Below are 111,362 nucleotides of genomic sequence, written 5' to 3'. Positions count from 1 at the left end.
GGATCAGCACGATCAGGGTTTCGGGGCGGCCGAAAAAGCCGACCCCCTCGAGGGGATCGTGGATCTTCCCGCCGACGCGGTCGGAAAAGCCGACCTCAGCATAGACCACCGGTTTGATGAAGGTGTTCATCATCGAGCCGAAGATGGCGACGGCGACGACGGCCCAGTCTGCCGCCGGGGGCAGGGGCGCAAACCCGCTGACAATCGCCACCCCCGAGAGCCCCACGCCGAGGAGGGCAAGGGCGTCGACGTACTTGTCAAAGACCCAGTCGATCACCGCCCCGAACTGTGTCTGGCAGCACTTCTTCCGGGCCACCGTCCCGTCCACCAGGTCGAGGACGGCCGAAAACAGGAGAAGAAACGCGCCCGCAAGAAAATAGCGCTCAGCAAAGGCGAGGGCGCAGAGCACCCCGAAAAAGAGGGAGAGATAGGAGATCTGGTTGGGACTGAAGCCTGCCCTGACAAAAAAATTTGCAACAGGCTCGAGTTTCGAGATGAGCCTCGGCCTCAGCGCCGTAATATTCATACCATAATCAAGGAACGCCCAACGGCATTAAGGATTGCTTTGCCCACCCAGACCCGACACCGTTCCCATTTTAAATTCCCGGGATAATGTATGACTGGGACTATGTCAGATCCATCAATACGGCCACATGTGCTGATGATGTCGGAGATCACCGTCGACGGGAAACTCACCCTGAAACGGGGGGCATCCAGCAAGATTCTCATGAAACATATGGCGCATGAGACCGAGATCCTCCTCCACAAGACCCGGGCAGAGTGTGACGCCATCATGGTCGGGTCCACCACCATCTCAATCGACAACTCGTTTCTCACCGTCCGGCTCGTCCCCGGCAAAAGCCCGCTCCGCGTCATCCCCTCGAGCATGGCCGAGATCCCGCTGCACGCCAACGTGCTCGGGCCGGACGCGCCGACCGTGATCGCCGTGTCAGAACGCGCCCCCCGGGAGCGCGTCGAGGCCATCCGTGCAAAGGGCGCGGACGTCGTGGTCTGCGGGAAAGAGCGCGTCGACCTGCCTGCCCTGATGAAAATCCTCAGGGAAGAATACGGCGTCGAGAAGATGATGATCGAGGGCGGACCGACCCTCAACTGGCACATGCTCAAGCACGGCCTCGTCGACGAGATACGTCTCATTCACCTCCCCTTCATCGTCGGAGGTGAGGACACCCCCTCACTCGTCGGCGGGATGCACATCGATTCCGAGGATGAGATGATCCGCCTGACGCTCCTGCGCCACTATCTCTGCGGAGACAATCTGGTGACAGAATACGCCGTCTGTTACGGGGAGTGAAGAATGGCAGGGCTGCTGGAGAGGATAGAGCGGGCACAGAGGCGCCGGCGGCTTGAGAGGAAGCTGCTCTATGGCTGCGTCGCCGCGCTCATCCTGATCGCAGCGCTCGCCGCAGTGTACTTTTTTGCCCCCGGAACCGGGAGCGATGTCGCCGTCGTCAGGGTGGAAGGTGAGATCCTGACCGGCGACTTTTCGAACGGAGCGTACGTCGGGAGCGAGTACGTGGGCCGCAAGGTCAGGGAGGCCGCTGACGATCCACTGGTTAAGGCGATCGTCCTCAGGATCGACAGCCCGGGGGGGAGCCCTGCAGCGGCGCAGGAGATCGTCCGAGACCTCGAATATGCCCGCGAGCGAAAAACAGTGGTCGCCTCGATGGGCGACCTCGCCGCCTCGGCCGCCTACCTGATCGCCGCTCACACCGACCGGATCTACCTCTCGCGCGACACCATGACCGGGAGCATCGGGGTGATCTGGCTCTTTACGGACGAGAGTGAGTGGATGAAAAACGAGGGAAAGGAGGTCGAGGTGGTGAAGTCAGGGGAGCAGAAGGACATGACATCCCCATACCGCCCCCTGACCGATGGAGAGCGGGCATATGCGCAGGAGATCGTGGACGCCAGCTTCGAGGACTTCATCAACGACGTGATCGCTCAGCGCCCGGTCGAACGCTCAGAGATCGCCAACGCCCGGTTGATCAGGGGCGAGGAGGCGATCGCGATCGGGCTTGCCGACGAGGTGGGCAACCTGTTCGACGCCATCGAGGGTGCCAGGGCCCTCGCCTCGTCCTAGATCATCGCCCGCGGATCGGCCTTCATGAACTCCCGACAGACGGTCGTCGCATAATGGCCTGGCGGGAGCGTGAAGGCGAGGCTAACGTCCGTATCCGTTACGCCCGATTGTATCTCTGATTTTACAGCGATCGGTCGGAGCGCGCCGTTATACCGCAGGCCGACAAAATCAGCCGCACGTTTGAAGTCTTGAGCGGTGATCCCGTCCTCTTCAAGGATCATTGCCATACGTTCATCGCTTTTTCCCTCGATGCGGGCGCCCTCGGATCCCGGTATGAAAACGGCGATCGCGCAGCGGCCACGGCTGAGGTGAACCGAGACGAGGCGCCGGTTCGTCTCCGTGACAAGGTCTTCGCGGCCGTTTTCAAAGAGGAGACGGTCGCCCGGGACAGGGTCGTCAAGCCCGGCACCGTCGGCAAGGCGCATCGAGAGCACCCGGTTAAAGAGCCACGACTGGTAGGCCGAGACGAACATGGAGAGGAGTTTTGGGGGGAGGTTTTTCAGGGCACCGGCATGGTCGCCGGGCGCTTCGGCAAGACGCGAGAGGAGCGAGCGCTCGAAGCCGAGGTGGCGCGGGAGGGCGGCGATCGCTGCCTTTGCGTCCAGAGTCTCGCGATACTCGGTCCGTATCCTCCTGACCTCCTCGTCCTCGTCAGGGCAGGCGAGGGCGACGTAGGTCATCACCGCCGACTCATAGTCGCCCTGCAAAATATGCCTGCCAACAAGGTGGGTGACCGGCCTGACGACCCCGAAGCGCTGGAGCCCGAAGTAGTTCGGAAACCCGACCGCAGCGGCAGTGGTGCAGGCGGCGACGGTCGCCGCGGTGTCGGCGGCAGTGCAGTCGCGGATCGTGATCGCAAACCGATTGCCCTCGAGCAACCCGAGGGAGAGAGGGTGCTGATTGCGGCCGACCGGCTTGAGGACGATATCCTTGATCCTGAGCCCCTCGACCGCCTCCTCCTCCACGTCATAGATAGAGATGTACTGTGAGGTGACGGCGTTTTTGTCCTTGGTGCCGGCCCATGCGATCCGCCGGTGGGAGATGCCGAGGGCTGAGGCGATCGTCTTCATGGCGTGCTGGTGCTCCCAGTTCCGCTTTTGGAGGCGGCAGATCAGGTACGGCCCGCACCCTGAGGGTTCCTGCAGAGGGATCTCCTCGACGGCAAAGTCATCGGGGCTCTTCCGCAGCACACCGCCGGTGCCCGGGGTGTCGGTGATGTACCACCCCATGCCGAGCGCCTCTTCAAGGGGGTAGGGGGTCGGGATCATAGGAGCTGGAGTCCGCCGGTGATCCGGTCGAGTTCTTCGCTCCGTGCCGGTCCGAGCCCGACCGCCGTGACGGTGCCCGGCGGGATCTCGGTGAGGCCGGCGTCCTGGATCAGGGTGCATGGGATGCCGGCCATCCCTGCCACCGTCTTCAGTTCAAAAAGGGCCCGTTCCCCGGCGGCCTTCAGCACGACTTTCTTCTGCCCCTCTGAAAGCCACGCCTTCTTCGCCTCCTTCCCCGCGTTCTCATAGGCCCCGATGGCGGCGTGCGCCACCTGCGCACATTTCTTGCCACAGCTCATCTTCACGTCGCTCCTGATCACGAGGCACTGTTTCCACTTAAACTCGGGCTCTCCACTCATCCCTATCCTGTTGGTGCGGCGCGGCAAAGAAGCCGATAGTCATCGGGAGATTGAAGTAGGACGGCGAGATCATATCTGGGAAGATGTACGACGTTGCGGTGGTCGGGGCGGGACCGGCAGGGAGCGCGGCGGCCGAAGCATGCGCCAGGGCAGGGCTCTCCACCCTCTGCATTGAAGAGCACGCGGCGCCCGGTCTCCCGGTCCAGTGCGCCGGTCTCCTCTCGGCGAATGCCTTTGCAGAGTGCCGGGTCTCGGAGCGTTCGGTCCTGAACCGCGTGCGGGGTGCGCGCATCGTCTCGAGCACCGGGACCGGCTTCTCCTTCGATGCCGGGGTGACAAAGGGGTATGTCGTCGACCGCGCCGCCCTCGATGCAGAGATGGTCAGGGCGGCGGCCGCGGCCGGGGCCGAGTTCTGGATGAAGACCGCCGTGGTCGGGGCAGGCGAGGGGCGACTCCTCACCAGGGGCGTGAACGGGCGTCAGGAGGTGGCGGCGCGGCTGGTGATCGCCGCCGACGGCCCGAGGAGCGGAGTCGCCAGGATGCTCGGGATCGCCCGCGCGCCCGTGTATCTCTCAGGGATCCAGGCCGAGGTGCCGCTGGAGCGGGAGAGCCACCTCGTCGAGATCCACCCGAACGCCGCCCCGCAGTTCTTCGCCTGGGTGATCCCGGCGGGGGAGGGGCGGGCGCGGGTCGGGATGTGCGGTACGGCGAACGTGCGCGATGACTTCTGCCGGTTTGCCCGCCCCTATCTCTCGAGCGTCACCCACCTGGTCACCGGCACCATCCCCCTGGGGACGATGCCGCGGACCTACGGGCGCCGCACCCTCTTCGTCGGGGACGCTGCCGGGATGGCAAAGCCCACCTCGGGCGGGGGCGTCTATACCGGGGTGCGCGCGGCGCGCCACGCGGCAGCGGTAGCCGTCTCCTGCTGCGAGTCGGGCGACTTCTCTGACAATGCGCTCGCCGACTACGAGCGGCGCTGGAAGGGGGATTTCGGCCGGGAGCTCACACAGGGAACGAGATTTTTCCGGTTCAGACAGGAGATCGCACCCGCACAGGTCGATCGCCTCATCGCCGTAATGGCCGATCCTGAGATCACCGACCTGATCGTCCGCTACGGTGACATGGACCGGCCCGACGCCCTGGTCCGCCGCCTCCTTACAAAAAAGAAGATCCTTATGTCATTTGGCATCATGGCCGCCCCGGCAGTGCGCACATTTCTGAAAGAATTAACAATGTAAACGAACAAGTAACATCTATATACCTCAAAGTATTACTAAGGTATGATCATACATGCACATACCTGATGCGTTCATTCCAATCGGGCAGAGCGCGATCTACTGGCTCATCGCCCTTGTCTTCATCGTCCTGGCACTGAAGTGGGCCAGAAACGAGCTCGACGAAGAGAAGATCCCACTTGTCGCCGTCCTTGCGGCCGGCATCTTTGCCATCCAGGCATTCAACCTCCCGGTCGGCATGGGCACGAGCGGGCACCTCGTCGGGGGTGCGCTCGTCGCCATCCTGCTGGGATCCCCCTATGCCGCCGTATTCATCCTCACCCTCGTCCTCCTCGTCCAGGGGGTCGTCTTCGGTGACGGCGGGATCACGACGATGGGCGCGAACATCATCAACATGGGTGTCATCGGCGGCTTCGTCGGCTACTACACCTTCACCGGGCTCCGGAACGCCGTCAAAAACACCTACCTCTCAGCGGCCGTCGCCGCCTGGTTTGCCTGCTTCGTCTCGGCCCTCGCCGCCTCGGTGGAGATGTGGCTCGCTGGCACCTTCCCCCTCGTCCCCGGCCTCATCGCCATGGGCACCTACCATGCGGCGATCGGGATCATCGAAGCGGTGCTCACGGCCGGCGCGATCTACCTGATCGCCTCGGCACGTCCTGACCTGATGAAAACCTCTACGGGGGCGGCAGCATGATCGAGACAAAGCAGTTCGTCGCCATCGGCCTGGTTATCGCCCTGATCATAGGCGTTACCGCCGTATTCCTCGCCTCGGGCGACCCTGACGGCCTGGAGTCCACCGCTCTCGTGGTGCAGGACGCAAAGAGCCTCACCGGTCCTTCCCCCGAGGACGCCGACGTCGAGGCGATCGGTGCAGGCACCTTCGAGTACGCGGCGCCCCTGCCCGATTACTCGATAGGCGAGGGCGGCGGCAAGGTCGGAGAAATCGTTGCCATTGTTCTGGGCACGATCCTTGCGCTCCTTATCGTCTTCGGTGTGGGCAGGGCGGTTGCCGCTTCAAAACACTGACTCTATATTCTTTTTTAGCATATTACACGACAATGCACATCCTCGAGACCCGCAACCTCACCTACGCCTATCCCAACCGGCCCCCGGCCCTCAACGGCGTGAACTTCATCGCCGGCAGGAAGGCGCGGATCGCCGTCATCGGGGCGAACGGTGCGGGCAAGAGCACCCTTTTCAAACACTTGAACGGGATTTTGAAGCCGACGTCAGGCGAGGTGCTCGTCCACGGCGAACCGATCACAAAGGCAAACCTCAGGGAGGTGCGCAAGATGATCGGCATCGTCTTCCAGAACCCGGACGACCAGGTCTTTTCCCCGACGGTGGAGCAGGACATCGCCTTCGGGCCGGCAAACCTCGGGCTCGACGAAGAGACGGTGCACCACCGGGTCGAGAGCGCCATGCGCCTCCTCGCCCTTGACGACCTGCGCACGCGCCCGCCCCACCACCTCTCGGGCGGGGAGAAGAAACGGGTGACCATCGCCGGCATCCTTGCGATGGAGCCGCAGGTGCTCGTCCTGGATGAACCGACCGCGGGGCTCGACCCGCAGGGCGTGGCAGACCTCATCAGGTTTGTCAACACCCTGCCCGAACGGTTCGGCATGACGGTGGTCTTCTCCACCCACCACCTCGATCTCGTTCCCGAACTGGCCGACTATGTCTATGTGATGGACCGCGGCGCGGTCGCCGCACAGGGGCCGGTGCCGGCGATCTTCTCGCAACCCGACCTGCTGGCGCGCACCCGCCTCGACATCCCGGTGCTCCAGCGGCTGATGCGTTCGCTGCGCGAGGCCGGCGTCCCGCTCGGTGAGGGCTACACCTACGAAGAGGTCGAGGCGGCTTTCAGGGAGGCGTACCGGGGCCGGCCATGATCGAAGATCTCTTCGCCATCGAGCAGTCGGCACAGGGCACGAGCCCGGTCCATCGCTGCGATGCACGGGTGAAGCTCCTGATCACCCTCGCCGTGATTATAACGGTTGTCGCCTTCCCGTACACGACCGCGGTCTATCGCCTCGGCGCCGCAATTCTGCTCTTTTTTGCCGCCCTCTGGACGGCATCCGGCCTCTCTCCGACCATCTACCTCAAGCGCTTCCTCCTGATCCTGCCGTTCGGCTTCTTCCTGATCTTCTTCCAGATATTCTTCGAAAACCCGCATTACACGGCGTTCCATCCGCTGTTCGCCCTCCCCTTAGGCATCGCCGTCTATGCCGAGTCGGTGGAGTTCGCCTCCATCCTGGCGGTGAAATTTCTTGCCTGCATCTCCTTCATCATCCTCCTCTCCTCGACGACAACAATGCAGGGGATGCTCGAGGGCGCCGGGCGCCTGGGCATGCCACCGGAGTTTACCCTCGTCCTCGGGATGATGGTCCGCTATCTCTTCCTCTTTGCACGGATCTACCTGCGGGTGAAGGCGTCTCTCGAGACGAGATGCTTCGACGCCTTCGACCGTTCCCTGCCGTACCGCTACCGGCTGCAGACGCTCGCCTACACCATCGGAACAATCTTCCTCCGCTCCTTCGAGCAGGGGGAGCGGACCTATACGAGTATGCGCTGCCGCGGATACGGGAAGGACTCGCACCTCTTCATCAGGAAAAAGCCGCTGCTCATGTCGGAATGGGTGTTTCTTGCCACAAGCCTCACACTCGTCCCGGCGGCGGCGGTGACGGCATGGCTCCTGTGAGACCGGGCACTGATACCTTTTTTACCGGGGAGGACAACTTCCCATCCATGGAGAGCAAATTCGGGAGAGGTTTTGTGATCCCCCTGGTGGCGCTCAGCAAACATTTCGCCCTCCCGCCCGAGCAGGCGTTTTACGGCGCCGCCGATCATCTCGACGAACTGATCCTCCCGGCGCAGTTCGCGGGCACCCGGATCGAGAGCCTTGTCGAGCAGCTCAGGAAAAAAGTGATCTGGCACCAGCCCGGCAGCATGGACCGGGAGACCGCAGTCGAGGTCAGGGCGATCCTCCAGAAACTCCTCGTGGAAGTGGATCTGGCCTTCGGGATCGCGGACCCTCAGATCGGGACCTATGACTGACAATCTGAAAAATTGAGTACCTTAAAGAGGGTTCACGACCAATACATAGTGTGAATCCACGAGTTTCGCGTCCCTTATTTTTAACGGAGGTCAGGCATGAGTTCAACCTATGACGCCTCCCACATCACCGTATTAAAGGGCCTCCAGCCGGTGCGCGAGCGTCCTGCCATGTATATCGGGAGCACCGATACGCGGGGCCTCCACCACCTGGTCTACGAGGTGGTCGACAACTCCATCGACGAGGCGCTTGCAGGTTTCTGCAATCAGATCAGTGTTTCCATCGGCACCGACGGTTCGTGCACCGTCGTGGACAACGGCCGGGGCATCCCGGTCGATACGATGAAGAACGGCAAAAGCGCCCTTGAAGTGGTGCTCACCGTCCTCCACGCCGGCGGCAAGTTCGACAAGAACACCTATCAGGTCTCAGGCGGGCTGCACGGCGTCGGTGTCTCGGTCGTCAACGCCCTCTCGACGATGCTGCGCGCCACTGTCCACCGCGACGGCAGGGTCTATGAGATCACCTTCTCCCGCGGCGCGGTGACCGAGCAGATCCATTCCAGGAAGGAAAGCCTCGACGAGATGAAAGCCCGCTACGTCCGGACATATGGCGTGGAAGGTGACTGGGGAGAGATCGAGGAGCGTGACACCTTCCTCGAACGTTTCGGGGAACGCCTCTCCGGAACAACGATCTCGTTCGTCCCGGACGAGACGATCTTCGAGACCGTCACCTTCGACTACGATGTCCTCGCCCACCGGATGCGGGAACTTGCATTCTTAAACTCCGGACTCTCGATCTCGATCAGGGACGAGCGTTCGGGCGACGAGGACCATTACTGCTATGAGGGCGGGATCGCCGAGTTCGTCAGGCACCTCAACGAGAGTGCCGAGAAGATCCACGAAAACATCATCTCCTTCGACCGGAAAGACGAAGAGAACCGGACCGAGGTGGAGGTCGCCTTCCAGTACACGAACACCTTCAAGGAGCAGGTCTACACCTTTGTCAACTCCGTGAACACTCGCGAGGGCGGGACGCACCTCGAGGGGTTCAGGAGCGCGATCACGCGGGCGATCAACAACTCGGCGAAGAAGAGCAACCTGCTCAAAAACGGCGCCTCGGTCAGGGGCGACGATGTCAGGGAAGGCCTCAACGCCGTTATCTCCATAAAGATCGCAAACCCCCAGTTCGAGGGGCAGACAAAGATGCGCCTCGGCAACTCAGCAGTCAGGGGCATCGTCGATTCCCTGGTCTACTCCTCTCTCACCGAATTTTTCGAGGAGAACCCGAAGACCCTCCAGGCGATCGTGGGCAAGGCCCTCCTCGCCGCACGAGCCCGCGAGGCGGCACAGAGCGCGCGCGACCTTGCCCGCCGGAAGAGCACCCTGGAAAGCGGCGGTCTGCCCGGCAAACTTGCCGACTGCTCAGAGCGCGACCCCGCAAAGAGCGAGGTGTATATCGTGGAGGGCGACTCTGCAGGCGGGTCGGCAAAACAGGGGCGCGACCGGAGGTTCCAGGCGATCCTGCCTCTCAGGGGTAAGATCCTCAACGTGGAGAAGGCTTCCCCGCACAAGATCCTGAAGAACGCCGAGATCCAGGCGCTTATCTCCGCGATCGGCACCGGCGTCGGCGAGCACTTCGACGCCTCCCGGGCGAGGTATCACCGGATCATCCTGATGACCGATGCCGATGTGGACGGGGCGCATATCACGACGCTCCTCCTGACCTTCTTCTTCAGGTACATGCCCGAACTCATCGAGCACGGCTACATCTACATCGCCCAGCCCCCCCTCTTCAGGGTGGCGCGGGGCAAGAAGGAGGAGTATGCCTACCGCGAGGAGGACATGAAAGAGATCATGGCCGCCATGGGCGATAAGGGCGTCTCAGTCCAGCGCTACAAGGGTCTTGGCGAGATGAACGCCGGACAACTCTGGGAGACGACGATGGATCCGGCGAACCGGGTGCTCAAACAGGTGCGGATCGAGGACGCCATCTATGCGAACGAGATCTTTGAAAAACTGATGGGAGACGACGTGGAACCCAGAAAGGAATTTATCCGGAGACATGCGCAGGAGGTGAAGAACCTTGACATCTGAGGAGAAGCCCGAACGCCGTTCCGTCATCCAGGTCACTGTCGAGAACGAGATGAAGTCCTCGTACATCGACTATGCGATGTCGGTGATCATCGGCCGTGCGATCCCGGACGTCCGCGACGGCCTCAAGCCGGTCCATCGCCGCATCCTCTACGGGATGTGGGAGATGGGCGTCACCCACGACAAACCGACGAAGAAGAGCGCAAGTATCGTCGGCCATGTGATGGGCAAATATCACCCCCACGGCGACGCCTCCATCTACGACACCCTTGTCAAGATGGCGCAGCCGTTCAGCTACCGCTACATGCCGGTGGAGGGACAGGGGAACTTCGGCTCCATCGACGGCGATTCCGCTGCGGCGATGCGGTACACGGAAGCCCGCCTCAACCCCCTCGCCGAGGCGGTCCTCGAGGATATCGAGAAAGAAACGGTCGATTTCATCCCGAACTTCGACGAATCGACGAAAGAGCCGACGGTGCTCCCTGCAAAGGTCCCGAACCTGCTCATCAACGGATCGTCGGGGATCGCCGTGGGCATGGCGACGAATATGCCGCCGCACAACCTCGGCGAGGTATGCGACGCCCTCTGCGCCTATATCGACAACCCCTCGATCGGCGTCGAGGACCTGATGCAGCATATCCCGGCCCCGGACTTCCCGACCGGCGGGATGATCATGGGCACGGCCGGGGTGCGCGAGGCCTACCTCACCGGCCGCGGCAAGGTGATCATGAGAGGTGTCGCCGATATCGAGGAGGAGGGGCGGACCCCCCGCATCATCATATCGGAGATCCCCTACCAGGTGAACAAGGCGAACCTTGTCGAGCAGATCGCCACCCTCGTGCGGGAGAAGAGGATCGAAGGGATCTCGGACCTCCGTGACGAGTCGGACAAGGACGGGATCAGGGTGGTCGTCGAGCTGAAGCGCGACGCCATGCCGCAGGTCGTCCTGAACCAGATCTACAAGCACACGCCTCTCGAAAGCACCTTCGGGATCAACAACCTCGCCATCGTGGACGGAAAGCCCCTGACCCTCAGCCTCCCGCAGATCATAGAGCATTTCCTCGACCACAGGATCGAGGTCGTGCGCAGGCGGTCCCAGTTCGAGCTGCGCAAGGCGCAGGAGCGGGTGCACATCCTCAACGGGCTGATCCTCGCCCTGCAGAGCATCGACGATGTGGTCGCCGCCATCAGGGCATCTCAGAGCGCCGAAGAGGCGCGAGAAACCCTCATCGCCCGGTTCGGCCTCGACGAGGTGCAGGCGAACGCCATCCTCCAGATGCAGCTCCGCCGCCTCGCGGCCCTAGAACAGCAGAAGATCACAGACGAGCGCACAGGACTGCAGAAGGAGATCGAGCGGCTGCAGGAGATCCTCTCCACGCGTGAGAGTATCGTCCGGGAGATTAGATCCGACATCGTCGGGCTCAGGGAGCAGTTCGGCGACGAGCGCCGGACGCAGATCGTCCCGGCAGCCGGCGAGATCTGCAAAGAGGACCTCATCGAGGACAAACCGGTTCTTGTCTCACTGACGGCGACGAATTATATCAAGCGGATGCCGCTCGAAACCTACCGGATGCAGCGCCGCGGCGGGAAGGGCGTCATCGGGATGGCGACAAAGGAGGACGACGTCGTCTCGGACGTCTTTGTGGCAAGCACCCACGATTACCTCCTCTGCTTCACCAACAAAGGGCGGATCTACTGGATGAAAGTCTACGACATCCCGGAGAGCAGCCGGACGGCGAAGGGCAAGGCGATCGTCAACCTGCTCAACCTCAATGATGAACTGGTGAACGCCGTCATTCCCCTGCGGAAGTTCGATACCGGCGAGTTCCTCTTCTTTGCAACAAAGGAGGGGATGGTCGTGAAGATCCCGGTCGAGGAGTTCTCCCGCCCGCGGCCGAGCGGGATCCTCGCGATCAAACTGAAGGAGGGCGACGAGTTGATGGATGTGAAGGTCACCAACGGATCGACGGAGGTGCTCCTGACGACCTGGAAGGGCCAGAGCCTCCGCTTCTCCGAGGAGACCGTCCGCCCACTCCACCGCAACTCACAGGGGGTGATCGGGATCAGGATGCGCGGCGGCGACCACCTGGTCTCCTTAAGCCTGGTCTCAAAGGACCACCTGCTCACGATCACCGCCGGCGGGATGGGGAAGCGAACAGAGTTCGACGAGTTCCGCGGTCACGGACGGGGGACGATGGGTGTGCGGAATATCCAGCCGGCCTACGGCGACGGCGTGGTGGCGGCAAAGGCCGTCTCGGACGACGACGAGATCATCCTGATGAGCACCGCAGGAAACGTGATCAGGATGACGGTCGGCGGGATCTCGATCCAGAAGCGCGGCACCCGGGGTGTGCGGCTGATGAAGATGGACGAGGGCGACCGGGTCGTCGGTTTTGCGGCGATCAACCCGGACGACGAGATTGAGACACCCGAGATCTGACCGCCACCTTTTTTTCTGCCTTCACCGAGAAAGAGTGGAGGAGCATGAGATCCAGCGTGTATTTTGCAGGGGCCGCCGTGGAGAGCGATCGGAAAAATACCCTCGATAAGATCAACGACCTCTTTGAGGCGGCAGGGCTTGGGGCCTGCATCAGGGAAGGAGATCTGACGGCGGTGAAACTCCATTTCGGGGAGTGGGGCAACGACACTTATATCAGCCCGGTCTGGGTGCGTGAGGTCGTCGAGCGGATCAGGGCGGCCGGCGGCAACCCTTTTCTCACCGACACCGCCACCCTGTACTCAGGGGCGCGCCACAACGCCGTTGACCACCTGAGAACGGCGATCCGCCACGGTTTCGGTTTCGAGGTGACCGGAGCGCCGATCCTCATCGCCGACGGTCTGACCTCGGGGAACTGGCGGGAAGTAGGGATCGCCGGAGAGCGGTTCGACCGGGTGAAGATCGCAGGTGATATCCTCGATGCCGGGAGCATGATCGTCCTCTCCCATGTGAAGGGGCACGGCATGGCCGGGTTCGGCGGGGCGATCAAGAACCTGGCAATGGGATGCGCCCCGGCGGCCGGGAAAAAGGATCAGCACCAGGGGCTCCTCCCGGTCATCGACCAGAAGGTCTGCGCGGGCTGCGGGGGGTGTGCGGGCGTCTGCCCGACAGGAGCGCTGGAGGAGACCGCCGGGGGCGTCGGGCTGAAGGCTTCCAGGTGCATCGGCTGCGGGGAGTGCATGACCGTCTGCCCGACCGGGGCGATCGATTTCAACTGGGCCGGGGGGGTAACGCCCTTTATGGAGATGATGGCCGAGTACGCCCTCGGCGCCGTCGCCGGGAAGGAGGGGCAGGTGGGATACCTGAACTTCCTGGTGAACATCACGCCCGACTGCGACTGCTGCCTCTGGAGCGACGGCCGGATCGTGCCGGACATCGGGATCCTGGCATCCACCGACCCGGTGGCGATCGACGCCGCCAGCTTCGATCTGGTCAATGCTCAGCAGGGGATCGCCGGAAGTCGCCTCCTCTGCAACCACGCTCCAGGCCAGGACAAATTCAGAGGAGTCGCCCCGTACACCGACGGGACTATCCAGGTCCGCCACGGCGAGCGGATCGGGCTCGGCAGAACTGAGTATGAACTGATAGAGATTTGAGAGGGTTCTTTATCCTCCTGCTCCCTCCCCCTGACCCTCGCAGAGGCATGGGCAAACAGAGCCATCTCCACATCGGCCGGGAGTCAGACACCTGACTTTCGCAGGCTCGATTCGATCAGAGGCGCCGGGTGCGCATAGGATGCGGAGGGGTCACTGCCACAGGCAGCGCGGGTGACCGATCCGAGCGTTTCATCAGCACTCCCGGCCAACGCGAAAGGGATCTATGGACGCCCTCACCGTAATCCTCCTTTCCGTCGGCCTCGCCATGGACGCCGCCGCCGTCTCCATCGCCGGCGGGGTCACCGTCAGGAAGGGGCGGGCCCGGACTGCCGCCATGCTCGCCATACTCTTCGGAGTGTTCCAGACCGGTATGACGCTCGCCGGCTGGTATGGCGGCTCCCTTTTCAGCGGTTATATCGAGGGGTTCGACCACTGGATCGCCTTTTTCCTGCTCGCCGTCATCGGTGGAAAAATGCTCCACGAAGGGTTGAAAGGCGAGGACGGCAGACCGATCCCCTTCGACCGGGTGCCGGTGCTGCTCATGCTCGGCATCGCCACCTCCATCGACGCCCTCGCCGTCGGCCTCTCCTTTGCACTCCTGGGTGTGGAGATCCTGGAGCCGGCGATCGCCATCGGCATCGTCACCGCCGTCCTCTCACTCCTTGGGTTCTGGATCGGCACCGCCTTCGGCGACAGGAACCGCGACCGGGCCGCGATCCTCGGCGGGCTCATCCTGATCCTGATCGGCATCAGGATCCTCGTCGAACACCTCTTCACCTGATCCGGCGGCTGCCCTGTTTTTCAAGGTAGCGCTGGTGGTATTCCTCGGCCCGGTAGAAGGGGCCGGCGGGAGAGATCACCGTCGCGATCGGCCGCCTGTACCACCCCGAACGCTGCCGCCGTTCGAGGGAGGCGAGGGCCTCGGAGTACTGTTCGGGCGACGTCGTGAAGATCGCCGATCTGTACTGCGTCCCTACGTCCGGCCCCTGCCGGTCTCTCGTCGTCGGGTCGTGGATATCCCAGAAGACCTCCAGAAGGGCGGCATAGGAGACCACCAGGGGGTCAAAGACCACCGCCACCGTCTCGGCGTGCCCGGTCGCACCGGTGCAGACCTCTTCGTAGGTCGGGTTCTCCGTCGTACCTCCCATATACCCGACCGCTGTATCCACCACGCCCGGAACCTGTCGAAACGCCGCCTCGACTCCCCAGAAGCATCCCGCCGCAAAGTATGCCGTCTCACGCCCCGTCTCCCTGACCATGCACCCCCCTCTTGCCGCCGGAGAGATATATCTTCCCGGATACCGCAGGGAGAGCAATGTTCCCTCTCACCTATGTGGAGGCGGCCGTCGCCCTCCAGAAAGAGATCAGCCGCCTCGTCGTCACCGAAGGCGACCCCAGCCCGTCCCTCGTCGCCGGTCTCGACGCCGCCTACGCACGGGACGGAAGGACCGTCTTCGGCGCCGCGGCCCTCCTCGCATTTCCCTCACTCGAACTCGTCGAGGGTGCGTGGGCGGCGTGCGAGACCGCCTTCCCGTACATCCCCGGCCTCTTCGCCTTCAGGGAGGGGGCGGCCCTCGTGGCGGCGCTCGACAAACTCACGCACGCACCCGACCTCCTGATCGTCGACGGCCACGGCGTCGCCCACCCCCGGCGATGCGGGATCGCCTCTCACATCGGTGTTGTGACCGGCATTCCCTCGATCGGGGTGGCAAAACACCTCCTCTGCGGGACGGCGGCGATGCCGGACGAAGTGCGGGGATCGACGGCGCCGATGATCGAGAACGGCGAGACGATCGGCTGCGCCGTGCGCACGGCGGCAGGAGTTCGCCCGGTCTACGTCTCCGTAGGCCACCGCACCGGCCTCGCGGCGGCCGTGCGCCTTGTGCTCGCATTGTCAGACGGCTATCGGGTGCCTGAGCCGATCCGGGCCGCCCATGCCCTCGCCGCCAGGGCGTGGGAAGAGAACACCTCCCCTGAAGGAGCATTTATATCGAGAAACTCCCTGAGGGGTCAGTATGAGCGGCGAGGGCGGAGAGAGGGAAGATACGACGCGGAAAGAGACCCTGAAGATCTCGGGGATGCACTGTGCCACCTGCGCCCTCACCCTTGAAAAGGCTCTGAAAAATGTTGAAGGGGTGAAGAGCGCCTCGGTAAACCTTGGGGCCGAGCAGGCGGCGGTGGAATACGACCCCGGCCGCGTTTCGGCGGCCAGCCTCCAGCAGGCCGTCACCGGGGCCGGATACGGAGTGATCACCGGAAAGGCCGTCCTGAAAGTCGGGGGCATGATGTGCGCCACCTGCGTCAGGACGGTCGAGGCGGCCCTGCAGAGCCTTCCAGGCGTCGTCACGGCCACCGTAAATCTGGGATCGGAGCGCGCCTACGTCACCTACAACCCTGACACCGTCACCGTGGCAGAGATGGCAAAGGCGATTGAGGAGGCGGGTTACCAGTATATCGGCACCGAGGAAGAGGAGACCGGGGAGATCGAGCGGAAGGCGCGCGAGGCCGATCTCAGGGACAAACGCTGGCGGATCGCTATCGGCGCCGTCGCCTCTGCCCTCCTGATGGGGATCATGTGGACCGCCCCGCCGCTCCCCTTCGATATGGCCTACCTCATGCTCGTCATCGCCACCCCGGTCTTCGCCTACCTCTCGTGGCCGATCTTCCTCGCCGCATGGCGGGCCCTGCGGAACCGAACCCTGAACATGGACGTGATGTACTCGATGGGCATCGGGGTCGCCTTCGCCGCCTCGGTCCTGGGCACCTTCGGCATCGTCCTCACCCACGAATACCTCTTCTACGAGACAGCGGTGATGCTTGCCACCTTCCTCACCCTCGGCCGCTACCTCGAGGCAAGGGCAAAGGGGCGAACCGGTGAGGCGATCGCTGCCCTGATCCGCCTCAGGCCAAAGACAGCCACCGTGTTCGTCGATGGGAAGGAGGAGGAACGACCGATCGACGAGGTGCTGCCCGGCGACACCGTGCTCGTCCGCCCGGGCGAACGCGTACCGGTCGACGGCACCGTCAACCGCGGCGAGAGTTACGTGGACGAGTCGATGATCACTGGCGAGCCCGTACCGGTCAGGAAAGAGGCGGGTGATGCGGTCGTGGGCGGGACGATCAACGGCGACGGCGTGCTCGAGGTTGCGGCCACGCGGGTCGGCCGGGACACGGTGCTCGCCCAGATCATCAGGCTTGTCGAGGAGGCGCAGGGAACAAAACCCCCGGTCCAGCGGATCGCAGACACGGCGGTGGCGTACTTCATCCCGGCTGTGCTCTCTATCGCCGCGGCGGCCTTTCTCTTCTGGTACCTCGTGGCCGGGGCCACCCTGCTCTTCGCCCTCTCCACCCTGATCTCGGTCCTCGTCGTCGCCTGCCCCTGCGCCCTCGGCCTCGCCACCCCGACGGCGATCACCGTCGGTGTCGGCAGGGGCGCAGAACTCGGCATCCTGATCAAGAGCGGCGAGGCCCTGGAAGCGGCAGAGCGCCTGGATACCGTCGCCTTCGACAAGACCGGCACCCTGACGGAGGGGAAACCCGCGGTGACCGAGATCGTCGGGCTCGCCCTCACGGCAGAGGAGAGCCTCGCCCTCGCCGCCGGTGCCGAACAGAACTCAAACCACCCGGTAGCGCGGGCGATCGTCGCCAGGGCACAGGAACGGGAAATTTCGATCCCTGCGACCGACGCCTTCGAGACGGTCAGGGGCAAGGGAGTGCTCGCCACCGTCGACGGTCGCCTGATCGCTCTCGGCAACCGGGCGATGCTCGCGGACACGAACGTTATCCTCGATGAAGGGGCCGAGGCCGCGGTCGTCCACCTCGAAGAGGAGGGAAAGACCGTTGCCATCCTCGTCGCCGACGGTGCGGTCGCCGGCATCATTGCCGTCTCCGACACCCTCAAGCCCACGGCGATGGCGGCAGTCGCCGGGCTGAAGGAGATGGGGCTCTCTGTTGCGATGATCACCGGAGACAATCCCGGGACCGCCAGGGCGATCGCCGGGATGATCGGGATCGACCGCGTCTTTGCAGGGGTGCTCCCGGACGCCAAAGCCGCCGAGATCAGGACGTTTCAGGAGGAGGGGCGGCGGGTCGCCTTCGTCGGGGACGGGATCAACGACGCCCCGGCCCTTGCACAGGCCGACCTCGGGATCGCCATCGGCGGCGGAACCGACGTCGCCATCGAGAGCGGCGGCGTGGTCCTGGTCAGGGACGACCTCACCGACGTCCCGGCAGCGATCCAGCTGGCGCAGAAGGTGATCGGGCGGGTCAAACTCAATCTCTTCTGGGCGTTCGCCTACAACGCCGCCCTCATACCGGTGGCGGCGGGCGTGCTCTACCCGGCCTTCGGGATCACCTTCAGGCCCGAACTCGCCGGCCTCGCCATGGCGGCGAGCTCGGTCACCGTCGTCACCCTCTCCCTCCTGCTCAAAGGATATATACCAGAAGCAAAAAGAGGGAAAATGGAGGAAGGTACGATGGAGACTGACCCGGTCTGCACGATGAAGGTCGACCCGAAGACGGCGAAGTTCACGACAGACTACAAAGGAAAAACCTACTACTTCTGCGCACCCGGCTGCAAGAAGGAGTTCGAGAAGGACCCGGAAAAATACCTCGGATAACCCGGCATTTTTTCCGGATCCTTTCTGACGACGATTCGGCCCGGCAGAAAATATCCCTTATAATCCCCCATATCCCAAAATCTCCCCATTATTCTGCGAAGATATATACTTTTAAGTATGGGGGGGACAAATAAAAAGGTGATTCATTCCACAGGTGAGAGAGAGGTTGACCAGAATATTTGTTCCAAAACGGGTGTTTTTTACCTGCGGCGTGGGGAGGGATTCAGAATATCTCGGTTCCTTCGAGATGGCACTCAGAACGGCAAAGATCGAATGCTACAATCTCGTGACCGTCAGTTCCATCCTGCCCCCGAAATGCCGGATCATCCCGCGTGAGGAAGGTCTTGCCGACCTCGATCCAGGGAGCATCGTATTTACGGTAATGTCAAGGATCTCTTCCAACGAATCACACCGCCGGATATCGGCCTCTCTCGGGGTCGCCATCCCTGAGTCCATGGAGGAGCAGTGGGGCTACTTCGCCGAGCACCACGCTTTCGGCGACGGGAAGGAGAAGGCAGGAACGTATGCCGAAGACCTTGCATACCGGATGTACCAGAGCATCACCGACAAAACACCTGAAAAAACGCTCAACATCACTGAAAGCGCAATCGTAGATGAAGACGGCCACTGGACGACGGTCCTCGCCGCCGCCATCTTTCTCATGGAGTAATTATGACGTCACGCACACGTGCGCACCACACCACCTGCCCATACTGCAACGAAGAAGTTTACCTTGAGGAGCTGATCGGGGGAAAATGCCCGCTCTGCGGCAGCACCCTCGAGGAGCCCGAGGACGAGTGCCTTGAGGTCGATGACGGCCTCGAGCGCTCAGACCTCTCATGGCTCATCTGCCATTACTTCCTCTTCAAAAAAATGGACGAACTCGGTGCCAACCCCCTCCAGATCATGGAGGTGATCTCCCGTCTCGACAGAGAAGGCGCATTCGAGGAGGAGAACGAAGAGCACGTGTCCTTTGAACTGGAAGTTCCGTTCAGCCGCCTTGAGAGGATCCTGCCAAAGCGATGCAGCTGCTGTGGCCGGTCGTTTTTCAGGGGCGGAAAAAAAGTATTTGCCGGGGAGAGCGGGCAGGCGGGTTACGCCATCTCATACCGCTGCCCCCTCTGTTCTCAGTAAGTCCGTGCAATAACGGTCGAGGTGCCGGGGCGCCCGCAGACAATGCAGGCTCCCTCGCTCTTTCCGATATGAGCGCTGCGCACTTCTGTTCCGAGCACGCTCGCATTCGTCTCTTTTTCGATTGCTTCCGCGCAGGTCTCGTCGCCGCACCAGTGGACGACGGCGATCCCGGTCTTCGTCGCCTCGATCGCCGCATCCACGCTCTCCGCCAGGACGATCCTGGAAGTGAGAGACGCTTCGGCCCGTTCGCGCAGCCGCCCTGCAAACGCTGCCAGAACGCCGGGGATCTCACCGGCAAGACCGGCACGCACGAGCGTCATCTTCTCGCCGTCCCGGGTAGCGGCGACGACGGTGCCGGCCGCAAGGTCTCTCGGGCCGACCTCGATGCGCAGGGGCACGCCCCGCATCTCCCAGTGGTAATACTTCGCCCCGGGCCGCAGTTCGCGGTCGTCGACCTTCACCCGGAGACCGGTCGCCTCAAGTTCGGCCTTGAGCGCCTCTGCAGCCGCCCTGACCTCCTCGGCCTGCTTTTTCATGATGATCGGGATTATCACAACCTGCACCGGCGCCACTTTCGGCGGGAGCACCAGGCCGCGGTCGTCGCCGTGGACACCGATCGCCGCCGCAATGCAACGCTCTGAGATCCCGTAACAGGTCTGAGAGACAAACTGCTGCTCCCCTGTGGCGTCCTCGTAGGTGATGTTGAAGGTCTTTGAGAAATGGGTGCCGAGATGGTGGGCGGTGCCCACCTGCAGAGTCCGGCCGTCAGGCATCAGAGCGTCGACAGCCATCGTATAGTCGGCGCCGGGGAACTTGTCCCAGTCCGGGCGGCGGGATATGATCACCGGGATGCAGAGGTCGTCGTAGAACTGTGTATAGAGGGAGAGAGCAGTCTCAACCTGCGCCGCCGCCTCGTCCCAGGTTGCATGGGCGGTGTGGGCCTCCTTAAAGGAGGTGATCTCGCGGAGGCGGATGAGCGGGCGCGTGTGCTTCGTTTCGTATCTGAAGGTGTTGACGATCTGGTAGATCTTGATCGGCAGGTCGGCGTGAGAGCGCACCCAGAGGGCGAACATGGGATACATGGCGGTCTCACTCGTCGGCCGCAGGGCGAGCGGGACGTCGAGTTCGGTGAGGCCGCCATGGGTGACCCAGTAGACCTCCTCCTCAAAACCCTTGATGTGCTCGGCCTCTTTCATGAACTCGGTCTTCGGGATGAGGAGGGGAAACAGGGTCTCATCGTGGCCTGATGCATCGAGCAGGCCGCGGAGGATCGTATAGGTGTGCCGCCTCAGCCCGAACCCGAAGGGAAACCAGACATACAGCCCCTTCACCGGGTAGCGGACGTCCATGATCTCGGCGCGCCAGAGCACGTCATTATACCAGGCTGAAAAATCGGATTTTAGGGGGAGTGAACCGCTCTCGTCTTCCATTGGCGTACCTCAGACCACTATCTGTAGGAGCGCGGGCGTAATAAATGCCTCTACAACAGCCGCTGCGGCGAGAAGCGGGACGACAGTGCGGAGAAAAAACCCGCCAAGACGGGCCGCTTCGGCGGCAGCGTCACCGGCACCGGATATATCGGCAAGGAGAGAGCGGGCGAGGGCGAGTCCCAGGGCCGCCGCAATGAACAGGGCCGGGAGCTCGAAGATCCCGTGGGGGATGAGCCCGACGGCAAGCCCGATCGGGCCGAGCCTTTCTGCGATCTCGCCGGCAAAGACCCCGATGATCAGGCCGTTCGAGAGAAGTATGAACAGGGTCAGGAGGCCGAAGGTCGCCCCCCCAAGGAAGAGCAGAAGGCAGGCCTGCAGGTTGTTCAGGAAGATCTTCAGGGCGAGCATCCCGGGGGAGTCTCCCAGGATATCGGCAAAGACGCCGTTTTTGACCGCCTCGATCACCTGGTCGGCCACCGGATCGCCGGAGAGGAGGACGGCATAGCCCACGGCGATCCCGAGGAGGAAGACGCCGACCGAGACGGCGAGATAGGTGCCGAACTCCCGCCTAGACATAGATCACCATCCGCATCATGTCCCGGACGCCCGGCGCCATGCCAACGACGATCATGGCAAGGAGCACCAGGTGCCAGAAGGCGACATTCCCCTCCTTCCGGTAGAGTTCGAGCACATAGATCGCCGGGACGATCACGGCGAGTTTCAGCGGGAACATGGAAAAAGCCGTCCCGCTCCACTCGATCAGGACCGAGCCCACCACATGCTGCTCCACATAGTGGAGTGAGTGAAGGTCGATGCCGAACGAGGTGGCAGAGGCGTCAAAGAGGTGGCCGACGATCAGCAGGAGATAGAGAGGATCGCTGACGTACTCCCAGCCGAGGACATAGCGGAGAAACGCAAACACCGCCGCCGAGGAAGCTGCGGCCATCGCCGGGATGGCAAGGAGCACGACCAGATCGATGCGGGTGTTTGCGGCGCCCCAGAGGAGGATGAGAATGAACACAGCCGCCGAAAGGACGACCCCGATCAGCCCGTAGGTCCGGGAATACTCTCGGACGACCCCTTTTACTTCGAGGAGGCGGGAGAGGAAGAGGGCACCGACGGTGATGAAAAAGACGACGAAGAAGATGATCGGGGTGATCAGCAGGATGCGGAGGTCGGAAGTGATCATGCCGGTGTCCTCGACGACCCGCAGGAGCCCGCCCAGGACGACGAAGGGGATCGTTGCCAGGACAAAGTCGCGGTTGACCTCGATCCCGAAACGCCTGAGACCGCGGTAAACGAGATAGACCGAGAGGATCAGGATGAGGGCATAGGTGAGCGTATCGACGATCGTGTACGGCTGGCCGTATATGATCGGATCAATGTAATATTTGTAGAGGAACTCCCTAATCATCAGTGATCTCAATGGGTGGAGCGAGTATAAAAGTGCTCAGGGAGAAGGTCTTTGACAAGTCCAGATGGATGCAGCTCCCGCGAGACGTCATCATCGGGCACAACGTCCTCGGCGAAATCCCCTCGGTCTGCCGTGACTTAAACCTCGGCTCCCGTGCCCTCCTCATCGCCGGCGAACACACGATGGGGATCGCCGGGGAGCGGATCGCCTCCCTCCTCGGTGAGACCTGCGAGGTAGAGACCTATATCACCCACGGCAACTCCCTCGAAGAGATTGCTGCCGTCGAAAAAGCCGGGGCTTCTGCCGATTTCATGGTCGGGGTCGGCGGCGGGCGGGTGATCGACACCGCAAAGATCGTCTCGTACAACCTCGACCGTCAGTTCATCTCCGTGCCGACGGCGGCGGCGCACGACGGCGTCGCCTCGTCGCGGGCGACCGTCCCCTCGCCTGAAGGGAACATCTCACTCAGCGCCCACCCCCCGATCGCCGTGGTCGCCGATACCGGGATCATCGCCGCCGCACCCAGGCGTCTGCTTGCATCGGGCTGTGCCGACATCATCTCCAACTACACCGCGATCCTGGACTGGGAACTCGCCCACCGCCTGAGGGGCGAGCCGCTCTCCGAGTATGCAATGGCGCTCTCGAAGATGACCGCCGAGATTACGGTCAAAAATGCCGCCGTAATCAGCGCCCACACCGAAGAGAGCGCATGGATGGTGATGAAGGCCCTTGTGTCCTCGGGCGTCGCCATGAGTATCGCGGGTTCCTCGCGTCCGGCAAGCGGGGGGGAGCACAAGTTCTCCCACGCCCTCGACCGGATCGCACCGGGGCAGGCGCTCCACGGCGAGCAGTGCGGCCTTGGAGCGATCATCACAATGTACCTGCATGGCGGGGACTGGCGCTGGATCCGCGACTCCCTCAAAAAGATCGGCGCCCCGACCACACCGGCAGGCCTCGGTATTTCGGACGAAACCGCAGTCGAAGCGCTGCTTGCGGCACCCTCCATCAGGCCGGAACGCTTCACCATCCTTGATATGGGGCTGTCCCGGGAGAGGGCCGAGGCGATCGTCAAAATGCTGTATGAGGAGTGAGTAACATGGCAGAGCAAAAACCGAAAGTAACCCTGATCGGGAGATGTCTTGCAGAAATGGGGCTGGAATTCGTCTATGAAGGCGATGCGCAGGAGTGCAAAACCTGCAAACTCCTGAAGGTCTGCCATAACCTCCAGCCGGGAAAGAAGTACCAGGTCGTGGGCATCAGGAAGAACACCGATCAGGGGTGTCCCGTTCACCTGGGCGGCATCTGCGCCGTCGAGGTGATCGAGGCCCCGGTCGTCACCCTCATTCCGGCCGACCGCGCCATTCTCAACTCGCGCATCCATTACGAGTCGCCCTGCACCAGGACCGACTGCCGGAGTTATGCCCTCTGCCACCCGGACGGCATCATCGACGGCGAGAAATATATGATCGCCAGAGTCCTCGGCAACGCCCCGGAGATCTGCGAGAGGGGCAGGACGCTGAAGCTCGTCGAGCTGCGGCCGGTAGTCTGATCAGACGTGATCGGCCGTAGCCCAGAGCCGGTGCGCCACGGAGAGCACCTGGCCGGTGTGCCTGAAGTCCGCGAGCCAGCGGTGGGGAATGGCGACGAGACCATAATGGGCCCCGGCAAGGGCCCCGGCAATCGCACCGACCGTATCGGCGTCCCCGCCCAGGTTGACCGCCCGGACAAGGGTCTGTTCGAAGGTCTCCGAACCCATGAAAACGGCAAGCGCGCAGTGGGTGGAGAGGACGGCGTCGAGAGAGGGCTCGAGCGGCCAGGCATGGAAGTCACCGAACCGCCTGATAACCTCGTCACTCTCACAGGAGTCAAGGGCACGGCAGAACGCCTGTATTTTCGAGGTGCCCCGACACATTTCAGAGACCATACGGTTCACAAATGCCGAACACTCCCCGGCAACGGGATCATAATGGGTGAGGGCCGAGCAGGCGAGGCTGGCCTCCCGCACCGCAGAGGGCAAATAGAAAATACCGATTGGTGGGCCACGCATCACACTTCCATTTGTTCTGCTCCCCTTGTTATGGATATGAGCGATCCTTGCCGCCTCATCAGGCCTCACGCCCTCGCGGATGAGAGAGAAGACCATCCGTGAGGTCGGCCCATAGTATGCGGGCTCCTGTTCGAAGCCGGCAATAAGGCGAGATATGAAATCTTCCGGGGAAAAGCCCCTGCAATGAACGAGCGATCGGGCGAGCCCCATCGCCTGCAGGGTGTCGTCGGTATATTCACCCCTGGAAACAGCGTGGATTCCGCCGCTCTGCATTTTCGTTACCTTTTTTTCCGGCGGGGGCAGCCCTTCGAGGGGCGCACCCAGAGCGTCCCCCACAGCAAGCCCAAGGAGCGTACCGGCAGCCAGAGCGAAGCGCGATATAAAGATCACCAATAAGATATATCAATCGGGGAAAAAATGTATTTTTTGACGTTAGGTGATTGCGTGCAGAAGGAAGAATTGCTCCACGTGCATATGCTCCTGATGCATATCAGGAAGTATTACGAGACAACTACAGGAGAGGAGGTCTATACCCCCGACTACGATCTTCTCGGTGTCTCCCCGGCCCACATTCATAAAAACAAAGTCTCCCACAAAAAAGCCATTCTTGCACTCGGTGAAGACCTCATCCACCAGCTGCGGACCTCCCCACATCTTCAGCAGGTGGATTACTCCCCCAAAGCCACCCATAATGAGGGTATAGTACAAGAACATTAGACAATGGATGACGTCGACCTCTGCCGGGAGATCATCTCCCGGATCTCTTCTGATTCGTGCAGCCCTGCCGATCTTCAGCGGGTCAAGATTGCAGTCTGCCGCGCGTACAGGGTGGCAGCCATCCCGAAAAACTCGGCGATTCTTGCCGCCGCAACTCCGGACGAGGCGCGGGCCCTCAGGAAGATCCTCATGGTCAAGCCGACGCGGACGCTCTCGGGCGTCGCACCGGTGGCGGTGATGACCTCTCCGGCGCCATGTCCACACGGGAAATGCCTCCCCTGCCCTGGCGGGCCCGACCACCCCTTCCAGTCCCCCCAGAGTTATACAGGGCAGGAGCCCGCCGCCCTCCGCGGCGCTCAGAACGAATATGACCCCTGCCGCCAGGTCGAGGCGAGGCTCTCTCAGTTTGAGGCACTCGGCCACCATGTGGACAAGGCCGAGCTGATCGTGATGGGCGGGACGATCACCGCCCGCACCCCCCAGTATCAGGAATGGTTCGTCACATCCTGCGTCCATGCGATGAACGAGTATCGCAGTGCCGAACGAAGACACCTCCCCCCGAGGGACGAGGTATTTACCGCAAATGAGACGGCGGCCGTCCGCTGCATCGCCACAACCTTCGAGACGCGGCCAGACTGGTGCAGAGAGGAGCATATTGCCGGGATGCTCGACCTCGGGGTGACGAAGGTCGAGCTCGGTGTCCAGCACACCGACGACGACATTCTCGCCTTCAACCGCCGTGGGTGCACGGTGGCCGACGCCGTCGGGGCGAACAGGATGCTGCGGGACGCCGGGATCAAGGTCGGTTTCCATATCATGCCGAACCTTCCCGGGAGCACGATAGAAGAGGACCGGGAGATGTTCCGGACCCTCTTCGCCGACGAACGCTTTCGCCCGGATTTTCTGAAGATCTACCCGACGCTGGTCACGCCGGGGTCTGAGATTGAGGCGCTCTGGCAGCGGGGAGAGTACGCACCCTACCCTGAGGAGGTGCTCGTGGACCTGATCGCATATGCAAAATCACTCCTCCCGGAGTACGTCCGTCTCCAGCGGGTGCAGCGCGATATCCCGGCGCGGCTGATCGTCGCCGGGTCGCGCCACTCGAACTTCAGGCAGCTTGCACAGGAGCACCTCCGCCTGAATGGCGGCGAGTGCCGGTGCATCAGGTGCCGCGAAGCCGGACGCCGCCCTTCAGAGGCAGAACCGTCGATCCGCGACCTTGTCTACCACTGCTGCTGCGGCGAGGAGCATTTCATCCAGGCAGAAGCTGGAGACACCCTTATAGGATTTGCACGCCTCCGGTACCCCGGAGAGACCTTCAGGCACGAGCTTGATGGTGCGGCCCTGCTACGGGAACTGCACGTCTATGGAACGATGGTCCCCCTCGGCGAGAGCGGAGAGGAAGGAGAGTACCAGCACCGCAGGTTTGGAAAAGAACTCCTTTTCAGAGCGGAAGAGACAGCAAGGAGTGCAGGATGGGACAGGATCGCCGTCAACAGCGGGATCGGTGTCCGCCCCTACTACCGGGGGCAGGGCTATGAACGCGAAGGGCCATATATGGTAAAGAGGCTGAGATGAAACCTGCAACCCTGGAATTCGTCAGGCAACGCTTCAGATCGTACTACCGGGACAGTTACCTGGCCGCACCTCCGTCCCTCCCCCAGCGGGAGTGGGGGTTCATCTTCTTCGATCAGAAGCCAGAGATGCGGATGCGGCGGCACCTGGGTTTCGGCTCCCGCGAGGAGTGCCACGAATATATCAGGTCGATGGCACCGGCGCACGCCTACTACTCCACGGCCTATTATGCAAACCCGGGTGCGGGCACGATGGGAGAGAAGGGGTGGAGCGGCGCCGATCTCATCTTCGACATCGATGCAGACCATCTCTTCACCTCCATGAAGGGGATCACCTATGACGTGATGCTGGGGCGCGCAAAGGACGAGACGGAAAAACTCGTCGCCATGCTCACCGGCGAACTCGGGTTCTCGCCAAAGACGATCACCACCGTCTTCTCAGGCGGGCGGGGCTACCATGTCCATGTGCGCGATCACCGGGTCCTCGCATGGGGGAGCGGCGAGCGCCGCGAGATCGTCGACTACCTCTGCGGTACCGGGATGGAGCCGCAGCTCCTCTTCGACACCGGCGACAACAGCGGGTGGCAGGGGCGGTTTGCCGGCGCCCTCGAGGAGTACGCCCGCACCCTGCTGGCCGATGGGAGGGGGGCCGCAGAGAAGAGGCTCTGTGCCATGGACGGTATCGGAAAAAAGTACGCCGGACGGTTTCTCTCGGCCCTTGAAGCGGCCGATGAGGATCTCAAGGCCGGAAAAGTGCCGCGTGCCGTGCTCTCGTCCCCGGCCCTCCGGACCCTTCTGTCACCCGAGGGAGGAGAACTCCTCCAGAAGATCAAAGAGCGAGGGGCGGCGGTTGACGAACCGGTGACAACCGATATCAAACGGTTGATCAGGATGCCCACCTCTCTCCACGGCGGGAGCGGGCTGCGGGTCGTCGAGGTGCCGCTCAGGGATCTCGCCTCCTTCGACCCTCTCGAAGACGCCGTCGTCTTCGGCGATCGCGAGGTGCGGGTCGACGCAGCCTTCGACCTCTCCGTCCCGATGCTTGGAAACGTGCACGCGATACGGAAAGGCCAGAACCTCATTCCGGAGGCCGTAGCGGTCTACCTCTGCTGTCGCGGGATCGCCGATTACGGGGGGTCGGCATAATGGATCTCGACGACCTGCGGATCATCGTCTGGAACGAGCGCGAGAGCGGGAAACTCTCCGAGGTTCCAGCCGAACTTTTTGCAACGGGCAGGGCCTCACTCAAAGAGATCCAGAACGAGATCCATGCAATCGGGGATCCCTTCTCAGAAAACGGTGCCGTGCTGCAGGACCGCTACCACAGCATAAAAGAGACGTTGAGTACCATCGTCAAACTCCGCCTCAAAAAGATCCTGAAGCTTGCTGAGGCACAGATCGAAGGGGGTTATCGGGATCGGGACGAAATGAAGACGATGCTCCCGGAGGAACGGGCGATGTTCGACGCGGTCCGCCGGGAGATCGCCCTCTGCCGCGACCAGATGCTCGAAGAGGCGGCCGGGGCAAGCGCACCCACCAGAGAGGCAGAAGTGCCCGTATCGCCCGGTGAAGGCGAGGGCGAGGATGAGGCCTTCGTCTCGTTCGTGGAGGAGGTCTTCAAAGAAGAGGAGGAGAAACGGGCCGGAGCGGCACCGGTGCAGACGACACCGGGTGACGTCTCCCTTGTCCTCGTCAATGAGGGGATCCCGCCGTTCATGGGTCTGGACGGCCGGACCTATGCCCTGGAGGCCGGAGACCTTGTCACCCTCCCGAAAGGGAACGCCAGGGTGCTCAGCGAACGCAACATAGCCTTAAATATAAGGCTTATCAAATAATACAGGTATTCGAGAGAATGGCTCCGGAGTGTGCATGAGGGAGAAATTCGGCAAATACTGCCAGAAATTACCGATCCCAGAAAGATCATGCATATTCCGGTGCTGCCGCTCTGGCCCGCACCGGGCTGCATAACCATCGTGAGGGGCTTATTTCATGAAGATGCCAGCAAAGTTCAGGGCCTACTGCCCACACTGCAGATCGCACGAGATCCAGGAAGTTGAAAAGGTAAAGAAGGGGCGGACCAGCCACCTGCACTGGATCGACCGGCAGAAGGCGCGGAGAGGCAAAGTCGGAAACATGGGCAAGTTCTCCAAGGTACCCGGCGGCGACAAGCCGACCAAGAGGGTGAACGTCAGATACCGCTGCACAAAATGCGGTAAGGCGCACCTGCGTGCGGGCTGGAGAGCAGGCAAATTTGAGATTGTGGAGTGAGAGATAATGGTACGTCAGCACCGCGAGAACAGGAGCAAATTTTACCGGGTCAAGTGCCCGGACTGCGAGAATGAACAGGTGATCTTTGAGAAGGCCAGCACCGTCGTGGACTGCGCGGTCTGCGGGCATGTGCTCGCCGAGCCGACCGGCGGAAAGGCCGTCATCAAGGCGGAGATCAAAGCAGAACTCCAGTGAGACAGTTAGATGCACGAGATTAATGAATGGCCGGAGGAGGGCGAACTCGTCGTCTGCACGGTTGAGGACGTCAAAGACTTCGTGGCATTTGTGCGTCTGGACGAATACGAGAACAAAAAAGGACTCATCCATATCTCCGAGATCGCCACCGGCTGGATCAAATATATCCGTGATTTTGTCCGTGAAGGCCAGAAAATCGTCTGCAAGGTCCTCAACGTCGATACCGACAGGGGTCATATCGACCTCTCCTTAAAGGATGTCAACGAGCACCAGCGCCGCGAGAAGATCCAGGAGTGGAAGAACGAGCAGAAGGCCGAGAAATGGATCGGTTTTGTCGCCGAGGCGACCGGAACCGAACCACACGCCATCAAGGAGGTATTCTACACTCATTTCGGACTCCTCTACCCCGCATTTGAGGAGATCGTCACAGAAGGCGAAGCCGCCCTGAAGAAGTTCGGCTTCTCAAAGAGTGTCAACGAAGCCCTCAAGACGGTTGCCGGGGAGAACGTGAAGATATCGAAGGTGACGATCACCGGCACCCTCGTCCTCACGTCCATGAAACCGGACGGCGTCAACATCATCCGCCGCGCCCTCAGGAGCGCACAGCCGAAGATCGATGACGTGGAGATCGATCTCACCTATCTGGGTGCACCGAACTACCGGATCAAAGTCACCGCCCCGGATTATAAACGGGGTGAGCGAGCGATCGAGAAGGCAGCGAAGGCCGCGATCGGCGTCATGGAGCGTGCAGGCGACGCCGCAAAATTCGTGAGAAAGCAGAAGGCAAAGAGTGCATGAGCGGGCGGATCCGGTACTGTGAGCGGGATCACCGCTATACTCTTTTTATCTGCTGTCCGGTCTGCGGAGAGCCGACACGGACCGCCCATCCCGCGCGGTATTCGCCTGAAGACCGCTACGGCGCCTACAGGAGAGAGGCACAATCATGGACGAGATAGAGATCGAGTTCGATACCGATGACGAGTTAAAGGCCGATGTGCTCGTCGAGGGCCTGCCAGGCATAGGGCAGGTCGGCAAACTCGTCGTCGAGCACCTGATCCAGGAACTGAAAGCCGAGCGGATCGTCGAGATCACCTCCATATTCTTCCCACCGCAGGTGCTCATCGAGCCAGGCGGCGTTGTGCGCCTGCCGAACAACGAGATCTATCTCTGGAAAGGGAAAGAGCAGTCGATCGCCTTTCTGATCGGCGACTACCAGAGCACTTCGAACGAGGGGCACTACCTCCTCTGCGAGTCATATCTCGACGTTGCAGAGGAACTCGGCGTCAAACGGGTGTACACCCTCGGCGGCTACGGCGTCGGTCAGATCATTGATGAGCCGCGGGTGCTCGGAGCGGTGAACGACGACGACCTCGTCGCTGAGATTACGGCGGCAGGGGCGGTCATGACCGGCGGAGAGCCCGGCGGCATCGTCGGGGCGTCCGGCCTTCTTCTCGGCCTTGCAAAGCGCCACGGGATCGAGGGGGTCTGCCTGATGGGGGAAACCCCGGGCTACCTTGTTGACCCGAAGAGCGCCACCGAGGTGCTCATCGTCCTCTCCAGACTTCTCGGGATCAGGGTCGATCCAGCGCGGCTTGCCGAGCACGCCGCGGAGATGGAGAAGATCCTGGAGAAGTACCAGGAGATCGAGAAGGGCCACGAAGAAGAGTCCCTCAACTACATCGGATAATATGGACGTCTACGCCGACCTCCATATCCATTCACCCTTTTCTATGGCGACCTCTCCAAAGGTCTCGCCCTCTTCACTCCTTGCTGGCGCCGCCAGCAAGGGAATCGGCGTGCTCGGGAGCGGGGATGCCCTCCACCTGGAATGGCGGCGCGCCTGGGAGGCGTTCGAGAGCGATGCCGGGATCGTCGTTCTGCCCACCGCCGAGGTCGAAGGACAGGGGCGTGTCCATCACCTCATCATCATGGATGAGTTTGCGCAGTTTGCCGAACTCCATGACCGCCTTGCCCCGCATTCCCGGGACATCACCACCTCGGGCCGCCCCCATGTAAAACTCACCGGCGAAGCGATCGCCGCGGCCGTCCACGACCTCGGCGGCCTGATCGGTCCGGCCCATGCCTTCACTCCGTGGACCTCCCTGTATGCCGCCCATAACTCGGTTGCCTCCTGCTACGGGGAAGAGCCGATCGATTTTCTTGAACTCGGGCTCTCAGCCGATTCGTCCTACGGGGCCGGGATCCCAGACCTCGACGGCGTGCCGTTCCTCACGAACTCTGACGCCCATTCGGTTCACCCGACAAAACTCGGGCGGGAGTTCAACCGTCTCGAGATCGCCGGTGCAACGCCGAAGGCTGCCTTCAATGCCGTGCGGCAGGGACGGATCACCCTGAACGCCGGGTTTTTCCCGGAGGAAGGAAAGTACAACCGGACCGCCTGCACCCGGTGCTACCGCCAGTACACCCTCGAAGAGGCCGCAGCTGCCGGGTGGACCTGCCCGGACGACGGCGGTGCGATCAAGAAAGGAGTCGCTGACCGGGCGCGGGAACTCGGCGGTATGCACGCCCCGCTGGACCGCCCGCCGTACTACCATGTGATCCCCCTGGGAGAGATTGTTAGGGTCGTCTGCGGCACATGCTCGGCCTTCACAAAGGGAGTTGAGGAGCGCTACCGGCGCCTCACCGACACACTCGGCACCGAGATCGCCATCCTCACCGAGGTCCCGATTGACAGGATCGCCGCCGTCGACCCCGCGGTCGCCGTCGGGATCGCCGCCTTCAGGGAGGGGCGGGTGGCGCTCGTGCCCGGCGGTGGCGGAAAATACGGCACCTTCACCCTGCCGTGAATGCGCTCCCGCACCGGGAGAGGGGCGACGTGCACGCCCTGCAGACCCAAAAAAATCCGTATTACCCATGAAATTCAACTCTTTTTTGCACTTTGACGACGATAGGATGAGCAAATCCAGATCGTGCAAAAGAGCCACTATTAAATAGGGGTACGAGAATACAAAATAAAGTTTACTTTAAAACAAAATATGTTGTAGGGGTATCATCATGCATATTATGGAAGGATTTCTCCCACCAGAATGGTGTCTGTTCTGGTTCATCGTATCGGCCCCGTTCATCGTCTACGGGATGTATCAGATGAGAATACTCATACGGGAAAACCGTGAGACGCTCCCCCTCCTTGCCGTTGCCGGGGCCTTTGTCTTCGTGCTTTCCTCCCTGAAGCTGCCCTCGGTGACCGGGAGCTGCTCCCACCCGACCGGCACCGGCCTCGGGGCGATCCTCTTCGGGCCCTTCATCACCTCGGTGCTCGGGCTGATTGTCCTGCTGTACCAGGCGATCTTCCTCGCCCACGGCGGCCTCACCACCCTCGGGGCGAATGTCTTCTCGATGGGCATCGCCGGCCCGATCGTCGGATGGGCAATCTATAAGAGCTGTACAAAGGCAGACCTCAACACCTACGTCACCGTCTTCCTTGCAGCGGCCCTCGCCGACCTCTTCACCTACGTCGTCACCTCGGTGCAGCTCGCCCTCGCCTTCCCGGCCGAGAGCGGCGGTTTCGTCACCTCGTTCATCGCCTTCGCCACCGTCTTCGCCGTCACCCAGGTGCCGCTTGCGATCATCGAAGGCGTGGTCATCGCCCTGGTCTTCAAGTATATCATTGCCGTGCGCGGCGAGATCCTGACAAAACTCGACGTCCTCTCGGCATCGGCGGTCGCCCGCCTGAGGGGGGCGATGGCATGAAGTACCTCGCGGAGATCGCAGCGCTCCTGATCGTTCTCCTCTTTGCGGGATCGTTCATTGTCGTCCTCAACACCGGGGAGCACGAATGGGGCGGGGCCGATGGTGAGGCCGAAGACGTGATCATGCAGATGAGCGGGAACAGTTACGAGCCATGGGCGTCGCCCGTGTACGAACCCCCCAGCGGCGAGATCGAGTCGCTGTTCTTCAGCCTCCAGGCAGCGATCGGGGCGATCATCATCGGATTCTTCTTCGGGTATTATTACCGAGGACGTCAGATCACTACAGAATAAAATCTCCCCCATTTTTGCAATCGCCGGGGTGCAGAGGAGACTGACCGATTGATGGAGAACATACTGGAGGACCATGCCCACCGCAGCGCCCTGCGCCATCTGGACACACGCCTCAAACTCCTCGTCGGCGGCGGCGCCATCCTCCTCGGCCTCCTCTCTCCCTCTCCACTCGGCCCAGCGTTTATCGCCGCCACCATGGCGGCAATCACCGTCGGCGTCGCCCGGACCCCGATCAGGTTCTACGCACACCTCCTCACCATCCCGCTCTCCTTTGCGACGATCTCGGCGGCGGTGATCCTCTTCCTCTCCGGGGGCGGGGAGACGCTCTGGGCCGCAGCGATCGGCCCGCTCACCCTGACGGCGACGACCGGATCGGCAAACCTTGCCGCCCTCATCCTTGCCCGGACCTTTTCCGGGATGTGCGCCCTCTTCTTCATCGCCCTCACCACCCCGATGGCGGAGATCTTCACGGTGATGCGGTCGCTTCGCCTGCCGCGGGAGTTCGTCGACCTCTCCATGCTCATCTACCACTTCATCTTCGTCCTGATCGGCGAGGCGGTGGCGACCCGCAACGCCCAGGAGATGCGCCACGGCTATGTCAGTTTCACCAACGCGATCGCCTCGTTTGCGATGCTGGCCGGAATGCTCTTTGTGCGGGCGTGGGAGAAAGGCGAAGAACTGATCGTCGCCATGGACGCCCGGTGTTACGACGGCGTCTTCGCCGCCGGCGAGGAGACGGAGGGGGCGAGTCGCCGCCAGATCGCCCTCGTCGCCGCATATCTCTGCCTCTGCACGGCGGTGGCAATCGCCGCGCGGGGCGCCACGATATTCTGAGGATGACCATGACCTGTGCACTTGAATTCCAGGACGTCCACTTCGCCTATCAGGACGGCCCCGAGTCCCTCAGAGGGATCAGCATCGCCGTGAAAAAAGGGGAGAAGGTCGCACTCGTCGGCCCGAACGGGGCCGGAAAGACAACTCTTCTCCTGATGTGCAACGGCACCCTGAGGCCAACGAAGGGGCGGGTGCTCCTCGACGGCGAGGCGCTCGCCTACGACACCCGGTCCCTGCGGGAGGTCCGCCGCAAGGTGGGGCTTGTATTCCAGAACTCAGACGCCCAGCTCTTCGCCCCGACGGTCTGGCAGGACGTGGCTTTTGGGCCGGTGAACCTCGGGATGCCGGCGGACCGGGTGAAAAGCGTCGTCGCCAGGGCCCTGCACGATGTCGGGCTCGTCGGCTTCGAGAAACGCCCGCCCCACCACCTCTCAGGCGGGGAGAAGAAGAGGGTGGCGATCGCCGGCGTGCTTGCCATGGACCCGGAGGTGATCGTCTTCGACGAACCGACAAGTTCGCTGGACCCCGCGACCGCCGAGGAGGTGATGGACCTGCTCGACGAGGTGAACCACAGCGGGCGGACGGTGATCCTCTCGACGCACGACGTGGAACTCGCATACCGCTGGGCCGACACCGTGGTCCTGATGGACCAGGGCGAGGTGCTCAGCACGGGCACGGCAGAGGCGCTCTTTTCCGACGTCGCGCTCCTGCACCGGGCGAGGCTCAAGCCCCCGGTGGTGATGGACCTCTTCAGGGAACTTGCCGGGCGCGGCGTTCTCTCGCGGGAGGCGCCACCCGGAAACGCTCTCGCCTTCACCGACCTTGTCGAGCGGCAGGTGCTCGGCCGCGTCTCCCCTGACGGTCACGGCAGGATCTACATCGCCGACGTCGGCGACGGGGCGGCAGACCGGGTGAAAACGCTCCTCTCTTCCGGGACGGTGGAGCGGGTCGGAGCGATGGGCACGAAGGCGAAACGGTTCGCTGGTGACGAGAAGATCGCCCTCGACTTCACCTACGGCGTCATAGACAAGTGCCTGCTGCGGGCGGTGAACGGCGAGAACTCCCTGGTCCTCACCTCAGGCGGGATGGTCGAGCACACCGTCGGGCGTATCGCCGCCTACATGACAGAGAGCGGAAGACAGATCGAGGTCTGCCGGATGTGAGCAGAACCCGCTATTTTGGGCATGAAAAACGGGTGGAGCGACATCGCGTTAACAAAACCTGGTGAACGACTGCGGCAGGGATCGGAAGATACTATTAATGGACGGGGAGGATAATTATTGAGTACAATGCTTACGATTCACCGGGAGATATGTGGCTATTGCGGTGCCTGCGTATCGGTCTGCCCTGAAGGGGCTCTCGAACTGGTCGATGCCTACCTGACCGTCGATACCGGCGCCTGCATCGGCTGCGGGCTGTGTACGAAGGCCTGCCCGCTCGGAGCCCTGGAGGTGACCGATGAAGAGTGAATACGATATTCTCGTCATCGGCGGCGGCCCCGGCGGAGCGCTCGCGGCATGGACCGCCGCAAAGGCCGGCCTCTCCGCATGTATCATCGAGAAGCGGCCGGCGATCGGTGCGCCGGTTCGCTGTGCCGAAGGGATCGGAAAAGAACTCTTAAAAGAGTTCATGGAGCCAGACCCCCGCTGGATCTCTGCCGATATCCAGCGGGCCAGGATCGTCGCCCCTGACGGCACCTCCATCGCCCTCGATGAGGGACGGGCCGGCACCGAGGTCGGCTATGTCCTCGACCGGAAGTTCTTCGACCGGGAACTTGTCTGGAAGGCATCTGAGGCAGGGGCCGATGTCTTTGTGAAGACACGGGCAGTGGCACCGATCATCGAAGAGGGACGCGTCTGCGGGGCGACGGTGGAGTTCTGCGGGAAGCGGTGCGCCATCAGGGCGAAGGTCACCATCGCCGCCGACGGTGTCGAGTCAAAGTTCGCCCGCTGGTGCGGGATCGACACGACCCTCCCCCTCCGTGAGATGATGAGCTGCGCCCAGTACCTCGTCACCGGGATCGACATCGACCCCCATTCCAACGACTTCTACCTCGGCGAGGAGGTCGCCCCCCAGGGCTACCTATGGGTGTTTGCCAAGGGGGAACGGAGCGCGAATATCGGCGTCGGCATCCCGGCGTCGAAGTCAAAGCCCGGCATGAGGGCGAAAGACTACCTCGACCGCTTCATGAAGGAGCGCTATCCTGAGGGCAGGATCATCGAGTGCGTCTTTGGCGGGGACCCGGTGAGCAGGCCCCTCCCCTGCACGGTCGCTGACGGCCTGATGATCGTGGGCGACGCTGCACGGGTCGTCGACCCAATCACCGGCGGCGGTATCGGCAACGCCATGATCACCGGCAGAATGGCCGCCGAAGTGGCGGCGAAGGCGATCGCCGCAGGCGACGCCTCGAAGGCGGCCCTGATGCCCTATGACGAGGGCTGGCGGAGTTCAAAAATGGGCCGCACCCTTGAGCGCAACTACCGGGTGAAAGAGTATTTCATCACCCTCTCGGACGAGAAGATGAACACCCTCGCCCGCTCCATCGAAGGGATCAACTTCAGCGAGATCACCGTGATGGCCCTCCTGAAGGAGATCATCAAGCGCAACCCGAAACTCCTCCTCGAACTCAAGCACCTCAAAGACTCCCTCGGGTGAAACAGGGATCTGCGGCACCATAAAACCCAGGCAGGTCTCTGCGGTTTCCCCCTCCATTTTTTACACCATCCGGGCGTTTCCGGCTCCTTTTCGTCATCGCCCTATTATAAACGGCCGGCCCGGGCAGAACGCCTTTGAAGCCTCAGGCACCTACCATCTGTACATCAATGGCTGATACGTCATCATCGATGCCGCGGGCGACGGCCTCGATTCAAACGGTTCAAATAACTCCGCAAAGAGTCCCCGGACTTCAGGCCGGGGTAGTTGACCCTATGGGTTGTACTCGGGCGGCAGTTCGACCGGCACGGTCGCCGACGGCCTGTATACGGGGGGAACCTGCACTGCCGGCACTCAGGTGACCGGGGTGACGATCTCGGGCATCGTCACCTATGCGGGCGCCTCCGGAACCGGTCAGCCCGGCGGCAGATCCCCGGGCGGCATGCCGCAGTGAACTGACCTGCAGCAGGGAGACCCCCCTGCCCTCTCCGGTGAAAATAAGAGATCTGAAAATAGTGTCCGGAGATATGTAATCCGGGGGATCGGTTTTAGTCTTCTGCTTTTTTCAGCTGCCGGTTCAGGATATCAAGGCACTCCCGTTCGGCCTCTTTCTTCGTGAAAACCGTGATCGAGTCGCCCGGCCGGATCCTCACATTTCCGCTCGGGATGATCAACTCGCCCCCGGCCCGGCGGATGGCGATGAAGACGAAGTTTTTCACCTCGAGTTCCCTGATCTCGTGGTCGATGAAGGGCGCCCCATCCTCTGCCACGAACTCGAAGATCGTCCCGCCGGGGATCGAGGCGAGCTGCTGCAGGTTCGGGTTCTCGGCCCAGTAGTACAGACGGGTCGCCACCAGCTCGTCGGGGTTCTCGCTGATCTTCACCCCGACCTCCTTGAAAAATGCGGAGTGCTGCTTCTGGTTCACGATGGAGACGACGTTCGTGACGTTGTAGCGCTTTGCGAGCCAGCAGGTCATCAGGTTCACCGCATCGTCGCTCGTCGTCGCAACAAGGCTCTGGGCCCGGTCGATGCCGGCGTCGTCCAGCACCGAACTGTCGGTGGAGTCCCCGGTGATCGCAAGCACGTCGTAGTGGTCGAGAATATCGTTGCACTTCGACTCGTCCTGATCGATGACAACGACGCTATCGCCATGTTCCGCCGAGATCGCCGCAAGGTTTCTCCCGATCCCGCCGAGGCCAACGATGATGATGTACATCCACACCAGTTTGCCGCCCCACGCTTGAAATATCTTGTGCATCCACCCTTGTACCGATGATCTGCGGGGTCGATGAAGCAGGAAAAGGGGCCGTGCTCGGGCCGATGGTCGTGGGAGGGGTCGGGTGCGAGGAGATGGGTGACCTGCCGGCCGGCGTGAAGGACTCCAAGGTGCTCACGCCGAAACACCGGGCAACACTGTACGACGAGATCACCGGTTCGTTCCCCTGGACCGTGATCGAGGTTTCGGCCGCGGATATCGACCGTTTCAGAGAGGAGATGAGCATGAACACGATCGTGGCCCGGGCACACGCCGGGGTGATCGCCGCCCTCGCCCCGCAGACCGCCTATGTCGATGCCTGCGACGTCAACGAAGAGCGTTACGCCGCCACGGTCACCGCCCTCGGATCGCCGTGCCCGGTCATTGCCCGGCACCACGCCGACGCCCTCTTTCCGGTCGTCAGCGCCGCCTCCATCGTCGCCAAGGTGAGCCGCGACCGGCGGATCATAGAACTTCAGGAGGCGTTCGGTGCGATCGGGAGCGGTTATCCCTCCGACCCCGCCACCATCGCCTATCTGAGGGAACAGATCAGGGCCGACGGCGTGCCGCCGGCCTTCGCCCGGAAGAGCTGGAAGACGGTGGAGGAGATGATGAGGGACCGCCGCCAGCGAAGCCTCGGGGACTTTTTTGCCTGAACACTGCCAGAATCCAGCGTTATTCACCGCCAAAAATGGCGCGCTTCAGGAGGGCAAGGTCTATGATCGAGAGGGCAAGCCCGGGCACGAGAACCGTCATGACAAAACCCGGCGGAGTTATGACATATCCTGCAAGTGCAGGGAGGAAGGGAGCAACATCAGAGAAGATCATCAGATCGACACCGGTGTGCTGGAGCAGAACCGTCAATGATGCCGTCAGGAAAACGCACCCGAGGAGGGGAGCACAGCACTTCACATCGGAGAATTTCATCATATCACCTGTCATCCAGGACCGCCCTGCCGGAGAGAAGATCCCCATCGTCACCGGGCCCGTGAGGCCGTCCAGATAGATAGTGCCAATACACCGCACAATATATAAAAATTTCTATAATTCAAAATTCTATGCATGGACAACTCTAAAAAATACTACCATTCTGACAACGAAAATCTCCTTTCTTCCCATTTCACAGGAAGGATCCCCAGGAACCCGATCGTATTCCCGGATTCCTGGAGATTGCCTGATCCAGGCAAGAACCCTTTATCAGGGTGCGGCGACCACCACTAATCTCAGATGGACTGGACACTGATCGTCGCATTTCTCATCGTGACCTACATACTCGCCGTCGCATATGTTCGGAAAACAGGACGGTTTGGGGACCATATCGGATTTTACGGCCCCATCATGATGATACGCACAACAAAGGTGCGGATTTTCGATATGTTTGTACCCTATTCACGAGTATTGCGGGCATACGGTACCTTCGGCGTCGTGATGGTGGTGATCGCCGCCGTGCTGATGACGCTGCTGCTCGTCCTCTCCTTCAGGCTCACGCTTCTCGTCCAGCCCGAGCCAACCGGAATATACAAACCCCAGAATATCCTCCTCCTCCCCGGCATCAACGAGTACGTCCCCTCCACCTTCGCCGTCTGGTTCGCCTTCTTCCTCACCCTTGCGATCCACGAGTTCGGCCACGGGGTGCTCTGCAGGATCGAGCATATCCGGGTGAAAAGCGCCGGACTCCTCTATGCGGTGATCCCGATCGGCGCCTTCGTCGAACCCGACGAGGAGGACGCAGAGAAGGTCCACGGCCTCCCCAAGGCGCGGATGCTCGGTGCCGGGATCACGAACAACATCGTCGTCGGGGTCGTCTGTTTCGCTCTTTTCATCGGGGCCGTGGGGATGGCGACGCCCCTGGCCCTCCCGGCGATCTACGGCGTCTACGAAGGGGGCCCGGCAAATGCCGCAGGTGTACCAACGCAGAGCGTGATCACGGAGGTGAACGGGATCGACGTATTCACACGGGTAGACGTGAGCGCCCTCCTCAACGCCACAGAGCCCGGCGATCAGATCAGCCTCACCGTCGAGAAAGACGGCGCCGTCTCCTCCTACCCCGTCACCCTGGCCGAATGGCCCGAAGAGATCACCAACGTCTCCGGGCCGCGGGATTCAGGCTATATGGGCATCTACTACTACGACGCCGGGGCCGTGCAGGAGACGGTCGGCCAGATGTTCTCACCGATCGGCTTTCTGCGCTTCGTGACCATCCCCTTCGACATGTCCATCGGCGGGCAGCAACTCAAGGTGCTCGCCTTCGCCACACCGGCGACGGCATACTTCGAGGAGCCCTTCCCCCTCTTCTGGGGGATTGTCCACCTCCTCTTCTGGTCGGCCTGGATCAACATCAACGTGGGAATCTTCAATGCGATCCCGATGGTGCCGCTCGACGGCGGTTATATCCTCAAGGAAGGGGTGGACCGCGTGCTCGAACCGCGGGGGCTCGGGCGCTATGGTCAGACGATCGTCTTTGTGGTCTCGTGGCTCCTCCTCTCGATGATGATCGGGCTTATTGCGCTGCCCTATCTTCTTCACCTCTGAAGGGGCGACCTCTTTCCAGGCCCATCGGAATTTCAGAGGGGAGAGAGAAGAAACAAAAAAGAGAGCTGAGAAACAGGGAGCATCACGGGGCCCAGGGGGCCGGCCCGGTCTTCAACTCCTCGATCGTCTCACCACTCTCAACCTCTTTTGTGAGCTGCTTGAGAAGGCGCTCGACCTCCTCTGGCTTCGGGATCGTGCCGATAATCGCCTCGTCAAGGGCGCCCGCGGCCCCGACCCCCTCCTCTTCGGGCATCTCCTCAGTCGCCCCGAGGAACCGTGCACTCTGTTTTATAAGGCTCGTCAGTTCAAACGGGAAGATGATCTTCGTCGCCTGCCCGTCGGCCATCTGCCGCAGGGCGTCCAGAGAGAGGACGGTGATCGCCTTTTTGTCCAGGGGCCGGGAGCCCAGGGAGAGGATGCGCAGCCCCTGTGCCTGCCCCTGCGCCTGCAGGATCCTGGAGAGGCGCTCGCCCTCGGCACGGAGGATCTTGCTCTGCCGCTCGCCCTCAGCTTCGAGGATGATGCTCTGGCGGTTCCCCTCAGCCCGCAGGATCGCAGAGCGCTTGTCGCCCTCCGCCCGCAGGATCGCCGCACGCCGTTCGCGCTCCGCGGCAGTCTGCTCGGTCATTGCATTCTTCACCGCACCGACCGGATCGACCTCCTTGATCTCCACCCGCTCAACCTTCACGCCCCACTGGTCGGTCTCGCGGTCGAGGATGTCCCGCAGTTTGGTGTTGATCAGCTCCCGGTTGTAGAGCACCTCGTCGAGTTCCATGTCACCGATAATCCCGCGCAGGCTCGTCTGGGCGAGGGCGACCGTCGCCATCCGGTAGTTCGAGACCTCGAAAAAGGCCTTTTCCGGGTCGATTACGCGAGTGTAGACGATCGCATCGACGTTCGTTGGCGAGTTGTCCTTCGTGATCACCTCCTGCGAGGGCACGTCCATCACCGTCGTCCGCAGATCGAGCTTCTCGACGGTGGTGATCAGGGGTATCACCCACCGAAAACCCGGGTTGAGCCGTCCGATATATTTTCCGAGGCGGATCTGCAAGCCCTGCTGATAGGGCTGGATGATCACGACACCCCTGGACATGATGAAGATGATCACCAGGATCAGAAAGATCGTGATCAGGTTATTGAGAATCTCGGCTAACACCATTATCGTACCTCCTCGACGATGACGTGCACCCCTTCAGAGCGCACGACCACCACCTCTGTCCCTGCCGGGAGGGCACCTGCGACAGAACGCGCCGACCACTCGACGCCGCCGATCGCTACCTTGCCGGAGATGTTCTCCGGGACGACCTCCCTGACCACCCGGCCCACATGACCGACGATCGAGTCCCGGCTGATCGTTGTCGGCCGCTCGTCAGGCGTGATCCTGGCATAGAGCCAGACGGTTAAGGCAGCCGCTGCGAGGGCGGTCGCCACACCCACGGCAACACCGAGGGTCGAACCAAAGACGTCGAACCCCATCACGAAGAGCACACCCAGGATGATCATCACCGTTCCGGGAACAGCGATGAAAAAACCAGGGTTTAAGGTCTCGATCAGGAGAAAGAGCGCCCCGAGTACGATCAGGATCCAGCCGATGGAGATGCCCAGCAGTTCCATGGGTGAGCATTCGGGCAGGAGACATATATACCTGTCTGGGTGAAGATGAGCCCATCTTTATCCGGATCCAACGCTCAACAGGGCCAGTCGGGGGTGTGATGCGGAGCTCCACACCAGAGCGGAGAACAAAAAAGACCGAAACAAATGATTCATGCTAAAAAAATAGAGATAATCATAGATAATAATAAAATTAATTTGAAAAGTGAACAAAATAATTAAATCTAAGAACACCAATCAAATACATTACCCATTCCTGTGATCTCATGGTACACATCCCCCCTCAAAAGAGGTATGCACTCGGCTGGTACAACGAAGGGGTGACCCACCTCTCGATGCGTGAATACGAGGAAGCCCTCTCCTTTTTTGATCGGGCCCTGCGGGCCGTCCCTGACCACCCGGACTTCCTCGTCGGCAAGGGCGAGGTGCTGATGGCAGTGGGGGATTATTACGAGGCGTACCAGCTCTTTATCCAGGCGGCGACGAGCGAGCCTGAGAATATCAGGGCGCTCGTCATGCTCGGCAACGTTCTTCTCAAACTTGACAGATCCGAACCTGCAGACGAAGCGTTTCTCGCAGCTCTCACCCTCAATCGATATGAGGGCGAGGCATGGCTCGGCCACGGGATCGCCTGCCACCTCCTCGGGAAGGATGAGGATGCCAGGACCGCATTTCAAAAGGCCATGAACATGAGCCCGAACCAACCGGAGCTGATGTATTACCTCGCAAAAACTGCCAGAACCGACAACGAGGCGATCGAGTACCTTATGAGGGGGTGCCGGCTCGACCCCGAGAACATCGACCTGCTCACCGAGATGGCCGAACGGTTGATCAGGCTCGGAAGATACCGGGAGGCAGCCCTCTTCTGTACTAAGGCCGAGAAACGCTGCCCGGGCAACACCCGTATTGAGGCGTTGATCGGACAGTGCATGGATGCGATGATGCAGGGCGAGGGTGTCACTCCCTGAGGAGCGCCACCACCGAACCCCGGGGCACGCCGGTCATCTCTGCAATTGTCTCGCACTTCACCGCCATCAGGTGGGCAACCGGCGGGAAATCACAGATATCAGTCAGAGATTCGTAGTTCGCCATCCCCTTGGCGATCACAAGCGTGCAGCGATCAAGGGTGCAGGCAAGATCGTCCGGAAGGAGGAGGGGGTTGATACCGAGTTCGGCTTCACCTCGCGTCGTCGTGGTCAGATGGTCGACGATCAGATCCAGCCCGAGGGCGCGGGCATCCTCAAGGGTGGCGTCGTTGAGGATCGGGGCCCCCCTGACGGCGAGGGTCACCTCCGCCCCCATCGCTTTCAGGAAGAGGATGAGGAGACGGTCGAAGACGATCTCACCGCAGTTGTCGGTGATATAGACGACGCGCCTGCAGAGCCGAAGGATCCGATCGGTGTCGTCGATCGCAAGGCCCTTCTCAAATTCCCGGAAAAAAAATGAGAGGAAGTCGTCGGTCACCTGATGCGCCTGAACCCCATAGTCAAAGGTGTTCCCGAGAACGGCCGCCATCACATTATCGTGGAAAGACGAGAGACGCGGTGCGATCACCGTAGCGGCGGCAAGGGCATCGCTGTTGTTCTGCCGCTTCAAGGCCAGATAGGGATCGTCGCTTCCGATCAGACGGTACGCGCAGCGGTGCACCCGGCTCGCAAGCACCGGCGCGGCAAGACCCTCACCCTCACCCGCAGAGAGAACCTCAGCTGCGGTGCGCCTGATCCCCTCGATCCGGTCCGGATCGTCGAGTACCAGGGCGGCCTCGTAGGCGACCCGTGAGAGAAGACACTCTGTACATCGTGGCTGAAATTTCATAAAACACCGAATTAAAAAGAAATGGGGTCACCGCGATTTGAACGCGGGTCAGAAGACCCCCAGTCTCCTAGGATGGTCCAGGCTACCCTATGACCCCACTTGACTCTATACATTTTGACCTCTGCCTATATGTATTCTTCCATCAGGCCGGCGATTTACGGCCCGGCACAAAAAGAGAGGACAGGAGCGAGAAACGCCGCGCCGGCGGATCAGATCCTGAGCTGTTTGAACTTCTCCACATTCTTCGTGAGGGCCTCAAGCTCGCTGTCGGTGATCCGCATCCTGCTCCCGAGAACGTCCACTTCGCTGAGGAGCTGCTGGATCCGCACATACATGATGTACATGATGAAGAGCTGAAGGACGATCACGATTCCCAGAATAATAAGGAGGATCCCCCCCATATCAAACGCATCCATTTATCTTTTCCCCCTGAAAATGGCCTTTGCAAGTCTGTCTATGAAACCTTCGCGCGCCGAAGCGGTATCGTCGTTATATTCGCACCCGGAAATTTCTGCCGCGATCCTCTTTATCGCCCGTGAAGAGCCAGAGGTCGGATACTTTATCACAACAGGTGTCTTGTACGCTGCCGATTCACGGACATGGCTGTCTTCCGGAACCGACCCAAGAGACTTGACGCCAAGCGATTTTTCTATTTTTTTCTCGACGAAGTCAAGATTATCCTTGCCCGCCCGGTTGATGATCGCATACTGGACATGGCCGCCGACCAGTTCGGTAAGGATCTTGGTCTTGAGGGCGTCGACGATCGAGGAAAGCTCGGGGTTCACCACCAGGATCACCTCATCTGCGATTGCAAGGGGCACCACGCCGTCACGACTGATCCCCGCCGGGGCGTCGATGAGGAGGTAATCGCAGCGATCGACAAGATCGTGCATCACCTCGCGCAACCGGTCGGGGTTTGCGTCCTGGAACCCCTGCAGCGATATGCCGCTCGGCACCACTTTCAGTCCGGCCGGGCCGTCATAGATCGCCTCATCGACCTTTGCTTTGCCGGCGAGCACTTCATGGAGAGTCACCGGGACGTTTTCCAGTCCGAGCAGAATCCCGATGTTTGCCATGCCGACATCAGCGTCGAGGATGTACGTTTCTTTTCCAAGTTGTGCAAGGGCGGTCCCAAGATTGACCGTGACGGTCGTCTTGCCCGTCCCCCCCTTGCCTGATGCAATGGTATATGCTCTTATCATCTCATCCCTCGTCCAGATCTGTGGATTGTACGCAGCATATCCTCACAACCACCGCTTCAGGATTGAAACGGCATCGTTTTCCATGCTTTCCACCCATTTTTCAGGAATGTTGCGATCGGTGCGGATGATGCCGACAAGCGGCGATCCTTTGTGCCTGACACCAAAGAGCATCACCTGCGGGTCGTCGGGGAGCGTGCCCGCGGTGAATGCGTGGCTGTACTTTGCAGCATCGGCGGCGGCGTCATCCATCGAGGAGGCAACGACGAGTCCGTCATCAGTTGCGATCGTAAAGGCGTCCAGATAGTACTTTTCGCAGAGTGCCTTCATGCTCCCCATGATATCGCTCTGGCCCTCGACCACCTCGACATCCTGCGGCGGTTTATCCCATTCCACTTCCCGCGACTTCTGGATATGCTTGAAGAGTTTGAAGAGGTCCACCGGTTCCCTGGGGGTCCCGCCAATCATGTCACGCAACTGGGTGATCTGATGCCGTTCAGAGAACTCTTTGAGGATCTCGTCCATCTGGTCTCTGATCCGGACCAGGTACAGCACGCATCCGGCAACTCCTACACCTATCAGGGCAAGGAGGACGACCATAATTTCCCCCAGTGCCACAAGCATTGTTCCATCTTCCATCGTCATTCACACTCCTTTTCCTCTTTCCTATCAATCAGGTGGCCAAGATCGAGGCGACCGAGGATCGAGACATAGCTGGATTTCAGATCAGCCGCCATCGCTGCAGGGTCGATCGAATCGAGGCCCTCGATGTAGAGAAGATCCAGATCTGACATTCGAGATGAGACTGGCTCATCCTTTCTCCTGGTCTGCCGGCCCTGCCCCTCTACACCAGGATGAGACGCAGAACCGAAGGAAGGGCGCACAACCCCACTGTCCGCGGCGGTTCTCCGGCACCCGACCTCGCAGACGGCACTGGCAGGGGCGGTGCCATAGCCCTCGTTGAACTCAAGGGCAAGGGCGACCTGCCGGTCTGACAACCCATAGAGACTCACTTCAGAGATGCGTGCAATTGTCTTTGCCAGCTTCAGGGCGGCACACCCAGGCTCACCACCGCAGTCGGCAAGAATGCAGGCGCCACCGGAAAATACCAGGGTGAACGTACCGGGACCCCCGGAAAAGAGACCATAGCCGGAAAAGCCGCGCTTCCCCAGATCATCGATCACCTCATTGACCGGAAGGTCGCGCCTGATCTCGCAGAACGTGCCGCGAGGAACCCTGAGGCGGCCTGCCGCCCCGGGGCTTTTCTTCGCCGGCGGCATGCCTGCCCGGGCATTTCGGCCCCCATCTGCTCTCCCGGCCTGCCGGGGAGGAGGCAGCACAGAAACTGCCGCTTTTTTGTTGAATTCTGATGCAAGTCTGATCTGCTGGGGGGTGAGAAGATGCATCCCGGCCTCGACCGCCTCACCGCCCCGCGCCTGGATTTCCTGCCAGGCCGCATGACCCTGCAGGCCCTGGTACTCGGCGAGAATACAGGTCCCTTCTGAGAAAACGAGGGAACCGGGAACCCCGCCGCAACTCACCGTCACATACCCGGAAAACGATATCTCCCGGATCTCAGAGAGTATGGCGGATAAGAGTATATCCCGTCTGATAGAAGAGAAGGTACCTCTCGGAATATCCATTAATATGGATTAGGTATTGTACATATTATAACTCTATGTTAATCATCAAAAATCGAATAGTATATATACTATTAATTATGACTATCGCCGTGCCCATTAAAGACTACGTATTTTGCAATCATGACATAATAGAACCTATCGATCAAAAGCACCATTTAAAAAGAGAACACGGCACAGAAGGGGACAAAAGAGGCGAAGAAGGAACAAAAAGCGGCGGAGAGAAAATATTCAGAAAATTTTGCCAGAAAATAAGTCCTGGCGAGTATAACCAACCCGTATTGGAAAAGGCAAGGATACTCAAAGATACAGGAAACCAAAAAATGTTATATGAACAGGGATAAGGTAAGGTGGGCATGTCAGAACATCTGGGACTCAAAGAGAGGATCAACCAGTTCATCAAGGAGATCACGGGCGTCAAAGGAGTTAAGGCCTGCGTGATCACCTCGCGTGACGGGATCCTGATGGGCAGGGCATTCACCGGCGGCGTATCTGTTCCTTCTTTTGCAGCAATGAGCGCAACGATGCTCGCATCAGCCGAAGCGGCGGCCAGCATATCTCATATCCAGCCACCCGAGCGGATCACGGTCATGAGCCCCGACGCCACCATCATGGTGATCAGCGCGGGCGAACGCACCCTCCTCGCCGTCGTTCTTGAAGATAAAGCAGACCTCGAGGCGACGTACACGGCTCTGACGAAGATTGCGGCAGATATTGCGGAGGTACTCTGATGTACACCGTGCTCGTCGTGGATGACAGCCCCTTCATCGTGGACGTCTTCGTCACCATGCTGGAGCGCGGCGGTTATCAGGCGATTGCGGCATATAGTGGAGAAGAAGGACTCGAAATTCTCAAGACCGTCGCACCCGATCTGATCCTCCTCGATATCATGATGGAACCTATGGACGGCTGGGAAACCCTGGAAAACATCAAGATAGACCCGAAGACCCGCGAGATCCCGGTGCTCATGCTGACGGCGAAACAGCTGACCCCCGACGAAGCAGAGGGGTATGGCTCCTATATAGAGGACTACATCCTCAAACCCATCACGCACCGCGAGCTCTACGAGGCGATCGAACGAGTGCTGAAACGCCGAGAGATCATCAGGAGCGACGTCGAGCGTGCAAAAGAGGCAGGACTCGACAGATCTCTGGTCGACGAGTACGCCCGCCTTGCAAAAGGGGTCGACGTGAACAATCGCCTGCTCCGCATCCTGGAGACGACCTATAATATCAATGACTCTCGGGCGAGCGAGAAGATCTCCCTCGCCATCAGGAATATGGAGAACAGCATAAGATTCCAGCAGGAGCGCCTCGCTCAGATCAAAGCCGAGATCGAGAGCACCCCCGCGAAAAAATCAGAATAACTTTTTTTGCCCCCCGGTCTCGCCCCTCAGGCGAACTTCCGGCGTACCTTTTCAGGTCCGCCCCACCCCAAAAAATCACACCTCCTGTTCTCTCCCCACCACCGCTATCGCCGCCGTCAGCACGGCGATAACGGCAACCGTCCCGACAACATCGATCAGATCGGTCGGTTCGAGGCCATAGACCAGGACCTTCCGCACCATCGCCGTCAGCCCCGCGATCAGGATGGGCCTGACCTGGAGCTGATTTGTCCGGAAATACGCCGTCACCGTTTCCAGGATCTCGATGATGATGATGGTTACCAGCAGGGCGTGGAGCACCTGAAGGATGCCGTTTGTCGTGACGAGGCCCCCCTCAAAAGCCTGCAGGAACTCCAGGGCGACATCATAAAAAGAGGCGAAGGCAAGAAGAACCAGAATGATCGCGATACAGAAGTAGATGAGATAATTGGCGCGCATGATGGCACTGATCGCCCATTGCATCTGCGGAATTTCTTCGTCTGGTCCGGTCATCACCGAATAATCAGAATCGGAGCAGTTAAATCTTATCATGACATATGTGAGAATCAACCAGCAAAACCACAGCAGGACCGGGCAGGTCCGATACTTTTATAACTCGAGACGTCATTGTAATAATGCTGTCTGCACAATGGGCCCATAGCTCAGTTAGGTAGAGCGTCTGGCTTTTAACCAGATGGTCGGGGGTTCAAATCCCTCTAGGCCCGCTGCCATGGCGCAGACTGTGGTTTTTGCGTGGTGATGCATCTGAATTTAACTCTTTCTCGTCCGGGGGGATCAAGATGAGCACCAGATTTAATGTTCTGGATCATGTAATGGTGCCTGATCATCAGAAAATGAGCGAAGAGGAAGTAGAGGATCTCCTCTCCCGCTACCAGATAACACTCGATCAGCTTCCCCGCATCTACAGCGATGACCCCGCTGTAAAATCGATCGGGGCAAAGATCGGAGACGTTATCAAAATAACACGGAACAGCCAGACGGCCGGCATCGCCGAATCCTATCGGCATGTGGTCAAGAGACCAAAGAAGTGAATCGGGGCGGATAAACCTGTTAGACAGAAGTATTTTATCGAGGGCGTACTTCTCAGGCGAACATGTCGCCCGTCACCAGCTGGACTCATTCAATCATTTTCTTGAGTACAATCTCCAGAAAGTGGTCGACGAGCAGCGGATCATCGAGACCGACATCGAAAACCGGGGAAAGAACAGCGAGGCGGTCTGGGTTGAGCTCGGCACAATCCGGATCTTAAAGCCAACCGTCAGAGAGGCCGACGGCTCCCAGAGCATGCTGTACCCCGCTGAGGCGCGGCTGCGCAACCTCACCTATGCGGCGCCGATCGAGCTGGACATGACACTTGTACAGGGAGAGATGCGCGGCGAACCATTCACCACCACGATCGGACAACTGCCGATCATGGTCGGATCGGTGGCCTGCAACCTTGCCGGCCTTTCCAATACCGATCGGGTAAATTATGGCGAGGACGGACTGGATCCAGGCGGCTATTTCATTGTGAACGGTTCAGAGCGCGTGCTGATGACACTTGAGGATCTTGCATCAAACAAGATCATGACCGAGTTCACCGAGCGCTACAACGAACGGATCTACGTGGCAAAAGTCTTCTCACAGTTCCGCGGCTACCGTGCGCTCGTTGTTGTGGAGAAAAACAAGAAGAACCTCCTTGAAATCTCGTTCCCGTCAGTTGCCGGACACCTCAGATTCGTCGATCTGATGAGGGCGCTCGGCCTGGGTAGCGACCGGGAGATCGTGGAAGCGGTCTCGACCGACGAGGACATCCTCACCTACATGATGCAGAACCTTGAAGAGTCCGACTGCAGCACCATCGAGGACGGCGTCATGTATGTAGGCAAGAAACTCGCCCCCAACCAGACGCGCGAGTACCAGCGCCGGAGGGCCGAGTTCGTGCTCGACTCCTACCTGCTGCCCCACCTCAACTACCTGATGCCCGAGGACCTCAAAGAGGGCGACCCGGGCTATGAAGAAGCGGTGATCGGCGTCAGGCTCGCAAAGGCGCACTTCCTCGGCCGCATGGCAGAAGCCTGCTTCGACCTCGTGCTCGGCCGGCGGAAGATCGACGATAAGGACCACTACTCCAACAAAAGGCTGAAACTTGCCGGCGATCTCATGGAGGACCTCTTCAGGATCTCGTTGAACCGCCTGACAAGGGACATCAAGTACCAGCTCGAGCGCGCGAGCATGCGCCACCGCGACCTCTCCATCAGCACGGCGGTGCGCGCCGACGTGCTCACCGAGCGCCTGCTCCACCCGCTCGCCACCGGCAACTGGGTCGGTGGACGGACCGGCGTCTCCCAGCTGATGGACCGCACCGACCGAATGAGCGTGCTCTCCCACCTGCGGCGCGTCATCTCCCCCCTCTCGCGGTCCCAGCCCCACTTCGAGGCCCGTGACCTGCACCCCACCCAGTGGGGGCGGATCTGTCCCTCCGAAACGCCAGAAGGTCCAAATTGTGGCCTTGTGAAAAACTTCGCCCAGATGGTAGAGATCTCAAAGGGCTATGACAACACCGACGAGGTCAAGAGCATCTTCTACAACCTCGGCGTCGAACCGCTGAGCATCGGGAGGATCAGACCATGAAAAAGTCACGCGTCTTTCTTGACGGTTCTCTGATCGGACTCGTTGAGAACCCGGAGGAGCTTGTCGAAAAGGGGCGCGCCATGCGCCGCCACGGCGCGATCTCATCCGAAGTGAACATCGCCTACGAGGAGTTCAACGGCGACGTGGTCATCAACACCGACCGCGGCAGGGCCAGAAGGCCGCTGATCGTGATAAAGGACGGAAAGCCGCTGATCACCAGCGCAGACCTCGCCCTCGTCCAGAACGGCGAGAACACCTTTGGCGATATCGTGCGGCGCGGCCTGATCGAGTTCGTCGATGCCGAGGAGGAAGAGAACCTCTTTATCGCCATCCGCGAGGAGGAGATCACCCCGGAGCACACGCATCTCGAGATCGATCCCTCCCTGATCCTGGGAATCGGCGCTGCACACGTCCCCTTCCCCGAGCACAACGCATCGCCCCGTGTCACGATGGGTGCAGGCATGGTCAAGCAGGCGCTCGGTTTTGCGGCGGCGAACATGAAGCTGCGGCCGGACACCAGGGCCAACCTCCTGCACTACTGCCAGAAGCCGATGGTCTACACCCAGGCCTCTGACCTGATCGGATCCGACGATCGGCCGGCCGGCCAGAACTTCGTCGTCGCCATTCTCTCATACGAAGGCTACAACATTGAAGATGCGCTCATCTTCAACAAGGCCTCGATCGAGCGCGGCCTTGGCCGTTCCCACTTCTTCAGGACCTACGAAGGAGAGGAGCGCCGTTACCCGGGCGGTCAGGTGGACCGGATCCAGATCCCGGACGAAGAGGTCTCAGGCGCTCACGGCGCCGAGTATTATCAGAACCTCGACGACGACGGCGTCATCAACCCGGAGACGAACGTCCACGAGAAAGACGTCCTCATCGGCAAGACATCCCCGCCCAGATTCCTCGAAGAGCCGAGCGGCGAGTTGATCGCCGTTGAAAAGCGGCGCGACACCTCGGTGACGATGCGCTCGAACGAGCACGGCATTGTGGACACCGTGATCATCACCGAGGGCGAGAACTCGTCGCGCCTCGTGAAGGTCCGGACCCGTGACATCAGGGTGCCTGAGGTCGGCGACAAGTTTGCGTCCAGACATGGACAGAAAGGTGTCGTCGGCTGGATCGTTCCGCAGGAGAACATGCCGTTCTGCGAGATGGGCATCGCACCCGACCTCGTCATTAACCCCCACGCTGTCCCGAGCCGGATGACCATCGGGCATATGCTCGAGATGATCGGCGGCAAGATCGGGGCGCTCGAAGGGCGCAGGATCGACGCCACGCCGTTTCGGGGCGAGCGCGAGGAGGACATGCGCGAGTCCCTCAAGCAGCTTGGTTTCTCGCATACCGGGCGCGAGGTGATGTACGACGGCTTCACCGGGAAACAGTTCCACGCCGACATCTATATGGGCGTGATCTATTACCAGAAACTCTACCACATGGTCTCCTCGAAGATGCATGCGCGCTCGCGCGGCCCTATCCAAGTGCTCACCAGGCAGCCGACTGAAGGGCGTGCACGTGAGGGCGGTCTGCGGTTCGGTGAGATGGAGCGCGACGTGATGATCGGCCATGGCGCCGCCATGGCACTGAAGGAGCGTCTGCTCGACGAGTCCGACAAGGTGCAGCAGTACGTCTGCGCAAAGTGCGGTATGGTTGCCATGCTCGACCGGAAACGGAACATCACGCGCTGTCTCAACTGCGGCTCAGAAACCGATATCTACTCGGTCGAGATGAGTTACGCCTTCAAACTCCTGCTCGATGAGATGAAGAGCATGGGCATCGCACCGCGTCTGCGGCTTGAGGACATGGTATAAAGGGGGGAGAGAATATGACAAGCCCGAAGAGAATTGGAAAGATAGAGTTCGGTCTCCTCTCGCCCAAGGAGATCCGTCAGATGAGCGTGCGAAAGATCATCTGGGCGGACACCTACGACGACGACGGATATCCGTATTCACAGGGGTTGATGGACCTCCACCTCGGCGTCATCGATCCGGGTATGCGGTGCAAGACCTGCGCCCAGAAGGCCAGCGACTGTCCAGGCCACTTCGGCCACATCGAACTCGCAAAGCCGGTGATCCACGTCGGCTACACCCGGCTGATCAGAAAACTGCTCCGTGTCTCGTGCCGGAGTTGCGGCAGGCTTCTCCTCTCGCCCGACGAGATCACAAAGATCGTCGGGACCGAGGAAGACGAGAGCGGCGACCTCGTTACCGAGAAGGACATCAAGAAGGAGCGCGTCTGCCCGTATTGCGGCGAGCAGCAGCTGAAGGTGAACTTCGAGAAACCAACAACCTTTTCCGAGGTCGTGGTCGAGGAGAACGGCAAGAAGGGCGAGCACAAACTCACCCCGGCAGACATCCGCGCCCGACTGGAGAGGATCCCGGACGAGGACCTCAGACTGCTCGGGATCAACCCGGACGTGGCGCGGCCCGAGTGGACGATCCTGACCGTGCTGCCGGTGCCGCCGGTGACCATGCGTCCCTCGATCATCCTGGAGAACGGTCAGCGCTCAGAGGACGACCTTACCCACAAACTCGTGGACATCATCAGGATCAACCAGCGGTTCAAGGAAAACCAGGACGCTGGCGCCCCCCAGCTGATCATCGAGGATCTCTGGGAACTCCTGCAGTACCATGTCACCACCTACATGGACAACGAAGTGGCCGGATGCCCGCCGGCGCGGCACCGTTCCGGCCGACCGTTAAAGACACTATCCCAGCGGCTGAAAGGGAAAGACGGACGTTTCAGGGGCTCACTTTCAGGTAAACGTGTGAATTTCTCCGCACGTACCGTCATATCCCCTGACCCGTTCCTTGATGTGAACGAGGTCGGCGTGCCTCTCGCAATCGCGAACGAGATGAGCGTGCCGGTGCGGGTGACAAACTACAACCTTGAGGCCGCGCGGTTCTATGTACGGAACGGCGTCGATCGCAAGAACTTAATCGACCCGCCGGGCGCAAACTACGTGATCCGCCCGGACCAGAGGCGCATCCGTCTCTCCGATGAGAACAAAAGCGATGTCGCCGACCAGATCGAACCGGGATGGACAGTCGAGCGTCAGCTGCGGGACGGGGACATCGTGCTCTTCAACCGTCAGCCCTCTCTGCACCGGATGTCGATCATGGCCCACCACATCAAGATCATGGAAGGCAAGACCTTCAGGCTGAACCCTGCAGTCTGCCCGCCATACAACGCCGACTTCGACGGGGACGAGATGAACCTCCATGTCCCGCAGACCGAGGAGGCAATGGCCGAGGCCGAGATCCTGGTGAACGTGGAGGAGAATATCCGGTCGCCCCGCTTCGGCGGGCCGATCATCGGCGGTATCCACGATCACATCTCCGGGATCTTCCTGTTGACCCACGGAGTCCGCTGGTTCACAAAGGAGGAGGTGCTCTACCTCCTGAGGCATGCCGAGGTCGAACACCTGCCCGAGCCCGGAAAGGTCGAGAACGGCGTGGAGTACTGGAGCAACAAGCAGGTCTTTTCAGCGATCCTCCCCCCCGGCATCAACATGATCTTCAAGGCGTCCTCCTGCAAGCACTGTGATACCTGCAAGAAGGAGCTCTGCGACCAGGATACCTACGTAAAGATGCGGGACGGCGAGCTGGTCACCGGCACCATCGATAAAAAGGCGATCGGCGCCTTCGACGGTGAGATCGTCAACCGGATCATCCGCCAGTACTCGCAGAAGCGGGCGGCGCAGTTCATCAACGACGTGACCCGCCTCTCGATCAGAGGGATCATGTTCGACGGGTTCTCGTTCGGGATCGACGACGAAGACCTGACCAAGACCGAGTACGGCCAGATCAAGGAGGTGCTGGACAACGCCGAGAAGGATGTCCGCCGCCGGATCCAGATCTACGAGGACGGGCAACTCGAACCGATGCCCGGCCGTACCGAAGAAGAGACCCTTGAGATGCAGATCATGCAGGTGCTCGGCAAGGCCCGTGACCGCACCGGTGAGATTGCATCCCGTCACCTCGGTCTCTCGAACTCTGCTGTGGTGATGGCCGTCTCGGGTGCCAGAGGTTCGATCCTGAACCTGACCCAGATGGCCGGGTGCGTCGGGCAGCAGTCGGTGCGTGGCGAGCGTATCGTCCGTGGTTACGACCAGCGGACCCTCCCGCATTTCAAGCGGGGCGACCGCGGCTCGGCAGCGCACGGGTTTGTCCGCTCGTCGTACAAGAGCGGGCTCAACCCGACCGAGTTCTTCTTCCACGCCATCGGTGGCCGTGAGGGTCTGGTAGATACGGCGGTCCGTACATCGCAGAGCGGTTACCTGCAGCGGCGGATGATCAACGCCCTGCAGGATCTGAAGGTGGAATACGACCGTTCAGTGAGAACGACCGGAGGGCGCATGCTCCAGTTCAAGTACGGCGAGGACGGCACTGACCCGGTAAAGAGCAACTACGGTGCACCGGTGGACGTGAAAGGCGTGATTGAGAATGTGCTCAAGGAGGAGGTCTGATGGACGAATCGATGCTGGATACCATCCATACGGCCGATCTTCCCGAGGCGACAAAGAACGAACTGATCGAGAGTCTTGAAGGCAGGCAGGTCAGCAGCGAAGCGTTCGAGGAGATCATGAAAGGCGTCTGGGCAGAGTATGCTCAGACCAGGATCGAACCCTGTGAGGCATGCGGGGTCATCGCCGCCCAGTCCCTCGGGGAACCGGGCACGCAGATGACGATGCGTACCTTCCACTACGCCGGTGTGGCCGAGATCAACGTCACCCTCGGTCTGCCCCGTCTGATCGAAATCATGGACGCCCGCAAGGAGCCCTCGACCCCGACGATGACCATCCATCTCGATGTGGACTATGCCATCGACAGGGATAAGGCCCGTGAAGTCTCCTGGCAGATCGAAGCGGCCCCCCTCCACGAATTTGGAGACATCGTCACCGACATGGCGAACATGAAGGTCGAGATGCGCCTGAACCCGCAGGTCTGCGATAAAAGGAAGATCTCGATGGCCGAGATCATGGAGCGGGCGCCACAGAAGATCCGGGACCGCCGCCATTACCGCGACTTCGAGTCTGAGGGGAACCCTGCAGACGGAACGATCGTCTTCACACCCAAAAATGAGAGTTATCAGAACCTCTTCCAGCTGGCCGAACATGTACGCAATGTGATCGTACAGGGTATCGACGACATTGAGCGTGTCGTTGTCCGGAAAGAGGGAGGAGAGTATATACTTTATACTGAAGGCTCCAACATTAAGGACGTGTTCGAGATCGAGGGTGTCGACACCACCCGGACCCGCACGAACAACATCAACGAGATCTCTCAGATCCTCGGGATCGAGGCGGCGAGGAATGCGATCATCGATGAGATGAAGAGCACCCTCGGCGAGCAGGGTATCTCAGTTGATGTGCGTCACATCATGCTCATTGCCGACATGATGTGCATGGACGGCGAGGTCAAGCAGATCGGACGGCACGGGATTGCAGGCGAGAAGGAGAGCGTGCTTTCCCGTGCCGCATTCGAGGTGACGGTGAACCACCTCCTCGACGCGGCGGTTGCAAATGAAACCGATATCCTCAACGGCGTGACCGAGAACGTCATTGTCGGTCAGCCGATCCAGATGGGAACCGGGGATATCAAGTTGATCGCCAAACCCATAAACCAGGAGAATTGATATGGACTTTAACGAGTCTTTGAGAAGAGCCATAAAAACCGGAAAGGTCTTCCTTGGACAGAACTCAACCGAAGAATGTGTCAACGCCGGAAAGGCCCAGCTTGTGGTCATCGCCCGGAATTGTCCCGCAGCATTCAAAGAAGCCATGATGGCCCGTGAAGACGTCTCGACCTATGTCTATGAGGATTCGGGCAAGCAGCTCGGGAAAGCGTGCGGAAGGCCGCATGTCGTCAGTGCACTCGCCATCGTTGAGGCCGGCGAGTCAGACATCCTCAGCATCAAGAGGGCCTAGATGGTAGAGATTAAGCTAACAGAAGACTGCATGCGGCTGATCTCCCAGTTCGAGAACCTGACCGGCGCGGGAAGCCGCGACTGCGTCGTCGACGAGCGGAACGACCGTATCATCTTTGTGATCAATCCTGGCGATATGGGTCTTGCAATCGGGAAGAAGGGCGCCACCATCAAGAAGGCGTCGGACACCTTCGGGAAAAGGATCGAGGTTGTCGAGTACTCCGCCGACCCCGAACAGTTTCTGAAGAACTGCTTCCTCCCGGCTCAGGTCCTCTCGATCTCGTTTGAGGAGAACGAGGACGGCGAGAAAGTGGCGATCGTGGACGTAAAGCCCGAGGACCGCGGCCTTGCCATCGGCAAGGAAGGAAAGAACATCTTCAAGGCAAAGAAACTCGCCGGACGCCAGCACGACATCGCCGATGTCCAGCTCGTTCAGGACGACGAGGGCTTCTGAGCCTTTCCCTTTTTCGACAATTCTGACAACCAGACTCAACCGGATATCTTTTATCTTCCGGGTGCAGAGTTCAATTCTCATGGACATCACCTTCAGGAGCACGGTTCTCTTCGTCAACAATATCGAGCGCTCTAAGGCCTTCTATGTCGATCTGCTCGGGCAGGAGGTGGAGATGGACCTCGGCGCGAACATCGGGTTTGTCGGCGGGCTTGCCCTCTGGGACCGCACCTATGTGAACGGCCTGCTGTACGCCGGGAAGATGCCGCAGGGCGAGGCGCCGGCCCCGCCGATGGAGGTCTATTTCGAGACGGCGGAGATCGAAGCGCTGGCCGGGCGGGTCGCAGAGGCCGGCGTCCGTCTCCTCCACCCCCTCCGGGAACAGCCATGGGCCCAGCGCGCGATCCGGTTCTTTGACCCGGACGGCCACCTGATCGAGGCGGCCGAACCGATGCCGGCGGTGGTCGCACGTCTTGCGGCCAAAGGAATTTCTGAGGCTGGTATCAGCGAGCGAACGACGCTGCCGCCACAGGTCGTGTCGGCGATGCTGGGGAACGAGTGCTGTGACTGAACATGCCCTGTTCAGGGAGCGGCAGCACTTCAGACAGATCTGGCTCTGGGTGCTCCTCCTCGCCATCGCCCTCATCTCGTGGTGGGGGGCGGTGCAGCAGGTGGTCCTCGGAATACCTTTCGGAACAAACCCTGGTCCGGACTGGATGGCAGTCCTGATCGCCCTCGTATTCGGGACCGTCTTTCCCCTTTTCTTCACCGTGCTCGCCCTCCAGGTAGAAGTGAGGGGTGACGGGCTGTACTACCGTTTTTTTCCGTTCCACCTCAGATACCGCCGGATCGGCTGGAACGAGACGGTTGCCTATGCGCCGGTCTCTTACAGCCCCCTGTCGAGTTACGGGGGCTGGGGGATTCGGTGGGGTGCGGGCGGGAAGGCCTATAACGTCGCGGGCAATCTGGGGGTTCGGTTCTGTCTCGCCGACGGCCGGAAGATCCTCTTCGGATCGGCCGATCCTTCTGGCTTCGCGGAAGCAGTGCAGGTGGCATCGGGTATAGGGGCGGACCCTTCGGGCGTCTGCGACAACTCGCACCGGCCATTCAGTTAGCGGTGCCCGACCTCAGGCCCCATGACGCTGCTCCATATACTGCGCAAACCTGACCGATTTGTACAGGGACTACCCGACGATGCCGAAGGTGATCACCGGCGCGCCCGCTCCCCATCGTCCCGAGCACCTCGGCGTTGATGATGGCGTTGTCGATGGAGCGGATCGTCTCGAAGAGGCAGAGACCGGCGACCGTGAGGATGAGGGCAAGGAGATCGAGCATGGTCTGGAACCAGATTGGGACAGGGAGGGAATAAAGAATGCAGGAAAAAATGATGGTCGGAGCGGTTCAGTCCATTCCCCGCTTCCCGGCCAGAGAGCGGACCCTGATCCTGAAGACGGCGACGGCGGCAAGTTGCTTCTCCGTGAAGACGTTGCAACCCGTTCTCGAGTACTTCGCCGCGATCAGGTTCAGTGCCCACGCTTTTTCGGCTGGATCCTCGACGGCCTCTGCGGTCCCCACACCATTCACGCTGCGGTAGCGCATATCCCACGCGCATGGCGCTTCGTCGGAGGTGATATCCACGCCGACGACCACACTGAACCCGACCGACGAATTTTTCCTCATGACATTCACCTTCCTCCCCTCACGTGCCGAATGGACGTACAGGGCCCCATCAAGATAGGCGAAGTTCAGCGGCACCGCATAGGGCTCATCGCCGTCGCAGAGGGCAAAGGTGGCGTAGACCGCATCGTTCAGGACCGCCTCCATCCAGGCCCGATCCGTTATCTCCCTGTCATTCCGTCGCATAGAACATCGGAACAGGTTCGGCTCCAGGGGAGAAATATCAGACCGGTCGGTGTCCGGCCTCCATGCCAACCCTTATGCAGGGCTGCGGCCAACCTCCGGTGATCAGATCAAAAGCCCATGACGCCCTCAGTCCAGCTCCCCCTTGCCGCCTTCGACCCCTACGGCCCGTCCCTCTGCAACGGTGCGCCTGACCTCAACGGTTTTGCCGCCCTCTGCATCCGCTGCCCGCACGTCTCGCGCGGCGGTGGGAGTCTCTTCTGCACCCGGTTTGCGGTCAGGATCACGGTAAAGGAAAAATACGCCCTCAGGGCGTGGAAGCGCCTGCGCGACCGGATCGTCACGCGTGAAGGAGGCCGGTGTGCCGTCTGCGGCAGCGGCGAGCACCTCCACGTCCACCACATCGACGGCGACGCCACCCACGACGACCCCGCAAACCTCGTCGCCCTCTGCGAGCGCTGCCACGCAACCGCTCACCTCGAGATGCGTCGCGGCGGAAAGGAGGGGGTCGGGCGGTTCCTCGCCCATTCACGGCGTCGGAGGCAGGAGAAGACGGGCAAGCGCACGCACCCCGGTAGAGAAGGGAGTCCCCTGATCGAGGAGCGGGGTGACGTCGGGCTCGGTCCTGACAACGGCCCCGTCGTGCGGTAGATAGGTGACCGAGGCGAACCGGCCAGGGTCTCCGATCAGATCGCCGGCGCGGCTCCTGTCCCGCTCGTCCCGCACGCGGTTTACGACCAGGTGGACGGCCGGGATCCCGAGGTCAGTGGAAAGGGACGCCGCATGGAGGGCGACAGCGATGGCATTGTATGAGGGGTCGGCGACCACGATCGCATCGGAAAAGCCGCCGGCAAGGGAGCGGCCGAAGTGCTCGACCCCGGCCTGTGTGTCCAGGACCACCGCATCCTCCGCACCGAGGGCGACCGATCTGACCACCCCCTGCAGAAGGGCGTTCTCCGGGCAGAGACACCCGCTCCCGGCGCGGCCGACCGTCCCCATCACCAGGAGGACGAGACCGTCCGGGAACCGGATCCCGAAACGCTCGACGGCATCCCCGGTATCGGGGTTGAGGGTCAGAAGCCCGCCCCACCCGCCGGGCCGCGCCCCGACCTTCTCCTCGATGTAACTGGCGTTCTCGGCAAGCGGGACGATCCGATCTCCCGGCGGAAGGCCGAGGGCATAGGCGAGGTTCTCCTGCGGATCGGCGTCGACGGCGAGGACGCGGCGCCCCTCCCGGAGAAGGGTGCGGGCGAGCAGGGCGGCGATCGTGGTCTTGCCCACACCCCCTTTCCCGGCGATCACTACCCGCAGCCCCCCGGCTCCGGCCTGCGTCCCTCCTTTCAGGGCGCCGGCCGCCCGTCTGACCTCGGACTTTTCCGCCATCTCAGATCCCGAGCCCGTTACGCTTTTCCCTGATATGCGCCTCGATAAGATCGGCCGCCCGCACCGGATCGGGCTCGACCGCAAACGAGGCATGGACGAGACCGTTGAGCCCTCTGGTGAGGAGATCGGCGACGTTTCCGCTCCCCGCGATCTTCGGCATCACCCCGAGGACGGTAAAGACACCCGAGGCCACGAAATAGGAGCCGATGGAGACCGCTTTCTGGGAGTACCACTCAGGGGCAGCGCCGGCGATCGGGAGCTGGTGGATGCCCACGCCGAGTTCGCGCGCAAGCCCGGCAGCGAGCACCAGGATTCTGGAGCAGTCGACGCACGAGCCCATGTGGAGCACCGGCGGGATCCCGAATGTCCGGCAGACATTCGCAAGCCCCGGAGCGGCGAGGTCGGCCGCCTCCGGGCGGAGCAGACCGGCCTTCCCCGAGGCGATGGCGGCGCACCCGGTCTCGACCACCAGGATCCCACGCCGGATCAGCTCCTTCGTGAGGGTGACATGCCCCTCGTCGTGGCGCACCTTCGGGTTGTTGCAGCCGACGACCCCGGCGGCGCCCAGGATGGAGCCCTCGGCGATCGCGTCGATGACCGGTTTGAACCCGCCGAAGAGATGGCCGATCGCCTCCACCGAGAACCCGGTCATCGCCTCCACCGGCTCGCCCGGTATGAGCACCTTCCCGGGGTTGCGGTTCGGGAAGTTCGCGATCGCCAGACTGACGATCTCCCGCGCCGTCTCAAGCGCCGATTCCGGGTAGAAGGGATAGTAGAGCGAGCCCGGCACCTTCGACTTTGGACTTGTGGAGACGATGTGGGTGTGGAAACAGCTCGCCGTCCTGGGCAGGGACGGGAATATGCACTGGTAATCCACGATCATCACCTCCAGGGCGCCCGTCGCAATGATCAACTCCTGGTTGAGATGGTTGCCGGCCTGCGGGATCCCTTTGCGCATCAGGAGTTCGTTGCCTGTGCAGCAGAGCCCGACCAGGTTGATCCCTGCGGACCCGGCCTCTTCGGCGAGTTCGAGCATCGCGGGCTCGGCCGCCGCCCGCACGATCATCTCGGAGAGCACCGGGTTGTGGCCGTGGAGGGCGATGTTCACCCGGTCGTCCTTCAGCACGGCGAGGTTTACCCGTGACATATTCACCTGCGGCGTCCCGAAAAGGATGTCCGAGGTTTCAGTCGCCATCAGGGACCCGCCCCAGCCGTCGCCCAGGGAGGCCCGCAACCCCTGCAGGAGGACGTTGGCGTAGTCCGCTCCCACGCCCATATGGACGCGGTGCATCGCCTCCACGATCTCGCGGTCCACGCTCCTGGGCGTGATCCCGGCCGCTTCCCAGAGTTCCAGGGTCTGCGGCGGCGCCCGCTGCACAAACTGGATCGCATTTTTCACCGTCCCGAACTCTTCGAGCATGGCAAGGGCGACGTCGCCGGCAACTGCGGCATCGTCCCGATCGCCGGTCTCAATGCCGTACTCCCCGGCAACCCGCCGGAGTTTTCCAGGATCGGTGATTCCATACCCCTCTGCCTCTCCCCGGGCGGCCTTATGCAGGGTCTCGACGATCTCGCGGCCGTGATCTGAGTGAGCCGCCGCACCCGTGGCGATCATGTCCAGCAGGTTCCTGGCGACGACCAGGTCGGCGTCGGCCCCGCAGACCCCGCGGAAACGCTGGCGTTCCGGGATGATCCGGCACGGCCCCATGGCGCACCGGCTGCACGAGAGCCCTGAGGCGCAGTAGCGGCACGGCGGCTGCTGCTGTTCGTACCTATCCCATGCTGTCTCGATCCCCTCTTCGAGGGCGAGCCGGATCAGAGGTTTCGCCGTTTCGTCGATCGTCCGCTCCTCCACCTTCGCCTCGATCAGGGCCGGGTTCATCAGGGAAAGTTTCGCCCGTTCCAGAATCGTGCAGGCGATCCGCTCCCTGACATATGCTCCTCTCTTCTCCTCCATGGCTTGTCCCCCCATCGGCCGCGCGCGGTGCGGCCCCGGCACTCCATTGACACCCGCAAAATAAAAGAGCTCCGGTGGCCCGGAAAAAGGAGATGCCGGGTATCAGGATACCCTCACAAAAACCCCTGGATCACCCGGGCGAGCCGTTCCATCCCCTCAATGATGCTCGTTTCGTTCGCGTTCGAGAAGTTCAGCCTGAGGGTGTGCTCCCCGCCTCCCTCCGCATAGAAGGGGACGCCGGGCAGGACCGCAACCCCCTGGCGGACGCCTTCGCGGAAGACGTCCATAGAAGAAACACCAGGCGGCAGGAAGACCATCAGGAACATCCCCCCCTCAGGGGTGGTGCGGGTGACGCCGGCCGGGAGGCGGTCATCGATGAGATCACACATCATCCGGCAGCGCTCGCCGTAGATCCCGGCGACTCGCCGCACATGGACATCGAGGTCGGTGCCTGAAAGGTAACTGTGGAGGACAACCTGGCAGAAGAAGTTGGAGTGGAGGTCGGCCGCCTGCTTTGCAGCGTTGAACTGCCGCAGCACCGGCTGAGGTGCGAGTATCCAGCCAATCCGCATTCCTGGGGCGACAATCTTCGAGAACGATCCCGAGAGCACCGCACCGTCAGGAAGGTATTTTTTCACCGGCAGCCGTGGCCTCCCGTCAAAGAAGAGATCACCAAAGGCGTCGTCCTCGTAAAAAAGGGTCCCGGTGCCGTCGAGCAGGCGGGCGATCTCCCGCCGGGCGGCCTCGGGATAGGTGATCCCGGACGGGTTCTGCGAGTTAGGGATGCCGTAGAAGAACTTCGGGGCGCGGTCGCGGACCATCGCCTCGAACGCCTGCAGATCGGGCCCCTCCTCACCGAGCGGGACGGTGCAGATCTCGGGCTCGTACAGGGAGAAGGCCTCGATAGCCCCGAGGTAGCCAGGACGCTCCATGCCGACGGCGTCGCCGGAGTTGAGAAAGATCTTCGCCATGAGGTCGAGGCACTGCTGCGAACCGTTGACGATCTGGATATCGTCGGCCTCCGCGGGGATCCCGAGACGCCGGCGGTACCGGGCGGCGATGTACTCCCGCAAAGGGCGGTAGCCGTCGGTTGTCGAGTACTGGAGGGCACAGCGCCCCTCCTCCTCCATCACCGCCGCGACGGCGCGGGCGATCCCCTCCACATCGATGAGGGCGGCGTCGGGGAGGCCGCCGGCGAACGAGATCACGCCGGGCTCGCCAGACACCCTGAAGAGTTCGTCGATGAACGATGCGGGCGCATGGATCATGCGGTCGGCAAACCTGTAGTGCGTCATGGGTCTTCCTGCGGTCGCCGGGCACGGTCAGCCCGGAAACATCCATTCATTCTCGGCGAAGGGGGAGAAATATCTATTCCCATAGCGGGACAGGGGAGAGAACAACACGCTTAATGCCGCCAAAAAGGACTCTTTCTTCCATGAAAGGCCAGCATATTCCTCTCTTCATCGCCGCCCTCCTCGCAGCCGGGTGCATGGGGCGCCAGGAGCACGCGTGGACCGTGGAAGCGCTTACAACCGTGACGTTCTCCTTCCGCACCTATCCGCTGGCGTCCCTGCAGTCGGCTCTTTGACGATAAGAATACTTTTTCCATCACCCTGAAGGGGGCGTGACACAAAGCCCATCCCTTATATGGGAGGCGCAATCAAGGGTGTGCCATGTATGAGGAGTTCAAAAACCGGGTCGCCCTGATCACTGGTGGAAGCTCCGGCATCGGGGGCGCAGCGGCGCGAGCCTTCGCCGCCCACGGTGCGCGGGTCGTGCTGGGGAGCAGAGGCGAGGAGGCCGGGCTGAGGACTGAACGGGAGATCAGGGAAGCCGGCGGAGAGGCAGTCTGGATCAGGACCGACGTCAGCCGCGAGGCTGAGGTCGAGGGCTTCGTCGCCGGGGCGGCAGATCAGTTCGGCCGTATCGATTACGCCTTCAACTGCGCCGGAACGAGCGGGGCAATCCGTTACCTGCCGATGCAGGCTGGCGACGACTTCAACCGGACCGTAGGAACGAACCTGCTGGGGGTGTTCCTCTGCATGAAACACGAGATCCCGGCGATGATACGGCAGGGCGGCGGAGCAATCGTGAACATCTCCGCGGTCGCCGGGCTCACCGGCTCTGCCGGGGCGTCGATATATGCGGCGACGAAGGCCGGAAGCCTCGCCCTGACGCGCTCGGCCGCCCTTGAGTTCTCGGCAAACGGCATCCGGGTCAACGCCGTCTGCCCCGGGATCATCCAGACCGAAGGCCTCGACGTCGCATGGCAGGACATCCCCGGGTTCACGATCGAAGAGGCGAAGCGCCGCTTCGTCGCAGAGGTGCCGGCAGGGCGGTTCGGCCGTCCCGGGGAGGTGGCTGCGGCCGTGCTCTGGCTCTGCTCTGACGCCGCCTCCTATGTCACCGGGCAGACGATCGTCGTCGACGGCGGCCTCTCAATCCGATGAAGCACGCCGGGGGGTAAGCACTATCCCCCTCAAGCCCGAACACTATTCTATTCATGGACTATCTCATCCCGGATCCGGCCGCCGTCGTGGCCCTGCAGACGCACCTCGGATGGCTCGCTCCCCTGATGAACGCCGTCTCTTTCACCGGGACGGCCGTTTTTTTCTTTGCTGTCCTTCCGGCGATCTGGTGGTGCGTAAGCCCGAGGCTTGGGCTGCGGCTTGGCTTGATCGTCTCGCTCTCTGGCTGTATCAACGCCGTGCTGAAGGTGCTCTTTCATACACCGCGGCCGTACTGGGTGAGCACAGAGGTCAGGGCATTCTCCACCCACCAGACCTTCTCATTGCCCTCGGGCCATGCCCAGAACGCCGTGTGTTTCTTCGGGGCTGCGGCCGTATGGATCCATAAACGCTGGTTCTGGGCGGTTGCAGCAACGCTTATCCTCCTTACCGGGTTGTCAAGGATCATTCTCGGCGTCCACTTTCCCGTCGACGTCCTCGCCGGTTGGGCCGTCGGGATCGTGGTGCTCCTCCTCTTCATAGCAGCAGACCGCCGTCTCTCTCCCGGGATTACAGCACTCAGCCCGGCGGTACAGGCAGCAGGTGTCACCGCCGCGTCGCTGCTCCTTGCCGCCCTGGGGCTCGCCCTCGTTGTGAGCGGGGGTGAGATCCCACTCTCCTGGACCGAGACCGCCGTCGCCGCCTCCGGCCTCCCGGCGACCAGGGCAATCGACCCGTACGATCCGTCCACCCTGCTCTCGTCGGCAGGCACGCTCCTCGGCATCGGTCTGGGGGCGGTGTGGATGGGGGAGAGGTTCTCGGCAGAAGGGAGTGTCAGGGCAAAGTTGAGGCGCTACGCCCTCGGCATGGCGATCGCGGCCCTCATCTACGCGGGTATGGGGCTCGCCCCTGACGGTGGCCTGCTGGCGGCCGGATGGACTATCGAGTACCTGAGGGCGGCGGTCCTCGGGTTCTGGGTATCAGGGGGTGCCCCGGCGCTCTTCAAATACCTGGGTATCGCAGGCGAAGCTCACCGGCCTTCGAGATGACGGGGGGCTCACAGCATCTTTCCCTGAACCTCTTCCAGTCTGACGATGTACCCGATCACCTGTTCGGAACGGTCCTTGATCGGTTTCACACTCATCTTCGCGGTTTTCACCTTGCGGTTCCTGGACACGACCCGCACCACATAGACCTGGTTCAGGATCCCTGCCGTCCCGATATCCCTGATCAGACTCTGCTTTGAAAACCTGACCTCGGACTGCCGGTCCTTCATCACGAGCACGTCACCAAGGCCGGCGAGAAAGGCCTCGCCATAGGAGAACCCGGTCATGTGACCGGCATACCCGTTCATGAAGATGATCGTGCCCTTCTCGTCGATGAGAAAATAGGCATCGTCTCCGGCGATTGTTTCCAGAAACTTCTTCCTGATCCGATCGATCTCGGGTTTATTCATCTGGAACGAACTGTATGCAATCTCGATCGCCGCACACAGCCCTTCCCTGGTGAACGGTTTGGTGACGTACCCGAACGGCTCCGCCGTCTTTGCCCGATCGAGGACATCAGGCTCGGATGTCCCGGTCAGAAACACGACCGGCGTATTAAAGCAGTGATAGATATAGTTCGCCGCGTCGATGCCGTCGAAGGTTGTGCCGAGGTTGATGTCCATCAGCACAAGATCGGGAATCTTTTCCACCACAGAACCGAGCGCTTCCCTGACGGTCGAGACCGTTCCGACCACCTCATATCCCATGCGGATGAGCATGGTTTTTGTGAGGGTTGACAGAATGGCGTCGTCCTCGACCATGAGAATTCTCGGCTTATCTAAAGAAATCATAATCAAGGACACCAGACGTGATATGAAAAATAATAAAAGCCGATACTATATAAAATGAAGGGCTTTTTGGCCGCCCGGAGAAAAACAGCACTCATTTATTACACGAAACCGGCTTTTCTCCTCTTCCAGATCTCGATAAGCCCGAAACAGCCGGTCAGCATCATGTCGCCGCAGGGGGCGGCCTGCCATGCGCCCGGCAGGAGACGCTGCCGGTTCGGGCCGGTGACCGCCACCGGCGTCTTGCCGACCGCCTCCCGCACCGCCGCACCGTGACCCCCGTCGTCGAAGACCTCTGCATTCGTCAGCGTCCCGGCCTGCAGTTTTCTGATATAGCCGGTCAGTCTCTCTGTGTCCAGAGCGGCGGTGTGGTGTTCGAAGATCCCGCAGACCCGGCTGCCCCTGAGGGTGAAGCAGAGGGTATGGCCGTTTCCGGCGTTGACCAGGGTGATGCCGTCCTCGACACGATCAGCCACCCATGGATCAAGGAGGGCGCCGATCGCCGCCGCCGGGCCGGTGTCGGTGAGGAGAGCGCCGGGCGCTGCCGCCAGCACTGCCCGCATCCGGCTCATCGAGGGGTGCGGGGGATCAGGGGCAAGGGCGAAGAGGTCCCAGTCCCCGGCCTCGAGGAGCGAGGTGAAGACGGCAAAGCGGTGGACTCGGTTCGAAATGTGGGGAGAGAAGCCGTGGTCCTGCACGGCAATCGCCACCTGCCCGGGATACTCGACGCCGAAGAGGGAGAGGGCTGCCCGCAGTTCCCCCTCCATGTAGTCGCCCGTCTGAACGACGGCAGCGCCATTGGGTGCGTCCTCCGTAATGACGACGCCAAGCGCCCGGACACGCTCCGGGTCGTCGTGGATCGTCAACGCTGCAGAAGGTGTCGCCGTCACCCTGAGACCGGCGGCGAGCGCCCCCCTGACCGCGGCGACGCTCCCTCCACCGCCCATGCAGGATCCCTCGAGATGCACCGGCCTTCCCGCGGCCGCCGCCCCTCTGATCGCCCGGCCCACGACGACCGTCGGGGAGGGGAGGACGAGTTTTGTTGAGTTCTCGATCGACTGCGCCGGGTCGTAGACGAGGACGTCCTGCGTCCCCCGGCCGATATCGATGGCAAGGATGCGGCCGTCACCCATGATTCAGGCCTCTGTCGGAGCTTCTACCTCCAGCTGCCCGGGAACCTTGCGGCCGCCGTGGTAGTCTTTATACCGTTTCAGGGAGACGGTGAGGTCCCGGGTGAAGGCGAAGTAGCCAATCTGGGTCTTCTTGCAGAGGTTCATCGCCATGTCCATCAGGCCGCGAGGGTCAGGGCGGGCCTCGCCGAGCCAGATATGGAAGATGTTGCCGCCGTCGACGATCGGGAAGAAGACGTGCTCGATCTCCATCCGTTTGGTGAGCGGGACCGGAGCGCCGGGCGCCACATGGGTGCCGTTCGTATAATAGACCGGGAGATCCCGGGTGGTCCCGCATTCGGCCACCGCAGTCTCGACGTCGCCTTTCATCACCGTGAGGGCGGCCGTCCTGAACTGTTCTTCGAGCATGTCGGCAACGGCGAAACGCTGCCCCGTCGTCTCGGCAGGGGTGCGGGCGAGGGCAATGGTCATCCCGGTCCGCTGCGAGATCTCGCGGGCGTAGAGTTCCAGTTCGGTCATCGCCCGAACCGCCAGACGGAACGCCGCCTTAGATTCATGGAGCTGGCTGCCCGTGTGGTGCTGCACCATCTCGTTCACGCCGACGACGCCGATCGTGTAGACGAGGCCGGTGAGGTCGACGGCCACCTGCCCGCGCTCTCCCGTGTTCGGGTCTTTGGGGCGCTGCATCGCAAAGGGCATCCGGCCGTTCGTCCGGATCGTCTCCATCCAGCGCCGTTTGATCGTGAAGACCTCGACGGCGACGTCCATGAGAGCTTTCAGTTCGGCAAAGAGCCGCTGATCGTCCCCTTCGGCTCTGAAGGCGGCGCGTGGACAATTGATCGAGACGACCTGCCATGAACCCATAGAGAAGTGCTTTCCGTCCCTGAAAAAGAGTTTTTCTTCAAATTCAGAGTCTTTATCGAATGTAGCGGAAAATTGATAGGCGCAACATTGATAGCACGATATCCCGTTCCCGGCCCCTCGGTACGACGGGAGCTGGTTGTCGTAATAGGGGGTGCCGAACTTGCTTGCCAGTTCGAAGGTGAGCAGGTAGAGGTCGCGGTAGGTGGGAAGGTCGGGGTGATCCCGGTTGAACTCTTCGTCCTCGTCCATGAAGTCGGGCTCGATAGAGACTTCGGGCTTGGGGAAGGAGAAGGGCTTGCCCCAGGAGTCCCCTTCGAGCATCACCTCCATCATTGCCTTGAAGAGGAGGCGGACCTCCCGTTCGAACTCGCCATAGGTCCGTTTCGGTGCCTGTGTACCGTCCCAGACCTTGCCCTTGTAGACGCAGGGCTTCTCTTTCCAGAGCGAGGGGACGCCCGGGGAGAGCTGGACCGAGGAGAAGACGAGCTGCCCGCCGCGGGCGACCATCATCTGGGTCATCTCGTAGACGAACATCTGCATCAGCTGCTTGATCTCGTCGTAGGCCATCCCCTCGAAGTACGGAGCCATAAAGGAGAGGAAGTTGTAGTAGCCCTGCCCACCGGCAAAGTTCGTCTGGGCGCTCCCGAGGGCCTTGACTGCATGGAGGACGGCGACCTCGGCGCGTTTCGCCGGACCGGCCACGCTCGCCTTCGTGCCGTTGCCGTCGGGCATCAGGCCGTAGTAGAAGAAGTAACGGAGGTCCCAGTCCTGGCAGTTATGCACGAGGAGTCCGTCTGAAGCGTAAAAGGTGTGACTCTCCTCAGAACCGTCCCCATCCAGAAAGAGATCATAGACATAAGCCCCCGTGGGTGCGGCCTCGCCGATCGAGACGACCGTTTCGCCGCCGCGGCTACATGCGATCGGCCGCACCTCCACACAGAAGCGGTCGATGTGCGCCTGACGGTCGTCGAGGAACCGCACCAGGCGTGAGAAGGTGCGGATATTCTCCGCACCGTTGATCTGGAGGCGGTACAGCGTCGTGCGTTCGTCGTCGTCGGCATAGAGTTCGACGACCCGGGGGTGCATGCCGAGCGAGGCGAGGAGGAGCGAGAGTTCCTGCCGCAGGGACGTGGATACTGTAGTGTAATTGACGATGCAATCGGATTTCTCCGATCGGTAATACGCCGAACCGTCGCCGGTGAAGAGGGCGGAGAGGAACTCACCGAGAAGTTCGTCGTCGAGGTGCCAGACAAGCCAGGGAAGACGCTTGTTCGCCGCCCCTTCAGGGACCGCAAAGACGTACCTGAAGAGGAGCCAGCCGAGTTTTCCCCCGAAATAGACCTGCATCGCCCGGTCCCTCATCACCCTGACCCCATAGATCTCGGTTTCCTCCGGTTCGCCGCCTGAAAGGGTCGCATACCCGCCAAGCACCGTCCGAACGTCGGCGATGATCGCCCCCGACTGGTGGTTTTCGGTGATGGCGAGGTTATAGGTGCTGCCCGGGACGACGTCGTAGTTCCCTTCAGAAACAAAGAAACCAAGGAGGCGGCAGAGCGCAGGGGTGACCGGCAGGACGGCGGGCAGTTCATGCCGGCTGCCGGCGACACCGATCCGGAGGTCGCCGGCATCGGTGATGCCATAGTGTTCACAAAAGGTGCGGAACGTCGGGAGGGGCATCGTGCCGCGGGTGAACCATTCTTTGCGGTGCTCGATGCCGAGCGCCCGGGATATTCCCACATAGCTCCCATCGATCTCAGCCACACGATCGAAGAGGGGCCGTGCACCCCGGACGAAGATTGTCTCCTGGGTTTCGGGGGGGACGGTGACGCCGAACTCACGGACCAGATCGATCGAAGAGACGGCGTCGCCACGGAGCGCTGTTGTCTTACCGAGGCCATAGAGAAGATCGCCCTCCTGCACCTCGCCGGCCTTTTTGATCGTCATGGTATTGCCGGTCAGCACCGGGATCCGGTGGTCACGCGTCGCAAGGACGCTTTTTCCCGAGGAGGTGCGGACGCGGAGCACCTCCCCCTCCCCCACCGGGCGCCTCGTGATCTTCTGCACCGGCCCGGACCCACCGGGCGTGAGGACGGCGAGGTCAGACGGGAAATACTCGTCACCCTCAAACGGTACATCATCGAGCCGCAGCGTCCGGTGCCGCCCGGCGGAGACGACCGGGACGACGGTGCTGCCGTCAAGACAAAACGGCCTGGATCCGAAGTATTCGAGGTCGTGGATATGGAGGTCGCCAGCAAGGTGGCGGTCGGCGAGCTCGGGCGGGAGCTGGAGGAGGTACTGCTCCTTGGAGATCTTGTCGGCCTTCTTCTTATGCGAGGTCTCGGCATTCTCCTGCAGGTTGGCGTTGTCGTGCGCTTCGAACCCCCGCCCGACGTCAATGAGGTGGGCGTCGAAGACCGGGGTGCCGACGCGGGTGCAGACGTTTCTGTACTGCACCATCCCCTGCTCAAGGAGGGTTATGTTCACGATCTCCCTGATCAGGGGGCCGGAGAGGGCGCGCAGACCCAGTTTTCGGATCCGGTCCTCGACCGTCCGGGCGATCTCTTCGGCCTGCTCCTGCGTCGCCCCCACATACCCGTAAAACTCCTCGACGAGTCTGGTCTCCTTCACGATCTGGGCGACGATCCTGGAGCGGTCCCAGTCGAAGATATGCCCCTCGGACGAGCGGACCTTCGGCATGGGGGGAACGAAGACACCGTCAAGGGTCGCCTGCTTCGTCTGCCGGTCCACGGTCACTCACCCGCTGCAATACCGTCGATAACGTCTTCCCGCACGCGGCCGCTCGCAAAGAGGTCGGCGGAGGTGTAGAAGTCGTCTCCCAGACGCAGGACCGGCGCCTCGCTCACAAAGACGCCGTTCACCCGCAGCTCGGTCAGGTTCTCCGCAGTGGACATGTCCTGCTCCTCATAGGAGTGGCCCTTTGCCGTGAGGCAGGCCTTCAGGAGTTCGCAGTTCGGGCAGAATTCTAGGGTATATACGATAAAACGCAGGTTTTCAGCCATGGATAATCTCCCGCCATCCTCGGCTCGATGCCGATATCAGCCCATAACTATCGGGACGATCCCATATGGATTCTTCCCGGACAGAATGCAACACCTTGCATGTGAGAACGCATGAAGGTTGTGCTTTTGCGATGATGATTTTAACTCTGGCGGCGATACCATGCAGATATGGTGAGGGCTTTTGTCGCGATCGAACTCTCTGACGCCGTCAAGGAAGGACTTGGACGTGCGCAGGAAAGGTTGCGCACCGTCGGCGGTCGGCTGAACCTGGTGGACCCCGCCCTTGCGCACATCACCCTCAAGTTTCTCGGCGATGTTGAGCCGGAAAACCTTGAGCGCGTGAAAACAGCGCTCCTCAAACTTCGGGGAAGCGCCTACGATCTCACGCTTGCCGGTGTGTCGGGAAACAACCTCCGGCGCCCACGGGTCGTCTGGTTCGAGGTGAGGGACGGCGGCAGAACCGCACACCTCGCCGGGGCGGTAGAGGAGGCCCTCTCCCCCCTGGGGTTCGAGCGGGAGAGGCGCGGTTTCACCGCCCATGTCACCCTTGCACGGGTGAAGGAGTTCGATCCCTCGCTGCCCGGAACAATCGCAGCGATCGCCGGCATGGAGGCCGGAACCTGCACGATCGACCGGATCACCCTCAAGAAGTCCACCCTGACACCGCAGGGCCCGATCTACGAGACCCTGATGGAGGTGCCCCTTGGCGAGGAGTGAGAGGGAGGAAGAGGTGCTCGGCCGGATCAGGCCGCAGGCCGCCGAGCAGGAGGAGATCCAGAGGGTCGCCCGCGAGATCATCGATGCGGTGAACGCTTCGGGCCGCGCTGAGGCGATGCTCGTCGGTTCGGTGGCACGCAGGACCTGGGTGCGGGGGGACCGCGACCTCGACATCTTCATGCTCTACGACCCGGCCCTGACGAGAGAACAACTCGAAGAGCAGGGGCTTGCGCTTGCCAGGGATATTGCACGACGTTTCGGGGATGAGTGGCGGGAGAAGTACGCCGAGCACCCGTACATCAACGCCACGATCCGGGGGCTCGACGTCGATCTGGTGCCCTGCTACCGGGTGGCAAGCGGGGCCGAGATCAGGAGCGCAGTCGACCGGACGCCCTTCCACACCCGGTATATCAGGGAGCGGATTGCCCCCTTCGTCGACGATGTCCTGCTCCTCAAACAGTTTGCCAAAGCAGGCGGGGTGTACGGCTCCGACCAGATGACCGAGGGGTTTGCAGGCTACCTCTGCGAACTCCTGATCCTGCACTACGGCGGGTTCCTGCCCCTTCTTCGGGCGGCCGCTCGCTGGAAACCCGGGCTTTTCATCGATATCGAGGAGCACGCCGCAAAGACCTTCGAGGAGCCAATGGTCGTCATCGACCCGGTGGACCCGAAGAGAAACGTCGCCGCATCGGTTTCCCTTTCCCAGATGTTCTCCTTCGTGGAACTCTGCCGCGGCTATCTCGACGCACCCTCAGATCTCTTCTTCTTCAGGCCGGCAAGAGAGCCCCTCACGCAGGAAGCTTTTGCCGCCCTCGTGGCCGGTCGGGGGACATGCCTCTATGCCATCACCTTTGCGACGCCGCCGTTTATCCCTGACGTCGTCGTTCCCCAGCTGAGACGGAGCCTCGAAGGCGTGCGGGCCCTGCTCGAACGCTCGGGGTTCCTGGTGAACCGGGCTGAAGAAGCGATGGGCGAGGAGCGGTGCATGCTCCTCTTCGAGCTCTTCTCCGACCAGATGCCCGCGGTCGTCCGGCATATCGGCCCGCCGCTCTGGAGCCGGGAGAACGCCGAGAAGTTCGCCGGGAAATGGCGGAAGAGAGAGCGTTTCTCCGGCCCGTACATCGAGGACGGCCGCTATGTCGTCGAGGTGGAGCGGCGCTACACCGGTGCGGCCGCCCTGCTGGCGTCGCCCGAAGCGCTCGGCGTCGGCCTGGGCAAGCATGTGAAGCGGGCGATGGAGGAGGAGTGGGCGGTGCTCGAAGGCGAGGCGTGCTGGAGTCTGGAGTTTGCTCCGTTTCTCACGGATTTTCTGCAGAAGGAGTCCCCGCTGAGCAGAATATTGCAGGTTGACAGGGAAAACACCAATAAATAATATTATATATTATGGTATGAATATAGCGGCACTGACGGCACGGTCGATCTCGATCGGCACGGGAAAGCCGTCCGGTGATCTGCCATGCCTTTTAGCGAATCAGAATATACCAGACTCCTGTATCGGCGCCAGTTCATCCTCGGGCCCCACTTTGTGGAGAGAAACGATACCTGGAAGAGATATGCCGTCACCGACGGCCTCTGCATAACAGCCCACCCCGATCTGCCCGTCACGGTGGCAGAGAATGGGGACCGAAAACTTCTCCTCCTCGGCTACATGCTCGACCCCTATCACCCGGATCTGGACGACGACGCCATTCTGAACGGGATCCTCGGGGAGATCACCCGGCCTGCTGATATCTTCCAGCGCACCGCGACGCTCGGCGGGAGATGGGCCCTCATCTATGCCGATCCCGACGAGATCTGGCTGATGAACGATCCGATGGGGCTCAGGCAGGTCGTTCATACGAACGGTGCCCTCCCGGACCTCTGGTGCGCCTCCCAGCCCGGCACCATTGCCGAAGAGCTGGGCCTGGACCCTGACCCTGAAGTGATGGAGCGACTCGTCGGGGCACCTGAATACCGCGAGGCCCTTGAATACTGGTGGCCAGGCGATCTCTCACCCTACAGCGGCATAAAACACCTGCTGCCGAACCGCTACCTGGACCTGAAGAGGCGCAGCGTCCACCGTTTCTGGCCTGACCAACGATTGGAGCGGATCCGCGCCGAAGAGTGCGTGGAGAAATGCGCAACCGTCCTGAAGGGGATGATAGAGAGCGCCTCAAAACGGTTCGATCTTGCACACACCGTCACCGCGGGCTGGGACTCGAGGACCGCTCTCAGCGCCTGCAAAGCGGTCAGCCCGGAGATCTTCTATTTTACGATGATCTATTACAATAAAACCGCAAAAACCCCGGACATCAGCGTTGCCAGGGATTTGATCGCCAGACTCGGGCTGGAGCACCACCTGATCCTCTGCCCGGACTCGATGGACCCGGAGTTCGCTGAGATCTACAGGAAAAATGTCTGGGGGGCGCATGAGGGCTGGGGAGCGATCGCCCGCGGGATGTACGATCACTACCCGCAGGAGAGGGTCTGCATCAAGGGCAACGGCAGCGGTATGCTCAAATGCCGGTACAGGCAGGGGTGGGACCAGGCGTGCACCGGGGAACTGCTGGCAGATCTGGCAGATATCGGGCCGATGAACAGCAATAGAATGACGATCGAGCACTTCGAACGCTGGATTTCAGAGGCGCAGGAGGTATCTGCTCGTTCGGGGATCCATATACTGGACCTTTTCTACCAGGAGCAGCGGATGGCGCGGCGGCAGGGGATGAGCCAGCTGGAGTGGGATATCGTTCAGGAGGTGCTCGTCCCCTGGAACTCCAGGGAGTTGATCGCCGCCGGGTTCTCGGTGGAGGGGCGGTGCCGGGGATCGCGGCACCCCCTGATCCAGCACGGGATCATCAGGGCGCTCTGGCCCGAAGTCATATCTGTGCCGGTAAACCCGCCACCCGGGATAAAAGGTGTTGCCGCGGCGCTCCTCTGGCAGGTCGGACTCTGGCCCTTCGACCGGGCGTTCTGAGAGAGGGAATGGGAGTGGTCGCAGGATCATCACCAAGATTGGCCGGAGAGGTGAGAACTGCAAAAGATCAGATGTGCTTCTTTAAGGAGCGGCCATTCTGGCGTGGGTTTAAAAAAATTGGCTCAACTTTTTGACGTCCTCAAAACATCTGATTCTTATCACCAGATACTATTATTCCGTTTTGCTGAGACATTCATATATGAACGGCACCGGCTCTCCCCCGCCATCATTGTCTGTACTCTATGTCGACGACGAGCCTGCCCTCCTTGAGATTGGAAAACTCTTCCTTCAGCTGAGCGGAGATTTTGTGGTCTCCACCTGCGATAGTGCACCAGATGCGATCCGGCTCCTCTCCGAAGCATCATTTGACGCCATCATCTCGGACTACCAGATGCCGGGGATGAACGGGATCCAGTTCCTCCAGCACCTCAGGCAGCAGGGCAATACAATACCCTTCATCATCTTCACCGGAAAAGGCCGGGAGGATGTGGTGGCTGAGGCGCTCAACAGTGGCGCCGACTTCTATCTCCAGAAAGGGGGCAATCCAAAGCCCCAGTTTGCCGAACTCGCCACTAAGATCCAGTACGCTGTTGCCAGAAGGCAGACTGAAGCCGAGATCAACCGAAGGCTCCAGTTTGAGCGGTTGATCGGGGCAATCTCCTCCCGTTTTATCTCATGGGGTGATTTCGATCTCACACTCACGCAAGCCCTCGAAGATATCGGCCTGTTCTGCGGCGCATCCAGATCGTACATCTTTCAGTTCAGAGACGACGGCGAGGTAATGGACAACACGCACGAATGGTGTGCAGATGGCGTGACACCGGAGATCCAGAATCTCCAGGGCATCCCGTGCTCCCTCGTTTCCTGGTGGATGGAGAAACTTCGGAATCATGAGATCATCAGGATCAGAGACCTCAAAGATCTGCCCCCCCAGGCCTCCTCAGAGAAGATGTTGCTGCAGGCGCAGGGGATCGCGTCCGTGATCGTTCTCCCCCTCACGATCAGACAGGATATTGCCGGTTTCATCGGGCTTGATGATGTCGAAGCGGCGAGAGACTGGACAGAAGACGATATCAGGACCCTCAGGGTCAGCGGAGAGATCATCGGGAGTGCACTTGAGAGAAAACGTGCGGAGGAGGCATTACAGAAGAGTGAGGAGCGCTACAGGAGGATATCAGACAATGCGCCCGTTGGCATGTTTCAGCTTGCGATGGCTCCTTCAGGTGAGTTTTCCTTCCCATACCTGAGCAGTAAGGTCACCGAGATCACCGGCGTCCCTGTAGAAGAATTATATGCCTCTCCGAGAGCAGCGCATGACAGAGTTCATCCAGACCATCTGGATATCTTTGACAGGGCGATTCTGGAATCGGCAAAGAAACATGAAGACTTCCACCAGATTTTTTTGTATTGTGCGGAGGAGGGGTATAGATGGCTTGAGGTGCATTCAACACCTTCAGAGCAGGCAGATGGAACGATCCTCTGGGAAGGGGTCATTACTGACGTCGACCAGCAAAAGAAGGCAGAGGTTACGCTCCAGAGGACAAATGATGAACTCTTTGCTGCGAATGAGCAGCTCACATCTGCCGAAAAGGAACTCAAGCAGCAACACGAAGAGCGTGCAGCAATCGAAGAGGAGATCCGCCAGCAACGAGATGATCTCGCCGTGGCCCAGCAGGAGATCCGGGAATCAGAGGAGCTGTTTCGGCAGCTCTTCGAGAGCATGGACGAAGGGATGGCTCTCCACGAACTCGTCGTGCTGGAGGGAGAAGAACCCGACGACTACAGGATCCTGGCGGCGAACCCTTCTCTTGAACGGATCCTGGGGATCGATCGGCAGTCCATTATCGGGAAACTGAGCAGGGATGCCTACGGAACAGATGAACCCCCATATCTTCAGAGGTATGCCCGGGTTGCACAGACTGGCACACCTGATTCGTTTGAGACCTATTTCCCCCCGCTTGACAAACACTTCAGAATATCGGTTTATTCTCCCAGAAAAAACCAGTTTGCCACGATCTTCGAGGATATCACCGGGAGGATACAGAAGGAAGAGGCGCTGCGAAAGAGCGAAGAAAAGTTCAGAAACCTCGTCGAAAATCTCAACGAAATATTCTACGTCCTGGACAAAAATGCCACTATCACATATATCTCCCGAAATATCGAATCGATTGGCGGCTATCCCGCCTCCGGGGTGATCGGGAGGCCGTACATCGACTTCGTTCACCCGGAAGACAGAGCCGGGCGAATTCTGCAGTTCAGGTCAATCCTCTCAGGCAGCAACGAGCCGACCGAGTATCGCTTTCTCAAAGCAGATGGCGGATCTCTCTGGGTGAAGACGGCTGCCCGCCCGATACTCAGGGAGGGTCGCGTCGTCGGCATTCATGGCATGCTTACTGATATCACCAGCCTTAAAACAATGGAGGCGGCGCTGCGAGAGAGCGAGGAGCAGTACCGTGACCTGGCGGAGAATGCCCCTATCGGCATCCTCACCTGTGATACCGAGGGGCGTATCACCTACGTCAACCAGCGTGGGCTTGAGATCCTCGGATCGCCAGGGGAGGAGGAGACCCGCAGGATCAACCTCCTGACCTTCCCCTCTCTGGTCCAGATCGGGTTTGCAGGAATGCTTCGAAGAACCATCGATTCCGGCAGGCCCGTCCCTGCCATTGAGGGAGAATACTGTACTAAGTGGGGAAAAGCAGCCTATTATCGCGTAAACTTCTCACCCATTCTCAATCAGGGAACGATAACCGGCGCCCGGATCATCCTGGACGATATATCCGAGCATAAAAAAGCTGAAGACGCCCTCAATAAGGCAAACAAGAAACTCCAGCTCCTCTCAGGGATCACGCGCCACGATATCCTGAACCAGATCATGGTAATCCAGGGATACCTCGATCTTGCAAAGGATGTGGATAAAGATCCGGCCCTCTCAGAGTTTTGTGGTTATGTGGGCAGGGCGGCGGCAGCCATCCAGCGGCAGATCGAGTTCACCCGCGAGTATGAGCAACTGGGCCTAAAGGAACCCACCTGGCTCTCCCTGGGCTGCCTGATTGAAGAGAGCAATGATCCCGGTCTTCCAATCAGGCATGAATGCCACGGCATCTCAATCTATGCTGACCCGATGATAGAGAAGGTCTTTTCGAACCTGATGGACAACACCATCCGCCATGCCGAAGGAGCAACCGGCGTGCAGGTCAGGTGTTCAAAGAGCGGATCCGGCCTCATGATCACGTGGGAGGATGACGGCCCCGGTGTCCCTGATGATCAGAAGGGGCGGATCTTTGAAAGGGGGTTTGGGAAGAACACCGGCTTTGGCCTCTTCCTTGCACGCGAGATCCTCGGGATCACCGGGATTGCCATCGCTGAGACCGGGGTGTACGGGGAAGGGGCGAGGTTTGAGATGCTGGTTCCAGAAGGCGGGTACCGGATCGATGCCTGACCTCATCCCCTCAAGACCGTAGGCAGGGTTTCGCCTGCTTCAATGCATGATGGAAAGTCAGTCCCGGCATGAAAGGGAGAGTAGAAGAAGGGAAAATATGTTTTTCGCCAGGAATTTAAAGATAATAGTAAACGCCGGGGGGGAGATTTGAACTCCCGAGGTGTCAGACACCAGTAGCTTTCGAGGCTACCGCCTTCCCGGACTAGACTACCCCGGCACTGCGTGGGTAAAAATATCTGTCGGCACTCCAGATAACCTTTACGATGGAATGCACACTCCGCTTCCCCCGCGAGGGGGTGACGCTCACCTACACCGGCGCCGCCGGCGACACCTGGGAGACAGCCCTCCTCTCCCTCGGGGTGAACCCCGACACCGTCATCGTCTTTGCAAACGGCGTACCGGTCCCGCAAGACGATGTGATAAAAACAGATGAGGCCGAGGTAATCTCGACCTGTTCGCGTGGCTAAATGTGGCCGTTCAGGCCATCGGGCCTGCACCCGGACCCTTCTTGACCGTAACAAACATATCGTCGACGCGGATGAGCATGCTCGCCATCTCGGCGGCCGACATGATCGCCTGCTTCTTCACGCGGGCGGGCTCGAAGACGCGCTCCTCCTTCATGTCGATGATCTCGCCGGTGTAGACGTTGAGCCCGGCGTACTTCTGGCCCTGTGCATGGGCCTGCTTGAGGGCGACCACCTTGTCGATCGGGTCGAAGCCCGAGTTCTCTGCAAGGGTCTTTGGAACCTCCTCGAAGACATCGGCGAAGGCCTCGAGGGCGATCTGGATCCGGCCGCCGACGGTCGCCGCATACTCGCGGATCTTAAGCATCATCTCGGTCTCGACCGAGCCGCCGCCGACGACAAAGGTCCGGTCTTCGAGGGCGTCCTGAACGACCCGCCGGGCGTCCTCGACGGCGCGCTCCAGCTCGTCGATCAGGTGCTGGGTCGAGCCGCGCAGCAGGATGGTGACCGCCTTCGGGTTCGGGCACTCGGCAATCTTCACGAGCTCGGCGTCCTCGACCTGCTCGACATATCCGGCCGTGCCGAGCACTTCGGGGGAGAGTTCGTGGACCTTGTTCACGATCACGCCGCCGACTGCCTTTGCCATGAACTTCATGTCATTCTCCTTGACGTCCTCAACGGCGAAGATGCCGTACTTCGCAAGGTAATACTGGACGGCGTCGGCGATGCCCTTCTGGCAGAACAAGACGTTGGCGCCGGCGTCCCTGATGACATCCGCGAGTTTCTTCAGGCTCTCGCGCTCCTGTTCGCCGAAGGCGGCGAGCTGTTCCGAGCCCGAGATCTTGATCTTCGACTTCACCTGAGTCTTGGTGACCTCCAGAGGCTGGGCAAGGAGGGCGACCTTCGCCCCGACAACCTTCCGCGGCATGCCGTCTGAGACCCGCTTCTTGTTGATGACAACGCCCTTCACGAGTTCGGCGTCGTTCATCGTCTCGCCGACCTCCTTGGTGACCATCACATCGTCCTCGTCGATGAAGAGTTTGCCGTCCTTCTCCTCGGCGATGCTCTTCACCGCATCGACGATGATCCCGGCGACCTTCTCCTTCACCGACTCGATCGACTTGCCGGTCATCGAGGTGGAGGCGATCTGGAGGAGGATCTCGCGGTCCTCGGGGGTGACGGTGATGGTGAGGTCTTTGAGGATCTCAAGGGCCTTCTCCATGCCCATGCGGTAGCCGTGGGCGATGACCGTCGGGTGGATCTCCTTGGCAAGCATCACGCCGGCCCGCTCCATCATCGCTCCGCCGAGGATGCAGGCGGTGGTGGTGCCGTCGCCGACCTCGTCGTCCTGGGTCTCGGCGACCTCGACCATCATCTTCGCGCCAGGGTGCTGGACCGAGAGCTCGCGAAGGATCGTCGCGCCGTCGTTGGTGATCGTGACATCCCCGCTTGGGGAAACGAGCATCTTGTCCATGCCGCGGGGGCCGAGGGTCGTCCTGACGGCCGAGGCGATTGCTTTTGCCGCAAGAATATTGGACTGCTGGGCCTCGTGGCCCCTGGTGCGCTCTACATTATCTCTTAATACTACGATTGGCTGTCCAGCAAGCATGGTATAATCCTCCGATATCTCAATAATATGGATTTGAACTTCTATATATGCTATTCGGTGACGATCCTGCGCACCGCCGCCGCCCGGAGATTCAAGCGGTTCTGGCTGTCAATTCGGAAGGGCTTTGTGCGCCGGCGGCTCACGGAAGATCGATGAGGCGTATCGCCGGTTTCACCGCCCTCGAGTGGATCATCCTGATCGTCATAGCCGGCCTCCTCTTCGCCGTCGCCGGCCACATGATAGGCGACGGCAAACCCTCGGGACTGGTCTATGCGGCACTCGGGGAGACCGGCAGCCTGATCGAGGTCGACGATGTGGCCGGGTATCAGGCCGCCGCCAACCCCGGCGCCCTCGACTCGGCGTCCTTCACGGTCCGCCTTTTCCTCGGTAATATGGGCGGCGCGGATATGGACCGGGCGACGGTGACGTTCTCGGACAGAAGCGGCGCCACCGTTCTGCCGCAGGGCGCGGAGGGCGACGCCCCGCCGTACTGGATGATCGCCGACCGGCTGAACCGACCCCCCTTCCGGACTGCGGACGGAGACAATCTCCTCGAACCGGGCGAGTCATTTGTGATCAGGGTGCTCTTCCCCCACCCCGTGGGAGCGGGGGAGACCTTCACCATCGCCCTCACGCCGCCAGTCGGCCTTCAAGAGAGCATACAGAGAACGGTGCCCCCGCGGGTGACGCCAGTGACGGTGCTCTGATGACGCACTCCCTCGTCATCGGCGGCGGGGCTTATGGGGTCACGTGCGCCCGGTATGCGCTGGGACTTGGTCACCGCTGCGTGATCGTCGATCCCGACCCGGCCTGCAGGGCAGCAGGGATCTTCGGCACCGGCGGGGCGGGCGCAGAGGTCGAGGTGATCGCGGGCGGTATCGCTGAGGCCCTCGCTCTCATCCTCTCCTCCGGCCCCGACCATATTTTTCCCACCGCCCCGGTCCATATCTGCGCGGCGCTGGTGGCCGAGGGGACCGGCATGGCCGCGACCGACATCGCCCCGCTTTTTGCCCGTATCCCGCCGGACCTGATCGTCTCCTCGGGCACGGGGAGCGTGGTGGTCTCATACAACCGGGACGGGCAGTGCCTTCCCTCCTGTGCGGCCCCGCCCGTCTGCCCGGTGACCGGCAGACACCGCGATGTTCCACTCTTCCGGGTGCTCAGAGAGGCGCTGCCGGGAGCGGCAATACTGGAGAGCGTCCAGTGTGCACCCGGCATCGGCGCCCTTTCCGGGCCGGAGGTGATCGGCCTGCTCGAACGGGCAGCGCACGCGGAGCAGATCATCGTCGGGACAGCCTGCCGCTGTCACGGCGTGGTGACGGCGATGGGACGAAAAAAAGATGCGGATCAGTCGATCCTGGATACAGTATAGAGCGGGAAGACCGGGACACCCTCGACCGCTTTTACCCCACGCTTGTCGAAGAGCACCCAGATGGCGACTGGTTTCGCCCCGTGCGAGCGCAGATACTCGACGACTTCGTGGAGCGTCTTGCCGGTAGTGATCACGTCGTCGACGATGATGCAGGACCGCCCTGCGACCGAAGCAAAACTCCCCGAAACCGAACCGACCTTTTTCTGGGACGGACTGTGCTTTGCCGGATGATAGATGGCAAGGCGCGTCCCGGTCCCCCGGGCGATCAGGGTCGCCACCGGGACACCGGAGAGGGAGATGCCGACGACCGTATCGAAGTCAACCTCCCCTGATCTGAGGGGGATCTGCCCTTCCTCGACGGCGATCTCGTAGCGGCGTATCATCATCTCGGTCGTCAGGTCGAGCATCCGGGCGTCGGCGCTCGTCGCCGTCCAGTCGATGTGCACATCCTTGGGCGCCTCCTCCCCCCGCTGCTGGGTCAACAGCCAGGTCACCGTCTCCATCGAGAGGGAGAGTTCGTCACCGATCTGTTCGGGGCTATGGCCGTCCGAGAGGAGGATCTGCGCCTTATTGATCAGTTCGTCGAGGGAAGTCATACAGAGTGGTCTGTTGGGAGATATATAAGGGTTTGCGGGGAGGCGGATTGCGCCTTGTTCCCTGATTCCCGGGCCCATCTCACCGCCGCGTCCGCCTGATCGCCGCCCCGCAGACCATGCACTCGCCCTCATGATCCGCGTAGCGCCCGCAGCCCGAGCAGCGGTACTTCCACCGCACCCGCACCGCCCGGCGCTGCTGGAGAGGCTCGGTCGGGACGCCGAGAACGATCGCCGCGTTCTGAAGGGCGAAATCGTCGGTGTAGATGACGCCCCCGATATCGAGGGCGAGGGCGAGCACCGAGAGATCGGTCGGGGAGAGCACCCCGATGTCGCGGCTCTTCTCCGCCGCACGTCTGGCCCGTTCCAGGGCCCCGGCCGACGCTCCCGAAACGGTGAGTCCGGTTGTGAGCAGCGCCTCGTACCGGCACTTCGCCCTGAGATCGACGAGTTCGGCAACGACCTCCGGGGTCGTGAAGAGATCCCCCTCCACCGGCCGCTCCACAAAGAACGCCGTGGCGTCCAGCACCGCCTTCATGCCGAGAACACCGCCGGGGAGGTGCCTGAGACGGCGATATCGTAGCCGAACGTTGAGAGCAGGGAGCAGGCGGTCAGGGCATGGCGTGAGGCGGTCGGGGCCGTGTACCTCCCGCCGCTCAGGGCAAGGTAGACGAGCAGCTGGTCGGCAAGGTGCTCGTCGACCGCGCCCGGCGCCGCACAGGCGGCAAGAAGCCCTTCGGCCGCAGCCCGCCCGACCCGTTCGGCAGGCAGCCCCAGCCGCCCGAGGGCCGACGCCCCCTTCGCCCCGGCCCATGCGGTCACCGACGTTCCCGTGCTCTTCCCGGTCCGGCGATCGATCGTCACCGGAAAGTTCGGGAGTACTGCGGATGCCGCGGCCGCCTGCCGGTCCGCCACATGGTCCGGGAGGTTCTGGGTGCAGGAGAGGATTCCCTGCTCATTCGGGAAGCGGGCCGGATCGATCGGGGCGATTACAGATGGCCCGGCCGCCACATGTACCTCGCCACCGCCGGCCGGATAATAGCCGCGGGCCCGCACCTCGACCCTGACCTCTGCCCCGTGGGCCCTGAGCAGGGGGAGAAACACCTGCATAAAATAGTCGATCGTCGGGCTCTTCTCGACCTCGGTCCCGCCGGTGAGCGTGACCGACCCACCATGCACCAGCGCCACCGGGAGCCACGCCTGCAGCACCAGGGGGATGCTGCCGGCCGTGCCGATATCAAGGGCGATCGTCGTGCGCCCGATCGCCCCGGGCTCGAACACAAGGGTGCCGCTGCCGGCAGAACACCCTTCTAGCGCCGCACCGCAGGCGAGGGCGACCGCCCGCACCGCCGTGCAGTGCTGGGCCGCAAGACCGGGTTTCGGGCGTCCAGCCCGGATCTTTCTGATCCGCACCGGTGTTCCCGTCAGCGCCGAGAGGGCGACGGCGGTCCGCACCACCTGCCCGCCCCCTTCTCCGAACGACCCGTCGATCTCTAACATTTCTTCAGCGCTTCGGCGATGCGGTGCGCCGCCGTGAACGCCGAGCACGCCCGCTCGATCGTGTCCGAGCAGACCAGGCTCTTCACCCCGGCAGCCCGCAGGCGGACATAGGCCCCGCCGGTGAAGACCCCGTGGACGCAGGCGGCGTGGACGGCATACGCCCCCTGATCATAGAGCATCTTCGTCGCCGTGGCGAGCGTTCCCCCGGTCGAGATGATGTCGTCGACGATGACGACCTCTCGCCCCTTCACGTCGAAGGTCTTGGGCTCCATCCGCACCTCTTCTCCGGATAGCCGGGTCTTTTTCAGGTAATCGGCCTGCCAGCCGCCCTCAGAGGCGATCTCCATCGCGAAATCCGCCGCACCGCTGTCCGGGGCGAGGATCAGGGGATCGGCAAAACCCCGCCCTTTGATGTACTCCCCGACATCGGCGGCAAGCGAGAGATCATGGGCCGCCGCATCGAAGTACCGGGCGATCTCCTTCTCATGGATGTTGACCGTGATCACGTCGCTGACCCCGCGGGAGAGGGCCCGTGCCGCAACACGGGCACTCACCGGTTCTCCGTCCCTGAACTTCTTATCCTGCCGTGCATATCCCATGTACGGGACGACGAGGGTGTTCGTCGTCGCCTCGCAGGCATCGATAAGGAGCATCAGCTGGATAAAGGCGTCATTATCGGTGACGCTCCCGACGATCACCGTCTCGTCATCCAGCGGACCGGCCACCTGCAGGTAGAGTTCACCGTCAGGAAACTGAGAGAAGCGGGTCTCGACTGCCTCCACCCCCAGGTGGTCGGCGATCCGAACGGCGAGAATCTGTGATTTTTCTGTGCATACGACCTTCATTTCTGGTCTTTCCTCCAGCTGAAACTACTTAAACTATCATGAAAATAGTATATAAAGTATCATTGCTTAACGAGGTTGCACCAATAATGGAAGAGAGTGTTTCTGAAATCCTTGAGATGAAATCCGAGGAAGACGTCCTCCAGGGCTATGATGTCTCGAGTTCCTCCGAGATTACCGTGCCCCCCAGGCTGATCGATCAGGTGATCGGTCAGGAGAACGCCGTGGAGGTGATAAAGAAGGCCGCCACCCAGCGCCGACATGTGATGATGATCGGCAACCCCGGTACAGGCAAGTCGATGCTGGCGAAAGCGATGGCCGAACTCCTCCCCAAAGAGGAACTCAAGGACATCCTTGTCTATCCGAACCTCGATGACTCGAACAACCCGATCATCAGGACGGTTGCTTCGGGGAGGGGCAAGCAGATCGTTGCCGCCCACAAGGCCGAGGCAGGGAAACGCAAACAGATGCGCAACACCCTGATAATGCTCCTCATCTTCGGCATCATCGGCTACGCCCTGATATCGGGCCAGTGGCTGATGGGCATCATCGCCGCCGCCTTCATCTTCATGGCTCTCCAGTACTCAAGGCCGCGTGAAGAGGCGATGATCCCCAAACTCCTGGTATCCAGCGAGCCCAACGCCGTCGCCCCCTTCATCGACGGCACCGGGTCGCATGCCGGCGCCCTCCTGGGCGACGTGCGCCACGACCCTTTCCAGTCCGGCGGGCTCGAGACCCCGGCCCATGACCGCGTCGAGGCCGGCGCCATCCACCGCTCGAACGGCGGCGTGCTCTTCATCGACGAGATTAACACGCTGACGCCCCATTCGCAGCAGAACCTCCTCACGGCCCTGCAGGAAGGGGAGTTTCCCATCACCGGTCAGTCAGAGCGGTCGAGCGGGGCGATGGTCAGGACCGAACCGGTTCCCTGCCGTTTCATCATGGTGGCGGCCGGCAACCTGGACGCCGTTCAGGGGATGCACCCGGCACTCCGCTCCCGTATCAGGGGCTACGGCTATGAGGTGTATATGCAGGACACGATGCTCGACACCCCTGAGAACCGCGTGAAATTCGTCAGGTTCATCGCTCAGGAGGTGAAGAACGACGGGAAGATCCCGCACTTCGACCGGAGCGCGATCGAAGAGGTGATCAGGGAAGGGCAGCGCCGATCCAACCGGAAGGGGCACCTGACCCTGAAGCTCCGTGACATGGGCGGGCTGATCCGGGTCGCCGGCGACATTGCCCGCCAGGAAGGCGCCGACATGACGACTGCCGAGCATGTGCTCAAGGCGAAGCAGTCGGCCCGCTCGATCGAGCAGCAGATCTCAGACGAGTACATCACGCGGATACGGGACTACGACCTCTCCGTCGTTACCGGCACGCAGATCGGGCGGGTGAACGGCCTTGCCGTGATGGGCAGCGACTCGGGCTCGATACTGCCGATCGTCGCCGAGGTTACCCCGTCGCAGGGGGCGAACGGGACGGTGATCGCCACCGGGCTGTTAAAGGAGATCGCAAAGGAGTCGATCCAGAACGTCTCGGCGATCCTGAAGAAGTTCACCGGCCGGGACATCAGGAACATGGACGTCCATGTCCAGTTCATCGGCACTTACAGCGGCGTCGAGGGTGACTCGGCATCCATATCGGTGGCGACCGCCGTCATCTCGGCGATCGAGGGCATCCCGGTGAAGCAGGACGTGGCGATGACCGGCTCCCTCTCGGTCCGCGGCGACGTCCTGCCCATCGGCGGCGTCACCTACAAGATCGAGGCGGCCGCCAAGGCCGGGATCAAGACGGTGATCATCCCGAAGGCGAACTTCGGGGACGTGCTGATCGAGGACCGGTACCGCACGATGGTGGAGATCATCCCGGTGGAGCATATCGAGGAGGTGCTCGAAGTGGCGCTCGTCCCGCAGAACCGCGAGGTCTTCCTGAACAAACTGAAAAAACTTGCCGCGGAACCGGCGAAGGTCTTTGAGTCCTCCACCGGTGCCGCCGGCAGCCATTCGGCGGCATAAACCATGCATAATCTTCGCTATTATGATATTCGCCACGTCCGCGGCTCCTCGACCCATATCGACATCGACAACGGTGTGGTCGAGTCGGCAGGCACCAGTTTTTTCGACCATGCGGTCGTCAGGGTGCTCGGGGAGAAGGGGTGGGGGATCCTCACCCTCGAAAACCTTGATCCCGACGGTCCGGTTGAGGCGCTGATCCGCGAGGCGCTCGACCTTGCCCAGATCACCGAGGACCCGGTGGACCTCGCCGACGCTCCCCGCCAGATCCTGCCGGTGCCGGCGGTGGGCGAGGACCCCCGCGATATCTCGCTCGAAGAGAAAACACACCTTCTGGCCGGGATCGAGGGGACCGCACGCATCCCGGGGGTCGTGAACACGCGGGCCAGGTATGCCGAGACGATCGAAGAGGTCAGGTTCCTCGACTCGTCGGGTGTAGAGTTCTCCTACGAGATCCCCAGATGCGGCTTCTCGGTGATGGCCGTTGCGGCCAGGAAAGGCGAGATGCAGATGGGACGGGAGAGTCTGCACACCATCCGCGGCCTTAACCTCCGCCACCGCGAAGAGATGGGGACGAAGGCGGCAGAGACCGCCGTCGCCCTCCTCGATGCGAGGGCGGCGAAAGGGGGACGGATGCGGGCAGTGCTCGATCCCGAACTCGCGGGGGTCTTTGCCCACGAGGCAATCGGCCATGCGAGCGAGGGCGACCTCGTCAGGGAAGGCAACTCCGTCCTCGCCGGCAGGACCGGCGAACTGATCGGCAGCCCGACCATCACGATCGTCGACGATCCCACGCTCCCCGAGTTCGGGTTCGAACCGGTAGACGCTGAGGGCGTCGCGGTCGGCCGGACCGAACTGATCAGGAACGGACGGGTGAACGCCTACATGCACTCGCGCCAGACGCTGGCGGCGGTGGGAAACGGCCGCGCCGGGCATGCCCGCGCCAGTGCCGGCGACCCGCCTCTCGTGCGGATGAGCAACACCTTCATCGAGGAGGGTGACGCCGCCTACGACGAGATCATCGCCGAGTGCCGGAGCGGCATCCTACTGAAGGGCTCGCGCGGCGGACAGGTCGATCCCGGCCGCGGCGTATTCCAGTTCAACGCCGAGTATGGGTATATCATCGAGGACGGCGCTCTCGGGGCGATGGTCAGGGATGTCTCCCTCTCAGGCGAGATCCTGGGCACGCTCCATGCGATCGCCCTGGTCGGCAACGACCGGGCGATGCACCAGGGGTATTGCGGCAAAGGCGGACAGAGCGTCCCGGTGAGCGACGGGTCGCCCCATATTCTCCTCGAAGATGCGGTGGTGGGTGGCAGTGGAACTGATTGAAGAGATCCTCCGCACCGGCGGAGAGATGGTGGACGAGATCGAGGTCTATGTCTCAGAGGCGGAATCGGTCTCTGCAGAGTTGAAACGCACCCTCATCGAGAACGCCGGGGGTTCGAAAGGGTTCGGGATCGGCATCCGCGTCATCGACCGGGGGCGCATCGGCGTCTCCAGCACCGGCAGCCCGAAGGACTGGCGGGCCTGCCTGGAGGCGGCGATCGCCAGCGCCCGCCTCGACCACCCCCAGGAATGGGGCGGACTGCCCGCCCCGGCACCCCTGCCGGACGCCCCGCCGATCTTCGACCCCTCGCTCAGCCTCGACCCCGACTGGACGAGGAACACCCTCGGAGAGATGCTCCGCGGCGCTGAAGTCCACGACGCAGACGTGACCGGCGGGTCGGCCTCGCTCTCCCGGTCGAAGGTGACGATCGCCAACTCTTCAGGCGTCGTCTACGAACAGGAGCGCACCAGCGCCGGGTGTTCCCTGGAATGCATCAACGAGCAGTCCACCGGATTTGAGTTCGACGTCTCCCCGTTCGTCGGGATCGATCCCTGCCGCACCGGCGAACAGGCGGCATTTTTTGCCGAGCACGGCGTTGACGGCGAGGAGATCGAGACCGGGGACTACGACCTCGTCCTCTCGCCGGTCGCCCTCTCCCAGTTCCTCGGCCACGTCCTCGAACCCGCTCTCTCGGGCAGGAACGTGCATGCAGGCCGGTCCTGGCTCGCCGGGAAAGTAGGGGAGGAGTGCATCGGCGAGAACCTCTCGATCTCTGACGATCCCTCCCGGTGCGGCCTTTCCAGCACACGGTTCGACGCCGAAGGCGTGCCTGCAAGACGGATTGTCTTCTTCGAGAACGGCGTTTTGCAGGGTTATGCCTACGACCTCCGCACCGCCTACCGCTACGGACAGGAGAGCACCGGATCAGCGGTCCGCAGCGGGCCTGGCGGCGCTCCTGCAATCGGCGTCCACACCCTGGTCATCGACGGGGCGCGGGACACTGTCGACGACGAGCCCGCCGTCTATGTCCACGATATCGTCGGAGCGCACACGGCCAACCCCCTCACCGGCGACTTCTCGGTCGAACTCTCCAACCCATCATGGGTCGAGGACGGGGCGTTCACCCTCCCGGTGCGGAGCGCCATGCTGGCCGGCAACGTCTTCGAACTCCTTGGTGCGGTCGCCGCCATCGGAAAAGAGGAACGCCTCGTCGGCGGCGCCGTGCTTCCGGCGGTAAGATTAAATAAGCAGCATATCATTGGTAAATAGGATGATAGAGACCATTATCGCCATTGCACTCGTGATCGTGGCTGTCGGGGTCCTGTATTATTTTTTCAAGCAGGCGACGACCCTGATCATCAACGCCGTGGTCGGGCTGATCCTCCTCTTCCTGATCAACTACTTCCAGGTGACCGGCATGATCGGCGGGACCGAGATCCCGATAAACTGGGCGACCGTCCTTATCTGCGCCCTCGGCGGTGTTATCGGCGTGGTTCTGCTCGTCCTGCTCAACCTTGCCGGGATCACCATCTGACTTTTTTTAAAAGACGTTCGCCTCTGAATAGACCTGCACCCGGTCTCTGAGGATCTCGTAGGGCTTGATCTCGCGCGAGTGGTTCGATCCCCGCATCTTCACTACCTCGACCGCCGGGTGGACCTCTGAGAGGTCTGAGGGGCGGATATAGCGGAGGAGGATGACGGTATCGACCATGTACTCGATGAGGGAGTACTTGCTCGCATACGGATTGTTCTGGAGGGTCTCCGAGGTGAGAATGAGCGTGCAGTCCTCGTCCCGCATCCTCTCGATGAACCTGAAGAGTTCCTGCCGCCGTATCGATTCGTCGGTGAAAATGCCTTCGAAGAGCGATATCGGATCGATCACCACCCTTCGTGCCCCGACGCTCCGGATCAACTGCGGCAGTTCGTCCTTGATCTGGTTGACGGCGACGGTGAAATCGGTCGGATCGAGTTTTATGACAAACAGGGACTTGTCCAGATAGGTGTCGAGGTCCCAGCCCCTCCGCAGGATATCCCGGTGGATCATCTCGGTCCGTTCGTCGAGCGAGATGAATATCGCCTTCTCACCCTGTTTTAACCCTTCATAAATGAACTGGAGGGCAAACGTCGTCTTGCCGGTGCCGTATGTCCCCACGATTGAGCAGATTGACCCTTCAAAAATCCCGCCGCTCAGCATGGAGTCGAGCCCCTCGATCCCGAACTGCACCCTCTGTTCGTCGTCCACGTTCATATGACCACCCTGATGTTGGATACCTCAAACCCGCCCCCGGCGGTGATCCGCACGCCGAACTTCACCAGGTCCTGCTCCTCGAGGTGGGGCATCACCCCCCTGAACTTCCTGAAGTACATCGTCCTCTGCCGCCGCATCGCCTGCGTCTCCTCCCACTGGAAGAGGGTGACGGCGTCGGCGATGTCCTGGATCTCGATCTCTTTGGCTGCTGGAAGGACGCCGCGCGTCAGGGGCAGGTAGACCACCGACCCCCACCGTTTTGTCACCCGCTGCAGGCCGCGAAGAAAACCGGTGAACGCTTTCCACTCCTGCGGCGTGTCGGCCTGGGTGGCAAGGTCGGTGAGCGAATCGAGATAAATGACGCTGCCCGGCGCCGCACCCGAGAGGATCGTCGAGAGTTCTCCGAGGATATTTTCCCGTGAGGAGCGGTTTTGCATCCGGGTGAGGATGTCGCTCCCTCCGTACCACTCGGCCGGGACGACGCTGGCGTCGAAATACAGTCTGGAAAGATCGCTGAACCGGACCCCTTCCTCCATGGCGGCGTAGAGGTCCGGGCTCACTGAACTCTCCACCTCCCCGAGGATGTCGTCCCGTATGCGGGTGACCGTGATGTACAGGATCTCGCCGGCAGGAGCTGCTTCATCTCCTCGCTCTTTTTTCTCCTTTGATAGGAATATTGCTGATGACCTGATGAAGTCGCTGTTCCCTGCCCCGATATCCCCGAGAAGGAGTATCATCGACCCCGGCGGGACGCCGCCGTCCAGCACCGGGTCAAGAGAGGCGATCCCGGTTGGAACCCTCAGATCTGCTCTGTCCCTCATCTTCTCCCTGAAACTAATCGACACACTTCTATAAAATGGTTGTAGATTCTTTGTTCAATAAAAATAAAGATAAATACTGGATCCGTTCAATCCTTCATAATCTGGAGTTCGCACATGAATCTGCCGTTTCCCCGGAAACATCCGGATCAATCAGAGATTTTCACCGATTACGACCCGGAAACCGAGCCGGCCCTGGTCGAGGCGGTGATCCCTGAGGCTTTCGATCTCGTTGAGAGTTACTGGGTGGATAAAGGGCAATCGCTTGTCTGTATCCTCCTCAACCGGCGTATCGGCCAGAACGAGTATCATCTGATGGAGCCCGCCCTCTCCCCGTTTGAGTACGAACTCCTGGAACGCCTCCACGAAGACCTGCGCGACACACTGATCCTCTCGGACGACGAGATGATCAGAGAGCGCAAACAGGTGCTCATCGAGCGGATGAACGGTCTGATAAGGGAATACGGCGTCCGGATCGATCCCATCTCACGCCGGAAGATCGAGTATTACATTTTGAGAAATTTTGTCGGCTGGTCCCGCCTGGAAGGGCTGATGAAGGATCCCGATATCGAGGATATCTCCTGCGATGGCACAGGCATTCCTCTCTTCCTGTACCATCGCCGGTTCAAGAACATCAGGACAAACCTCACCTTCTCCGAGGTCGAGTTGAACTCTCTTGGCATCTCCCTTGCCCAGCGTTCGGGAAAACACGTCTCGATCGGAACGCCGGTAGTGGACGCCACCCTCCCGGACGGCTCAAGGCTCCAGCTCACCTTCGGCAAGGAGGTCTCGACGCGCGGCACCTCATTTACGATCAGGAAGTTCCGGGCCGAACCCTTCACCCCGGTCGAACTCCTCGACCTCGGCACCTTCTCCCCGGAGGAGCTGGCCTATTTCTGGATGTCGATCGAGAACAACAAGAGCCTGCTTTTTATCGGCGGCACGGCCTCGGGCAAGACCTCCTCGCTCAACGCCGTCTCGCTGTTCATCCCGCCCCTGGCCAAGGTCGTCTCCATCGAGGACACCCGAGAGATCACCCTCTTCCACGAGAACTGGATTGCCTCGGTGACGCGCGACACGATTGCAGGGGAAGCATCGACCTCGATCTCGATGTTTGATCTCCTGAAGGCGGCGATGCGGCAGCGGCCCGAGTTCATTCTGGTCGGCGAGGTGCGCGGCGCCGAGGCCCAGACGCTCTTCCAGGCGATGAACACCGGGCACACCACCTTCTCCACGATGCATGCAGGCGGTGTCGACGCCGCCATCCACCGTCTGGAGAACGAACCCCTCAACGTCCCGAGGAACATGGTGCAGGCCCTGGACGTCGTCAGCGTGCAGGCGCTCATTTACCGCGGCACCGAGCGGGTCAGGCGCTGCCAGGAGGTCGTGGAGATCGCCGGCATCGACCCGGGCAGCGGGAACCTCCGGGTGAACACCGTCTTCACTTACGACGCCATCCACGACGTGATGCGCTACTCGGGCAGGTCGCTCGTCTACGGCAGGATCATGGAGATGCGGGGCTGGACCCAGGCGAGGCTTGAAGAGGAGATCAACGAGCGGATCCACATCCTCAGGGCGATGCAGGAGCAGAAGATCACCGATTATCGGAAGGTCTCTCACATCTTCCACCTCTATGCGATCAACCGGAACACCGTGATGGAGAGCATCGATAACCTTTCAAGGCTGTTTTCATGAGCGACGAGAGCAGGCCCGGTCCCTTCAGGCGGTTTGTCGAGGCGGTCGTACGCCAGGATCGGGTAAAATACAACAACCTCAGGCAGGACCTGATCTCGGCGCGGCTCGGCATGACGGTAGAAGGGTATGTGGGCCGCTCAGTCCAGTTTGCCCTCCTGGCAGGCCTGTTTTTCGGTCTCCTCATTTATTTCATCTCGGGCTTTGTACACCTCCCGACAGGCAGCATTCAGATCGTCAACATCCTCCACCTGCCGATGCCCGACCTCCAGAAAGGCTCGTCGTCCTGGTATCTGATCCGGATCCTTGCCTTTATGGCGGCTGCAGCCATTGCCGGGGCGGCGTCCTACGCCCTTGCCCTCAGGTACCCGGTGCTGGAGCGGGGAAACCGGGAGACGAAGATCAACCTCTCCCTCCACAACACCGTTTCATACATCTATGCGATGCGGCGGGGGGGCGCCGAGATCATCGATATCTTCCGATCTCTCTCGGAAAACGCCGGGATTTACGGCGAGAGCGCCATCGAGTTTCGGCAGGTGGTGCGCGACGCCGATTATTTCGGCATGGACGTGGTATCGGCGATCCGTCACCTCTCCGAGACGACCCCGTCAAAAAAACTTAAAGAGTTCCTTGAAGACCTCCTCTCGGTCATCGAGAGTGGGGGAAACCTTTCGGCGTTTCTCTCGACCCGCGTCCGGATATACCAGGAAGAGGCACGCTTTGAGCAGAAACAGTTCATCGGCACCCTGGAGTTTGTCGGAGAGGCCTATGTCACCGCCTTTGTCGCCGGCCCGCTCTTCCTCGTGATCGTGATGGTGGTGATGGGGCTGCTCGGCGGATCGGCGATCACCCAGCTCTCGGTCGTCGCCTATGCGCTGCTTCCGATCGGTTCTCTGATCATGATCCTCTTCATCGACCTGATCTCGGTGAAGGAAGAGGGTGCCGAGCGTTACACGAAGATGAAGGTGCTCGACGCCTTCGGAGAGGTCAGGGTGGTCGATGTCGGCGGAGAAGAAACCCTGTTCAAGCAGCTCACCCATTACGACCGCATCCGGGGGATCAGGGGGTTCATCAGAGCACCGTTGCGCGGCTTCGTCGTGGACGCGCGGCGGACCTTCCTCATCACGGTGCCGGCGGCACTCCTTTACCTGCTGGCAATCTTCCTGAACCTTCCCCCCTCTCTTCCCTTCGAGGCTGCCGTCTCTGCCGTCGATGATCATGTCGTCATTGCGGCCCTTCTGGTCATGATCTGCTACGCCGTCTTCTTCGAGGCCTGGCGGCGCGAGATCAAGGGGATGGAGGGGGCGGTCCCCGAGTTTCTGGCCCGGATGGCCGGCATCAACCAGGTCGGCCTCACCCTTGCCCAGGCGATCGAGATCCTGGTGCGGACAAACCTCGGCGTTCTTTCCTACGAGATAAAGCGGATCAGCAAGGACATCGCATGGGGGGCAAATGTTCAGGATGCCCTCGTCCGTTTCGAGCACAGGGTGCGCACCCCGGTGGTCTCCCGCTCGGTCACCCTGATCACGACCGCCACCAGGATGAGCGGCAACATCTCCGAGATCCTGACGATCGCCTCAAAAGATGCCCAGATGTCCCAGGTACTCAGGCAGGAGAGAAACGCGGCGATGCTCCTCTACCTTGCGGTCATCTACATCGCCTTCTTCGTCTTCATCTTCGTCGTCGTGGTGATCTCGGCCCAGTTCCTCCCGCTGCTCGAGGACGTCGCAACCCAGGCCGGACAGATCGGGGGAACCTTCGGCGATATCGGGAATGGGTCGCTCCTCTCGATCAAGAGGCTTCTCTATCATATCTGCCTGATACAGGCCTTTTTCTCCGGTCTTGTCGCAGGGAAGATGGGCGAGGGCTCTGTGCGGGCCGGGGTGAAGCACGCCGCAATCATGCTCTTCATCGGACTGGCGGCGTTCAACCTGCTGGTGTGACCAATTCATCTCTCTTTTCAGGCCAGAATACCCCGGCTCCAGAACCAAATGCTTATATTCCATCGTCGCCGTAGTTCCTCGTATGTGCTCCACTGGCGGCGGCCCCGATGTTGAGATCAACGAGAAAGTGAAGGAAGGAGAAGGAAAACGCTACCGATGCCGTGAGTGCGGCTATACGTTCTCGTCCCTGAGCCGGCACCCGATCTGCCCCTCCTGTCAATCCGAGGACGTCGAACAGATATGATCCTGGAGCCCGGTGCCGGCGATCTCTTCTTGATACAGGGCCCCTCCTCTTTTCTTCTCGGTGGTGTCGTGCGCGAACGGTTCGCCCTTCCGGTGAACGCTGCCGATGACGTCTACTTCGAACCGGTCCGTCCGGGCGATCTCGTCTGCGTCTCGGCCCCGGAAGGCGGGTCCCTGCGGGCGGCGGCGATGCTCCTTCTTCTCGTCCGGGACCATCACTTCCCGGTCTTCGCCCTTCCAAAGGGCCATCCCGGATCGACATGGGTGCCGATGGTTATCTCGACCGCCCCGTCGATCACCCTCTCCTGCGGGATCGTCAGGGGCACGCACCCTGACCAGCACCTCCTCTGTTCTTCAGCTGAACTTGCCGGCATCGTCCTGCGGGGCGGCGTGGACGCTGTCACGGTCGAGGGCCTTCCTGCGGGGTTCACGATCTCGTATATATGTGTTGACCGGGCGCTCGCCGCAGAATAACAACAAATATAAAGGTAATTTTCATCAAATATTGTAAGCCGTGAGAGGAGGGTTGGATGAAGAGTGAGGTTTTAAAAAGCATCAAGCAGGCAGAAGAAGATTACATGTCAATGGTCAGCACCGCAAAGTCTGAACAGAAGCAGAAAATTGCGGATGCCAGGGTGGAGGCCGAACACATCGTTGTGAAGGCTACCGCCGATGCAGAGGCCCACAAAAAGCAGCGACTCGCAGACGCCGCGTCCGAGGCCGCCAGAAAGCGCGCCAATATCCTGAAGGACGGCGAAGTGCGGGCGACAAAACTCAGAGCGGAAAGCCTTGCAAATCTTGACAGGGCAGTCGATCTGCTCGTCTCGCGTTTCAAGGAGCAGCTGCATGTTTCAGCCTGAACGGATGAGCCGTATCCTGATTGCAGGGTCCAAGGACCAGATGGATACGATTGTCCGTGAGCTGTATCACCAGAACGCATTTCACATCGAAGATTTTGTCGAGAAGGAAGACGAGGCCTACGAAGGGTTCAGGATCGGCATGCCTCTTGCGGGCGCAAGCGAAGCGTCCACAGAGCTGATCAAGATCCGTTCGATGGAGTCGATGTTCGGGATCTCCCCTGACACCGCCACCACCGCAAGGATGCATTCGTCCCCTGAACTCCGGGCCGGAGTCGACCAGAAACTCGCCATTCTCGTCAGAGACGTCGAAGAAAGCACTGCACAACGGTCAAAACTTGAGGCTCAGGTGAAGGTACTCGAAGCCAGGGCAGTCGCCCTCGAACCCTTTGCCGCAGTCCCCCTCGATATGGACCTTTACCACGGCTATGAGGGCATCACCGTTTTTGCAGGCTATGTCGCGTCCGACGTCGAGATCCCTGTCCCCCATGAGAAACACTATGTGCCGGGTGGAAAGGGCAGACAGAACTTCCTTGTGGTCTTTGTCCCTGCAAGCGATGCAGAGGCTGCGAATAGCGCCCTGCTTGAAGCACGGTTCCAGGCGGTCCCCATCCCCGAGGGGAACGGGCCGGTAAACGATCTGATCTATGATACCCGGGGCAAAATAGCCCAGATCAACGAGCAGATCGCAAAAATCGAACGGAACATTGAAGAAAAGAAGTCTGAATACAGCGAACTCCTTGTTGCGTACGACGAGTATTTCACGGCCGTTGTGGAGCAGGCCGAGGCCCCGCTCCGGTTTGCAACGACGGAGGACGCTTTTGTGGCAGAAGGCTGGGTCCCGACGGAGCGGGTCGAGGCGATCATCGCAGCGCTCACCCATGCGACCGCAGGCAAGGTCTATGTCACCAGGCTCGATATCGGCGACAACCCGAAGGAGGTTCCGGTTGAATACAAAAACCCGAACTTCTCGCGCCCGACCGAGCTCTTTATGGACATCTACTCGCGTCCGCGCTACGATGAGTTTGACCCGACGCTGCTCGTCTCGATCGTATTCCCGATCTTCTTCGGGTTGATCCTGGGCGATGTCGGCTACGGTCTCGTGCTGCTTGTGGCCTCGTTTGCCCTGAGGAAGGTCCTCACGGGTGAGGCAGGGAACAAGCTCCTCGACGTGCTGCGCAACGCAAGCATCATGAGTATCATCTTTGGTGTATTGTTCAGCGAATTCTTCGGCGCCGGGCTCCCATGGGAGTCGATCATCTACACCAGGCACTTAAACATCGGCGGGCATGCCGTCCACCACCCGATGGTGGCCGAACTGCTGATCGTCTCGGTCTGGATCGGCCTGCTGCACATCACGCTCGGGCGCCTGATCCATATGAGAAACATCAGCCATGCCATGCACAAAAGCCACCACGCCACCAAGGAGATCCTCGCCCAGCTCGGCTGGCTCTCCACAATGTGGGGCATTGTCATCGTGATCTGGTCGATGTTCGCCATCCCCCTGATGATAGACCTGACCGGATTTGCTCCGGTGGCAATGGGCCTGAACGCGGCCAGTATTGTCGGCGTCGTCCTCGGGTTGATCGGCATCGTCTTTATTGGCATGGAATCTCCGCTTGAACTGGTCGAGATCCCGACGATTATCAGTCACGTACTCTCGTACACCCGTCTTGTCGCCGTCGGCCTTTCGTCAGTCGCCATCGCGATGGTCACAAACTTCATCGCTCTGGACTTGATCATCGGCCCGCAGTTAGAATCGCTCTCTGCGTTCGGGGTGTTCATCGTCCTGCTGGGCCTTATCGTCCTGGTAATCGGCCATGTGCTGAACACGGCACTGGGCATCCTGGGCGGCGGCCTGCACTCAATCAGGTTACACTATGTTGAGTTCTTCACCAAGTTTTACAATGGTGGAGGAAAGAAGTACAATCCATTTGGAATGATCAGGAAATTTACGGAGGATTAAATTATGGCAGATCCAGTAGTTGCAGAAATGACTCTTGAAATGGTTCAGGCATCGCAGTTCGGACTTAAGGCAGTTGGCGCAGGCCTGGCTGTCGGCCTTACCGGTATCGGCAGCGGTATTGCCGAAATGGGTATCGGCGCCGCTGCAGTGGGTGCGACCGCAGAGAACAAGGACATGTTCGGTCTTGCACTGCTCTTCACCGTTATTCCAGAAACAATCGTCATCTTCGGTCTTGTGGTCGCTCTGCTGGCGCTCTTCTAAGCACGGAGTGGACGATGGGACTGGAAGCTGTCGTTGGAGATATCAAAGAAAAGGGCAAAAAAGAGGTCTCCGCCATTCAGGCGGAGACCCGGGCAGAGGTGACGCGCATCCTTACGGAGGCGCAGGAGCGTGCAGCAGGGATCAAGCAGCAGGCCAGCGAGGAGGTGGAGCGGGACGTCCAGCGGATCATCAACCAGGAGGTCTCGGCCGCCAACCTTGCGGTCAAACGCGAGATGCTCAATGCTGAGAAGGACACCCTCAACCGCGTCCACGATGCAGTCGTCACCAGGATCGCCGGTATGCCTGCCACCTTCCATGAGATGGCTCTTCGCGCTCTCCTTCCGGAGGCGGCTGCAGCCGTCGGGGGTGGCGTGGTCTATTGCAATGCCCGTGATATCCCCACCGTAAAGAAGATCCTTGCCGAGAGCAAGGACCTGGCAGCGTTCTCGGTCGGCGAGCCCATATCAGTTGAGGGCGGAGTCGTCATTGAGAGCGCCGATGGCAGGATGAAGATCGATTATAGTTACCGTACGTTCCTGGAGACGGTATGGGAGTCAGGGCTTAAGGATGCGTCAGATATCCTGTTTCCCTGAGGAGGCCGGCAGATGGCTGACGTAGGGGGCCCTGCCCCATATATTTACGTCTCAACGCGCATGCGTGTGCGCAAAGCAAAGTTGATCCCGCGGGAGGAATACCTGCGGATGCTCAACATGAGCCTGCCCGAGATCACCCGCCTGATCGGGGAGACCGAGTATAAACGGGAGATCGACGAGCTCTCCTCGTCTTTCTCCGGGATAAACCTCATCGAGGTTGCCCTTTCGTGGAACCTCGCGAAGGAGTATCAGAATATCCTGAAGATCACGCCGCCCGGACTGATGCAGTTCGTGCAGATCTATCTGCGCCACTGGGACATCCAGAACGTCCTCACCATCCTCCGGGGAAAGGTGCAGGGCATGAAGCCCGGCAAGATCAAGGAGGTACTCATCCCCGCAGGTGAACTCGATAGAATCACTCTTGACCATCTCCTGAACGAGGACTCCCCTGAGCGGATCGTCGATTCGCTCAAGGGCCGGTCATTCGGGGCAGTCCTCGCCGCCGGGATCACCGAGGCTCTTGAGACCGGTTCGTTCGCAAACATCGAGAACGAGCTCTACAAGCAGCTCTATGCCAGGATGATCGCCGAAGCGAAGGACGGGATCAAGGGGGGCTACGAGTTTCTCGGGTACATCCAGATGGAGATCGACCTGAAGAACCTCATCAACCTCTTCCGGTTCCGTGCGCACAAAGCCGGCGAAGAGATCAGGGAACTGCTCATTCCAGGCGGAAAAGCATTCACGGTCGACGAACTCCAGAGGATGAGCGCAATCGAGGACCTCAACGAGTTCATCGATGCTGCCAGGAAAAAGACACGTGACCCCGAACTGAACGCACTCTTCGATGAACTCGGCCAGAAACGCCCGGTTCACGAGGTCGAGGTGCTGGTGACGAAGTACCAGCTGAAGCAGATGGAGAGGCTGTCCAAGCTCTACGTCTTCTCGGTCTTCCCGATCCTGGCATACCTCGAGATGAAGAAGTACGAGGTGACAAACCTCCGTGCGATCGCGCGCGGTAAGGAGTATGGCCTGCCAAACGAACGCATTCAGGGATACCTGGTGATGTAAATGGTCGAGATTGCAGTTGTTGGCCAGGCTGAGTTCGTCATCGGGTTCCGGCTTGCAGGCATTCAGAAGACGATCGCTGTCGGAGACGACGAGGCACTGAAAAACACCGTTATAAACGTCCTCAAGGACAGTTCGGTCGGGATTCTGGTGCTGAGCAGCAGCGATATGAACAGGCTCCCTCTAAGGCTGCGGAACCAGCTCGAGGAATCCGTAAAACCGACGGTGATCGCAGTCGGCGAAGAAGAAGGAGGACTCTCCATGCGGGAGAGAATAAAGAGATCGGTCGGTGTTGATCTGTGGAAGTAAAAGGAGAATCGAAAACAGGCACTTCGACAGGGGTGCTCAAGAGAATTTCAGGCCCGGTGGTGACGGCCGTCGGTTTCAACGCCCACATGTATGATGTGGTCAAGGTGGGCAACGAGAAACTGATGGGCGAGGTCATCAAGATCACGGGCGAGAACATCATCATTCAGGTCTATGAGGCCACCGATGGCATCAGACCGGGCGAACCTGTGGAGAACACAGGGATGTCGCTCGCGGTCGAGCTCGGCCCTGGGCTGCTGAAGAGCATCTACGACGGGATTCAGCGTCCGCTCGAGGTGCTCATGGATAAGATGGGCAGTTTCATCGAGCGTGGTGTGACCGCACCCGGCCTCGACCGCACCACGAAGTGGGACTTTGTCCCGGTCGTGAAGGCGGGCGACAAGGTCGTGCCCGGCACCATCCTCGGGACGGTGCAGGAGACCTCGTCGATCCTCCACAAGATCATGGTCCCGCCCAATATGAAGGGCGGCGTGGTCAAGGAGATCAAGGGGGGTTCGTTCACCGTCGAGGAGGTCATCTGTAGCCTCGAAGACGGAACGACCATCACCATGATGCAGAAGTGGCCGGTGCGCGTGCCGCGCCCGGTGACCGAGAAGATGAACCCGGACATTCCGCTGGTCACCGGCCAGCGCATTCTCGACGGGCTCTTCCCGATCGCAAAGGGCGGCACCGCAGCAATTCCGGGCCCGTTCGGCTCGGGCAAGACAGTCACCCAGCAGGCGCTTGCGAAGTGGTCTGACGCACAGATCGTCGTCTATATCGGCTGCGGCGAGCGCGGCAACGAGATGACCGAAGTGCTGACCGAGTTCCCCGAACTCGAGGACCCCAAAACCGGCAGGCCGCTCATGGAGCGGACGGTGCTCATCGCGAACACCTCGAACATGCCGGTGGCAGCCCGTGAAGCGTCCGTGTACACGGGGATCACCATCGCGGAGTACTTCCGCGACCAGGGCTACGACGTCTCGCTGATGGCCGATTCCACCTCGCGGTGGGCAGAGGCGATGCGTGAGATCTCCTCCCGTCTTGAGGAGATGCCCGGTGAGGAAGGGTATCCTGCATATCTCTCCGCCCGTCTCTCTGAGTTCTACGAGCGTGCGGGGCGTGTGACCACCCTCAGCAACGAGAAGGGCTCGGTCACCGTCATCGGCGCCGTTTCTCCGCCGGGCGGCGACTTTTCAGAGCCGGTCACCCAGAACACCCTCCGTATCGTGAAGGTCTTCTGGGCACTGGACGCGAAGCTCTCGCAGCGCCGGCACTTCCCGGCGATCAACTGGTTAAACTCGTACTCCCTGTACCTCAACGTGCTCAACCCCTGGTACGACAAGAACATCTCCCCTGAGTGGAATCCCCTCCGCAACTGGGCGATGGCCGTCCTCCAGAAAGAGTCCGAACTCCAGGAGATCGTGCAGCTCGTCGGTTCCGACGCCCTGCCTGAGGAGGAGCAGATCACCATCGAGGTCGCCAGGATGCTCCGTGAAGTGTTCCTGCAGCAGAACGCCTTCGATCCCGTCGACACCTACTGCTCCCTCGAGAAGCAGTTCGACATCATGAAGGCGATCCGTCTCTACGCCGACCTGGCCGCCACGGCCCACACCGCCGGTGTGATGCCGTCCCAGATCCTTTCGGTCAAGGCGAAGAACGACCTGCCGCAGATCAAGTTCACGAAGGACTACAAGCCTGAACTCGAGAAGGTTCTCGCGCAGATGAAGAACGAGTTTGCCGGACTGAAGGCGGGTGCAGCATGAAGGAATATCGGACAATCAAGCAGATTGCAGGCCCGCTCGTCTTCGTCGAGAAGACCGAGCCGGTCGGCTACAACGAGCTCGTGAACATCGCTCTCGCCGACGGCTCGATCAAGCGCGGCCAGGTGCTCGACACCTCAGACGACCTCGTGGTTGTCCAGTGTTTCGAGACGACGGCCGGTATCGGCCGTGACTCCGGGGTCAGGTTCCTCGGCGAGACGATCAAGATGCCGCTCTCGAAGGAGATGCTCGGCCGTATCCTCTCGGGCGGCGGTAAGCCGATCGACGGCGGCCCTGAGATCGTCCCGGAAAAACGGCTCGACATCATGGGCGCTGCGATCAACCCGTACGCCCGTGCGTCGCCGGCTGATTTCATCCAGACCGGTATCTCCACGATCGACGGGACGAACACCCTTGTGCGCGGTCAGAAGCTCCCGATCTTCTCGGCAGCCGGTCTGCCGCATAACGATGTCGCCCTGCAGATCGCCCGTCAGGCAAAGGTGCCGGGATCGACCGAAGCGTTCGCCGTGGTCTTCGCTGCGATGGGTATCACGAAGGAAGAGGCCAACCATTTCATGGCCGACTTCGAGCGCACCGGCGCCCTTGAGAGCGCGGTCGTCTTCCTGAACCTTGCAGACGACCCGGCCGTAGAGCGGATCATCACGCCGCGTCTCGCCCTCACGACCGCCGAGTACCTTGCGTACGAACTTGGGTACCACGTGCTCGTCATCCTGACGGACATGACAAACTACTGTGAGGCGCTCCGTCAGATCGGTGCCGCCCGTGAAGAAGTGCCGGGCCGCCGCGGCTACCCGGGCTACATGTACACGGACCTCGCCTCGATCTACGAGCGTGCGGGTATCGTCAAGGGCAAAAAGGGCTCTGTGACCCAGATCCCGATCCTGACGATGCCGGGCGACGATATCACGCACCCGATCCCCGACCTGACCGGCTACATCACCGAGGGTCAGATCGTGGTCTCCCGTGAGCTGCACCGGAAGGGTATCTACCCGCCGATCAACGTCCTGCCGTCGCTGTCCCGTCTGATGAACCTCGGTATCGGCAAGGGCCACACGAGAGAGGACCACAAGAAGGTCTCCGACCAGCTCTACGCGGGCTATGCGGAAGGCAACGACCTGCGCGGCCTCGTGGCGATCGTCGGCAAGGACGCCCTTTCCGAGCGTGACCGCGGTTTCCTGGAGTTCGCCGACCTCTTCGAGGGCAGGTTTGTTACGCAGGGTATCGACGAGAACCGGACGATCGAGGACACCCTCGACCTCGGCTGGGAACTGCTGGCCTCGCTGCCGGTGGAGCAGCTCGTGCGTATCGACCGCGACCTGATCCAGAAGTACCACCCGCTCTACCGCAAGGGCGCAAAATCTGCAGGGGTGTAACCGTCGATGGCGCTTAGAGATGTCAAGCCGACCCGTTCCGAGCTGATCAACATCAAGCGCAAGATCAAGCTCTCAGAGCGGGGCTACAACATCCTCAAGATGAAGCGCGACGGGCTGATCCTTGAGTTCTTCAAGGTGCTGAAGGAGGCGAAGGACACCCGGGGCGAGATGCTGCGCAAATACCGGCACGCCCAGGAGATGATCGCCCTTGCAAACACGGTTGAAGGGACGATCGGGGTGAAAGCGGCGGCCTTCTCCGTGAAGGAGAAGCCCGAGATCACCCTGAAGTCCAAGAACATCATGGGCGTTGTCGTGCCCGAGATCGAGGCCTCGAAAGTGAGGAAGAACCTGGCCGAGCGCGGGTACGGTGTGCTCGGCTCCCGTGCGGTCATCGACGAGACGGCCGAAGCCTACGAGGAGCTGGTCGAGGCGATCATCGAGAGCGCCGAGGTCGAGACGAAGATGAAGCGTCTCCTCGACGAGATCGACCGGACGAAGCGGCGTGTGAACGCCCTTGAGTTCAAGGTGATCCCCGAACTGAAGGAAGGCGCGGCCTTCATCAAGATGCGCCTCGACGAGATGGAGCGCGACGAGCTCTCCCGTCTGAAGCGGATCAAGGCGAAGAGTGCGGAGTAGAAGTCCGCGTAGCCGCTTTCACCTTTTTTTTTGTGTTTCTGCAGCCTGTCAACGTCCGGGGGCAGCGCAGGAAAATAGTCCCGGTTTTGAACGGTCGTTTCTCCACTCCCGAGGACAAACAATATCATTTTATGTCTCCAACCGTCTAAGGAAACTATACCCTATACGGCGGCAGGTTGTCCTATGACGATTGGAACACTCACTGATCTCGATATCTCCGGAAAAACCGTTCTTTTGCGTGTCGACTTCAACTCCCCGATCGATCCCGCATCAGGCGAGATCCTGGACGACAAACGCTTCCGTGAGCACCTCCCCACGGTCAGGGCGCTGGAAGATGCCCGCTGCGTCATCCTCGCCCACCAGAGCCGGCCCGGAAAGAAGGACTTCACCACGCTCCAGGCCCATGCCGATAAACTGGAGCGCCTCCTGGGCCGTCAGGTCACCTATATCGACGACATCTTCGGGCGTGCAGCACGGGACGCCGTCTCATCCATGCGTGCCGGCGAGGTGCTGATGCTCGAGAACGTCCGTTTCAATGCCGAAGAAAACCTGACGCTCCTTCCCGATGCGGCGAAAGGGACACACATCTGCCGGAATCTCGCGTCGATGGCCGACGTCTTCGTCAACGACGCTTTCGGCACCGCTCACCGCTCGCAACCGACGGTGGTGGGCCTCCCGATGCTGATGCGCTCGGCCGCAGGTCTGCTGATGGAGCGAGAGGTCGCAACCCTCTCCCGGGTCTTTACCGGAGCGCCGCGGCCGGTCACCTTTATCCTGGGCGGGACGAAGGTGGACGACTCGGTGGCGGTCGCCGAAAACGTCCTTGAGAAGGGTGTTGCCGACCGGGTGATCGTCATCGGTGTCGTTGCGAACGTCTTCCTCATGGCGGCTGGCCACGAGATCGGAAAGCCCTCGACCGATCTGGTCGCCCAGCTGAAATACATGGGCGAGGTCGAGAAGGCGAAGGCCCTCCTCTCCCGCTTCGGGGAGAAGATCGTCATGCCCGACCAGGTGGCGGTGCGCGAGGCCGGCGGCCGGGCCGAGTACTCCCTGGACCGGATCCCCGCAGACGCCCCGGTGATGGATATCGGCACCGGAGCGCTCAGCGCGGTGAACGAGGTGATCAGATCCTCAGGTACGGTGGTGTTGAACGGCCCTGCAGGAGTCTTCGAGGACGCCGCCTTTGCGGTCGGAACCCATGAGATTCTCAGGACCTCCTCGAAGGTGCCGTTCTCGGTGGTGGGGGGCGGACACACAGCGGCGGTGATCGAGAAGATGGGGCTTGATTCGGCGTTCACCCACATCTCCACCGGCGGCGGGGCGTGCATCGAGTTTCTGACCGGGAAAAAACTCCCGGCCGTCGCCGCACTCGAACGCTCAAAAGAGATATTTGGATAGGCCGGTTTTGATCGCCTGACCCGAAGAAATCTCAGTCTTTTTTCTTCATTTCTGCGTATTTGAGGCGTTTGAGAATCTCAATGGCCTCTGCTTTGTTATTTTTCTCAAGACGCCCGAATACCTCCCTTACATCGTGATCCGAAGAGTTGAGGACGGTGCAGACCCCCTCAAGGTCAGGATTTTTACCGAGGTATTCTTTCAGGCGTTCAAACCCCTCAGATTCGATCATGATAGTTGTTATGATCACTCCTGGTAAAAACGTTTTCTTTTAATAGTTCCGAGTATTTCCCCCCTTTATCACTATATTCCTCATTTTTTTCAGATTTGTTGTCTCGCTCTTCGATAAACGCCTTCAGAACTTCCATCGAAAATTTGATATTTTTTCGGTGGAAACGCGGCGCCCGGAGCGATAGTCCGGATGTCCCCTTCTCTGCCATTCGTCCCCCCCAGGACTTTCTGACACGATGATGAGTGATGCGATCACTGTTATATATTGGTTTCTATGCCCCCAAGAATAGGATTTATTCAAGATTCTAATGGCTATGATCCGGGCATACCATAAAATAACCCGGCAATGCAAGCAGAAGGGGAAGTGAGACGATCCGCAATGACAGGATCACTCATAGCGCAGCGCCTCGATCGGATCGAGATGCGCCGCCTTCCATGCTGGATAGATCCCTGAGAGAACACTGGTCCCGATGCCAAAGACGATCCCGAGCAGGATAGCCCTGAGCCCCGCCGGATCTATGCCTGCCGGCGTGGTGCCGAAGCCTGCGAAGATCGTCTCGGCAACCAATGCCGAGATCGCATACCCGACGCCGATGGAGAGGAGGCCGCCGACCAGACTCCCGGCAAGGCCCAGGACCAGCGCCTCGTACAGGAACATGCGGAGGATCTCGCTGCGCAACGCTCCCAGAGAGCGCATGATCCCGATCTCGCGGGTGCGCTGGGTGACCGAAATGATCATCACGTTCAGGATCGAAACCCCTGCGACAAGGAGGGCGACAAGGCCGATGCCGAGGAGGAAGACCGATATGGCGTCGTAAGTCTGGTAGTAGAGTTCAAGGATCTCCCGCGAGTCCAGCACGTCCACCACCTCTTTTTGCCGGTTCATCTGCTCCTTCACTGCCGCCTTCACCGCCGGGACCTCATCGAGGACGGCGACCTTGATCACCACACGGTCATAGTCCTTCTCTCCCCGGCGGTCGGTATACCAGTCCCGCGTGACGACGACGGCGTAATCGGGATTGATATCGATCGCCATCCCCCGCTCCTCCAGTATGCCGGCCACCCGCACCTCCTCCCCGTCGAGGCCAATCCGCCCACCAGCCCTGAGATCGAACTCTTCAGCAAGGAGGGCACCGACCAGGACACTCTTCCCGGTCGGAAAGGAGCCCTCTGTTACGGCGAGGAGGAGGGGCATATCGCTCCGGCCAAGGACGATCATCGGCACATAACCGCCTTCCCTCTCTTTTTTCATCAGCACTGCCGTTTGAATGAGGGGGATAGCGGGGTTCGCTCCCGCAGCCCGTGCAATTCGATCTGCGTCCCGCTCCGAGATCCCGGTTGCGAGGGCAGACCTCGGGTCGAAGGGGTCTCCGCTTGCGGCGGCGAGGTGCGGACTGACGACGACGGTATCAGAGACATCAGCAACGAGGCCGGAGAAGAGAATGATGAGGTTCGAACCGAGGATGCCAAGCGAGGCGATGGCGAGCACGCCGATGACGATCCCGAGCGCCGCAAGCCCTGACCTGACCGGGTGGCGCCGCAGGTTCCTGAGGGCGAAGACCAGAAAGACTCGCCATAGCGATCGCACCCCACTTTCACCCCCGCAACGCGTCGATCGGCGCCATCCGTGACGCCTGCCATGCCGGGTACAGCCCCGCGGCCACACTTGTCGCCATGCCAAAGCCCATCGCAAAGAGGATATAGGCGATAGAGAGCGGGTCGAAGACGGTCGCCCCTTCACCGAAGGTAGTCCCGGCGGTGAACACCTGCAGGGCGGCGACGCTGATGAGATAGCCCCCGATAAAACTGAAGGCCCCGCCGACCAGGCTCCCGACAATCCCGAGAACGAGCGCTTCGTAGATAAACATCAGCAGGATCTCGCGGCGCAATGCACCGATGGACCGCATCACCCCGATCTCGCGGATTCGTTCGGTGACCGAGATGATCATCACGTTCAGGATGGAGACGCCAGCGATCACCAGGGATATCGCCCCGATACCGAGGAGAAACCAGCCCATCGCGGCATAAATCTCGTTCACCTGCCGCAGTATCTCTCTGGAGTCCACAACATCCACGGTCTTCTCCCGGCGGTTCATCAGGTTCTCGACCGAACCCTTCACGCCCTCGATCGCCTCCGGGTCGGTGACCCTGATGACGACGTAGTTGTAGCCGACCTTCTCAGGAAAGATCTCGAAAAATCGCTCTTTTGTGACGACGATTGCATAGTCCGGGTTGATATCGAAGGCAAGACCCCGCTCCTGAAGGACGCCGGCGACCGGGGCGGTCTCATCGCCGATCCCGATCCTGCTCCCGGCCCGAAGGTCGTACTCCCGGGCGAGATATACCCCGACCAGACAGGAGCGGGAACCGGGTCTGAGGTAATTGCCCTCCGAGAGGGAGAGGAGCGGAGGGATGGCATCGTAATCAAGGCCGATCACCAGGGCATAGCCCCCTTCCTTCCCGGCCGTCAGTTCGGCCGCCCCTTCAAGCACTGGCACCGTCAGGTAACCCCCGGCCGCCCGCCTGATCCGCTCCACGTCCGCCTCCGGGATCGTCGCCGCCACCGCCGTCCTGGGGTCGCCGACGATCCCGAGATCGCCGAGGGCGGTGTGCGGGGTGATCACCACCGTGTCGCCGACATCGGCAATCAGCCCGGCGGCAAGCAGATTGATAGCGTTACTCATCACCCCGAGGGAGGCGATCGCAAAGACCCCGATCACGATCCCGAGGGTCGCCAGCAGGGATCGGGCGGGGTGCCGCCTGATGTTCCTGAGGGCGAACGAGAAAAAGATCATACGATCTGACCGTCGACGATGTTGATCGTTCGCCGGGCGTATTCGGCGATTCTCGGGTCATGGGTGACCATGATGATCGTCTTGCCCCGCCTGTTCATCGCCGTGAGGAGTTCCATGATCCCGGTCCCGGTCTTTGTGTCGAGGTTTCCCGTCGGTTCGTCTGCCAGGAGGATCTCGGGGTCGTTGACGAGGGCGCGAGCGATCGCCACTCGCTGCTGCTGTCCACCCGAGAGTTCAGCCGGGGTGTGGGTGAGGAGTTCGTCCTCAAGGCCGACAGCGTGGATGACGTCCCGGCACGTCTGGCTGCACCCCCCCTTCCGCTCCTTTAAGAGCCGCGGGAACTCCACGTTCTCGAGGACGTTGAGGAGGGGGATCAGGTTGAACTGCTGGAAGATGAAGCCGATATGGTCGCGCCGCAGGGCGGTGAGTTCATCGTCAGAGAGCGTCCCGATGTCTTTTCCCTTGATGGAGAGTGTTCCCGAGGTCGGGGTGTCGAGGCAGCCCATCAGGTTGAGGAGGGTGGACTTGCCCGAGCCCGACGGCCCCATGATCGCCAGAAACTCCCCGGCCGGGACGTCGAGGGAGACGTGATCGAGGGCGACGACGTCGCCAGCCTGAAGAGGGTAGACCTTGGAGACGTCCACAAATCTGATGATAGGCTCCTGTTCAGTCATGGCGCAACGCCTCGATCGGGTTCAGATGCGATGCTTTCCAGGCCGGATAAAAGCCTGAAACAACGCTCGTCCCGATGCCGAACGCCATGCCGTACAGGATATAGACGAGGCTTGACGGGACGAAGAGGTATGACGTATCTTCCAGCATGACAATCACGGCAAGGTAGCCTCCGATAAAACTGAGGACGCCCCCGATGGCGCTCCCGATGAATCCAAGTATGAACGACTCGTAGATGAACATGCGCAGCACCTCGCCCTGCCGGGCCCCGATCGAGCGGATCACCCCGATCTCGCGGGTCCGTTCGGTCACCGACATCATCATCACGTTGAAGATCGAGACGCCGGCGACGACAAGGGAGATCCCGCCGATGGCGACGGTGAACGTCGAGATCCGGTTGAAGGTCTCGATGAGGGTCTCCAGGATCGCACGGGTGTCCAGCACGTTCACCACCTGCTCCCTCCGGTTGAGTTGATCATCGATGGCGGCCCTGACCGTGTCGATCTTGTTAATATCCCTGACCTTGACGATCACCATGCTCCAGTCATCGTCGCCGTAGAGGTCCCGGTAGAAGGCGTCTGAGACGACGACGGCGTAGTCCGGATTGATATCGAAACCGACGCCGCGCTCCTCCAGGATCCCGATCGTCCTGAGCCGCACCTCCTCTTCGCCGATTGCCACCCTGCTGCCCACGATCAGGTCGTATTCGTCGGCAAGGCTCGACCCGATCAGCGCCGTCGTCGAGCCTCGCAGGTAGACCCCGTCGCGGATCTCGAGGAGTTCGGGGATCTCTGACGGCCGCATCCCATAGATCTGGGCGGCGCCGATCTTACCGCCGATAACGATCCGGTCGCCGCCTGAATAGAGCGGGATCACCACGTTCGAACCGGCGGCCCGCTGGATCTCGATCACCTGCCGGTCGGTAATACCCCTGGACGACGCCCCGCCGAACCCGCCCCCGCCCCCACCCCCGCCGGTATGCGGGGTGATGACGATGGTGTCGCCGACAGTGGTCAGCGAGTCAGAGATGGAGAGGACGAGACTGTTGCCGAGGATGCCCATGGAGGCGATGGCGACGACACCGATAACAATCCCTATGACGGCGAGGAGGGAGCGCAGGAGGTTCAGCCTGATGTTCCTTCGGGCAAACTCAAAAAAGATCATGTCCTATGCTATCCTTGAGGGAAGGACTATATAATAAAATTGGCCGGGGGAGGGGAGAAAGCAGAGGGAGCACACACCCCATCCCGGCAGACTGGGGCGCTAGTCTATCGGGTGATCCCGCAGCCACGAGGAGGCATAGCCGATCAGCCCATGGACCCCGTCAGGAATCGGGTGGACGTCCAGGAGGCCGTCGAGGTCGTGGACCGTCCGGCGGTGGCGGATGGCGTCGGCCATATAGGTGGCGATGATCCCGGCGCCCGGCGATGCGGCCCAGACGCCGCGAACCTCACCACTCTCCCGGTCCACACGGATTTTTCCGATCCCGGTGTCGCCTGACGGGACCGACCAGAACGAGCCCGGACCTGCAGGGGCGGGCACGGAGAACTCAACACCGCTCTCCTCCGCTGCGGTGCAGAAGGCGAGCTCGTTTGCGAGGCTGATGCTCTGCGGGACGGCCGCAGGATCGAAACGACGGTCGATGCCCAGGATGTTCTCGGCGGCGACGACCCCCTGCAGGCGGGCGACCGGGGTGAGGAAGGGGCCGCCGGTCACGTCCCCGGCGGCATACACACCCTTCACCGAGGTCTCCATCCGATCGTTTACCCGCACCTCGCCCTTCGGTCCCTTTCTCACCCCTCCGATCATGGCGGCGTTGGGAACAAGCCCGGCCGCAAGCAGGACGGCGTCTGCACTGCAGGCCCCGGGTTCGTTCCCGCCGTAAGAGACGCTTTCGGCCCATCCATTGCCGGTGACCCCGCTGAATACGGCGCCTTCCTTGATATCGACGTCTTTGAGCTCTTTCAGGGCCAGACGGCGGAGACGGGGATCGAGCCCTTTCAGAAAGGCACTGCGTGCGAGCACGGTCACCCGGCTGCCGAGCATCGAGAAAATATAGGCGAACTCGGCCGCCTGGACACCGCCGCCAACGATGACGAGATCTCCGGGCAACGTCTCCATGCGCGGGAG

General features: G+C 61.1%; 117 protein-coding genes, 3 tRNA genes and 2 pseudogenes (2 of these 122 cut by a window edge). 80 read left to right on the top strand and 42 right to left on the bottom strand.

The genetic code is table 11. From position 1 onward, the window contains the following. Positions 1-526: the 5' portion of a CDP-alcohol phosphatidyltransferase family protein gene (locus HWN36_RS09600; protein ID WP_176789132.1), read on the bottom strand. Its footprint begins 107 nt before the window's first position; 526 of the gene's 633 nt are visible here — the first part of the coding sequence; the start codon lies at positions 524-526; its stop codon lies beyond the left edge, outside the window. Positions 527-628: 102 nt separating this feature from the next. Between HWN36_RS09600 and HWN36_RS09595 the strand changes: the two genes are divergently transcribed. Both HWN36_RS09595 and sppA read left to right on the top strand, forming a co-directional pair. Continuing rightward, positions 629-1,312: a dihydrofolate reductase family protein gene (locus HWN36_RS09595; RefSeq protein WP_176789131.1), complete on the top strand. Its 684-nt coding sequence runs from the start codon at positions 629-631 to the stop codon at positions 1,310-1,312. A gap of 3 nt (positions 1,313-1,315) precedes the next feature. Beyond that, entirely contained in the window at positions 1,316-2,101 is a 786-nt protein-coding gene (gene sppA, locus HWN36_RS09590) for a signal peptide peptidase SppA (RefSeq protein WP_176789130.1), read from the top strand. Here the strand turns inward: sppA and truD are convergent. Together truD and pth2 are read right to left on the bottom strand one after the other, a co-directional pair. Next, positions 2,098-3,369, bottom strand: a complete 1,272-nt coding sequence (gene truD / locus HWN36_RS09585) for a tRNA pseudouridine(13) synthase TruD (protein ID WP_176789129.1) — start codon at positions 3,367-3,369, stop codon at positions 2,098-2,100. The genes sppA and truD overlap by 4 nt on opposite strands. Further along, complete coding sequence (pth2, locus tag HWN36_RS09580) at positions 3,366-3,728, bottom strand: peptidyl-tRNA hydrolase Pth2 (protein ID WP_176789128.1); 363 nt, start codon at positions 3,726-3,728, stop codon at positions 3,366-3,368. Before pth2 ends, truD begins: the two co-directional genes overlap by 4 nt. 83 nt (positions 3,729-3,811) lie before the next feature. Here pth2 and HWN36_RS09575 point away from each other — a divergent pair, with 83 nt between their 5' ends. The 10 genes from HWN36_RS09575 to HWN36_RS09530 all read left to right on the top strand — a co-directional run bounded on the left by HWN36_RS09575 (position 3,812) and on the right by HWN36_RS09530 (position 14,486). Further along, positions 3,812-4,969 carry an NAD(P)/FAD-dependent oxidoreductase gene (locus HWN36_RS09575; RefSeq protein WP_176789127.1) on the top strand — a complete coding sequence of 386 codons (1,158 nt, stop codon included), beginning with the start codon at positions 3,812-3,814 and terminating at the stop codon, positions 4,967-4,969. Positions 4,970-5,021: 52 nt separating this feature from the next. Continuing rightward, a complete protein-coding gene (cbiM, locus tag HWN36_RS09570; RefSeq protein WP_176789126.1) occupies positions 5,022-5,660 on the top strand; it encodes a cobalt transporter CbiM in 639 nt (212 codons plus the stop codon). Further along, positions 5,657-5,992 (top strand): PDGLE domain-containing protein, encoded by a 336-nt coding sequence (locus HWN36_RS09565; protein WP_176789125.1) that lies wholly within the window; start codon positions 5,657-5,659, stop codon positions 5,990-5,992. Before cbiM ends, HWN36_RS09565 begins: the two co-directional genes overlap by 4 nt. Before the next feature lie 32 nt (positions 5,993-6,024). Further along, positions 6,025-6,858 (top strand): ATP-binding cassette domain-containing protein, encoded by an 834-nt coding sequence (locus tag HWN36_RS09560; RefSeq protein WP_176789124.1) that lies wholly within the window; start codon positions 6,025-6,027, stop codon positions 6,856-6,858. Beyond that, complete coding sequence (cbiQ, locus tag HWN36_RS09555) at positions 6,855-7,667, top strand: cobalt ECF transporter T component CbiQ (RefSeq protein WP_176789123.1); 813 nt, start codon at positions 6,855-6,857, stop codon at positions 7,665-7,667. The genes HWN36_RS09560 and cbiQ (HWN36_RS09555) overlap by 4 nt, the downstream gene beginning before the upstream one ends. Before the next feature lie 47 nt (positions 7,668-7,714). Then, positions 7,715-8,023: a hypothetical protein gene (locus tag HWN36_RS09550; RefSeq protein WP_048103774.1), complete on the top strand. Its 309-nt coding sequence runs from the start codon at positions 7,715-7,717 to the stop codon at positions 8,021-8,023. A 96-nt stretch (positions 8,024-8,119) separates the two neighbouring features. Continuing rightward, positions 8,120-10,114, top strand: coding sequence for a DNA topoisomerase subunit B (locus HWN36_RS09545; protein ID WP_176789121.1), 1,995 nt, complete (start codon positions 8,120-8,122; stop codon positions 10,112-10,114). Continuing rightward, positions 10,104-12,551 (top strand): DNA gyrase subunit A, encoded by a 2,448-nt coding sequence (gene gyrA, locus HWN36_RS09540; RefSeq protein WP_176789120.1) that lies wholly within the window; start codon positions 10,104-10,106, stop codon positions 12,549-12,551. The genes HWN36_RS09545 and gyrA overlap by 11 nt, the downstream gene beginning before the upstream one ends. Before the next feature lie 44 nt (positions 12,552-12,595). Then, entirely contained in the window at positions 12,596-13,705 is a 1,110-nt protein-coding gene (locus HWN36_RS09535; protein ID WP_176789119.1) for a DUF362 domain-containing protein, read from the top strand. 223 nt (positions 13,706-13,928) lie between these two features. Then, the gene (locus HWN36_RS09530; protein ID WP_176789118.1) at positions 13,929-14,486 is read left to right on the top strand and encodes a manganese efflux pump MntP; all 558 of its coding nucleotides are present in this window, start codon (positions 13,929-13,931) and stop codon (positions 14,484-14,486) included. Here HWN36_RS09530 and msrA read toward each other — a convergent pair. Then, entirely contained in the window at positions 14,479-14,964 is a 486-nt protein-coding gene (msrA, locus tag HWN36_RS09525) for a peptide-methionine (S)-S-oxide reductase MsrA (RefSeq protein WP_176789117.1), read from the bottom strand. The two genes, HWN36_RS09530 and msrA, sit on opposite strands and share 8 nt — an antisense overlap. A gap of 56 nt (positions 14,965-15,020) precedes the next feature. On the opposite strand from msrA, the gene nfi reads away from it, so the two are divergent. The 4 genes from nfi (at position 15,021) to HWN36_RS09505 (ending at position 19,458) form a co-directional block, all read left to right on the top strand. After that, positions 15,021-15,815 carry a deoxyribonuclease V gene (gene nfi, locus HWN36_RS09520; RefSeq protein ID WP_176789116.1) on the top strand — a complete coding sequence of 265 codons (795 nt, stop codon included), beginning with the start codon at positions 15,021-15,023 and terminating at the stop codon, positions 15,813-15,815. After that, a complete protein-coding gene (locus HWN36_RS09515) occupies positions 15,721-18,324 on the top strand; it encodes a heavy metal translocating P-type ATPase (RefSeq protein ID WP_176789115.1) in 2,604 nt (867 codons plus the stop codon). Before nfi ends, HWN36_RS09515 begins: the two co-directional genes overlap by 95 nt. A gap of 154 nt (positions 18,325-18,478) precedes the next feature. Further along, positions 18,479-18,994 (top strand): pyruvoyl-dependent arginine decarboxylase, encoded by a 516-nt coding sequence (locus HWN36_RS09510; protein ID WP_343044969.1) that lies wholly within the window; start codon positions 18,479-18,481, stop codon positions 18,992-18,994. A gap of 2 nt (positions 18,995-18,996) precedes the next feature. After that, positions 18,997-19,458 (top strand): hypothetical protein, encoded by a 462-nt coding sequence (locus HWN36_RS09505; RefSeq protein WP_004039876.1) that lies wholly within the window; start codon positions 18,997-18,999, stop codon positions 19,456-19,458. Here HWN36_RS09505 and proS read toward each other — a convergent pair. Genes proS through HWN36_RS09490 form a run of 3 tightly spaced genes read right to left on the bottom strand, consistent with a single transcriptional unit; the run spans position 19,452 to position 22,302 of the window. Next, entirely contained in the window at positions 19,452-20,888 is a 1,437-nt protein-coding gene (gene proS / locus HWN36_RS09500) for a proline--tRNA ligase (protein ID WP_176789113.1), read from the bottom strand. The genes HWN36_RS09505 and proS overlap by 7 nt on opposite strands. Positions 20,889-20,897: 9 nt before the next feature. After that, positions 20,898-21,464, bottom strand: coding sequence for a stage II sporulation protein M (locus HWN36_RS09495; RefSeq protein WP_176789112.1), 567 nt, complete (start codon positions 21,462-21,464; stop codon positions 20,898-20,900). Next, positions 21,457-22,302, bottom strand: a complete 846-nt coding sequence (locus HWN36_RS09490) for a DUF63 family protein (RefSeq protein ID WP_176789111.1) — start codon at positions 22,300-22,302, stop codon at positions 21,457-21,459. Before HWN36_RS09490 ends, HWN36_RS09495 begins: the two co-directional genes overlap by 8 nt. Before the next feature lie 11 nt (positions 22,303-22,313). Here HWN36_RS09490 and HWN36_RS09485 point away from each other — a divergent pair, with 11 nt between their 5' ends. Both HWN36_RS09485 and HWN36_RS09480 read left to right on the top strand, forming a co-directional pair. Beyond that, positions 22,314-23,393: an NAD(P)-dependent glycerol-1-phosphate dehydrogenase gene (locus tag HWN36_RS09485; protein WP_176789110.1), complete on the top strand. Its 1,080-nt coding sequence runs from the start codon at positions 22,314-22,316 to the stop codon at positions 23,391-23,393. A gap of 5 nt (positions 23,394-23,398) precedes the next feature. Further along, on the top strand, positions 23,399-23,851 hold the full coding sequence (locus HWN36_RS09480; RefSeq protein ID WP_176789109.1) for a UPF0179 family protein: 453 nt from the start codon (positions 23,399-23,401) through the stop codon (positions 23,849-23,851). Here HWN36_RS09480 and HWN36_RS09475 read toward each other — a convergent pair whose 3' ends face one another. Continuing rightward, positions 23,852-24,739, bottom strand: a complete 888-nt coding sequence (locus HWN36_RS09475; RefSeq protein ID WP_176789108.1) for an ADP-ribosylglycohydrolase family protein — start codon at positions 24,737-24,739, stop codon at positions 23,852-23,854. It abuts the gene before it with no gap. Positions 24,740-24,766: 27 nt separating this feature from the next. On the opposite strand from HWN36_RS09475, the gene HWN36_RS09470 reads away from it, so the two are divergent. The 17 genes from HWN36_RS09470 (at position 24,767) to HWN36_RS09390 (ending at position 37,044) form a co-directional block, all read left to right on the top strand. Beyond that, positions 24,767-25,066 carry a UPF0058 family protein gene (locus HWN36_RS09470; protein WP_176789107.1) on the top strand — a complete coding sequence of 100 codons (300 nt, stop codon included), beginning with the start codon at positions 24,767-24,769 and terminating at the stop codon, positions 25,064-25,066. A 3-nt stretch (positions 25,067-25,069) separates the two neighbouring features. After that, positions 25,070-26,644: a tRNA uridine(34) 5-carboxymethylaminomethyl modification radical SAM/GNAT enzyme Elp3 gene (locus HWN36_RS09465; RefSeq protein WP_176789106.1), complete on the top strand. Its 1,575-nt coding sequence runs from the start codon at positions 25,070-25,072 to the stop codon at positions 26,642-26,644. After that, positions 26,641-27,786 (top strand): DNA primase catalytic subunit PriS, encoded by a 1,146-nt coding sequence (priS, locus tag HWN36_RS09460; protein ID WP_176789105.1) that lies wholly within the window; start codon positions 26,641-26,643, stop codon positions 27,784-27,786. Before HWN36_RS09465 ends, priS begins: the two co-directional genes overlap by 4 nt. Continuing rightward, on the top strand, positions 27,786-28,475 hold the full coding sequence (locus HWN36_RS09455) for a DNA replication complex GINS family protein (RefSeq protein WP_176789104.1): 690 nt from the start codon (positions 27,786-27,788) through the stop codon (positions 28,473-28,475). Before priS ends, HWN36_RS09455 begins: the two co-directional genes overlap by 1 nt. A 154-nt stretch (positions 28,476-28,629) precedes the next feature. Next, complete coding sequence (locus tag HWN36_RS09450) at positions 28,630-28,908, top strand: 50S ribosomal protein L44e (protein ID WP_004039906.1); 279 nt, start codon at positions 28,630-28,632, stop codon at positions 28,906-28,908. A 6-nt stretch (positions 28,909-28,914) separates the two neighbouring features. Next, positions 28,915-29,103: a 30S ribosomal protein S27e gene (locus tag HWN36_RS09445; protein ID WP_004039908.1), complete on the top strand. Its 189-nt coding sequence runs from the start codon at positions 28,915-28,917 to the stop codon at positions 29,101-29,103. Between the two features lie 9 nt (positions 29,104-29,112). Then, positions 29,113-29,901 (top strand): translation initiation factor IF-2 subunit alpha, encoded by a 789-nt coding sequence (locus HWN36_RS09440; RefSeq protein ID WP_176789103.1) that lies wholly within the window; start codon positions 29,113-29,115, stop codon positions 29,899-29,901. Then, the gene (locus HWN36_RS09435) at positions 29,898-30,059 is read left to right on the top strand and encodes an RNA-protein complex protein Nop10 (protein ID WP_004039912.1); all 162 of its coding nucleotides are present in this window, start codon (positions 29,898-29,900) and stop codon (positions 30,057-30,059) included. Before HWN36_RS09440 ends, HWN36_RS09435 begins: the two co-directional genes overlap by 4 nt. Next, the gene (locus HWN36_RS09430) at positions 30,047-30,790 is read left to right on the top strand and encodes a proteasome assembly chaperone family protein (protein WP_176789102.1); all 744 of its coding nucleotides are present in this window, start codon (positions 30,047-30,049) and stop codon (positions 30,788-30,790) included. The genes HWN36_RS09435 and HWN36_RS09430 overlap by 13 nt, the downstream gene beginning before the upstream one ends. A gap of 43 nt (positions 30,791-30,833) precedes the next feature. Beyond that, entirely contained in the window at positions 30,834-31,910 is a 1,077-nt protein-coding gene (locus HWN36_RS09425; protein WP_343044968.1) for an endonuclease Q family protein, read from the top strand. A 208-nt stretch (positions 31,911-32,118) separates the two neighbouring features. After that, positions 32,119-32,814 (top strand): energy-coupling factor ABC transporter permease, encoded by a 696-nt coding sequence (locus tag HWN36_RS09420; RefSeq protein WP_176789100.1) that lies wholly within the window; start codon positions 32,119-32,121, stop codon positions 32,812-32,814. Further along, positions 32,811-33,104, top strand: coding sequence for an energy-coupling factor ABC transporter substrate-binding protein (locus tag HWN36_RS09415; RefSeq protein ID WP_176789099.1), 294 nt, complete (start codon positions 32,811-32,813; stop codon positions 33,102-33,104). The genes HWN36_RS09420 and HWN36_RS09415 overlap by 4 nt, the downstream gene beginning before the upstream one ends. 51 nt (positions 33,105-33,155) lie before the next feature. Beyond that, positions 33,156-33,938: a cobalt ECF transporter T component CbiQ gene (gene cbiQ / locus HWN36_RS09410; protein ID WP_176789098.1), complete on the top strand. Its 783-nt coding sequence runs from the start codon at positions 33,156-33,158 to the stop codon at positions 33,936-33,938. Between the two features lie 8 nt (positions 33,939-33,946). Then, positions 33,947-35,101, top strand: a complete 1,155-nt coding sequence (locus HWN36_RS09405) for an energy-coupling factor ABC transporter ATP-binding protein (protein ID WP_176789097.1) — start codon at positions 33,947-33,949, stop codon at positions 35,099-35,101. A gap of 126 nt (positions 35,102-35,227) precedes the next feature. Then, positions 35,228-35,407 carry a 4Fe-4S binding protein gene (locus HWN36_RS09400; RefSeq protein ID WP_004039925.1) on the top strand — a complete coding sequence of 60 codons (180 nt, stop codon included), beginning with the start codon at positions 35,228-35,230 and terminating at the stop codon, positions 35,405-35,407. Further along, on the top strand, positions 35,397-36,593 hold the full coding sequence (locus HWN36_RS09395; RefSeq protein WP_176789096.1) for an NAD(P)/FAD-dependent oxidoreductase: 1,197 nt from the start codon (positions 35,397-35,399) through the stop codon (positions 36,591-36,593). Before HWN36_RS09400 ends, HWN36_RS09395 begins: the two co-directional genes overlap by 11 nt. A gap of 277 nt (positions 36,594-36,870) precedes the next feature. Further along, on the top strand, positions 36,871-37,044 hold the full coding sequence (locus HWN36_RS09390; RefSeq protein WP_176789095.1) for a hypothetical protein: 174 nt from the start codon (positions 36,871-36,873) through the stop codon (positions 37,042-37,044). Positions 37,045-37,138: 94 nt separating this feature from the next. Here the strand turns inward: HWN36_RS09390 and HWN36_RS09385 are convergent, their stop codons facing one another. Beyond that, positions 37,139-37,807, bottom strand: coding sequence for a potassium channel family protein (locus tag HWN36_RS09385; RefSeq protein WP_176789094.1), 669 nt, complete (start codon positions 37,805-37,807; stop codon positions 37,139-37,141). Between the two features lie 56 nt (positions 37,808-37,863). On the opposite strand from HWN36_RS09385, the gene rnhB reads away from it, so the two are divergent. Continuing rightward, a complete protein-coding gene (gene rnhB / locus HWN36_RS09380; protein ID WP_176789093.1) occupies positions 37,864-38,502 on the top strand; it encodes a ribonuclease HII in 639 nt (212 codons plus the stop codon). A gap of 19 nt (positions 38,503-38,521) precedes the next feature. Here the strand turns inward: rnhB and HWN36_RS09375 are convergent, their stop codons facing one another. Next, positions 38,522-38,872: a hypothetical protein gene (locus tag HWN36_RS09375; protein ID WP_176789092.1), complete on the bottom strand. Its 351-nt coding sequence runs from the start codon at positions 38,870-38,872 to the stop codon at positions 38,522-38,524. Between the two features lie 201 nt (positions 38,873-39,073). Here HWN36_RS09375 and HWN36_RS09370 point away from each other — a divergent pair, with 201 nt between their 5' ends. Continuing rightward, entirely contained in the window at positions 39,074-40,378 is a 1,305-nt protein-coding gene (locus HWN36_RS09370) for a site-2 protease family protein (RefSeq protein ID WP_176789091.1), read from the top strand. A gap of 82 nt (positions 40,379-40,460) precedes the next feature. Here HWN36_RS09370 and HWN36_RS09365 read toward each other — a convergent pair whose 3' ends face one another. Then, complete coding sequence (locus HWN36_RS09365; RefSeq protein ID WP_176789090.1) at positions 40,461-41,537, bottom strand: SPFH domain-containing protein; 1,077 nt, start codon at positions 41,535-41,537, stop codon at positions 40,461-40,463. Then, complete coding sequence (locus HWN36_RS09360; protein ID WP_176789089.1) at positions 41,537-41,992, bottom strand: NfeD family protein; 456 nt, start codon at positions 41,990-41,992, stop codon at positions 41,537-41,539. Before HWN36_RS09360 ends, HWN36_RS09365 begins: the two co-directional genes overlap by 1 nt. Before the next feature lie 263 nt (positions 41,993-42,255). Between HWN36_RS09360 and HWN36_RS09355 the strand changes: the two genes are divergently transcribed. Next, complete coding sequence (locus HWN36_RS09355; RefSeq protein ID WP_176789088.1) at positions 42,256-42,957, top strand: tetratricopeptide repeat protein; 702 nt, start codon at positions 42,256-42,258, stop codon at positions 42,955-42,957. Here the strand turns inward: HWN36_RS09355 and HWN36_RS09350 are convergent. The 6 genes from HWN36_RS09350 to HWN36_RS09325 form a co-directional block, all read right to left on the bottom strand. Continuing rightward, the gene (locus HWN36_RS09350) at positions 42,947-43,804 is read right to left on the bottom strand and encodes a damage-control phosphatase ARMT1 family protein (protein ID WP_176789087.1); all 858 of its coding nucleotides are present in this window, start codon (positions 43,802-43,804) and stop codon (positions 42,947-42,949) included. The genes HWN36_RS09355 and HWN36_RS09350 overlap by 11 nt on opposite strands. Positions 43,805-43,826: 22 nt before the next feature. Next, positions 43,827-43,901, bottom strand: a tRNA-Pro gene (locus tag HWN36_RS09345). Positions 43,902-44,013: 112 nt separating this feature from the next. Further along, positions 44,014-44,220 (bottom strand): hypothetical protein, encoded by a 207-nt coding sequence (locus tag HWN36_RS09340; protein WP_004039954.1) that lies wholly within the window; start codon positions 44,218-44,220, stop codon positions 44,014-44,016. Further along, positions 44,221-45,006 carry a cell division ATPase MinD gene (gene minD, locus HWN36_RS09335; RefSeq protein ID WP_176789086.1) on the bottom strand — a complete coding sequence of 262 codons (786 nt, stop codon included), beginning with the start codon at positions 45,004-45,006 and terminating at the stop codon, positions 44,221-44,223. Between the two features lie 42 nt (positions 45,007-45,048). Continuing rightward, positions 45,049-45,627, bottom strand: coding sequence for a hypothetical protein (locus tag HWN36_RS09330; RefSeq protein ID WP_218133218.1), 579 nt, complete (start codon positions 45,625-45,627; stop codon positions 45,049-45,051). A 17-nt stretch (positions 45,628-45,644) separates the two neighbouring features. Next, entirely contained in the window at positions 45,645-46,646 is a 1,002-nt protein-coding gene (locus HWN36_RS09325; protein WP_176789084.1) for a hypothetical protein, read from the bottom strand. Between the two features lie 77 nt (positions 46,647-46,723). On the opposite strand from HWN36_RS09325, the gene HWN36_RS09320 reads away from it, so the two are divergent. The 3 genes from HWN36_RS09320 to HWN36_RS09310 are packed head-to-tail and all read left to right on the top strand — an operon-like array spanning position 46,724 to position 48,009. Further along, complete coding sequence (locus HWN36_RS09320) at positions 46,724-46,987, top strand: hypothetical protein (protein WP_176789083.1); 264 nt, start codon at positions 46,724-46,726, stop codon at positions 46,985-46,987. A 12-nt stretch (positions 46,988-46,999) separates the two neighbouring features. Then, a complete protein-coding gene (locus HWN36_RS09315; protein WP_176789082.1) occupies positions 47,000-47,374 on the top strand; it encodes a roadblock/LC7 domain-containing protein in 375 nt (124 codons plus the stop codon). Continuing rightward, positions 47,374-48,009 carry a response regulator gene (locus tag HWN36_RS09310; RefSeq protein WP_176789081.1) on the top strand — a complete coding sequence of 212 codons (636 nt, stop codon included), beginning with the start codon at positions 47,374-47,376 and terminating at the stop codon, positions 48,007-48,009. The genes HWN36_RS09315 and HWN36_RS09310 overlap by 1 nt, the downstream gene beginning before the upstream one ends. 75 nt (positions 48,010-48,084) lie before the next feature. Here HWN36_RS09310 and HWN36_RS09305 read toward each other — a convergent pair whose 3' ends face one another. Continuing rightward, entirely contained in the window at positions 48,085-48,519 is a 435-nt protein-coding gene (locus tag HWN36_RS09305; RefSeq protein ID WP_176789080.1) for a phosphate-starvation-inducible PsiE family protein, read from the bottom strand. A 138-nt stretch (positions 48,520-48,657) separates the two neighbouring features. On the opposite strand from HWN36_RS09305, the gene HWN36_RS09300 reads away from it, so the two are divergent. The 10 genes from HWN36_RS09300 to HWN36_RS09255 all read left to right on the top strand — a co-directional run bounded on the left by HWN36_RS09300 (position 48,658) and on the right by HWN36_RS09255 (position 58,134). Then, positions 48,658-48,731 (top strand) — tRNA-Lys (locus HWN36_RS09300). A 75-nt stretch (positions 48,732-48,806) separates the two neighbouring features. Further along, positions 48,807-49,058, top strand: coding sequence for a DNA-directed RNA polymerase subunit H (locus tag HWN36_RS09295; protein ID WP_176789079.1), 252 nt, complete (start codon positions 48,807-48,809; stop codon positions 49,056-49,058). Next, positions 49,033-50,640 carry a DNA-directed RNA polymerase subunit B'' gene (locus HWN36_RS09290; RefSeq protein ID WP_176789078.1) on the top strand — a complete coding sequence of 536 codons (1,608 nt, stop codon included), beginning with the start codon at positions 49,033-49,035 and terminating at the stop codon, positions 50,638-50,640. The genes HWN36_RS09295 and HWN36_RS09290 overlap by 26 nt, the downstream gene beginning before the upstream one ends. Beyond that, positions 50,637-52,451 (top strand): DNA-directed RNA polymerase subunit B, encoded by a 1,815-nt coding sequence (gene rpoB / locus HWN36_RS09285; protein WP_176789077.1) that lies wholly within the window; start codon positions 50,637-50,639, stop codon positions 52,449-52,451. The genes HWN36_RS09290 and rpoB overlap by 4 nt, the downstream gene beginning before the upstream one ends. Positions 52,452-52,465: 14 nt before the next feature. Next, entirely contained in the window at positions 52,466-55,108 is a 2,643-nt protein-coding gene (locus tag HWN36_RS09280; RefSeq protein ID WP_176789076.1) for a DNA-directed RNA polymerase subunit A', read from the top strand. Beyond that, positions 55,108-56,277, top strand: a complete 1,170-nt coding sequence (gene rpoA2 / locus HWN36_RS09275) for a DNA-directed RNA polymerase subunit A'' (RefSeq protein ID WP_176789075.1) — start codon at positions 55,108-55,110, stop codon at positions 56,275-56,277. The genes HWN36_RS09280 and rpoA2 overlap by 1 nt, the downstream gene beginning before the upstream one ends. A gap of 1 nt (position 56,278) precedes the next feature. Next, positions 56,279-56,569 (top strand): 50S ribosomal protein L30e, encoded by a 291-nt coding sequence (locus HWN36_RS09270; protein ID WP_004039974.1) that lies wholly within the window; start codon positions 56,279-56,281, stop codon positions 56,567-56,569. Next, positions 56,570-57,022 carry a NusA-like transcription termination signal-binding factor gene (locus tag HWN36_RS09265; protein WP_004039975.1) on the top strand — a complete coding sequence of 151 codons (453 nt, stop codon included), beginning with the start codon at positions 56,570-56,572 and terminating at the stop codon, positions 57,020-57,022. A 79-nt stretch (positions 57,023-57,101) separates the two neighbouring features. Next, entirely contained in the window at positions 57,102-57,590 is a 489-nt protein-coding gene (locus tag HWN36_RS09260) for a VOC family protein (protein ID WP_176789074.1), read from the top strand. Beyond that, positions 57,583-58,134 carry a DUF6141 family protein gene (locus HWN36_RS09255; protein ID WP_176789073.1) on the top strand — a complete coding sequence of 184 codons (552 nt, stop codon included), beginning with the start codon at positions 57,583-57,585 and terminating at the stop codon, positions 58,132-58,134. The genes HWN36_RS09260 and HWN36_RS09255 overlap by 8 nt, the downstream gene beginning before the upstream one ends. 112 nt (positions 58,135-58,246) lie before the next feature. On the opposite strand, the pseudogene HWN36_RS12355 reads toward HWN36_RS09255, so the two are convergent. Further along, positions 58,247-58,354: pseudogene (locus HWN36_RS12355) on the bottom strand (DUF475 domain-containing protein); the annotation flags it as partial. Between the two features lie 66 nt (positions 58,355-58,420). Next, positions 58,421-58,882 (bottom strand): pyridoxamine 5'-phosphate oxidase family protein, encoded by a 462-nt coding sequence (locus HWN36_RS09245; protein WP_176789072.1) that lies wholly within the window; start codon positions 58,880-58,882, stop codon positions 58,421-58,423. Between the two features lie 117 nt (positions 58,883-58,999). Between HWN36_RS09245 and HWN36_RS09240 the strand changes: the two are divergent. Then, a pseudogene (locus HWN36_RS09240) lies at positions 59,000-59,344 on the top strand (HNH endonuclease); the annotation flags it as partial. A 63-nt stretch (positions 59,345-59,407) separates the two neighbouring features. Here HWN36_RS09240 and HWN36_RS09235 read toward each other — a convergent pair. The 3 genes from HWN36_RS09235 to HWN36_RS09225 form a co-directional block, all read right to left on the bottom strand. Then, positions 59,408-60,262: an ATP-binding protein gene (locus HWN36_RS09235; protein WP_176789071.1), complete on the bottom strand. Its 855-nt coding sequence runs from the start codon at positions 60,260-60,262 to the stop codon at positions 59,408-59,410. 1 nt (position 60,263) lies between these two features. Further along, the gene (cooS, locus tag HWN36_RS09230; RefSeq protein ID WP_176789070.1) at positions 60,264-62,219 is read right to left on the bottom strand and encodes an anaerobic carbon-monoxide dehydrogenase catalytic subunit; all 1,956 of its coding nucleotides are present in this window, start codon (positions 62,217-62,219) and stop codon (positions 60,264-60,266) included. A gap of 113 nt (positions 62,220-62,332) precedes the next feature. Beyond that, positions 62,333-63,514 carry an aminotransferase-like domain-containing protein gene (locus HWN36_RS09225; protein WP_176789069.1) on the bottom strand — a complete coding sequence of 394 codons (1,182 nt, stop codon included), beginning with the start codon at positions 63,512-63,514 and terminating at the stop codon, positions 62,333-62,335. Between the two features lie 140 nt (positions 63,515-63,654). Here HWN36_RS09225 and HWN36_RS09220 point away from each other — a divergent pair, with 140 nt between their 5' ends. The 3 genes from HWN36_RS09220 (at position 63,655) to HWN36_RS09210 (ending at position 65,715) form a co-directional block, all read left to right on the top strand. Beyond that, positions 63,655-63,807 (top strand): hypothetical protein, encoded by a 153-nt coding sequence (locus HWN36_RS09220; protein ID WP_176789068.1) that lies wholly within the window; start codon positions 63,655-63,657, stop codon positions 63,805-63,807. 85 nt (positions 63,808-63,892) lie between these two features. Next, positions 63,893-64,669, top strand: coding sequence for a glucose 1-dehydrogenase (locus HWN36_RS09215; protein WP_176789067.1), 777 nt, complete (start codon positions 63,893-63,895; stop codon positions 64,667-64,669). 53 nt (positions 64,670-64,722) lie between these two features. Then, positions 64,723-65,715 carry a phosphatase PAP2 family protein gene (locus tag HWN36_RS09210; RefSeq protein WP_176789066.1) on the top strand — a complete coding sequence of 331 codons (993 nt, stop codon included), beginning with the start codon at positions 64,723-64,725 and terminating at the stop codon, positions 65,713-65,715. Between the two features lie 8 nt (positions 65,716-65,723). Here HWN36_RS09210 and HWN36_RS09205 read toward each other — a convergent pair whose 3' ends face one another. The 4 genes from HWN36_RS09205 to HWN36_RS09190 all read right to left on the bottom strand — a co-directional run bounded on the left by HWN36_RS09205 (position 65,724) and on the right by HWN36_RS09190 (position 71,514). Next, positions 65,724-66,503 (bottom strand): response regulator, encoded by a 780-nt coding sequence (locus tag HWN36_RS09205; RefSeq protein ID WP_176789065.1) that lies wholly within the window; start codon positions 66,501-66,503, stop codon positions 65,724-65,726. 98 nt (positions 66,504-66,601) lie between these two features. Further along, entirely contained in the window at positions 66,602-67,633 is a 1,032-nt protein-coding gene (locus HWN36_RS09200) for a DUF1786 domain-containing protein (RefSeq protein ID WP_176789064.1), read from the bottom strand. A gap of 3 nt (positions 67,634-67,636) precedes the next feature. Next, positions 67,637-71,191 carry an anaerobic ribonucleoside-triphosphate reductase gene (nrdD, locus tag HWN36_RS09195; RefSeq protein WP_218133285.1) on the bottom strand — a complete coding sequence of 1,185 codons (3,555 nt, stop codon included), beginning with the start codon at positions 71,189-71,191 and terminating at the stop codon, positions 67,637-67,639. A gap of 53 nt (positions 71,192-71,244) precedes the next feature. Beyond that, entirely contained in the window at positions 71,245-71,514 is a 270-nt protein-coding gene (locus HWN36_RS09190; RefSeq protein ID WP_176789062.1) for a glutaredoxin family protein, read from the bottom strand. Positions 71,515-71,682: 168 nt separating this feature from the next. Between HWN36_RS09190 and thpR the strand changes: the two genes are divergently transcribed. The 4 genes from thpR (at position 71,683) to HWN36_RS09170 (ending at position 78,629) form a co-directional block, all read left to right on the top strand. Next, on the top strand, positions 71,683-72,231 hold the full coding sequence (thpR, locus tag HWN36_RS09185) for an RNA 2',3'-cyclic phosphodiesterase (protein WP_176789061.1): 549 nt from the start codon (positions 71,683-71,685) through the stop codon (positions 72,229-72,231). Then, the gene (gene cca, locus HWN36_RS09180) at positions 72,218-73,603 is read left to right on the top strand and encodes a CCA tRNA nucleotidyltransferase (protein WP_176789060.1); all 1,386 of its coding nucleotides are present in this window, start codon (positions 72,218-72,220) and stop codon (positions 73,601-73,603) included. The genes thpR and cca overlap by 14 nt, the downstream gene beginning before the upstream one ends. A gap of 153 nt (positions 73,604-73,756) precedes the next feature. Then, complete coding sequence (locus tag HWN36_RS09175) at positions 73,757-75,187, top strand: asparagine synthetase B family protein (protein WP_343044965.1); 1,431 nt, start codon at positions 73,757-73,759, stop codon at positions 75,185-75,187. A gap of 229 nt (positions 75,188-75,416) precedes the next feature. After that, positions 75,417-78,629 (top strand): PAS domain S-box protein, encoded by a 3,213-nt coding sequence (locus tag HWN36_RS09170; RefSeq protein WP_246269892.1) that lies wholly within the window; start codon positions 75,417-75,419, stop codon positions 78,627-78,629. 132 nt (positions 78,630-78,761) lie between these two features. Here HWN36_RS09170 and HWN36_RS09165 read toward each other — a convergent pair. Continuing rightward, positions 78,762-78,846: transfer RNA gene (locus HWN36_RS09165), tRNA-Ser, on the bottom strand. Positions 78,847-78,892: 46 nt separating this feature from the next. Here HWN36_RS09165 and HWN36_RS09160 point away from each other — a divergent pair. Beyond that, positions 78,893-79,096, top strand: coding sequence for a thiamine S protein (locus HWN36_RS09160; protein WP_176789057.1), 204 nt, complete (start codon positions 78,893-78,895; stop codon positions 79,094-79,096). Positions 79,097-79,106: 10 nt separating this feature from the next. On the opposite strand, the gene thsA is transcribed toward HWN36_RS09160, so the two are convergent. Then, on the bottom strand, positions 79,107-80,702 hold the full coding sequence (gene thsA, locus HWN36_RS09155) for a thermosome subunit alpha (protein ID WP_176789056.1): 1,596 nt from the start codon (positions 80,700-80,702) through the stop codon (positions 79,107-79,109). 152 nt (positions 80,703-80,854) lie between these two features. On the opposite strand from thsA, the gene HWN36_RS09150 reads away from it, so the two are divergent. Together HWN36_RS09150 and HWN36_RS09145 are read left to right on the top strand one after the other, a co-directional pair. Continuing rightward, a complete protein-coding gene (locus tag HWN36_RS09150; protein ID WP_176789055.1) occupies positions 80,855-81,409 on the top strand; it encodes a hypothetical protein in 555 nt (184 codons plus the stop codon). After that, positions 81,409-82,074 carry an FAD-dependent oxidoreductase gene (locus HWN36_RS09145; RefSeq protein WP_176789054.1) on the top strand — a complete coding sequence of 222 codons (666 nt, stop codon included), beginning with the start codon at positions 81,409-81,411 and terminating at the stop codon, positions 82,072-82,074. Before HWN36_RS09150 ends, HWN36_RS09145 begins: the two co-directional genes overlap by 1 nt. Here HWN36_RS09145 and HWN36_RS09140 read toward each other — a convergent pair. The 4 genes from HWN36_RS09140 to HWN36_RS09125 form a co-directional block, all read right to left on the bottom strand. Continuing rightward, on the bottom strand, positions 82,050-82,670 hold the full coding sequence (locus HWN36_RS09140; protein ID WP_176789053.1) for an orotate phosphoribosyltransferase-like protein: 621 nt from the start codon (positions 82,668-82,670) through the stop codon (positions 82,050-82,052). The two genes, HWN36_RS09145 and HWN36_RS09140, sit on opposite strands and share 25 nt — an antisense overlap. Positions 82,671-82,749: 79 nt before the next feature. Further along, a complete protein-coding gene (locus HWN36_RS09135; protein ID WP_176789052.1) occupies positions 82,750-83,205 on the bottom strand; it encodes an NOB1 family endonuclease in 456 nt (151 codons plus the stop codon). Further along, positions 83,202-84,167, bottom strand: coding sequence for an RNA 3'-terminal phosphate cyclase (gene rtcA, locus HWN36_RS09130; RefSeq protein ID WP_176789051.1), 966 nt, complete (start codon positions 84,165-84,167; stop codon positions 83,202-83,204). Before rtcA ends, HWN36_RS09135 begins: the two co-directional genes overlap by 4 nt. Beyond that, positions 84,161-85,012 (bottom strand): ribose-phosphate diphosphokinase, encoded by an 852-nt coding sequence (locus HWN36_RS09125; protein WP_176789050.1) that lies wholly within the window; start codon positions 85,010-85,012, stop codon positions 84,161-84,163. The genes rtcA and HWN36_RS09125 overlap by 7 nt, the downstream gene beginning before the upstream one ends. Before the next feature lie 116 nt (positions 85,013-85,128). On the opposite strand from HWN36_RS09125, the gene lonB reads away from it, so the two are divergent. The 4 genes from lonB to HWN36_RS09105 are packed head-to-tail and all read left to right on the top strand — an operon-like array spanning position 85,129 to position 89,888. Next, positions 85,129-87,027: an ATP-dependent protease LonB gene (gene lonB, locus HWN36_RS09120; RefSeq protein ID WP_246269891.1), complete on the top strand. Its 1,899-nt coding sequence runs from the start codon at positions 85,129-85,131 to the stop codon at positions 87,025-87,027. A gap of 3 nt (positions 87,028-87,030) precedes the next feature. Next, the gene (locus HWN36_RS09115) at positions 87,031-88,356 is read left to right on the top strand and encodes a TldD/PmbA family protein (RefSeq protein WP_176789048.1); all 1,326 of its coding nucleotides are present in this window, start codon (positions 87,031-87,033) and stop codon (positions 88,354-88,356) included. Then, positions 88,343-89,623, top strand: a complete 1,281-nt coding sequence (locus HWN36_RS09110; protein ID WP_343044964.1) for a TldD/PmbA family protein — start codon at positions 88,343-88,345, stop codon at positions 89,621-89,623. Before HWN36_RS09115 ends, HWN36_RS09110 begins: the two co-directional genes overlap by 14 nt. Position 89,624: 1 nt before the next feature. Further along, a complete protein-coding gene (locus tag HWN36_RS09105; RefSeq protein ID WP_004040119.1) occupies positions 89,625-89,888 on the top strand; it encodes a pro-sigmaK processing inhibitor BofA family protein in 264 nt (87 codons plus the stop codon). A 6-nt stretch (positions 89,889-89,894) separates the two neighbouring features. Here the strand turns inward: HWN36_RS09105 and HWN36_RS09100 are convergent, their stop codons facing one another. Together HWN36_RS09100 and HWN36_RS09095 are read right to left on the bottom strand one after the other, a co-directional pair. Next, positions 89,895-90,602, bottom strand: coding sequence for a KaiC domain-containing protein (locus tag HWN36_RS09100; protein ID WP_176789046.1), 708 nt, complete (start codon positions 90,600-90,602; stop codon positions 89,895-89,897). Beyond that, entirely contained in the window at positions 90,599-91,423 is an 825-nt protein-coding gene (locus HWN36_RS09095) for an RAD55 family ATPase (RefSeq protein WP_176789045.1), read from the bottom strand. Before HWN36_RS09095 ends, HWN36_RS09100 begins: the two co-directional genes overlap by 4 nt. Positions 91,424-91,537: 114 nt before the next feature. Between HWN36_RS09095 and HWN36_RS09090 the strand changes: the two genes are divergently transcribed. The 14 genes from HWN36_RS09090 (at position 91,538) to HWN36_RS09025 (ending at position 105,537) form a co-directional block, all read left to right on the top strand. Next, a complete protein-coding gene (locus HWN36_RS09090; RefSeq protein ID WP_176789044.1) occupies positions 91,538-93,115 on the top strand; it encodes a type II/IV secretion system ATPase subunit in 1,578 nt (525 codons plus the stop codon). Beyond that, entirely contained in the window at positions 93,112-95,055 is a 1,944-nt protein-coding gene (locus HWN36_RS09085) for a type II secretion system F family protein (RefSeq protein WP_176789043.1), read from the top strand. The genes HWN36_RS09090 and HWN36_RS09085 overlap by 4 nt, the downstream gene beginning before the upstream one ends. 82 nt (positions 95,056-95,137) lie before the next feature. Beyond that, positions 95,138-95,299 carry a hypothetical protein gene (locus tag HWN36_RS09080; protein ID WP_176789042.1) on the top strand — a complete coding sequence of 54 codons (162 nt, stop codon included), beginning with the start codon at positions 95,138-95,140 and terminating at the stop codon, positions 95,297-95,299. Then, the gene (locus tag HWN36_RS09075; protein WP_176789041.1) at positions 95,296-95,772 is read left to right on the top strand and encodes an alpha/beta hydrolase; all 477 of its coding nucleotides are present in this window, start codon (positions 95,296-95,298) and stop codon (positions 95,770-95,772) included. Before HWN36_RS09080 ends, HWN36_RS09075 begins: the two co-directional genes overlap by 4 nt. A gap of 56 nt (positions 95,773-95,828) precedes the next feature. Next, positions 95,829-96,158: an ATPase gene (locus HWN36_RS09070; protein ID WP_176789040.1), complete on the top strand. Its 330-nt coding sequence runs from the start codon at positions 95,829-95,831 to the stop codon at positions 96,156-96,158. Further along, positions 96,145-98,121: a V-type ATP synthase subunit I gene (locus HWN36_RS09065; protein ID WP_176789039.1), complete on the top strand. Its 1,977-nt coding sequence runs from the start codon at positions 96,145-96,147 to the stop codon at positions 98,119-98,121. The genes HWN36_RS09070 and HWN36_RS09065 overlap by 14 nt, the downstream gene beginning before the upstream one ends. A gap of 3 nt (positions 98,122-98,124) precedes the next feature. Further along, entirely contained in the window at positions 98,125-98,382 is a 258-nt protein-coding gene (locus tag HWN36_RS09060) for a H+transporting two-sector ATPase C subunit (RefSeq protein ID WP_004040139.1), read from the top strand. Between the two features lie 14 nt (positions 98,383-98,396). After that, a complete protein-coding gene (locus HWN36_RS09055) occupies positions 98,397-98,975 on the top strand; it encodes a V-type ATP synthase subunit E family protein (protein WP_176789038.1) in 579 nt (192 codons plus the stop codon). Between the two features lie 12 nt (positions 98,976-98,987). After that, on the top strand, positions 98,988-100,043 hold the full coding sequence (locus HWN36_RS09050; protein WP_176789037.1) for a V-type ATP synthase subunit C: 1,056 nt from the start codon (positions 98,988-98,990) through the stop codon (positions 100,041-100,043). Next, entirely contained in the window at positions 100,044-100,349 is a 306-nt protein-coding gene (locus HWN36_RS09045) for a V-type ATP synthase subunit F (RefSeq protein WP_004040142.1), read from the top strand. Next, on the top strand, positions 100,340-102,112 hold the full coding sequence (locus tag HWN36_RS09040; RefSeq protein ID WP_176789036.1) for an ATP synthase subunit A: 1,773 nt from the start codon (positions 100,340-100,342) through the stop codon (positions 102,110-102,112). The genes HWN36_RS09045 and HWN36_RS09040 overlap by 10 nt, the downstream gene beginning before the upstream one ends. Then, positions 102,109-103,503 carry a V-type ATP synthase subunit B gene (locus HWN36_RS09035; protein ID WP_004040144.1) on the top strand — a complete coding sequence of 465 codons (1,395 nt, stop codon included), beginning with the start codon at positions 102,109-102,111 and terminating at the stop codon, positions 103,501-103,503. The genes HWN36_RS09040 and HWN36_RS09035 overlap by 4 nt, the downstream gene beginning before the upstream one ends. Before the next feature lie 6 nt (positions 103,504-103,509). Next, positions 103,510-104,139 carry a V-type ATP synthase subunit D gene (locus HWN36_RS09030; RefSeq protein ID WP_176789035.1) on the top strand — a complete coding sequence of 210 codons (630 nt, stop codon included), beginning with the start codon at positions 103,510-103,512 and terminating at the stop codon, positions 104,137-104,139. A gap of 183 nt (positions 104,140-104,322) precedes the next feature. Beyond that, complete coding sequence (locus HWN36_RS09025; RefSeq protein ID WP_176789034.1) at positions 104,323-105,537, top strand: phosphoglycerate kinase; 1,215 nt, start codon at positions 104,323-104,325, stop codon at positions 105,535-105,537. 31 nt (positions 105,538-105,568) lie between these two features. Here HWN36_RS09025 and HWN36_RS09020 read toward each other — a convergent pair whose 3' ends face one another. From HWN36_RS09020 to HWN36_RS08995, 6 genes are all read right to left on the bottom strand, one after another. Then, positions 105,569-105,766 carry a hypothetical protein gene (locus HWN36_RS09020; protein ID WP_176789033.1) on the bottom strand — a complete coding sequence of 66 codons (198 nt, stop codon included), beginning with the start codon at positions 105,764-105,766 and terminating at the stop codon, positions 105,569-105,571. Between the two features lie 387 nt (positions 105,767-106,153). After that, complete coding sequence (locus HWN36_RS09015) at positions 106,154-107,353, bottom strand: FtsX-like permease family protein (RefSeq protein WP_176789032.1); 1,200 nt, start codon at positions 107,351-107,353, stop codon at positions 106,154-106,156. A gap of 7 nt (positions 107,354-107,360) precedes the next feature. Then, positions 107,361-108,560 carry an ABC transporter permease gene (locus HWN36_RS09010; protein WP_176789031.1) on the bottom strand — a complete coding sequence of 400 codons (1,200 nt, stop codon included), beginning with the start codon at positions 108,558-108,560 and terminating at the stop codon, positions 107,361-107,363. Further along, a complete protein-coding gene (locus tag HWN36_RS09005; RefSeq protein ID WP_176789030.1) occupies positions 108,557-109,234 on the bottom strand; it encodes an ABC transporter ATP-binding protein in 678 nt (225 codons plus the stop codon). The genes HWN36_RS09010 and HWN36_RS09005 overlap by 4 nt, the downstream gene beginning before the upstream one ends. After that, positions 109,227-110,396, bottom strand: a complete 1,170-nt coding sequence (locus HWN36_RS09000; protein ID WP_176789029.1) for an ABC transporter permease — start codon at positions 110,394-110,396, stop codon at positions 109,227-109,229. The genes HWN36_RS09005 and HWN36_RS09000 overlap by 8 nt, the downstream gene beginning before the upstream one ends. A 99-nt stretch (positions 110,397-110,495) precedes the next feature. Then, positions 110,496-111,362 carry the 3' portion of an FAD-dependent oxidoreductase gene (locus HWN36_RS08995; RefSeq protein ID WP_176789028.1) on the bottom strand. 465 nt of this gene lie beyond the right edge of the window, so the window shows 867 of its 1,332 coding nt (coding positions 466-1,332); the start codon falls outside the window, past its right edge; it ends in the stop codon at positions 110,496-110,498.

It is taken from the genome of Methanofollis tationis (assembly GCF_013377755.1).
Classification (GTDB): domain Archaea; phylum Halobacteriota; class Methanomicrobia; order Methanomicrobiales; family Methanofollaceae; genus Methanofollis; species Methanofollis tationis.
Note: the sequence above shows the minus strand (reverse complement) of the source record. Positions and strands in the feature narration are given on the sequence as shown.

What these genes read in the sequence shown, in the direction of transcription:
- HWN36_RS09595 (WP_176789131.1), top strand. Translation starts at nt 629, where the DNA reads ATGTCAGATCCATCAATACGGCCACATGTGCTGATGATGTCGGAGATC.
- sppA (WP_176789130.1), top strand. Translation starts at nt 1,316, where the DNA reads ATGGCAGGGCTGCTGGAGAGGATAGAGCGGGCACAGAGGCGCCGGCGG.
- truD (WP_176789129.1), bottom strand. Translation starts at nt 3,369, where the DNA reads ATGATCCCGACCCCCTACCCCCTTGAAGAGGCGCTCGGCATGGGGTGG.
- pth2 (WP_176789128.1), bottom strand. Translation starts at nt 3,728, where the DNA reads ATGAGTGGAGAGCCCGAGTTTAAGTGGAAACAGTGCCTCGTGATCAGG.
- HWN36_RS09575 (WP_176789127.1), top strand. Translation starts at nt 3,812, where the DNA reads ATGTACGACGTTGCGGTGGTCGGGGCGGGACCGGCAGGGAGCGCGGCG.
- cbiM (WP_176789126.1), top strand. Translation starts at nt 5,022, where the DNA reads ATGCACATACCTGATGCGTTCATTCCAATCGGGCAGAGCGCGATCTAC.
- HWN36_RS09565 (WP_176789125.1), top strand. Translation starts at nt 5,657, where the DNA reads ATGATCGAGACAAAGCAGTTCGTCGCCATCGGCCTGGTTATCGCCCTG.
- HWN36_RS09560 (WP_176789124.1), top strand. Translation starts at nt 6,025, where the DNA reads ATGCACATCCTCGAGACCCGCAACCTCACCTACGCCTATCCCAACCGG.
- cbiQ (WP_176789123.1), top strand. Translation starts at nt 6,855, where the DNA reads ATGATCGAAGATCTCTTCGCCATCGAGCAGTCGGCACAGGGCACGAGC.
- HWN36_RS09550 (WP_048103774.1), top strand. Translation starts at nt 7,715, where the DNA reads ATGGAGAGCAAATTCGGGAGAGGTTTTGTGATCCCCCTGGTGGCGCTC.
- HWN36_RS09545 (WP_176789121.1), top strand. Translation starts at nt 8,120, where the DNA reads ATGAGTTCAACCTATGACGCCTCCCACATCACCGTATTAAAGGGCCTC.
- HWN36_RS09535 (WP_176789119.1), top strand. Translation starts at nt 12,596, where the DNA reads ATGAGATCCAGCGTGTATTTTGCAGGGGCCGCCGTGGAGAGCGATCGG.
- HWN36_RS09530 (WP_176789118.1), top strand. Translation starts at nt 13,929, where the DNA reads ATGGACGCCCTCACCGTAATCCTCCTTTCCGTCGGCCTCGCCATGGAC.
- msrA (WP_176789117.1), bottom strand. Translation starts at nt 14,964, where the DNA reads ATGGTCAGGGAGACGGGGCGTGAGACGGCATACTTTGCGGCGGGATGC.
- nfi (WP_176789116.1), top strand. Translation starts at nt 15,021, where the DNA reads ATGTTCCCTCTCACCTATGTGGAGGCGGCCGTCGCCCTCCAGAAAGAG.
- HWN36_RS09515 (WP_176789115.1), top strand. Translation starts at nt 15,721, where the DNA reads ATGAGCGGCGAGGGCGGAGAGAGGGAAGATACGACGCGGAAAGAGACC.
- HWN36_RS09505 (WP_004039876.1), top strand. Translation starts at nt 18,997, where the DNA reads ATGACGTCACGCACACGTGCGCACCACACCACCTGCCCATACTGCAAC.
- proS (WP_176789113.1), bottom strand. Translation starts at nt 20,888, where the DNA reads ATGGAAGACGAGAGCGGTTCACTCCCCCTAAAATCCGATTTTTCAGCC.
- HWN36_RS09495 (WP_176789112.1), bottom strand. Translation starts at nt 21,464, where the DNA reads ATGTCTAGGCGGGAGTTCGGCACCTATCTCGCCGTCTCGGTCGGCGTC.
- HWN36_RS09490 (WP_176789111.1), bottom strand. Translation starts at nt 22,302, where the DNA reads ATGATTAGGGAGTTCCTCTACAAATATTACATTGATCCGATCATATAC.
- HWN36_RS09485 (WP_176789110.1), top strand. Translation starts at nt 22,314, where the DNA reads ATGGGTGGAGCGAGTATAAAAGTGCTCAGGGAGAAGGTCTTTGACAAG.
- HWN36_RS09480 (WP_176789109.1), top strand. Translation starts at nt 23,399, where the DNA reads ATGGCAGAGCAAAAACCGAAAGTAACCCTGATCGGGAGATGTCTTGCA.
- HWN36_RS09470 (WP_176789107.1), top strand. Translation starts at nt 24,767, where the DNA reads ATGTATTTTTTGACGTTAGGTGATTGCGTGCAGAAGGAAGAATTGCTC.
- HWN36_RS09465 (WP_176789106.1), top strand. Translation starts at nt 25,070, where the DNA reads ATGGATGACGTCGACCTCTGCCGGGAGATCATCTCCCGGATCTCTTCT.
- priS (WP_176789105.1), top strand. Translation starts at nt 26,641, where the DNA reads ATGAAACCTGCAACCCTGGAATTCGTCAGGCAACGCTTCAGATCGTAC.
- HWN36_RS09455 (WP_176789104.1), top strand. Translation starts at nt 27,786, where the DNA reads ATGGATCTCGACGACCTGCGGATCATCGTCTGGAACGAGCGCGAGAGC.
- HWN36_RS09450 (WP_004039906.1), top strand. Translation starts at nt 28,630, where the DNA reads ATGAAGATGCCAGCAAAGTTCAGGGCCTACTGCCCACACTGCAGATCG.
- HWN36_RS09445 (WP_004039908.1), top strand. Translation starts at nt 28,915, where the DNA reads ATGGTACGTCAGCACCGCGAGAACAGGAGCAAATTTTACCGGGTCAAG.
- HWN36_RS09440 (WP_176789103.1), top strand. Translation starts at nt 29,113, where the DNA reads ATGCACGAGATTAATGAATGGCCGGAGGAGGGCGAACTCGTCGTCTGC.
- HWN36_RS09435 (WP_004039912.1), top strand. Translation starts at nt 29,898, where the DNA reads ATGAGCGGGCGGATCCGGTACTGTGAGCGGGATCACCGCTATACTCTT.
- HWN36_RS09430 (WP_176789102.1), top strand. Translation starts at nt 30,047, where the DNA reads ATGGACGAGATAGAGATCGAGTTCGATACCGATGACGAGTTAAAGGCC.
- HWN36_RS09425 (WP_343044968.1), top strand. Translation starts at nt 30,834, where the DNA reads ATGGCGACCTCTCCAAAGGTCTCGCCCTCTTCACTCCTTGCTGGCGCC.
- HWN36_RS09420 (WP_176789100.1), top strand. Translation starts at nt 32,119, where the DNA reads ATGCATATTATGGAAGGATTTCTCCCACCAGAATGGTGTCTGTTCTGG.
- HWN36_RS09415 (WP_176789099.1), top strand. Translation starts at nt 32,811, where the DNA reads ATGAAGTACCTCGCGGAGATCGCAGCGCTCCTGATCGTTCTCCTCTTT.
- cbiQ (WP_176789098.1), top strand. Translation starts at nt 33,156, where the DNA reads ATGGAGAACATACTGGAGGACCATGCCCACCGCAGCGCCCTGCGCCAT.
- HWN36_RS09405 (WP_176789097.1), top strand. Translation starts at nt 33,947, where the DNA reads ATGACCTGTGCACTTGAATTCCAGGACGTCCACTTCGCCTATCAGGAC.
- HWN36_RS09400 (WP_004039925.1), top strand. Translation starts at nt 35,228, where the DNA reads ATGCTTACGATTCACCGGGAGATATGTGGCTATTGCGGTGCCTGCGTA.
- HWN36_RS09395 (WP_176789096.1), top strand. Translation starts at nt 35,397, where the DNA reads ATGAAGAGTGAATACGATATTCTCGTCATCGGCGGCGGCCCCGGCGGA.
- HWN36_RS09385 (WP_176789094.1), bottom strand. Translation starts at nt 37,807, where the DNA reads ATGTACATCATCATCGTTGGCCTCGGCGGGATCGGGAGAAACCTTGCG.
- rnhB (WP_176789093.1), top strand. Translation starts at nt 37,864, where the DNA reads ATGATCTGCGGGGTCGATGAAGCAGGAAAAGGGGCCGTGCTCGGGCCG.
- HWN36_RS09370 (WP_176789091.1), top strand. Translation starts at nt 39,074, where the DNA reads ATGGACTGGACACTGATCGTCGCATTTCTCATCGTGACCTACATACTC.
- HWN36_RS09365 (WP_176789090.1), bottom strand. Translation starts at nt 41,537, where the DNA reads ATGGTGTTAGCCGAGATTCTCAATAACCTGATCACGATCTTTCTGATC.
- HWN36_RS09360 (WP_176789089.1), bottom strand. Translation starts at nt 41,992, where the DNA reads ATGGAACTGCTGGGCATCTCCATCGGCTGGATCCTGATCGTACTCGGG.
- HWN36_RS09355 (WP_176789088.1), top strand. Translation starts at nt 42,256, where the DNA reads ATGGTACACATCCCCCCTCAAAAGAGGTATGCACTCGGCTGGTACAAC.
- HWN36_RS09350 (WP_176789087.1), bottom strand. Translation starts at nt 43,804, where the DNA reads ATGAAATTTCAGCCACGATGTACAGAGTGTCTTCTCTCACGGGTCGCC.
- HWN36_RS09340 (WP_004039954.1), bottom strand. Translation starts at nt 44,220, where the DNA reads ATGGATGCGTTTGATATGGGGGGGATCCTCCTTATTATTCTGGGAATC.
- minD (WP_176789086.1), bottom strand. Translation starts at nt 45,006, where the DNA reads ATGATAAGAGCATATACCATTGCATCAGGCAAGGGGGGGACGGGCAAG.
- HWN36_RS09330 (WP_218133218.1), bottom strand. Translation starts at nt 45,627, where the DNA reads ATGCTTGTGGCACTGGGGGAAATTATGGTCGTCCTCCTTGCCCTGATA.
- HWN36_RS09325 (WP_176789084.1), bottom strand. Translation starts at nt 46,646, where the DNA reads ATGGATATTCCGAGAGGTACCTTCTCTTCTATCAGACGGGATATACTC.
- HWN36_RS09320 (WP_176789083.1), top strand. Translation starts at nt 46,724, where the DNA reads ATGACTATCGCCGTGCCCATTAAAGACTACGTATTTTGCAATCATGAC.
- HWN36_RS09315 (WP_176789082.1), top strand. Translation starts at nt 47,000, where the DNA reads ATGTCAGAACATCTGGGACTCAAAGAGAGGATCAACCAGTTCATCAAG.
- HWN36_RS09310 (WP_176789081.1), top strand. Translation starts at nt 47,374, where the DNA reads ATGTACACCGTGCTCGTCGTGGATGACAGCCCCTTCATCGTGGACGTC.
- HWN36_RS09305 (WP_176789080.1), bottom strand. Translation starts at nt 48,519, where the DNA reads ATGACCGGACCAGACGAAGAAATTCCGCAGATGCAATGGGCGATCAGT.
- HWN36_RS09295 (WP_176789079.1), top strand. Translation starts at nt 48,807, where the DNA reads ATGAGCACCAGATTTAATGTTCTGGATCATGTAATGGTGCCTGATCAT.
- HWN36_RS09290 (WP_176789078.1), top strand. Translation starts at nt 49,033, where the DNA reads ATGTGGTCAAGAGACCAAAGAAGTGAATCGGGGCGGATAAACCTGTTA.
- rpoB (WP_176789077.1), top strand. Translation starts at nt 50,637, where the DNA reads ATGAAAAAGTCACGCGTCTTTCTTGACGGTTCTCTGATCGGACTCGTT.
- HWN36_RS09280 (WP_176789076.1), top strand. Translation starts at nt 52,466, where the DNA reads ATGACAAGCCCGAAGAGAATTGGAAAGATAGAGTTCGGTCTCCTCTCG.
- rpoA2 (WP_176789075.1), top strand. Translation starts at nt 55,108, where the DNA reads ATGGACGAATCGATGCTGGATACCATCCATACGGCCGATCTTCCCGAG.
- HWN36_RS09270 (WP_004039974.1), top strand. Translation starts at nt 56,279, where the DNA reads ATGGACTTTAACGAGTCTTTGAGAAGAGCCATAAAAACCGGAAAGGTC.
- HWN36_RS09265 (WP_004039975.1), top strand. Translation starts at nt 56,570, where the DNA reads ATGGTAGAGATTAAGCTAACAGAAGACTGCATGCGGCTGATCTCCCAG.
- HWN36_RS09260 (WP_176789074.1), top strand. Translation starts at nt 57,102, where the DNA reads ATGGACATCACCTTCAGGAGCACGGTTCTCTTCGTCAACAATATCGAG.
- HWN36_RS09245 (WP_176789072.1), bottom strand. Translation starts at nt 58,882, where the DNA reads ATGCGACGGAATGACAGGGAGATAACGGATCGGGCCTGGATGGAGGCG.
- HWN36_RS09235 (WP_176789071.1), bottom strand. Translation starts at nt 60,262, where the DNA reads ATGGCGGAAAAGTCCGAGGTCAGACGGGCGGCCGGCGCCCTGAAAGGA.
- cooS (WP_176789070.1), bottom strand. Translation starts at nt 62,219, where the DNA reads ATGGAGGAGAAGAGAGGAGCATATGTCAGGGAGCGGATCGCCTGCACG.
- HWN36_RS09225 (WP_176789069.1), bottom strand. Translation starts at nt 63,514, where the DNA reads ATGACGCACTACAGGTTTGCCGACCGCATGATCCATGCGCCCGCATCG.
- HWN36_RS09220 (WP_176789068.1), top strand. Translation starts at nt 63,655, where the DNA reads ATGAAAGGCCAGCATATTCCTCTCTTCATCGCCGCCCTCCTCGCAGCC.
- HWN36_RS09215 (WP_176789067.1), top strand. Translation starts at nt 63,893, where the DNA reads ATGTATGAGGAGTTCAAAAACCGGGTCGCCCTGATCACTGGTGGAAGC.
- HWN36_RS09210 (WP_176789066.1), top strand. Translation starts at nt 64,723, where the DNA reads ATGGACTATCTCATCCCGGATCCGGCCGCCGTCGTGGCCCTGCAGACG.
- HWN36_RS09205 (WP_176789065.1), bottom strand. Translation starts at nt 66,503, where the DNA reads ATGATTTCTTTAGATAAGCCGAGAATTCTCATGGTCGAGGACGACGCC.
- HWN36_RS09200 (WP_176789064.1), bottom strand. Translation starts at nt 67,633, where the DNA reads ATGGGTGACGGCCGCATCCTTGCCATCGATATCGGCCGGGGGACGCAG.
- nrdD (WP_218133285.1), bottom strand. Translation starts at nt 71,191, where the DNA reads ATGCCGAAGGTCCGCTCGTCCGAGGGGCATATCTTCGACTGGGACCGC.
- HWN36_RS09190 (WP_176789062.1), bottom strand. Translation starts at nt 71,514, where the DNA reads ATGGCTGAAAACCTGCGTTTTATCGTATATACCCTAGAATTCTGCCCG.
- thpR (WP_176789061.1), top strand. Translation starts at nt 71,683, where the DNA reads ATGGTGAGGGCTTTTGTCGCGATCGAACTCTCTGACGCCGTCAAGGAA.
- HWN36_RS09160 (WP_176789057.1), top strand. Translation starts at nt 78,893, where the DNA reads ATGGAATGCACACTCCGCTTCCCCCGCGAGGGGGTGACGCTCACCTAC.
- thsA (WP_176789056.1), bottom strand. Translation starts at nt 80,702, where the DNA reads ATGCTTGCTGGACAGCCAATCGTAGTATTAAGAGATAATGTAGAGCGC.
- HWN36_RS09150 (WP_176789055.1), top strand. Translation starts at nt 80,855, where the DNA reads ATGAGGCGTATCGCCGGTTTCACCGCCCTCGAGTGGATCATCCTGATC.
- HWN36_RS09145 (WP_176789054.1), top strand. Translation starts at nt 81,409, where the DNA reads ATGACGCACTCCCTCGTCATCGGCGGCGGGGCTTATGGGGTCACGTGC.
- HWN36_RS09140 (WP_176789053.1), bottom strand. Translation starts at nt 82,670, where the DNA reads ATGACTTCCCTCGACGAACTGATCAATAAGGCGCAGATCCTCCTCTCG.
- HWN36_RS09135 (WP_176789052.1), bottom strand. Translation starts at nt 83,205, where the DNA reads ATGAAGGCGGTGCTGGACGCCACGGCGTTCTTTGTGGAGCGGCCGGTG.
- rtcA (WP_176789051.1), bottom strand. Translation starts at nt 84,167, where the DNA reads ATGTTAGAGATCGACGGGTCGTTCGGAGAAGGGGGCGGGCAGGTGGTG.
- HWN36_RS09125 (WP_176789050.1), bottom strand. Translation starts at nt 85,012, where the DNA reads ATGAAGGTCGTATGCACAGAAAAATCACAGATTCTCGCCGTTCGGATC.
- lonB (WP_246269891.1), top strand. Translation starts at nt 85,129, where the DNA reads ATGAAATCCGAGGAAGACGTCCTCCAGGGCTATGATGTCTCGAGTTCC.
- HWN36_RS09115 (WP_176789048.1), top strand. Translation starts at nt 87,031, where the DNA reads ATGCATAATCTTCGCTATTATGATATTCGCCACGTCCGCGGCTCCTCG.
- HWN36_RS09105 (WP_004040119.1), top strand. Translation starts at nt 89,625, where the DNA reads ATGATAGAGACCATTATCGCCATTGCACTCGTGATCGTGGCTGTCGGG.
- HWN36_RS09100 (WP_176789046.1), bottom strand. Translation starts at nt 90,602, where the DNA reads ATGAACGTGGACGACGAACAGAGGGTGCAGTTCGGGATCGAGGGGCTC.
- HWN36_RS09095 (WP_176789045.1), bottom strand. Translation starts at nt 91,423, where the DNA reads ATGAGGGACAGAGCAGATCTGAGGGTTCCAACCGGGATCGCCTCTCTT.
- HWN36_RS09090 (WP_176789044.1), top strand. Translation starts at nt 91,538, where the DNA reads ATGAATCTGCCGTTTCCCCGGAAACATCCGGATCAATCAGAGATTTTC.
- HWN36_RS09085 (WP_176789043.1), top strand. Translation starts at nt 93,112, where the DNA reads ATGAGCGACGAGAGCAGGCCCGGTCCCTTCAGGCGGTTTGTCGAGGCG.
- HWN36_RS09080 (WP_176789042.1), top strand. Translation starts at nt 95,138, where the DNA reads ATGTGCTCCACTGGCGGCGGCCCCGATGTTGAGATCAACGAGAAAGTG.
- HWN36_RS09075 (WP_176789041.1), top strand. Translation starts at nt 95,296, where the DNA reads ATGATCCTGGAGCCCGGTGCCGGCGATCTCTTCTTGATACAGGGCCCC.
- HWN36_RS09070 (WP_176789040.1), top strand. Translation starts at nt 95,829, where the DNA reads ATGAAGAGTGAGGTTTTAAAAAGCATCAAGCAGGCAGAAGAAGATTAC.
- HWN36_RS09065 (WP_176789039.1), top strand. Translation starts at nt 96,145, where the DNA reads ATGTTTCAGCCTGAACGGATGAGCCGTATCCTGATTGCAGGGTCCAAG.
- HWN36_RS09060 (WP_004040139.1), top strand. Translation starts at nt 98,125, where the DNA reads ATGGCAGATCCAGTAGTTGCAGAAATGACTCTTGAAATGGTTCAGGCA.
- HWN36_RS09055 (WP_176789038.1), top strand. Translation starts at nt 98,397, where the DNA reads ATGGGACTGGAAGCTGTCGTTGGAGATATCAAAGAAAAGGGCAAAAAA.
- HWN36_RS09050 (WP_176789037.1), top strand. Translation starts at nt 98,988, where the DNA reads ATGGCTGACGTAGGGGGCCCTGCCCCATATATTTACGTCTCAACGCGC.
- HWN36_RS09045 (WP_004040142.1), top strand. Translation starts at nt 100,044, where the DNA reads ATGGTCGAGATTGCAGTTGTTGGCCAGGCTGAGTTCGTCATCGGGTTC.
- HWN36_RS09035 (WP_004040144.1), top strand. Translation starts at nt 102,109, where the DNA reads ATGAAGGAATATCGGACAATCAAGCAGATTGCAGGCCCGCTCGTCTTC.
- HWN36_RS09030 (WP_176789035.1), top strand. Translation starts at nt 103,510, where the DNA reads ATGGCGCTTAGAGATGTCAAGCCGACCCGTTCCGAGCTGATCAACATC.
- HWN36_RS09025 (WP_176789034.1), top strand. Translation starts at nt 104,323, where the DNA reads ATGACGATTGGAACACTCACTGATCTCGATATCTCCGGAAAAACCGTT.
- HWN36_RS09020 (WP_176789033.1), bottom strand. Translation starts at nt 105,766, where the DNA reads ATGATCGAATCTGAGGGGTTTGAACGCCTGAAAGAATACCTCGGTAAA.
- HWN36_RS09010 (WP_176789031.1), bottom strand. Translation starts at nt 108,560, where the DNA reads ATGATCTTTTTCTCGTTCGCCCTCAGGAACATCAGGCGGCACCCCGCC.
- HWN36_RS09005 (WP_176789030.1), bottom strand. Translation starts at nt 109,234, where the DNA reads ATGACTGAACAGGAGCCTATCATCAGATTTGTGGACGTCTCCAAGGTC.
- HWN36_RS09000 (WP_176789029.1), bottom strand. Translation starts at nt 110,396, where the DNA reads ATGATCTTTTTTGAGTTTGCCCGAAGGAACATCAGGCTGAACCTCCTG.